A 113,587-nucleotide genomic window follows, 5' to 3' on the forward strand; every position below is an offset into this window, starting at 1 on the left:
CCCGGGTGAGCGGGGGAGCGCCGGACACGGAAGCGTGACACACGGCCGCACGACGGACACCCGTCGTGCGGCCGTGCCGTCGTTGCGGCCCATCGCCCGCCGGGGTACCGCGGGCGTCCGTTCATCGCGTGATCGACACCGCTCGTCGCACCGTCCGCCGATCGGCGCGCGACCGCGGGGCGGGCTTCCTAGCGTGGGAAGACGCAATGATGCGTCCACCGAGGAGAACCCCATGACCGCACCTTCGTCGCGCCGCCGCGACGGCGCCGGGCTCGTCGACGACGAACCCGTCATCGAGACCGACCCGACCCTCCCACCCGTCGCCCTCTCCGCCGAGCACGAGGCGAAGAGCCGCCGCTGGACCCTGCCGAAGATCCTGCTCTGGACGGCGATCGCCCTGCTCGGCGGCATCGCCTGGGTGATGCTCGCCATCGTCCGCGGCGAGACCGTGAACGCGATCTGGTTCGTGTTCGCCGCCGTCTGCACCTACCTGATCGGCTACCGCTTCTACTCCAAGGTCATCGAGCGGTACATCACCCGCCCCGACGACCGCCGTGCGACCCCGGCCGAGGTCAAGCAGGACGGCAAGGACTACGTCCCCACCGACCGCCGCGTGCTGTACGGCCATCACTTCGCCGCGATCGCCGGCGCCGGTCCGCTCGTGGGCCCCGTGCTCGCGGCGCAGATGGGCTACCTCCCCGGCACCATCTGGATCATCGTGGGCGTCGTGCTCGCGGGCGCCGTGCAGGACTACACGGTGCTCTTCTTCTCCATGCGCCGTGGCGGTCGCACGATCGGCCAGATGGCGCGGCAGGAGCTCGGCAAGATCGGCGGCACCGCGGCGATCATCGCGTCGCTGCTCATCATGCTGATCATCGTCGCGATCCTCGCGCTCGTCGTCGTCAACGCCCTCGGGGAGAGCCCGTGGGGCGTCTTCTCCGTCGCCATGACCATCCCGATCGCCCTGTTCATGGGCGTGTACCTGCGCTACCTGCGGCCCGGCAAGGTGACCGAGGTGTCGATCATCGGCTTCGTGCTGCTCATGTTCGCGATCATCGGCGGCGGCTGGGTGGCCGGCACCGAGTGGGGGCAGGCGATCTTCCACCTCGACCGCACCACGATCGCGTGGGGCATCATCGTCTACGGCTTCATCGCCGCGGTGCTGCCGGTGTGGCTGCTGCTCGCGCCGCGCGACTACCTCTCCACGTTCATGAAGATCGGCGTGATCGTGATGCTCGCCGGCGCCATCGTGCTGGTGCGCCCCGAGATCTCGGTCCCCGCGATCAGCGTGTTCGGTGAGAACGGCATGGGCCCGGTGTTCGCAGGTCCGCTCTTCCCGTTCCTGTTCGTGACGATCGCGTGCGGAGCGCTGTCCGGCTTCCATGCGCTGATCGCCTCCGGCACCACGCCCAAGCTCGTGGAGAAGGAGCGGCAGACGCGCTTCATCGGCTACGGCGGCATGCTCATGGAGTCGTTCGTCGCGATCATGGCCCTCGTCGCCGCGATCTCCATCGACCAGGGCATCTACTTCGCCATGAACGCGCCATCCGCGGCGACCGGCGGCACGGTCGAGGGCGCTGTCGCGTTCGTGAACTCGCTCGGGCTGACGGGCGTGAACCTCACCCCCGACATGCTCACCGGCACGGCCGCCGCGGTCGGCGAGGAGTCGATCGTGTCCCGCACCGGTGGCGCCCCGACGCTCGCGCTGGGCCTCGCGCACATCATGCAGCAGGCCCTCGGCGGTCAGGCGCTCATGGCGTTCTGGTACCACTTCGCGATCATGTTCGAGGCGCTGTTCATCCTCACCGCGGTCGACGCCGGCACCCGCGTGGCCCGGTTCATGCTGCAGGACTCGATCGGCGCCTGGTTCCCGAAGTTCCGTGACGTGTCGTGGCGCCCCGGGGTGTGGATCTGCACCGCGATCATGGTCGCCGGCTGGGGAGCGATCCTCATCCTCGGCGTGACCGACCCGCTCGGCGGCATCAACACGTTCTTCCCGCTGTTCGGCATCGCCAACCAGCTGCTCGCCGCGATCGCGCTCGCCGTGGTGCTCGCGATCGTCGCCAAGCGCGGCCGCAGCTACTTCCGGTGGCTGTGGATCATCGCGCTGCCGCTCGCGTTCACCGCGGTCGTCACCATCACGGCCTCGCTCTACAAGATCTTCTCGCCGGTCCCGGCGATCGGATACTGGGCGAACCACTTCCGCTACCGGGAGGCGCTGAGCTCGGGAGACACCGCGCTCGGAGAGCCGCAGGTGCTGGAGGCGGTGATCCGCAACACCGCGGTGCAGGGCACGCTGTCGATCATCTTCGTGGTGCTCGCGATCGTCGTGATCGTCATGGCCGTGATCGCGACCGTGAAGGCCATCCGCCACGGCGGCGGAGAGAACACCGAGGACGCCCCCGTGGCCTCCCGGCGCTTCGCCCCCGCGGGCTTCCTCCCCGACGCGGAGGAGCGCGAGCTGGAGAAGCAGTGGGAGCCGATCCTCGCCGAGGAGCGCGCGGCCGCGCGGCACTGAGATGACCGACACCGTGCATCGGACGGATGCCGCGACCACCCCGCTGCGGGCGCTGTGGAGCGCCCTCGGCCGGGCCGGGCGCGGCATCCGCTGGTACATGACGACGCTGATGGGCGACACCGCGTACGCGACCTACGTCGCCCATCACCGCCGTCACCACCCCGACGAGGAACCGTTGACCGAGAGGCAGTTCTGGCGGCAGCGCATGGACGACCAGGACCGCAACCCCGGTGCCCGCTGCTGCTGACGCCCTCCGTCTCGCGTCCCTAGGCTGAACGAATGAACGACGTCGTCCTCGCCGCGGTGCTGGGGGTGCTCGGCGGCATCGCGCTCACCGTGCTGCTGCTGCTCGCCCGCCGGTTCGCGCGGGGTGCCGCCGACCTCGGCAGTGACGCGGAGCAGGGAGCCCTGCGGGCGCTGCACCAGGCGAGCCTCGCCGCCCCGCACCTGCGCGGCGGGCTCGCCGGGCCCGATGCGGTGAAGGCGGCGCGGCACCTGCGGGTGCTGCTGGGCAGCGCCGCGGTCGCGATCGTGGGCACCGACGGCGGCGAGGAGTCCGGCGTCGTGTCCTTCGACGGCGCCTCGGACGGCTTGGAGTCGGCCGCGCGCCGCATCGCCGAGCGGGTGCGGGCGAGCGGTCGGCGGCAGGTGTTCCCCGCCCCGGCGAAGACCGACGACCTGGAGGCGGTGGGCGCCCCGATCGTCGTGGACGGGCGAACGATCGGCGTGATCGTGGCCTTCGCGTCGCCCGTGCGCGCGGCCCTCGTGCGCGCCGCCGAGGAGGTCGCCGACTGGTGCGCCGCACAGGTCGAGCTCGGCGGGCTCGACGCCTCCCGCACGCAGCTCGCCGAGGCGGAGCTGCGGTCGCTGCGGGCGCAGATCTCCCCGCACTTCATCTACAACGCCCTCACCGCGATCGCCTCGTTCATCACGACCGACCCCGACCGCGCGCGCGACCTCGTGCTGGAGTTCGCCGACTTCACGCGCTACTCCTTCCGCCGCCAGGGGGAGTTCACGACCCTCGCGGAGGAGCTCGGCAGCATCCACTCGTACCTGGAGCTCGAGCGGGCCCGCTTCGGCGACCGGCTGCGGGTCACGCTGCAGATCGCGCCGGAGACCCTCGCCACGGTCATCCCGTTCCTGTCGGTGCAGCCCCTCGTGGAGAACGCGGTGCGGCACGGGCTCGAGCCGGGGGAGGGCGGCGGCGAGATCCGCCTCACCTCGCGCGACGACGGCACCCACACCGAGATCCTCGTGGAGGACGACGGCGTCGGCATGGACCCCGACGGGCTGCGGTCGCTGCTCACGGCGCGCGAGGACGGCTCCCACGTGGGGCTGCGCAACGTCGACACGCGCCTGCGACAGCTGTACGGCAGCAGCGGCGGACTGGTCGTGGAGACCAACACGGGCGCGGGTACCCTGGTGCGCATGCGAGTCCCGAAATCGCAGCCCCTGCACGACCCGGACGACGACTGAGGAGCCCGGATGATCGACGTCCTCGTCGCCGACGACGAGCAGCCCGCCCTCGACGAGCTGGTGCACCTGCTGCGCTCCGACCCGCGCATCGGCGAGATCCTCACCGCGACGAGCGGAGCCGACGCCCTGCGGCAGCTGTCGCAGCGCGCCGTGCGTCTCGCGTTCCTCGACATCCACATGCCCGGCCTGCTCGGCACCGACCTGGCCCGCGCCCTCCTCGGGCTCGCGGAGCCGCCGGCTGTCGTGTTCGTCACGGCCGACGAGGCCCGCGCGGTGGAGGCGTTCGAGCTGCGCGCGGTCGACTACCTCCTCAAGCCGGTGCGGCGGGAGCGGCTGCGCGGCGCGATCGACCGCGTGGATCAGGCCGCCGATCCGACGAAGGGCGACGACGAGGTGCTGTCGGTCACGGTCGGGTCGACCGTGCGGTTCGTGCGGCGCAGCGAGGTGCGGTGGGTGCGGGCGCAGGGCGACTACGCGCGACTGCACACCGACGACGACGACCCCGGCCAGCTCGTGCGGATCCCCATGGCGGAGCTCGAGGCGCGGTGGGCCGACGCGGGGTTCCTGCGCATCCACCGCTCGACGCTCGTGCGCACGGCCGCCGTGACCGAGGCGCGGCTGTCCGGGGGAGAGCCGACGGTGGTGGTCGGCCGCACGGCCCTCCCGGTGAGCAGACGGCTCGTGCCCGCGGTGCGGGAGGCGCTCGTGCGCGGTGAGGCGCCGGCATGACCGGGTCTCCCGAGCGTCGGGCTCCGGAGCCCGCGGCGCGCGGTGCGGGGGAGCCCGCGAAGCGCGTGCGGGTCACGGCCGACCTCCCGCCTCGCGGCCCTGCGGCTCTCACGCGCGGCATCGCGCTGCCCGGGGCACCGGTCGACGAGGCCGATGCGGTGTACGCCAGGGCGCTCCAGCGCAGTCAGCTGCGGCTCGCGCTCGGCACGGTCGCCGGGTTCGTGGTGGTCGTGGTCGCGATGACCCTGGCGATCGCGCTCGTGCCCGAGATCGACCGGGTCGTGCTGTGGGGCCTGCCGCTGTCGTGGCTGCTGCAGGCGTTCGCGTTCTACCCGGTCATCGTGGTGTTCGCGCTGCTGTATCTGCGCACGGCGGTCCGCAACGAGCGCCGCTACCGCGCCCTCCGGGACCGCGAATGAACGCGCTGCTCGACCTGCTCGGGGTCGCGCTGGTGGTGATCGCCACGCTGCTGATCGGCGTGTACGGCCTGCGGGTGTCGCGCACGACGAGCGACTTCTTCGTGGCGTCGCGCACCGTCCGGCCGGTGTGGAACGCCTCGGCCATCAGCGGCGAGTACCTGTCGGCCGGCACCTTCCTCGGGCTCTCCGGACTCGTGCTGCTCGACGGCGCGCGCGGCTTCTGGTTCCCGATCGGATACGCGGCCGGGTACCTGCTGGTGCTGGTGTTCGTCGCGGCCCCGCTCCGGCGCAGCGGGGCCTACACGATCCCGGACTTCGTGGAGGCGCGGCTCGGGTCGGCCTCGGCGCGACGCGTCACGAGCCTCGCGGTGCTGGTGATCGGGTGGCTGTACATCGTGCCGCAGCTGCACGGCGCCGGCATCACGCTGGTCGTGGTCGCGGGGTTGCCGGAGTGGGTGGGCGCCGTGACGGTCGCGGTGCTCGTGGCGGCGTCAGTCGCGGCGGGCGGGATGCGCGCGATCACCTTCGTGCAGGCGTTCCAGTACTGGCTCAAGCTCACGGCGCTGCTGGTGCCGGTGGTGTGCATCGCCTTCGCGCTCGGCGGCGGACCGCACGCGTTCGACCCGGCGCTCGTGTTCCCCAGCGAGGCGGGCCCGTCCGGCTTCGACGCGTACGAGACCGCGTCGCTGCTGCTCGCGCTGCTGCTGGGCACGATGGGACTGCCGCACGTGCTGGTCCGCTTCTACACGAGCCCGACCGGGGCGTCGGCGCGGCGGACGACCGTGATCGTGATCGCGATGGTCAGCGCCTTCTACGCCGTGTCGAGCGCGATGGGGCTGCTCGCCCGCATCGCCGCTCCCGACCTCGCGGTGCCGGGGGTGGCCGACACGGTGGTGCTGCAACTGCCCTCGCGCGTGTTCCCCGGACCGGGCGGAGAGCTGCTCACGGCGCTCATCGTCTCGGGCGCGTTCGCGGCGTTCCTGGCGACCTCGGCCGGGCTCGTGGTGTCGCTCGCGGGAGTGATCAGCCAGGACGTGTTCTCCGGGTCCGTCCGCTCGTTCCGTCTCTCCGCGGTGCTGTGCGCGCTCGTGCCGCTCGGGGTCGCGCTGCTCACGGCGCCCGCGGGGCTCGTGTCGAGCGTGGGCGTGGTGTTCGTGGTGGCCGCATCGACGCTGTCGCCCGTGGTGCTGCTGGGCGTGTGGTGGCGCGGGCTCACGGCCCGCGGGGCGGTGGCGGGGATGGTGTGCGGCGGCGTCGCGACCGGGCTCGCGCTGCTCGTGCACGCCGTGATCGACGGGGTCGGGGTCGCGGCGCCGTACCTCGCGCAGCCCGCGGCGTGGACGATCCCGCTGGCCACGGCCGTGACGGTCGCGGTGTCGCTGCTCGATCCGCGCGGCCCGTCGCCGCGCACGGACCGCTTCCTCGCCCGCGTGCACACCCCCGAACGCGGCTGACCGGAGGGCCGAGGACGTGCGGGATCACGCCGTGGTGGCCGGGGGTCCGCGCGAGCGCCTGAATCCGAGCGTGCCCGTGCGGGTCAGTCCGTGCGGGTCAGAGGTGCGGGTCAGAGGGTGCGGGTCAGAGGGTGCGGGTGCGCGGCAGGAGCCGGACGGGCGGGAGCGGCGGCGCGGGGATGCGCACGTCGTGCCCCTCGACCACACCGAACCGCGGGGACGCGGCCTCCCAGTCCTCGCGGGCGGCCGCGATCTCGTCGTGCGTGCGGCCGGCGAAGTTCCACCACATCACGATGTCCGACTCGAACGGCTCGCCGCCGAGCAGGAACAGCAGGGCGCCCTCGGTGCTGGTGACCTCGACCTCCGTGCGCGAATCGCCGAGGTACACCAGGGCGTTGCGCTGCATGGTGTGCTCGGACAGCGCGGCCTCGCCCTCGACCAGCAGCAGCGCGTGCTCCCACTCGGACCGCAGCGGCAGGCGCACGGTCGACCCGGCGGGCAGGACGACCTCGGCGCCCACGATCGGGGTGTGCACGGTCGCGGGGGAGCGTGTCGCGGCGAACTCGCCGAGCACGACGGTCGCCGTGGCGTCGGGCCCCTCGGTCGCGGGCAGCTGGATGGTCGGCAGGTCGGTGTGGCGTTCGAAGCCGCCATCGCCGTGCCGCGCCGACTCGGGCAGCACGACCCAGAACTGCAGCGCGTCGAGCGGGATCGGGTCGTCGCCGACGGAGTACTCGGAGTGGGAGATGCCGTTGCCGGCCGTCATCAGGTTCAGCTGCCCGCGGCGCAGGTCGGCGTCGCTGCCGAGCGAGTCGCGGTGACGGATCTCGCCGACGAGGGGCCAGGTCACCGTCTGCAGTCCGATGTGCGGATGGGGTTCGACGCGCATGCGGGTGTCGGCTGGTCCGAAGCGGTCGAGGAAGCACCAGGCGCCGATGGTCGGCAGGTTGCGGTGCGGGAGCACGCGCAGCACCGTCATGCCGCGCACACCCCCGAGCGGCACGTCGCGGGGCTCGAGGACGAGGCGGCGCTGCCCGATCATTCCGCCCGTCCGGTGGGATCGTCGTCGGAGCCGCCGGCGGACTCCCGCGGAGCCGACTCGTGCTGCGCCGACTTCTCCTGCGCCGACTCGTCCTGCACTGCGGCGTCCGGTGCCGCCGCGCCCTGGACCTCGGCGGGACGCTGCGGCCAGCGGATCTCGGCGCCGGGCACCTCGTGCGTCTGCAGGTACTTCGCGATGTAGGGGCACAGCGGCACGATCGCGTCGCCACGCCTCGCCGCGTCGGCCAGGGCCTCGGCGGCGAGCTTCCCGGCGAGCCCCTGACCCTGGAACGCCGGGTCGATCTCGGTGTGGATGAAGCGGATGGCGCCCGGCCTCAGCTGGAACTCGGCGAACCCGGCGAGCACGTCGTCGGAGCGGATCTCGTAGCGGGAGGCCTCGTCGTTGCGGGTCACGGAGATGTCGGTCATCGGGTGCTCCTTCGGGGTCTGGGTCCAACCTAACCCCGGTCGCGGTGGTGGGGACGGCCGCTGCCCGTGTCGGCCGGGGTCGTTACGCTGGAGGCATGCCGCAGACTCCCCGTGACCCGTACGAGGATCTGCCCTACGCCGACGAGCCCTGGGGCGACGGGTGGGAGCCGTCCGCGCCGCCGGAGCCGATGGACTGGGAGCCGCAGGGCGCGGGGTTCGAGCCGCCGCTCGACTGGGGCCCCGGTCCCACCACGCCGGTGACCGCGTCCCGTGCGCCGGCCGCGCCGGCCGTGCGCCGCGCGACGCCGAGCCGCTTCCCGACCGCCCGCGAGGCGCTGCACACGGTGTTCGGCTACGACGACTTCCGCGGCGATCAGGCCGCGATCGTCGAGCAGGTCATCGGCGGCGGCGATGCGGTCGTGCTCATGCCCACCGGTGGCGGCAAGAGCATCACGTACCAGGTTCCCGCGCTCGTGCGCGAGGGCACGGGCCTCGTGATCAGCCCGCTCATCGCCCTCATGCACGACCAGGTCGACGCGCTGCGCGCCAACGGCGTCAAGGCCGCGTACCTCAACTCCACGCAGTCGATCGACGAGCGCCGCGAGGTCGAGCGGGCCTACGTCGCGGGCGAGCTCGACCTGATCTACGTCGCCCCCGAGCGGCTGTCGAACGCGAACACCACGGCCCTGCTGCAGCGCGGCACCCTCAGCGTGATCGCGATCGACGAGGCGCACTGCGTGTCGCAGTGGGGCCACGACTTCCGCCCCGACTACCTCGCGCTGGGCGACCTGGGCGACCGATTCCCCGGCGTGCCGCGCATGGCGCTCACGGCCACCGCGACCCGGGCCACGCACAAGGAGCTCACCGAGCGGCTGCACCTCGACCGCGCGCAGCACTTCGTCGCGAGCTTCGACCGCCCGAACATCCAGTACCGCATCGTCCCGAAGGTCGACCCCCGCACGCAGCTCGTGCAGTTCATCCGCTCGCAGCCCGAGGGTGCGGCGGGCATCGTGTACGCGCTGAGCCGCAAGTCGGTCGAGCAGACCGCGACCGCGCTGGCGGCGAAGGGCATCGACGCGCTGCCGTACCACGCGGGGCTGCCGGCCGAGGTGCGGGCCGCGAACCAGTCGCGCTTCCTGCGGGAGGACGGCGTGGTGATGGTGGCGACCATCGCGTTCGGCATGGGCATCGACAAGCCCGACGTGCGCTTCGTGGCGCACATCGACCTGCCCAAGTCGGTGGAGGGCTACTACCAGGAGACGGGTCGCGCGGGTCGCGACGGCGAGCCGTCGGTGGCGTGGATGGCGTACGGCCTCGGCGACGTCGTGCAGCAGCGCCGGCTGATCGACCAGAGCCCCGGCGACCGCACGTTCAAGATGCGCATGGGGCAGCACCTCGACGCGATGCTCGCGCTGTGCGAGACGGTCGAGTGCCGACGGCAGAACCTGCTCGGGTACTTCGGCCAGGAGTCGCAGCCGTGCGGCAACTGCGACACGTGCCTCGACGACACCGAGACGTTCGACGGGCTGATCCCCGCGCAGAAGCTGCTGTCGACGATCGTGCGCCTCCAGCGCGAGCGCAATCAGGCCTTCGGCGCCGGGCACCTGATCGACATCCTGCGCGGCGCCTCGACCGAGCGCATCCGCCAGCAGGGGCACGACCGCCTCGCCACGTACGGCATCGGCGGCGATCTGTCCGACCAGGACTGGCGCAGCGTCGTGCGGCAGCTGCTCGCCCGCGGCATCCTCGTGGCGCAGGGCGACTACGGCACGCTCGCGCCGGGAGAGGCCGCGGCCGGGGTGCTGCGCGGCGAGACCCCGGTGCCGCTGCGCAAGGACACGATCGGCCGCGCGACCTCGACCCCGCGCGCCCGCAAGGCCAGCGCCGCGGACGCGCTCGATGCGGGCGACCGGGAGCTGTTCGAGGCGCTGCGGGCGTGGCGGGCCGAGACCGCACGCGAGCAGGGGGTGCCGGCGTACATCGTGTTCGGCGACGCCACGCTGCGCGCCCTGGCCGAGCACCGCCCCGCGTCCGCCGCTGACCTGGAGGGCATCACCGGCATCGGCGCGAAGAAGCGCGAGGCCTACGGCGACGGGGTGCTCGCGGTCATCGCCGCGAATTGAGGCCCGGCTGTCGCGAGCCGACAAGCCGGACGGGGCGCGACCCCCGAGGCTCTTGGAGGAAGGAGACAGCGGAGTTCTCCCCGGTTTGTGGCACACCTACCATGGAGGCACCGTCACTTCTCCGAGGAGGAACCCCCATGGTCGACGCTGCCGTCCGTCCTTCCACCGCCCCCGACGAGCCCCGTCGCGAGACGGAAGCTCCGCGCATCGATGTCGCCGCCGTCACCGACGCCCTGATGGGCACCTGGGCCGACGTGCGCCGTGAGGCCCGCGAGATGATCAAGGACCCGGCGTTCTGGCGTCAGGACGAGCTGGGCAAGGACGAGCACCGCGAGCGCGTGCTCAGCCAGCTGCACCTGCTGGTGGAGAACAAGGCCGTGCACCGCGCGTTCCCGAAGCGCTTCGGCGGCGAGGAGAACAACGGCGGCAACATCGCCGGGTTCGAGGAGCTCGTCGCCGCCGACCCCAGCCTGCAGATCAAGTCGGGCGTGCAGTGGGGTCTGTTCGGCTCGGCCATCCTGCAGCTCGGCACGGCGGAGCACCACGAGAAGTGGCTGCCCGGCGTGATGGATCTGTCGATCCCCGGCGCGTTCGCGATGACCGAGATCGGCCACGGCTCCGACGTCGCGGCGGTCGGCACCACCGCGACCTACGACCCGGAGACGGAGGAGTTCGTCATCCACACGCCGTTCCGCGGCGCGACCAAGGAGTACCTCGGCAACGCGGCCCTGCACGGCATCGCGGCGACCGTGTTCGCGCAGCTCATCACGAACGGCGTGAACCACGGCGTGCACTGCTTCTACGTGCCGCTGCGCGGGGACGACGGAAAAGACCTGCCGGGCATCGGCCGCGAGGACGACGGTCTCAAGGGCGGGCTGAACGGCATCGACAACGGACGGCTCTCGTTCGACCGGGTGCGCATCCCGCGCACGAACCTGCTGAACCGGTACGGCGACGTAACCGCGGACGGCACGTACACCAGCGCCATCGACAGCCCCGGCCGCCGCTTCTTCACGATGCTCGGCACCCTGGTGCAGGGGCGCGTGTCGCTCGACGGCGCCGCGTCCTGGGCGTCGGCGCTCGGCCTGTACATCGCGGTCACCTACGCCACCCAGCGCCGCCAGTTCGACGGGGCGGACGGCCAGGAGGTCGTGCTGCTCGACTACGGCAAGCACCAGCGCCGCCTGCTCCCGCGGCTCGCGACCACGTACGCGCAGATCTTCGCGCACGACGAGTTCCTGCAGAAGTTCGACGGCGTGTTCTCCGGGCGCACCGACACCCCGGGCGACCGGGAAGACCTGGAGACGCTCGCCGCGGCCCTCAAGCCGCTGTCGACCTGGCACGCGCTCGACACGCTCCAGGAGGCGCGCGAGGCGTGCGGCGGGGCGGGCTTCATGTTCGAGAACCGGCTCGTCGGCCTGCGGCAGGACCTCGACATCTACGTCACCTTCGAGGGCGACAACAACGTGCTCCTGCAGCTCGTCGGCAAGCGTCTGCTGACCGACTACGCCAAGCAGTTCCAGGGCAAGGACGCGGCGTACCTCGCCCGGTACGCCGTGGGCATGACCGCGGGGAAGGTGTTCCACGGTGCGGGCCTGCGCCAGCTCGGCCAGGCCGTGAGCGACTTCGGACAGGTCGCCCGTTCGGTGGAGCGCGGGCTGCGCGAGGAGCAGCAGCACGACCTGCTCGCCGGTCGCGTGCAGCAGATGGTCGCGGACATCGCCGGGCGGCTGCGCGCCGCCGGGAAGGACAAGACGCTCGGCGCCGAGCTGTTCAACCAGAACCAGACCGAGCTGATCGAGGCCGCCAGGGCGCACGGCGAGCTGCTGCAGTGGGAGGCGTTCACCGACGCGGTCCACGCGATCGACGACCCGGAGACGCGGAAGGTGCTCACGTGGCTGCGCGACCTCTTCGGTCTGCAGCTGATCGAGAAGCACCTGGCGTGGCACCTCATCCACGGACGCCTGTCGACGCAGCGCGCCGCCGCCGTGTCCAGCTACATCGACCGGCTGTGCGCCCGGCTGCGTCCGCACGCGCTCGACCTCGTCGACGCGTTCGGGTACGAGCCCGAGCACGTGCGCGCGCCGATCGCGAGCGGGGCCGAGAAGCAGCGTCAGGATGAGGCCCGTGCCTACTACGCCGATCTCGCGGCGTCTGGTCGGGCGCCGATCCAGGAGAAGGCGCTGAAGAAGCAGAAGCGCTGACGCGGTTCGCCGTTCACCACCCCTCGATCCCGCCCGGATCCGCCGCGATCCGGGCGGGATCGTCGCGTCCGGCGCCGTGTTCTGAGGAGGTGGGAACGGGCGTAGTCTCGGCAGGTACCGACCAGAGGAGCACCATGTCGTCCGTCATCGCCTACGCCGCCCCCGCCGAGGCCGCCCCGCTCGAGAAGACCGTGATCGAGCGCCGGGAGCTGGGGCCGCACGACATCCTCATCGACATCGCGTTCGCGGGCATCTGCCACTCCGACATCCACACCGTGCGCGGCGACTGGGGCCCGCAGCAGTACCCGCTCGCGCCCGGGCACGAGATCACCGGCACGGTCGCGGCGGTGGGCTCCGAGGTCACGCGTCACGCCGTGGGCGACCGCGTGGGCGTGGGGTGCCTGGTGAACTCCTGCGGCGAGTGCCGGCAGTGCCGCCGCGGCGAGGAGCAGTACTGCGAGAACGGCGCCATCGGCACCTACGGCGCGGTGGACCGCGACGGCACGATCACCCAGGGCGGCTACGCGCAGCAGGTCGTGGTGACCGAGGGCTTCGTGCTGCGCATCCCCGACGCGCTGCCGCTCGACGCCGCGGCGCCGCTGCTGTGCGCGGGCATCACCACCTATTCGCCGCTGCGGCACTGGAAGGTCGGCCCCGACACGCGCGTGGCAGTGGTGGGCATGGGCGGACTCGGGCACATGGGGGTGCAGATCGCGCACGCGCTGGGTGCCGAGGTGACCGTGCTGTCGCAGACCCTGTCGAAGCAGGACGACGGCCTGCGGCTCGGCGCCGACCGCTACTTCGCCACGAGCGACCGCGAGACGTTCCGCGAGCTGCGCGGGTCGTTCGACGTGATCCTCAACACCGTGAGCGCCGCGATCGACCTGCGCTCCTACCTGGGGCTGCTCGACGTGGACGGCACGCTGGTGTGCGTGGGCGCTCCGCCGGAGGCCCTGTCGGTGAACGCGGGCTCGCTCATCGCGGGGCGTCGCTCGATCGCCGGGTCGAACATCGGCGGCATCAGGGAGACGCAGGAGATGCTCGACTTCTGCGCCGAGCACGGCATCACCGCGCAGATCGAGGTCATCCCCGCGTCGGCGATCAACGAGGCGTACGAGCGCGTGCTCGCCTCCGACGTCCGCTACCGCTTCGTGATCGACGCCGCCACCTTCGCCGCCTGACCGCCTTCCGATCCCGCGCGACAGCTCCGTGCGGGATCGGGAACCGCGCCGCGGAGGGGTCGGGGAGGCCCGCCTTCCGATCCCGCATCCGGCGTGCGTGCGTGTCGGCGGTCGCCGGTAGCGTCGAGTCATGACCTCCCTCCTGATCGGCCCCGACCTCCGCGCGCGCTGCGCGTGGGTGGGCGACGACCCTGAGTACCGCCGCTACCACGACGAGGAGTGGGGCACCGCGCTGCACGGCGACCGGGCGCTGTTCGAGAAGATGGCGCTGGAGGGGTTCCAGGCCGGACTCTCCTGGATCACGATCCTGCGCAAGCGTCCGCGGTTCCGCGAGGTGTTCGCGGGGTTCGAGCCGGAGGCGGTCGCGGCGTTCGACGAGTCCGATGTCGAGCGGCTGATGGGCGACGCCGGCATCATCCGCAATCGCGCCAAGATCGAGGCCACGATCGGCAATGCGCGCCTCGTCCGTGCGATGGCGGAGGGGGAGCTCGATGCGCTCATGTGGTCGTTCGCCCCGCCGGCGACCGGCGCCCGGCCGAGCTCGTTCGCCGAGGTCCCGGCGGTGACGCCGGAGTCGACCGCGCTGAGCAAGGAGCTGCGGCGCCGGGGCTTCCGGTTCGTCGGACCGACCACGATGTACGCCCTGATGCAGTCCGCCGGGATGGTCGACGACCACATCGCGGGGTGCTGGCGGGCGTAGCTCCGGCCGAGTGGGGGAGATCTCCCCATCGAGCGATATTCTGCGACGTGGTTAGGATGTAGCAGTGTTCCGTGGGCCGTCGTGCCGCGGTGGAGTCAGTGTGAGACGACCCTGGGGGGGAACCGGGTATGAAGGCGTTGTCGTGGATGCGCGCGCGACCCAAGACGCTGGCGTCCGCCGCCGGGGTCACGGTGGGTGTGATCGCCCTCACCACGATGGCCTTCACGTATGAGGGCTTCCCCACCACCAAGGTCGACCTGAACGACGGCGGCGTCTGGATCACCAAGACCTCGAGCCTGCTCGTCGGGCACTTCAACCACGAGTCCACGATCCTCGACGGCGGGCTGCGCACCACCAGCGAGGACTACGACATCCTGCAGGACGCGGCGAACGTGCTGGTCGTCGACGAGAGCGCGTCCACCGTGACCGCGGTCGACCCGGCGCGCGTCTCTCTCGGCGACTCCGCGCTCATCCCCTCCACCGCGAAGGTCGCGCTCGGCGCGAACACCGCGGCGATCCTCGACCAGGACTCGGGCGACCTGTGGGTCGTGCCGGTCCGGGGCATCAACGCGTTCGAGATCGAGGCCGCGGAGCCCGTGGTCGAGCTCGGCGACGACTCCGACGTGACGGTCGCCCAGGACGGCACCGTGTTCGGGCTGTCGGGCGAGCGCGGCGAGGTCGTCACGGTCCCGGTCGACCCCGAGGGCGCGCCGCTCGACCCGTCCGCCGCGTCGGTGGGCGAGCTCGACCTGTCCGAGCGTCCGTCGATCACCGCGGTCGGCCGCACGCCGGTCGTGCTCGATGCGGCCGCCGGCGTCGTGACGAGCCCGGGCGGCTTCCGCACCGAGGTTCCGGGCGCCGCCGACGCCGTGCTGCAGCACGCCTCCGCCGAGACCGACGCGGTCGCCCTCGCCACGCCCTCCGCGCTGGTGCGCGTGCCGTTCGACGGCGGAGAGCCCGAGGAGACCTCGGCGGGAGCCGACGGCACGGCCGCGGCCCCCGTGTGGCTCCGCGGCTGCACGTATGGCGCGTGGGCGGGCTCGGCCACGTTCATCCGCGAGTGCCCGGGCGATGGCAACGACGTCAACGCCCCCATCGACGGCGCGGAGGACTCGTCGAGCCTCACGTTCCGCGTCAACCGCGACGTGATCATCCTCAACGACGCGGTCGGCGGCGCCGCCTGGCTCGCGAACGAGAGCCTGCAGCGCGTCGACAACTGGAACGACCTGACCCCGCCCGAGGGCGAGACCGAGAACCAGGACGACTCCACGGAGGAGACGGTCGAGACCACGCTGCCCGAGCGCAGCGAGGAGAACACCCCGCCCATCGCGGAAGACGACTCCTACGGCGTGCGACCCGGCGCGACCACGCTGCTGCCGGTGCTCGACAACGACAACGACCCCGACGGCGACGTGCTGGTCGCCGCGCTGGCCGAGGCGCAGCCGGGCATCGGCACGGTGCAGCCCATCAACAACGGCGGGGCGCTGCAGATCGCGGTCGACGAGAAGGCGTCGGGCACGGCCAGCTTCACGTACGAGGTCGACGACGGCCGCAAGGGCAAGGACACCGCGGTCGTCACCCTGACCGTGCGCGACTGGAGCGAGAACGCCGCGCCGGAGCCCAAGCGGAAGACCTCGCTGGCGGTGGAGACCGGCGGCACGATCTCGTACAACATCCTCCCCGACTGGATCGACCCCGACGGCGACGACATCTACCTCAAGGAGGTCATCCCCGCACCGGGCGACGAGGTCGACTTCAGCCGCGACGGGCAGATGACGTACAAGGCGACCGCGAGCCTGCAGGGCCGCAAGGACGTGATGGTGACGGTCGCCGATGCGACCGGCGAGTCCACGTCCGCCACGATCGCGCTCGACGTGCGCCCGCAGGGCTCGACCAACCCGAAGACCAACGCCGACCACGTGGTGACCCGCGCGGGGGAGCCGATCACGGTCGCCCCGCTCACGAACGACACCAGCACGAGCCGGGAGCAGCTGCGCCTGAGCCGCGTGCTCGACACCGCGGGCGCCACGATCCAGCCCGACTTCCCCAACAAGACCTTCACGTTCCTGGCCCAGAACCCGGGCGTCTACTACGTGCAGTACCAGGTGACGACGGGGCCGAAGAACGGCGAGGGGCTCGTGCGCGTCGACGTGATGCCCGAGTCTGAGACCGACCTGCCGCCGGTCGCCGTGCGCGACGTGGCACTGCTGCCCACCGGCGGCGACGTGCTGCTGGGCGTGCTCAACAACGACACCGACCCCGCCGGCGGCATCCTCGTGGTGCAGTCCGTGTCGATGGACCCCAGCACGGGCATCTCGGTGTCGGTGCTGAACCACGAGACCCTGCGCATCACCGACCAGGGCGCGCTCGACGAGCCGGTGCGCATCGGCTACCGCATCTCGAACGGCTCGAAGTCGGCCGACGGCGAGGTCGTGGTCATCCCGATCCCCGCACCCGACGAGATCCTGCCCCCGATCGCCAACCCCGACACGGCGACCGTGCGCGCGGGCGACGTCGTGACGATCCCCGTGCTCGACAACGACTCCCACCCGAGCGACGACGTGATGCACGTCGAGCCGGAGCTGGTCGAGACGGTCGACCCGGAGGACGGCGAGGCCTTCGTGTCGCAGGACGAGGTGCGCTTCAAGGCGGGCACCGAGCCGAAGACCGTCTACCTCACGTACGAGGTGGCCGACTCGCGTCAGCAGAAGGCCGCCGGCTACGTCACGATCCAGATCCTCCCGGTGGACGTGGAGAAGAACGCCGCCCCGCGTCCGCAGGACCTCACGGCCCGTGCGCTCGCCGGCAGCGAGGTGAACATCGCGGTGCCGCTCGACGGCATCGACGCCGACGGCGACTCGGTCGAGCTGCTGGGCATCGATTCGAGCCCGCGCAAGGGCCGCATCACGACCGTCGGACCCAACTACTTCACCTACGAGGCCGGCTCCGAGTCGTCGGGGGTGGACACGTTCACCTACCGGGTGCGCGACCGCCTGGGCAAGGAGGGCGTCGCGACGATCCGCGTGGGCGTCGCTCCGGCCGAGCAGATCAACCAGCCACCGTACGCCGTGAAGGACGCCGTGGTCGTGCGGCCCGGCCGCGAGATCGCCGTCCCGGTGCTGGCCAACGACTCCGACCCCGAGGGCGATAAGGTCTCGCTCGTGAAGGACGGGCTCGAGGTGCCGGAGGGCCTGGAGGGCCGCGTCTCGGGCGACCGCGTGATCGTGAAGGTGCCCGACCGCGAGATGGAGACGTCGCTGCAGTACACGGTGAGCGACGCCCGGGGTGCCACGGCCACCGCGACCCTGCAGATCACGGTCGACGAGGACGTGCCGCTGCAGGCGCCCGTCGCCCGCGACGACCGGCTCCAGCCGTCCGACCTGAAGGACGGCGGGCTCTCGGCCGACCTCGAGATCCTCAAGAACGACGAGGACCCGGACGGCACCAAGGACCGGCTCGACGTGGAGGTGGGCGCGGGCGGCACGCTGCTGGAGAACGGCAAGGTGCGCGTCACCGTCACCGACGAGCTGCAGCTGATCCGCTACACCCTCACCGACCCGGACGGCCTCCAGGCGTCCGCGTTCATCTTCGTGCCGTCGCGCGACGGCCTGCGCCCGACTCTCACCTCCACCAAGCCGGTCGAGGTCGTCAGCGGCGAGACCAAGGACCTGCCCCTGTCGGAGTACGTCACGGTCGCGGGCGGCGGCGACGTGCGCATCACCGAGAAGGCGAAGATCAGCGCCAACAACGCGGACGGCTCGGATCTGCTCAAGGACGCGAGCACCCTGGTCTACACCTCGGCGCCCGGCTACTTCGGCCCCGACGCGCTCACGTTCGAGGTGACCGACGGCGACGGCCCGGACGACCCCGAGGGGCGCAAGGCCACGCTGAGCATCCCGATCAACGTGCTGCCGCCGGAGAACCAGCAGCCCACGTTCATCGGCGGTCAGGTCAACGTCGCCCCGGGTGAGGACGCGACCCCGCTCGACCTCGCCGCCCTCACCGACGACCCCGACCCGGAGGACGAGGGCAAGCACGAGTACTCCCTCGTCGGCGGAGACGGCAAGGGCATCTCGGCGCGCATCGACGGCGACCGGCTGCTGGTCGAGGCGTCGTCGAACGCCAAGAAGGGCACCAGCGCCTCGCTCACGATCCGCGTGTCCGACGGCGAGACCGAGCCGATCGAGGGCACCGTGACCGCGACCGTCACGGCCTCCACACGGGCGATGCCCGCCGCCAACACCGACACGATCTCCGAGGCCGACGCCGGGAAGACCATCACGGTGCCGGCACTCGCGAACGACTTCAACCCGTTCCCGGAGACCCCGCTGAAGATCGTCGGCGCGGTGACCGAGTCCGGTCGCGGCGAGGCCTCGTTCACCGAGGACGAGGTGCGCGTGACCCCGGCCGAGGGCTTCGTCGGCACGCTGGTGGTGCGCTACCGCGTGCAGGACGCGACGGAAGACGTGGACCGCGAGGTGAACGGACAGATCGTGGTCACGGTGCAGGACGTACCGGCGGCCCCGGGCACCCCGGTCGTGACGAGCGTGCAGGACCGCACCGTGGTGGTGTCGTACTCGGCCCCGTCGAACAACGGCGCCGAGATCACGAAGTACACCGTGAAGTCGGTCGGCGGCGGCGCGTACTCGAAGGAGTGCGCCTCCACCACCTGCACGCTGGACGGCCTGACCAACAACGTCGAGTACACGTTCCAGGTGACCGCGACGAACCGCGTCGGCGAGTCCGAGCCGTCGGGCGTCTCCGAGGTCGCGCGTCCCGACGCCCGGCCGGACACCCCGAACCCGCCGACCCTCGACTTCGGCGACAAGTCGCTCAAGGTCGCGTGGACGACGCCGACGACCCCCGGCTCTCCCGTCGAGCGGTACACGCTCGAGATCTCCCCCGCGCCGCCCTCCGGCATCACGCAGAAGGAGGCCACGGGCAACTCGCTCACGTGGGAGGGGCTGGAGAACGGCTCGAACTACCAGGTGCGCGTGCAGGCGCACAACCGCGCCCCCGACCCGTCGAGCTGGAGCGGCTGGTCGGCCTCCGAGATCCCCGCGGGACCCCCGCTCGCGGCCGGCGCTCCCTCCACGAAGGAGCTCGAGCCGGTGTCGGGCCAGGCGCAGATGCTCGTGAGCTGGAACCCGCCGGACAAGAACGGCGACGCGATCCGCGGGTACGAGCTCCAGGTGATCTCCGGAGGCCAGACGGTCCGCACCCTCACGCCGGGCGCGCAGGCGACCAGCCAGGCCGTGACCGTGCCGACGTCGGAGTCCGCGTACACGTACCGCATCCGCGCCTACAACAAGGCCGGCTGGGGCGAGTGGAGTGCGCCGTCGGCCCCGCGCCGCGGTGTGATCGCGCCCGGAGCGCCGACCAGCCTGACGGTCACGGCCGAGCTCGACAGGGCGCTCGACATCTCCTACCGCCAGGGCTCGCGCAACGGCGCCAAGGAGAGCGAGGTCACGTACCAGTACCGGCTCAACGGCGGCAACTGGAACACCCTCTCCGGCACCCGCATCGGCGGTCTCACGAACGGCCAGAACTACCGCATCGAGGTGCGGGCGGTCGCGACCGTCGACGGCGTCACGTACGCCGGGGCCGTGTCGAACTCCGCGACAGGGAACCCGTACGGTGCACCGCATCAGCCCGGTGCGAGCGCGAGCGGTGGTGCGACCCAGGTGGAGCTGCGGTGGAACGCCAGCGGCTCCCCGAACGGCCGCGACATCAAGGTCGTGCAGATCAGCATCGACGGCGGCGGCTGGGAGAACGTCGGCATCTCCGGTTCGCGCACGGTCGGCAACGGCTACAACCAGGGCCACAGCATCCGCGTGCGCGCCCAGGACGCCGCGGGGCAGTGGACGCCCGAGAACTCGGCATCGGCGAGCTCCGGCCCGCCGCCCGCGCCGCGCGCCTGGGTCAGCCGAGGCACCGCCGGCTACTGGCCGGGGCAGTGCACCGACGGCACGTGCGCCAAGTTCGTCGTCAACACCCAGAACTTCCCCGCCGGCACCTACCAGGTGTGGTGCAACAGCAACGCGCCCACCGCGGGACCGCGGTTCGCCGGCGGCAGCAGCTGGTACATCCCCGCCAACGGCGCGGTCGAGCTCGGCTGCTTCCACGGTGCGGGCGGCCGCGGCTACGAGGTGTGGGTCACGATCGGCGGCACCGACTACGAACGACGCCCCTGGTAGCGGGCGCCCCTTCCCCCGAGAGAGCACAGGACAACCCATGACAATGACCCCCGAGCAGGCCGCCTGGTTCCACGGCACCTTCACGCGCCTGGTGGAGAACGTCGACAAGGCGGTGCAGGGCAAGCGCGAGATCGTCGGGCTCGTGCTCGCCTCGATGCTGGCCGAGGGCCACGTGCTGCTGGAGGATGCCCCCGGCACCGGCAAGACGAGCCTCGCGAAGGCGCTCGCCGCGACCGTGCAGGGCACCAGTGCGCGCATCCAGTTCACGCCCGACCTGCTGCCCTCCGACGTGACCGGTGTGACGATCTACGACCAGCAGTCGCACCGCTTCGAGTTCCACAAGGGCCCGATCTTCGCGTCGATCGTGCTCGCCGACGAGATCAACCGCGCCTCGCCGAAGACGCAGTCCGCGCTGCTGGAGGTCATGGAGGAGTCGCGGGTCACGGTCGACGGCGTGACGCACGAGACGGGCCGCCCGTTCCTCGTGATCGCCACGCAGAACCCGGTCGAGCAGGCGGGAACGTACAAGCTGCCGGAGGCGCAGCTCGACCGCTTCCTGATCAAGACCTCGATCGGATACCCCGACCTCGCGGTGACCGAGAGCATCCTCGCCGGGGCGTCGGACCGCAACCCGTCGGCCGGGCTGTCGGCCATCATCACCACGAGCGCTGTGGCCGACATGGCCGACCTGGCCGCGACCGTGCACGTCGAGCCCGCGGTGCTGCGCTACGTGGCCGAGCTCGCCGAGGCCACCCGTGCCGACGGCGCGATCCGGCTCGGCGTCTCGGTGCGCGGTGCGATCGCGATGGTCCGCATCGCCAAGGTGTGGGCGGCGGCGCAGGGCCGGCACTACGTGCTGCCCGACGACATCAAGGCGCTCGCCCGCCCCGTGTGGCAGCACCGTCTGCTGCTCGACGCCGAGGCCGAGTTCGCCGGCACCAGCAGCGACACCGTGATCGCCCGCGTGCTCGACGGCGTCGCAGCCCCCCAGGCCCGAGCGGCGGCCTGATGACGGCGGAGGCTCTGCAGGCGCCGCCCGCGCCGACCGACCGCGACGCCAGCTGGCGGGACATCGCGGCGGTCCTCGGCGCGCGCGCCCTGTCGCGCCTCCGCCTCATGGCCGCGGCCGTGCGCCCTCTGGCGTGGGTGCTGATGGGCCTCGCCGTCGGGTTCTGGATCCTTGGGCAGGTCGCGGGGTGGGCGGAGTTCACGATCGCCGCGGTCGTGATCGCGATGGCCGTCGCCGTGTGCGCGCTGTTCCTGATCGGTCGCACGGCCTACGACGTCTCGCTCGACCTCGCCCGCACCCGCGTCGTGGTGGGGGAGCGGGCCGTGGGCGCCCTCACGCTCGCGAACCGGGGCTCGCGCGCCATCCTCCCGTCGCGCGTGGTGCTGCCCGTCGGCTCCGGCCGCGGCGAGTTCGGCATCCAGCGCCTCGCACCGGGCGAGGAGGCGGAGGAGCTGTTCGCGATCCCCACGCACAAGCGCGGCGTGGTGAAGGTCGGCCCGGTGAGCGTGGTGCGCGGCGACCCGCTCGGCCTGTTCGAGCGTGCGCACCGCCGCGACGAGCCGGTCGACCTGTTCGTGCACCCCCGCACGGTGCTGTTCGACGGGCAGTCGCTCGGCTACCTGCGCGACCTGGAGGGCCTGCCCGCCGCCGACCTGTCGCGCGACGACGTGTCGTTCCACGCGCTGCTGGAGTATCAGCCGGGCGACGACCTGCGCCACGTGCACTGGCGCTCCACGGCCCGCACCGGCACCATGATGGTGCGCCAGTACGAGGAGACGCGCCGCTCGCACTTCGTGATCGGGTTGTCGCGCTCGACGGCGGAGTACGCGACCGACGACGACTTCGAGCTGGCGATCTCGGCGGCGGGATCGATCGGCCTGCGGGCGCTGCGCGACTCGCAACGCGTCGACATGCGCGTGCAGGGGCGCGAGCTCCCCTCCGGCACCGGCAAGCAGCTGCTCGACTCGCTCTCGGCCGTCGAGGGCAGCAAGCCCAAGGAGGGCGGCATCGCCGAGCTCGCGGGGGTGGTCGCGGCGACCATGCCGCTCGCGAGCGTGGTGGTGCTCGTGTGCGGGTCGCGCGTGCGCGCGGACGACCTGCGGCTCGCCTGCTCGCGCCTGCCGTTCGGCGCCCGCGTGCTCGCCGTCGTCGCCGACACCTCGGTGGACACCCCGGCGCTGCGCCGCATCGGCGACGCCGACGTGGTGACGGTCGGCGCGCTGGCACAGATCCCCCTCGCCCTGCAGAAGGTGCTCGCATGACCGCGCCCGCCACCGCCGCCCCCGCCCCGGTCGCGCTCCCGCTGCGCCGCTGGATCCTCGACCTCGGGGCGACCGCGCTGCTGTTGCTCACGGCGCTCGTCGGCTTCTGGCCCACGTTCGCCGGGCCCTCGTTCCTGCCCGCCGTGGTCGGCGGGGTCGTGCTGGGCCTCGCGATCGCGGCCGTGTCGGCGTGGCGCCGCTGGGGCATCCTGATCGTCGCGGGCCTCACGGTCGCGGCGTACTTCGTGTTCGGCGGGGCCCTCGCGCTTCCGCACACGGCACTGCTCGGGGTGGTGCCGTCGCTGGAGACGCTGCAGAAGCTCGCGCTCGGCACCGTCACATCGTGGAAGCAGCTGCTCACGACGGTCGCCCCGGTCGCGGCCGCCGACGGGCACCTGGTGGCACCGTTCCTGCTGGCGCTGGTGACCACGACCCTCACGGCCTCGCTCGCGCTGCGGCTGCGGTCGGTCGCGTGGGCGCTGATCCCGGCCGGCGTGCTGCTGATGCTGGTGATCGCGCTCGGCACGCCCGAACCGGCGTTCCCGCTCGTGCAGGGCCTGGTGTTCGCGCTGGTCAGCATGGCCTGGCTGGCGCTGCGGCAGCTGTGGGCGCCGCAGAACATGGCCGTGTCGGTGAGCGAGGTCGACCCCGCCCGTGCCGCGCACATGCGGATGCGGCGGCTGCTGGCCGGTGTCGCCGTGCTCGCGGTGGCCGGCGGGGCGGGCGTGGCCACGAGCGCCCTCGCCGCGCCCGCGCAGCCGCGGCACGTGTTCCGCGACGTGATCATCCCGCCGTTCGACATCCGCGACTACCCCAGCCCGCTGCAGGCGTTCCGCAAGAACGTGCGCGACGAGGCCGACGAGACGCTGTTCACGGTGCAGGGGCTGCCCAAGGGCGCCCGCATCCGCACGGCCGTGATGGACCAGTTCGACGGCATGGTCTACAACGTCACCGACGGCGGGCCCACGTCGTCGAGCGCCTTCGCCCCGCTGCGCTCGGCCATGGCGCCCGAGGCGGAGGGCATCCCGGTGACGCTCAAGATCGCGATCGACGGCTACCGCGGGGTGTGGATGCCCACGGCCGGGCAGCTCGACGAGATCCGGTTCGACGGCGACCGCGCGGAGGACCTGCGCCGCGGCACCTACGTCAACACCTCGACCGGGACCGCGGTCGCCACCCCGACGCTGGAGAAGGGCGACGAGTACGCCGTCGACGCCGTGATCCCGACGCAGCCCGACGACGAGCAGCTCGCCGAGGTGCCGTTCGGCCGCGTGACCATGCCGAAGCCCAGCAACGTGCCCGAGGAGCTCACCGCGCTCGCGGCCGAGACCGTGTCGGGGGCGGAGAGCCCGATCGAGCAGGTGCGGGCGCTGGAGAACTTCCTCTCCGAGGGCGGCTTCTTCAGCCACGGCCTGGAGGGCGAGGTGCTGTCGCGGGCCGGTCACACGGCCGAGCGCATCTCGACGCTCATCGGCGGCGAGCAGATGATCGGCGACGACGAGCAGTACGCGGTGGCGATGGCGCTGCTGGCCGGACAGCTCGACATCCCGGCGCGCGTCGTGATGGGGTACTACCCCGACGAGGAGCAGGCGGGCGAGGCCGTGTTCGAGGCGACCGGCGACACCGTGCACGCCTGGGTCGAGGTGAACTTCGACGGGATCGGGTGGGTGACGTTCAACCCCACGCCGCCCGAGGACCAGGTGCCGAACGACCAGAACACCAAGCCGCGCGTCGACCCGAAGCCGCAGGTGCTGCAGCCGCCGCCCCCGCCGCAGGAGCCGGTCGACCTGCCGCCGACCCTGCCGGACGACCGCGAGTCGGAGGACGAGAGCCTCAACCTCGCGGGCATCATCGGCGCGATCCTGCTGATCGGCGGGATCTCACTGGCCGTGATCGCGCTGCTCATGTCGCCGTTCATCGTGATCGGGGCGTGGAAGGCCGCGAGGCGCCGGGCGCGGCGATCGGCCGCGCGCACCGCCGACCGCATCAGCGGCGGATGGGATGAGCTCACCGACCGCGCGGTCGACTACGGCGCGCGGCTCGCCCCGGGCGGCACCCGCGGCGAGGAGGCGGCCGTGGTCGCGTCGACGCTGACGGTGCCGCAGGTCACGACCCTCGCCGAGCGCGCCGACGCCGAGGTGTTCGGGCCGACGGAGCCGACGGCGCAGGACGTGGACGCCTTCTGGAGCGAGGTCGACGAGATCGTCGGCGGCCTCGGCGAGCAGGCCGGGTTCTGGAAGCGCGTCAAGGCACGGCTGAGCCTGCGCTCGCTGCTCGGCGGCACCGCGGTGTCGCAGGGCTTCCAGAGTCTGAAGGAGGCGGCGGCCGCGCGCGTGCGCCGCGAACCTGGCACCATCAAGAGCAACGACGAGACGCCCCCGCCGTCGACCGAGAGTGAGACCCCATGACGCCGCCCGCGCTCACGCAGATCGCGCCGATCTCCCGCCGGGTGATCGCCTACGTCATCGACGCCGCGATCGCGGCGGGCCTCGGCATCCTGCTCGGCGGCGGTCTGCTGGTGGCCACCTCGCTGTCGGGCGGCCTGGAGGCCTCGCTCCTGACGCTGCTGATCGGCGGCCCGATCGTGAGCCTCGTGCTGCTGGCGTGGTTCGTCGTCTACACCGTGATGCAGGCCGGAAAGGGCTCGATCGGCATGCGCGCACAGGGTCTGCGCCTGGCCACCGCGGCGGACGGTGCCCCGCTGCGCTTCGGTCGTGCCCTGCTGCGCAACATCGTCTTCGGTCTGGCCGGTGCGATCGTGGTGGGCTACTTCAGCCCGCTGTTCGACGGCTCCGGACGCTTCCAGGGCTGGCATGACAAAGCCGTCGGGTCGCTGATGCTCGACGCGCGGGTCGCGGCACCCGAGCCCGAGCCGGAGCCGGAGCCCGTGGTCGAGGCCCCGCCGCTGCTGCCCGCCCCGTCGTTCGAGCGGCTGCCCCCGGCACCCATGCCCGGGTTCGCGCCCGCCGGTGCCCCCGCAGCACCCGAGCCCGCGGTGTCGGCGGTTTCGGCCGTGGAGCCGGTGACGCCCGCGGCACCCGCGCCCGCTCTTCCCGCGCAGGACTCCGGGATGATCGCGTACGTCCCCGGCATCACGCAGGACTCCCGCCCCGCGCGGCCTGCGGCACCGGCGGCTGCGGCTCCTGCGGCTCCGGTGGCGCCTCCGGCTGCGGCTCCGGTGGCGCCTACGGCTCCCGCGGCGGCGACTCCGGCGGCGGCTCCCGCCCCGACGGCCCCTCCGGCTCCGGTCACGTCGGCAACCGGCACCCCGACCCCACCCGCCCCCGCATCCGCGCCCGCCGCATCCGCGCCCGCCGCGCCCGCCGCGCCTGCCCCTGCCGTCGTCGCGCCCGCGACCGACGACCTGGAGGAGACGCGCATCAGCATCCCCGGGCACCGGCTGGTCTTCACGTGGGACGACGGCACCCGCGTCCCGGTCTCGCGGCGCACCGTGTTCGGCCGCAACCCCGCGGTCGAGGAGGGCGCGGTGATCGTGCCCGTGCGCGACGAGACGCTGTCGCTGTCGAAGACGCACTTCGAGGCCGCGTCCGAGGCCTCGGGTGGCTGGGTGCTCGACCGGCACTCCACGAACGGCCTCACGATCGTGCGCGACGGTCAGCGCATCGCGTGCCCGGCCGGCCAGCGCGTGCCGATCCGGCTCGGCGATGTGATCGAGATCGGCGACCGCGTGGTGATGGTCGGAGGTTACGCATGACCGCCCCGCTCGTCGTGTCCACGGGGGCTGCGACCCACTCGGGTCTGCGCCGCCCGCTCAACGAAGACGCCTACATGGCTAGCTCCCCCCTGTTCCTGGTCGCCGACGGCATGGGCGGCCACGAGGCGGGGGAGCGCGCGAGCGCCGCGGTGATCGACGAGTTCGCGCGCTTCATCGGTCGCACCGACCTGGAGCTCGACGACCTGCTCGAGGCGCTGGCGCGGGCGCGCACGGCGGTCGAGGAGCTGTCCACGACCGGCAACGGCCGCGCGGGCACCACTCTCAGCGGCGTGGTCGTCGCCTCGGTCGAGGGCATGGGCTACTGGCTCACGGTCAACATCGGCGACTCGCGCACCTACCGCTTCGCGGACGGCGAGCTGGAGCAGATCAGCGTCGACCACTCGGTGGTGCAGGAGCTCATCGAGTCGGGCGAGCTGACGATCGAAGAGGCCGCGCACGACCGCCGCCGCAACATCATCACGCGCGCGATCGGCGCGAGCAGCACGGGCGACGCGGACTACTGGCTGTTCCCGGCCGAGCTCGGCGACCGCATGCTCATCTGCTCCGACGGGCTCACGACCGAGGTGCCCGACGCCCGCATCACCCAGATCCTCGGCGCGGAGCCTGATCCGCAGCGCGCCGCCGACCTCCTGGTCGACGAGGCCGTGCAGGCCGGTGGCCGGGACAACATCACCGTGGTCGTCGTCGACGCGGTGTCGGTCGCGTCGCGACCGGGCACGCTGCTGCTGTCCGACGACACCGACATCGACGCCGACACGCGCCCGCGCGAGGCCGCAGCAGGAGGGGTTCGCTGATGCAGACGATCTACCGACCGGGACCGTGGTACCTGATCGTGATCCCCGGCGCCCTGGTGGCGCTGCCGCCCGACGTGCCCGGCGCGACCGTGACGACGCTCTGGGAGCGCCTGCCCGCGGAGCGCAGCCTCGCCACGGTCATCGACGTGCTCACGACGCAGGCCGGCGGTTCGTTCTCCGCGATGCCGCCGTTCGTCGCGGCCGTGCTGGAGGGGTCCGACGCCCGCGTGGCCGTGCGCGGTGCCCTCACGGTGCGCGTGACCGGCGCGGACAGCGAGACCGCGTCGTTCTCCGGCGCCGACGTGACCACGTGGAGCGAGCGGTTCGTCCCCGGTGCGTCGGCGGTCGAGATCACGGTGGACGACGACGACGCCGGCACCGCCCTGCCCGTGCACACCGGGATCGTCCTGGCCGCCGCGGTCAGCGCCGAGCTGGAGCCGGCCGACGCCGAGGCCCTCGGGGGCTCCGCGGGTCCGGCACCCGTGCTCGCCGAGGCGCCGCGCCCCGCCGCCTCCGCCGTACCGTCCGGCACCCCGGCCGCCCCGGCCGCCCCGGTCGCGGGCACCGCGGTGCCGCTCCCGCCGCCGCCGTCCGGCCTTCCGGTACCCGGGGGCTTCGCGTCGGAGGATGCCGCGGCCGACGCCGCTGCGGTGGCCGCCGCCGACGAGGGCCCCACCGCGGCCGACGAGCCGCACGAGGCCGAGCAGCCCCCCGCGACCGCAGACGACGCCGCGACCACCGACGACGCCGCGACCTCCGACGACGCAGCGACGACCGACGACGCCGGCCCCGCCGACGACGCGGCGCCCGATGCGACGCTCGTGCCCACCGAGGCCACGCTCGCGCCGCCCGTGGACGAGTTCGACCACCTGTGGGGCGCGACCGTGCACACGCCGATCGAGGCCGCCGCGGTGCGTCCGAGCGAGGAGCCCGAGTCCGCTCCGGTCCCGCCGCCCGACGCGGGCGACCACGACGGCTCCACCATCTCCGCCGCCGAGCTGCGCGACCTGCGGCAGCAGCCCGCGGCGGCGCCCGACGCCCCCACCGAGGTCATCCCGGTCGCCGCGCCCGCCGCGGTGTCGACCGGACGCATCCGCGTCTCGACCGGACAGGTGGTCACGCTCGACCGCACGGTCATCATCGGCCGTCGCCCGCGCTCGACCAGGGCCAGCGGGGCGAACATGCCGCACCTGATCGCGGTCGAGAGCCCGCAGCAGGACATCTCGCGCAGCCACCTCGAGGTGCGTCCCGAGGGCGACACCGTGGTGGTCATCGACCTGCACACGACGAACGGCTCGACGCTGCTGCGCCCCGGTGCCGACCCGGTGCGGCTGCACCCCGGCGAGCAGACGCTCGTGCTGTCCGGCGACGTGGTGGACCTCGGTGACGGCGTGACCGTCGCGTTCGAGGACCTGCCGTGAGTCGTCGCCCCTCCCCGCCGCCCGCCCTGCCCGGCTTCACCTATGTGGAGCCGCTGGGCACGGGCGGCTTCGCCGACGTCTTCCTGTACGAGCAGGAGATGCCGCGGCGCCGGGTCGCGGTGAAGGTGCTGCTCGCCGACCGCATCTCCAGCGGGGCGGCGCAGGAGTTCGCCGACGAGGCGAACGTGATGGCGATGCTGTCCACGCACCCCGCGATCGTCACGATCTATCAGGCGGGTGTCGCGGGCGACGGGCGCCCGTACCTGGTGATGGAGTACTGCCCGCGGCCGAACCTGCAGCTGCGCTCGCGCAAGGAGCCGTTCTCGGTGGCCGAGGCGCTGCGCGTCGGCGTCCAGGTCGCGGGGGCCGTGGAGACCGCGCATCGTGCGGGCGTGCTGCACCGCGACATCAAGCCGGCGAACATCCTCGTCACGGAGTACAACCGTCCGGCCCTGACCGACTTCGGCATCGCGTCCACCACGGGCGCGACGGGCGAGGCGTCGGGCATGTCGATCCCGTGGTCGCCGCCGGAGTCGTTCGCCGAGCCGCCGCAGAGCGGACCGCGCACCGACGTGTGGGCGCTGGGTGCCACGCTGTACACGCTGCTCGCGGGGCGTTCGCCGTTCGAGCGCCCGGGGGAGCGCAACTCCAGCGCCGACCTGATCGAGCGCATCGAACGGGCGGCGCTGCCCCCGCTCGGCCGTCCCGACTCGCCCGAGAGCCTGCAGCGGCTGCTGGAGCGGGCGATGGCCAAGAACCCCGACGACCGCTTCCCGAGCGCGGTCGCCTTCGCCCGGGCGCTGCAGAAGGTGCAGATCGAGCTGTCGCACTCGGTCACGCCGATCGACATCGTCGACGACCACCCGCCCGCGGAAGACCTGGAGGACGACAACGACGGCCTGACCCGGGTGCGGGAGATCGTCAGCATCGACCCCGGCATGTCCACCTCGACGCGGCCGTCCGCGGCCACGCAGCCCAAGGGTCCGTCGGTCGTGGTGCCCGACGCCCCGCGGTTCGACTCCCCGCCGCGTCCGGAGCCCGACGTGGAGCAGACGCAGCGTCGCGACACCGCCGCGACCTCCGCCGCTGCACCCGCCGCCGGCGCCCCCGCCGCCGCGGCCTCCGCCCCCTCGAGCCCCGCCGCGCCCGGCCCCGACCGCGACGACCGCACGATCCTGCGGCCGCCGCAGGTCGTGCAGCCCGAGGCCCCCGCGCCCGTGCGCGCTCCCGAGCCGGCCGCTCCGGCCGTCCAGGCCCCGGCCGACGCGGAGCCGTCCGCCCCGCGGTCGCGCCGCGGGCTGTGGATCGGGCTCGCCGCGGCCGCGGTGGTCGTGGTCGTCGGCGGCATCGTGGGCCTCAACGTGCTGGTGTCCGGCCTCACGCCCGACCCGGCGCCGGAGAGCACCGAGTCCGCGGTCGACCCGCAGGACCCGGTGTCCGACGCGGTGCCCAAGGTCACCGAGCTCGCGGGCACCCGGGCCGGGGAGCAGGTCACGTTCACGTGGCAGAACCCCGACCCGCAGGAGGACGACAGCTTCATCTGGACCGAGACCGGCAGCGCGGCCGATGGAGCCGTGAAGCAGGTGGCGGAGCCGACCGTTACGTTCGCCCCGGCGTCGGCCGGCGAGGTGTGCATCGAGGTCATGCTGCGCCGCGGCGACGGCAGGGCGTCCGAGCCCGTGACGGGGTGCGTGGAGTGAGCGCGGTGGCGGGGGTCACGGTCGAGTTCGCGGGCGAGTACTACCCGATCGACCACGGGAACCGGTTCGTGGTCGGGCGCGAGGGCGACCTGGCCCTCGACGACAACCTGTTCCTGCACCGGCACTTCCTGGAGATCAGCGAGGGCGACGGCCTGTGGTGGCTGACGAACATCGGCACCCGCCTCACCGCCACCGTCACCGACTCGGCCGGCGGTGTGCAGGCGTGGCTCGCGCCGGGGGCGCGGCTGCCGCTCGTGTTCGAGACCACCACGGTGGTCTTCAGCGCGGGACCGACCACGTACGAGCTGGTGCTGCACGCCGCGGAGCCCGCGTTCCGTGCCACCAAGCGCGACTACGACGACGACGGCATGTCCACGATCGGCGACGTGCCGCTCACGCTGAGCCAGAAGCTGCTGATCCTGGCGCTCGCCGAGCCGCAGCTGCGTCGCGACGGCACGGGCATGAGCGAGATCCCGTCGTCGGCCAAGGCGGCCGAGCGGCTCGGGTGGACGGTCACGCGGTTCAACCGCAAGCTCGACAACGTGTGCGACAAGTTCGACCGCGTCGGCGTGCCAGGCATGCGCGGCGGTCAGCGCAGCTTCGCGACCAACCGCCGTGCGCGTCTGGTGGAGCACGTGATCGCGTCGCGTCTCGTCACGAAGGACGACCTCCCGCTGCTGGACGCCCCGCAGCCGAGCGAGGCAGAGGGAGACAACGAGTGAAGGTACGGCTGACCCTGCTGCGTCAGGGCGCGGCATCCAGCGACATCGAGGTCACGGCGGAGAGCACGGCGACGATCGGCGAGATCGCTGCGATGATCGTGCGCGCCGATCCGCTGGGCTCCTTCGCGCACGCCGACCCGGCCGCCGTGACCCTGGAGGCGTACAGCTCGGTGGTGTCGGGGGCGGGCGACCTGCTCGCGCCGGAGTCCACGTTCGCGCACGTCGGGCTGGCGCACGGCGCCACGGTCCGTGTGGTCCCCGCGTCGTACGAGCAGCGTCCCGTGGTCGGCCGCATGGAGGTCGGTGCGGGCCCGGGTGCGCGCTCGATCGCGCTGACCCGCGGCACGATCGTGCTCGGTCGCGACGAGTCGTGCGACGTGGTGATCGACGATCCGCTGGTGTCGAAGAAGCACGCGCGACTGGAGATCGGCGACCGTGTCGAGCTGATCGACCTGAACTCCGCGAACGGCATCCTCGTCGACGGCGCCTCGGTCGTGCGCCTGGTGGCGGCGGAGGGCGAGCTGTCGGTCGTGCTGGGCGACACCCCCGTGCGCGTCAAGGTCGAGGCGGGTGCCACGACGCCGTCGCCCGCGGAGGCCTCCATCCGCCAGGTCGAGTTCGTGCGCTCGCCGCGCGTCGAGGAGCGGTACCTGGGCGAGGAGCTCGACGGCACCGACCTCCCCGTGCCCGCCCGCAAGCAGCCGTTCCCGCTGCTGACGCTCGTCGCCCCGCTGCTCATGGGCGGCGCGATGTACGCGTTCACGCAGAACCTGCTGTCGATCATGTTCGTGGCGCTGTCGCCGCTGCTGATGATCGGCACGTGGCTCACCACGAAGAACCAGCAGAAGCGCGAGCTGGAAGAGGACAAGAAGCGCTTCGAGGAGCAGCTGGAGCGCCTGGACGCGCGGCTGCAGAGCGAGCGCGACCGGGAGATCGACGTGCGCCGCCGCGAGGTGCCGCTGCTGCGCGAGATCAGCGACGCCGCGCTCACCGCCGGTCCGCTGGTGTGGACGCGCCGCACCGAGCACTGGTCGTTCCTGCACGTGCGACTCGGGATCGGCGACACCGCCTCGCGCAGCTCGGTGAAAGACTCCAACGGCCGCGACCGCGCGATCCCGGAGTACGTCGACCGCCTGGACGCGGTCGTCGAGGCGACCAGGATCGTGCCGCAGGTGCCGATCCTGGAGGACCTGACCGACGTCGGCGCGCTCGGCATCGCGGGCCTCGGCGGCCGCTCGACCGGATACGCCAGGGCCCTGCTCGCGCAGCTCGCCGGGCTGCACGCCCCCGCCGATGTCGGGGTGGTGGGCCTGTGGGGTCCGCGCTGGGGCGCTCAGCTGGCCGATGCGAAGTGGCTGCCGCACGCGTGGTCGGCGCAGGCCGTGCTGGGTGTGCAGCCGATCGGCGACGGTCCCACCTCCGCGGGGCAGATCGTCGCGCGCCTGGAGGAGCTGATCGCGCAGCGCTCGACCCGCAGCGGCGACGCGGTGGAGCTCGGGGCGCTGGAGGCCGAGAAGGCCGCGACGAACAGCGGCTCGAAGGTCGGCGAGGATTCCCGCAGCCGTCATGACGCGGTGCCCAAGCCCGCGATCGTCGTGCTGATCGCCCCGGACGCCCCGGTCGACCGCGGCCGCCTGATCCAGCTGTCCGAGCGTGCGGCCACCCGCGGCATCTTCCCGGTCTGGCTCACGGAGGACGCGGCCGCCCTGCCCGCGTCGTGCCGCACGTTCGTCGAGCTCGGGTCGACCGACAGCGCGCACTTCGTCCGGCTCGGCGAGGTGATCGACGACCTGTCCGTCGACGAGCTCACGCGGGAGCAGTTCGCGGTGTTCGCGCGCGCTCTGGCGCGGCTGACCGACGCGGGCGAGGTCGCCCTGGACCGCAGCGACGTGCCGCGCACGATCTCGATGCTGCACCTGCTCGGCCGCGACATGGCCACGCAGCCGGAGAGCGTGATCGACCGGTGGACGCAGAACGACTCGCTGCACTCCCGGCGCAAGGTCGGCTCCGCGCGCCGGTACCAGCCGAAGCTGCGCGCCCTGGTCGGCGCGGGGGCGGAGGGCGCCCTGCAGCTCGACCTCCGGCAGCAGGGCCCGCACGCGCTCGTGGGCGGGACCACCGGTTCCGGCAAGAGCGAGTTCCTGCAGGCCTGGGTGCTCGGCATGGCGACCGAGTACAGCCCGGAGCGCCTGACGTTCCTCTTCGTGGACTACAAGGGCGGCTCGGCGTTCGCGGACTGCGTGAGCCTGCCGCACTGCGTGGGCATCGTGACCGACTTGAACGAGCACCTGGTGCGCCGCGTGCTGGTCAGCCTCCGCGCCGAGCTGCACTACCGGGAGCACCTGTTCAACCGCAAGAAGGCGAAGGACATCCTGGAGCTGGAGCGCGCGGGCGACCCGCAGGCCCCGCCCGCCCTGGTGCTCGTGATCGACGAGTTCGCGGCGCTGGCGAAGGAGGTGCCGGAGTTCGTCGACGGCGTGATCGACATCGCCCAGCGTGGGCGCTCCCTCGGCATCCACCTCATCATGGCCACGCAGCGTCCGGCCGGTGTCATCAAGGACAACCTGCGCGCGAACACGAACCTCCGGGTCGCGCTGCGCATGGCCGACGAGACCGACAGCAACGACGTGATCGGCACGAAGGACGCGGCGCTGTTCGATCCGGGCACGCCCGGCCGCGGCATCGCGAAGACGGGTCCCGGCCGCATGACGCTGTTCCAGTCGGCGTACTCGGGCGGCTGGAGCCTGGGGGAGGACGACGGCACCGACGTCTCCATCGCCGCGTTCGGCTCGACGGACCAGGGCCCGTGGGAGCTGCCGATCGACGAGAACGCGGTGGTGGTCGACGACGACCTCGGCCCGAACGACCAGCAGCGTCTGGTGAGCACGATGGTGCTCGCGGCGCAGGCCGCGCAGGTCGCGCAGCCGCGGCGTCCGTGGCTCGACGAGCTGGCGCCGACGTTCGACCAGCTCAAGCTGCCGCAGCGCACCGATGCGGCCCTGCTGCTCGGTGTGATCGACGAGCCCGAGCGTCAGGAGCAGGTGCCGTTCCACTTCCTGCCCGACACCGAGGGCCACATGGTCATCTACGGCACCAGCGGCTCCGGCAAGTCTGCGGCCCTGCGGACGCTCGCGGTGTCGGCGGGCATCACGCCGCGCGGCGGACCCGTGCACGTGTACGGTCTCGACTTCGGCTCGGGCGCGCTGCGCATGCTGGAGCCCCTGCCCCACGTGGGTTCGGTCATCTCGGGCGACGACGCCGAGCGGGTCGCCCGGCTGTTCGCGACGCTGCGTCAGGAGCTCGACCGCCGCGGCGACGCGTATTCGGCGGTGGGCGCGGCGACCCTCACCGAGTACCGGCAGCTGTCGGGCAAGAGCGACGAGCCGCGCATCGTGGTGCTGATCGACGGGTTCGCGGCGTTCCGCAACGACTACGAGGCCGTGATCGGCCGCACCGACACGTACAACGCGCTGCAGGAGGTGCTGTCCGACGGCCGTGCGGTCGGCATCCACGTGGTGCTGTCGGCCGACCGGTTCCAGAGCATCCCGAGCGCTCTGAACGCGATGATCCAGCGCCGCGTGGTGCTGCGCATGGCCGACACCGACGCGTACAACATCCTCAACGTGCCCAAGGACGTGCTCACGCCGGAATCGGTGCCGGGGCGCGCGATCGTGGGCGAGAACGAGGCGCAGATCGCGATCATCGGCGGTACGCGCAGCATGAAGGAGCAGTCGCTGGCGATCGAGCGGATGGCCGCGTCGATGTCGCGCCGCGGCGTGCCCGACGCGCCGCCGGTGCGTGCGCTGCCGCTCAGCTACGGGCTGGAGGAGGTGCCGGCGACGGTCGGCGACCAGCTCGTGGTGGGTCTGGCGGACAGCGACCTCGGTCCGTTCGGCATCGAGCCGACCGGCACGTTCGTGATCGCCGGTCCGCCCGCGAGCGGCAAGAGCAACGCGCTGGCCGCGATCACGCAGCAGGCGCTGCGGGCGCGACCGGGCACGCCGACGCTGTTCCTCGGGTCGACCCGCTCCCCGGCGCGCCACGCGGTGTCGTGGACCGCGACGGCGGCGGACGGCATCAGCGGCACCGCGGCCGTGGCCGAGATCGTGGAGAAGGCCGAGCAGGGCCTGAAGCCGGTCGTGGCGGTGGAGGGCGTCGCGGAGTTCGCGTCGTCGCTGCTCGAGATGCCGCTGTCCGACCTGGTCAAGCGCGCGACGCGCGGCGAGCTGCTGCTGCTGTTCACGGGCGACACGAGCGAGTGGACCAGCAACTTCGGGCTGCTCGGCGAGATCAAGCAGGCGCGGCGCGGTGTGGTGCTCCAGCCGGAGACGATCGACGGCGAGCTCGTGCTCAAGGCGCCCCTGCCCCGCATCGGCCGCGGCGAGTTCCCGGTCGGCCGGGCGGTGCTGGCGCAGCGCGGCAAGATCGTGCGGGTGCAGTTCCCGCTCGTGATCCCCGAGACCGTCTGACCCGGCGGCCCTCCGCCGCCCATACGAAAGCCATAGCCCCGCCAGAGGCTCCTGATCATCGGGGCGGGCACCATGGTGACTCCCGACGCCCCCGAAGGAGCCGCCATGAGCCCGAGTCCCGAACCCACGCCCACACCGCGGGGCCCCGCCTACGAGGGGCGACTGCTGCCGCGTACCGAGGAAGAGGTCGTCGATCAGGGGGCCGCGTTCGACCTGGGCACGCTGTTCAGCCGGCGCGGCGTGCTCGGGCTGGTGGGACTGGGGGCTGCGTCCGCCGCGCTCGCGGCCTGCGCGCCGCTGTCGTCCGGAGCCGGCACGACCGCCGCGCCCACCGCCGACGCGGGGAGCGACGGCACCGCGACGACGGGCGTGGACGGCGAGATCCCCGACGAGACGGCCGGCCCCTATCCGGGCGACGGCTCGAACGGCCCCGACGTGCTGGAGGAGTCCGGGATCGTCCGGCGCGACATCCGCTCGAGCATCGACGGGGGCGCGACGGCCGAGGGGGTGCCGCTGACGTTCGAGCTCACGGTGCTCGACCTCGCGAACGGCGGGGTGCCCTTCGCCGGGGTCGCCGTGTACGCGTGGCACTGCACGGCGCAGGGGGAGTACTCGATGTACTCCTCGGGCCTGGAAGACGTGACCTACCTCCGCGGCGTGCAGGTCGCGGATGCGGACGGCCGTGTCTCCTTCACGTCGATCTTCCCCGGCTGCTACTCGGGACGGTGGCCGCACATCCATTTCGAGGTGTACCCCGACGTCTCCGCGATCACCGACTCGACCGCTGCCATCGCGACCTCGCAGCTGGCGCTGCCCGAAGCCGCGTGCACGGCCGTGTACGCGCTGCCGGCCTACGACGGCTCGGCCGGGAACCTCGCGCAGACCTCGCTCGACGCCGACATGGTGTTCGGCGATGACGGGGGTGCCCTGCAGCTCGCGAGCATCGCCGGCGACACCGGCACCGGTTACCGCGCATCGCTCATGGTGGGCGTCGACACCACGACGACGCCGAGCGCCGGCGGCGCCCCGCAGGGTGGTCCCGGCGCGGGTGGGCGACCGCCGGGGAGCTGATGGGGACTTCTCCCCATTTGCGTGGCGGGTGCCCTTCGTTACTCTCGAAGAACAAGAACACCTCCGGCACCGGCCGGGGCGACCGGAAGGTAACACCAATGACGAACCTCAAAGTCAGCTACGCCGACATGAAGGACGCTGCTGGCCGTCTCCGCACGGGCCAGCAGGACATCGAGACCCAGCTCAAGAACCTGCGCGCCTACGTGTCGCAGCTCGTCTCGGGCGGCTTCGTGACCACGTCCGCCTCGGGTGCGTTCGACGCCTCGTACGCGCAGTTCAACCAGGGTGCCACCGCGACCATCGCGGGCATCGAGGGCATGGCCCGCTTCCTCGACGTGGCGGCCCAGTCGCTGCAGTCGACCGACGAGCAGCTCGCGGCGCAGATCCGCCAGTAACGCCTCAGCGAGAAGAGGGGATGCCGATCCGGCATCCCCTCTTCTGCGTCTCCGGGCGCTGTCCCCGACCCCGCACGAGGACGGATGCGGCACGCTCCGCGTCACCCGCGTCGGCATATTGCCATGCGCATGACCCGTGCATACCGTGACTTCCGAAACACGCTGATGGGGGGCTGGCGTTTCGGAAAGCACCATCGTTTCGAGGCTTCATCCTGCCCGCAGCGGGAAAGGAAGAGATCATGGAGACGACGATGAAGAGCAACGACAAGGGACGGCGGTTCGCGCGCTGGGGAAAGCTGGCGGTGGCGTCGGGAGCCGTCGCGGTCGCCTGCGGGATCGCGTTCGCGGCTCCCGCCTCGGCCGATGACGGCTACGGAGGCTACGACTTCGGCTCCGGCAACACGTACAGCTGGGGCCAGGGGTACGACGGCGGCTACGGCTACGGCAGCTCCTACGGCGACGGGTGGGGTCAGCCCAACGGATCGTCGAACTGGTGGGCGTCGAACGACGTCGTGCAGAACGTGCTGCAGGGCAACTCCTGGGCTGGAGCGCCCAGCGTGCAGAACTCGGGATACTCGCCGCAGCAGGTCTCCTCGTGGGGCAACAGCCTGTTCTCGTCGTGGTGGCGCTGAACGCTCGTCGCGTTTCGGTCGCGCAGCGGTGAGCACGAGTTCCTGACCGCGTCGGCGGCCCCCACCGCGCAGGGTTCGACCCCTGGACGTCCGGACGTCCAGGGGTCGAGGTCTGCTCAGCGGAGGGCCGCGGCCGCGTCGGCCAGATGCCGGGCGTTGTGGTTGAGCACCTTCACGATGATGCCGTGGCGGCGCAGCTCGGCGACCGTGCGGGCGCCCTCCTCGCTGTCGCGGCCGAGCGCGGCGATCGTCGCGACGACCAGCACGTCACCGGCGTGCAGGGTGCCGATGAGACGGGCGATCCGGTCGCTCCAGCTCTCCAGGATGTCCGGGGCCGGATGGCGGAAGCCCTCGATGGGCACGCCGAAGCGGGTGAGGTCGGCGCGCTGCTCCACGACCGAGGGCATGTCGTCGCGGGAGACGACGAGGCCGACCAGGCGGGAGCCATCGGGCCGGGCGAGCCAGAAGTTGCGGTTCGCCTGCAGCTCGGTGAAGCACTTGGGGCACTCGGCGGCCGCGTGCGGCAGATGCAGCGGGCTCGTCAGGGCCTCGTCGACGGATGCCGCCGTCGTGGGTTCGATCGTCTCGCTCATCGCGCACCTCCGTCCTCCATTGTGCCCTGTCCGCGACCGGATCTGTGCCCTGCGGGCGCCCGCCGGGCGTCCGGTTTTGCACCCGTGGCGGGAGCCCGACCAGAATAGGGGTCATGCGTCGCCTCACCGCTGTCCTTCTCGCGTCCGCCTCGCTCCTCCTGCTGGCCGGATGCGCCCCATCGGAGGACGAGCGGCGCGGCGACCTCGCGGCCGAACTGGAGGGCATCGACGGCGTGGACACCGCGCGCGTGGACAGCGTCGAGGTCGTGGTCGCGACCGAACCGGGGCTGTCCGAGGACGACTCCGCGGAGGTGCTGCAGGGCGTGCGCGATCTCGTGCTCGCGCAGGACGACGCCGAGGACTACACCTCCGTCGCCGTCTGGTTCTACGGACAGGGCGAGAGCTCGTGGACCGGTGACTGGGGCCTCGGCGCGATCGCCGCGGACGGGTTCGACCAGCAGGCGGCGTTCCTCGCGTCCCTCGCCGGCTGGGACGGCGTCACCGCCGCCGATGCTCCCGTGAGCAGCGTCGAGCTGAAGGTGACGCGGAACGACGACCAGGTCGTGGAGCTCACGGCGAGCGCCGAGTCGGCGGGTGTCGCGGACGAGTGGAAGACCGGACTGCAGGAGCTGTGGACCTCCAGCGGCGGTGACGCGGATCAGGCGATCCGCTGGCGCTGAGCGAACGCGCCCCGCAGGTTACGGGGTTCCGCCGTTCGCGGCACTGGTGATCTCGGCCTCCTGCGTCTCGAACGCGGTCGCGGCATCGCGGGCGACCACGCCCGCACCGGCGGTCATGCTCTGCAGCTGCAGCAGCGTGCCCTTGGCCCACATCGCCCAGGTGTCGGCGGCCGCGGAGACGGCGGAGCTGCCGCACGCGCCGAGTGCGAGGTCCACGTCGAGGCTCATGGCCCATGCGGTGCTCTGCAGCGTGCCGCCGGTCGCGCCGACGGCTTCGGAGTCGAACTGGAGATCGGTCATCACGGCACCTTCACATCGTCGGGGGAGTAGGCCTCGGTGGGGTCGGGTCGGGGGTCGCCGGAGGGCGCCGACGGCTCCGCGGAGACGGCGCGCGCAGCGGCGGCGCGCGTGCAGCCGACGAGCGCGATCCCGCCGATCAGGATGAGCGCCCAGCCGCCGGATCGCCGCATCAGGTGCCCTCCGCCCACGAGGTGTTGGCCTCGACACCGCGCTGGTAGTCGGCGAACATCTCGCGGGCGAGGTCGTCGACCTGCCCCGCCGAGAGGGCCTCGGTCATTCCCAGGTCCACGAGCATCTGCTCGATGGTCTCCATGGTCGCGATCTCGCGGCCGTTCGCCGCGTCGGCCTGAGCCTCCAGCAGCGCCTCGTGCGAGTTCGCCCACGCCGCCGTCGCCTGTCCGGAGCCCCAGTCGGAGACGCCGCCGATCACGGCGCTCTGCGCCACATCGATCACCACGCTCCCGCCGGCCACGAGGACGTCGCCCACGGCCGGGATCGGGATCAGGCCGACCACGGTGCCCACTCCGTCGATCGCGGCCTGGACCGCTTCGTCGTGACGGGTCGCCTCGCCGAGGGCGGCTCCCGCCGGGGAGCCGTCGAGCCAGCCCTGCAGCTCCACGACACGCTCCAGGGCGTCGGCCTTGAAGGCGCTGTCGGCGGGCGCCAGGTCGGCGATCGCGATGAGCGCGTCCTGGTACTGCTGCACCGACTGGGCGATGACCGCGGCACCGGCGGACGGCGTCTCCCCGTCGCTCCAGGCGGCCGTGCCGAGAAGCTGCGCGAGCTGCGCCTGCGTGACATCGGGGATCGCGCGCGGGTCGTCCGTCCCGATCAGCAGGTTCTCGAAGTACGGACGGGTTCCCGCGGCCGGGTCGCTCTCGCTGATGGCCTCGGAGAAGTAGGGCATCGCGACCGAGATGCCCTCGGCGACGCGCACCTGGCCGATGCTCGTGAGGTTCTCCGGCAGGAACGATTCGTTGCCGGTGAGCTCGCGCACGACCTGGGTGGTGAGTTCCGCCACGCGCTGCCACGTCTCGGGGTTGTACGTGTGGGTCGCATCGGCCGGGCCTCCCGCGGCCTGCTGCGCGCCGGCCCACAGGGCTCCGGGCCCTTCGAAGCCGTCGCCGGACGAGTTCGCGCTCCAGTCGCGCTCACCGAACCAGTACTCGATGCGGCCGTCGCCGAGGTCGCCGTCGCCGAACGGGTCGTTCTCGGTGGAGGTGAGCCAGTCGAGGGCCGCGTCGGGGTAGGTGCCGAGGGTCGAGAAGATGCGCCCGGCCAGATCGTCGACGCGGTTGCCGTCGAGTCCGGTCTGCTCGCCCTCCAGGAACGCCAGGGTGCGGCCGCCCGCGTTCGGGGAGAAGTCGGTCCAGCCCCCGTAGAGCATGCTGGCGGGGTCGCGCTCGATGCGATCGATCTCGTCGGCCATCGCCACCGTGAGGTTCACCCCGAGCGGGTGGTTCTTCTCGTCGGAGAACAGGAAGCCGATCGCGGCGACCGCGCCGCCCACGCTCGACGAGGCGCCGGTGAGCATGCTCTCGGCGAAGTCCTTCGACGTCGACTCCATCCAGATCTGGGATCCGGTCGACAGGCCGCCGCGGATCGACGTCGCCAGGGCGAGCGCCGTCGCACCGGCCAGGCCGTCCACCATGACGGCGTCGCCGAGGTTGTCGATCATCGAGACGGTGTTCTCGCCGCCGACCTCCAGGAAGAACTGCGACATGACGAACGTGTCGTCGCCCCACACGTCGAAGAAGTCCTGCATCGCCTGCAGGTTCTCGTCGGTGATGTCGCCCTCGGCGATCTCGTCCGCCACGTTCGCGAACGCGTCGCCGAGGTTGTCGTAGTTCAGGTCGTCGATGTCGTCGATGCCCGCGAAGCTCAGAGCCGACTGCATGGCGTCCCAGCGCGGAGAGGCCGGCGGGGCGAGAGCGGCCACCAGCGTGCTGTCGGCGGTCTCGCGCTGCGTGGCGAGGGCCTTGAGCTGGTTCGCGGCCTGCCGCATGTCGGCGAGGCCCGCGGTGGTGCCGCTCGGCACCCACAGGCCCGGCTGCAGCGTGGGGCTGGGGGCGTTGAACGTGTAGGTCGAGAGCGGGAACGGGCTCTCCTCGGCCTCGGCGGCCTTCCACGTCGCGTAGCCGTTCGCATACGCCTGGTGGGCGGCGGCGGTCGCGGCGCGGATGCGGTCGACCTCGGCGGCGTAGGCCGTGAGCGCCGACTGCACGGCGGCGAACTCGGTGGTCAGCTCGGTGCACAGGTTCTGCGGCTTGGTGAGCGAGGTCCGGAAGGCCGCACCGGCGTCACCCGCCCACACCTCGTCCGTGGTGCTCGTCGCGGCGTTCGCCAGCGCCGAGCGCACCGTCTCGGTCCCGGTGCTGCGGTTGCTCACGCGCGTCGCCGCGTCGTTCACCGCGCTCGTGACCCCGCGCCCCGGATGCAGATCGTCCCACTGTGCCATGTCGTCGCCCCTCCTCGACGGTGTCCCGTCCGCAGCAAATCTACCGGGGCGGCACGAACGCGGCGATGGGCAGAACTCCCCATGCGCCCCAGGGCCGTCAGAGCAGCCCGAGCGCCCGCACCGCCTCGCGCTCCTCCTGCAGCTCGGCGACCGAGGCGTCGATCCGGCGCCGCGCCCAGTCGCTCAGCTCCAGACCCTCGACGATCCGCCATTCGCCGTCGACCGACCGCACGGGGAACGACGACACGAGCCCCTCCGGCACGCCATACTCGCCGTGCGACACCACCGCGGCGGAGGTCCAGTCGTCGGTGCCGCGCACCCAGTCGCGCACGTGGTCGATGGTCGCGCTCGCCGCGGAGGCCACGGAGGAGGAGCCGCGCACCTCGATGATCTCCGCACCGCGCTTCGCGACCCGCGGGATGAACGTCTGCTCCAGCCAGGTCGGCACGTCCCCGACGATCTGCGCCAGCGCCTCCTGCACCGGTTCCCCGCCGACCGTCGCGTGCGACACGTCGGGGAACTGCGTGGCCGAGTGGTTGCCCCAGATCGGCACGCGCCGGACCGTGCGCACGGGCGTGCCGAGGGTCTGTGCGAGCTGCGCCCTCGCCCGGTTCTCGTCGAGCCGGGTGAGCGCCGTGAAGCGTTCGGCCGGCACCCCGTCCGCGGCCGCCGCGGCGATCAGCGCGTTGGTGTTGGCGGGGTTGCCCACCACCGTGACCCGCACGTCCGGCGAGGCGTTCGCGGCGATGGCCGCTCCCTGCGGGCCGAAGATGCCGCCGTTCGCCGCCAGCAGGTCGCCGCGCTCCATGCCGGGGCCGCGGGGGCGCGCGCCGACGAGCAGCGCGAGGTCGCAGCCGTCGAACCCGACCGCCGCGTCGTCCGTCACCTCCACGTGCTCGAGCAGGTCGAACGCGCCGTCCTGCAGTTCGAGGGCGGCTCCCTCCGCAGCGCCGAGGCCCTGCGGGATCTCCAGGAGCCGCAGCCGCACCCGCTCGTCGGGACCCAGGAGGTCGCCCGCCGCGATGCGGAACAGCAGCGCGTAGCCGATCTGTCCGCCCGCGCCCGTGATGGTGATCGTCGTGGTCATGACCCGAGCCTACGACCGTCGGCGCGGGGGTGCGCGGAGTACCCTCGACGCATGACGTTCAATCCCGATGCCGACCTCTCCGGCAACACCACGCGCCGTCGCGGACGCACGGCTGCGATCGCCGGTGGCACCGGTATCGGCGTCCTCGGCCTGCTCGCCCTCATCGCCGGTCCGCTGCTGGGGATCGACCTGTCCGGACTCGTCGGCGGAGGGGCACCGAGCGGCGGCGGCGGTCCCGCCGAGGGGTCGGTGATCGAGAACTGCGACACGGGGGCCGACGCCAACGCCGACGTCGACTGCCGCATGGCCGGATCGCAGCTCGCGCTCGATGCGTTCTGGAAGGACCACGTCGAGGGGTACCGTGCCCCGCAGCTCATCGTCGTCGACGGCTCGACCGCCACGGCCTGCGGCACCGCGTCGAACGCCGTCGGCCCCTTCTTCTGCCCGGGCGACGAGACGGTCTACATCGACCCCACGTTCTTCCAGCTCATGCAGCAGCAGTTCGGGGCGACCGCCGGCAACCTCGCGCAGCTCTACATCGTCGGCCACGAGTGGGGCCACCACATCCAGTACATCACCGGGGTCATGGACCAGTACCCGAACAACGGCACGGGTCCTGGCAGCAACGGGGTGCGCACCGAGCTGCAGGCCGACTGCTACGCGGGGGCGTGGATCGGACAGATGTCGAAGAGCACGGATCCGAACGGGGTGCCGTACCTGCAGCCGTCGACCGAGGAGCAGCGCGTCGACGCCCTCAACGCGGCGTTCGCTGTCGGTGACGACCACATCCAGGAGCAGTCCGGCTTCGTGAACCCGGAGAGCTGGACGCACGGCTCGAGCGAGCAGCGGCAGCGCTGGTTCGCGGAGGGCTACGCCAACGGACTCGAGGCGTGCGGGCAGGTCTTCACGCTGCCCGCCGACCAGCTCGACCCGTAGATCCCGGGCGGCGGCGACCGCTCCGCTACCGTGGAGATCGCACGACTGCACGACCGGCTGGGGGGCCGATGATGACGAACACCGAGGGACTCTATCCCGCGATCGAGCCGTACGACACGGGCGAGCTGCTCGTCGGCGACGGCCACCGCGTGTACTGGGAGGTCAGCGGCAACCCCGACGGCAAGCCGGTGGTCTTCCTGCACGGCGGCCCCGGCAGTGGCACGTCGCCGTGGCAGCGCCGGTTCTTCGACCCCGACGCCTACCGCATCGTGCTGCTCGACCAGCGCGGGTGCGGACGCAGCACCCCGTCGGCCAGCGAGCCCGACGCCGATCTGCGGCACGTCACGACGGCCCACCTGATCGCCGACCTCGAGCTGCTGCGCAAGAACCTCGGCGTCCCGCGGTGGCAGGTGTTCGGGGGCTCGTGGGGCAGTGCCCTCGCCCTCGCCTACGCCCAGGCGCATCCGGAGGTGGTGACCGAGCTCGTCCTGCGCGGCATCTTCACCCTGCGCCGCGCCGAGCTCGAGTGGTTCTACGAGGGCGGGGCTGCGGCGCTCTTCCCCGACCTGTGGGAGCGGTTCATCGCCCCGATCCCGGTGCTGGAGCGCTCGCGGCTCATCGAGGCGTACCACCGGCGTCTGTTCGACCCCGACCCCGCGGTGCACGTGCCCGCCGCGATCGCGTGGTCGACCTGGGAGGCCGCGACCGTGACGCTGCGCCCCGACCCCGAGCAGATCGCGGCGATGTCGGATCCGCGCCGGGCGACCGCGTTCGCGCGCATCGAGAACCACTTCTTCGTGCACGGCGGCTGGTGGGACGAGGGACAGCTGATCGCGGGCGTCGACGCGATCCGGCACATCCCGGCCGTGATCGTGCAGGGTCGGCACGACGTAGCGACGCCCATGATGACCGCGTGGGATCTGCACCGCGCGTGGCCGGAGGCCGAGTTCGTGGTGGTCGACGATGCGGGTCACGCGGCCACGGAGCCCGGCATCAGCGCCGCGCTCCGCGCCGCGACCGACCGGTTCCGCGCGGAGGCCTGACCCCGCGGCGTCAGGCGCGCAGGGCCTTCGTCAGCGTCGCCAGCAGCCCGCCGACACCGCCGTTCGCGCGATGCCGGGTGAGACCCTCGCTCACCTCGGCGCCCGTGCGGGCCGACACGAACCACGGCGGCTTCGGGAGGATGGTCGCTCGTCCGCCACCGTTCAGGACCGGCAGGGAGCGGGGGAACGGGCGGAACGGGCCGCGCAGCACCGAGCGCTCGACATCGTCGAGCAGCAGCGCGTTGTGCACCACGCCGATGCCGCTGCCCACGTCGTCGATCGTGCTGCCGGGGAACGCGCCCCACGTGAGGGTCGGCGTGATGAAGCCGAACGCCGTCCAGCCGTTGATCGCGATCGAGCCGTAGTGCAGCGCGGTGAGCGCCCGGTCGAACCCGCTGCCGAGCGCCTTCTCGGTCGCCGGGTCGATCAGCAGATTGGCGCCGAGCGTGCCCTGCAGCTTCTCGTTGGCGTGCGCGACCGCCGCGTCCAGGAACGCCTGTCCCGTGCCCGGCAGGCTCACCACGCCCAGCACGGGGGCGAAGTACTCGGTGTTCTCCAGCGCCGTGGCGTCGTCGTCGCCGTCGACCTCGACGAGCAGGCGGTCGCCGAGCACGAGCGCGTCGGGGTAGGCGTCGGCGGCGGTCTGCATCCGCGACGCCGAACCCGGGTACCAGGTCGGGCGTTCCGGTGCGTTGGCGTACGCGCGGCGCAGGGCGGCACGGAACGCGTCGGCGCGATCCCAGTCCGCGGACAGGATCACGACCTGACCGGCGATGCAGTTGTGCCCGCTGTTCTGCAGCCGCATGGTGGCGATGTGCTCGGCCTGATACGCGATGTCGGCATCGGTCCACGGGCCGGGCACCACGATGATGGGGGAGACGCCGCCGAGCTCGGCCGTGATGGGCTTCTTCAGCAGCGGGCGGTTCTCACGCCGCCGCCGCTTCGTCGCCGCGGCGCCCTCGCCCGAGGAGGGGCCCCACACGATCGTGTCGAAGGTCGCGGCCGATCCGGTGATGTGCACGTGCGCGATCCCGGGGTGCTGCGTGAGGTAGGCGCCCGCCGCCGGGCCGCCGCGCATGATCCGCAGGAAGCCGGGCTCGATCAGCGGGGCGAGGGCGCGCTTGTACACCGGCACCAGCGGGTCCTGCGTGGGATTGACCTTGAGCAGGGCCGTGCGGTTGTGCGCCAGCAGCTCGTACAGCACGTCGAGCACGGGGATCGAGGTCACGTTGCCGGCGCCGAGCACGAGCCCCACGCCGCCGGACAGCGCCGGCGTGCGCTGCGCCAGTCCCGCCCTGGCCCGCGCGGCGTTCGGCGTTGTGCCCGGCCGCAGCCACACCTCGCCCGTGAAGCCCGACAGCAGGAAGCGGTCGATCCCCGTGAGCGGGAACGCGTGCACGCGGGCGCGGCCGCCCGGCGCGCGGTCGACCTTCACGCCGTCGAGCGGGTTGCGTCCATCGGCCAGGCGGGTCAGCGTGGCGATGGAGGCGTCGAGCGCGCCGAGCACGCTGTACGGACCGCTGAGCCACTCCTCGCCGCGCAGCGGGTGCCGGGCGTCGAGGCCCTTGGAGGCGGCGGCGGTGCGCGCCCAGTCCTCCGCGGTCGCGGCGACGCTCGTGCGCACCTGTCGCAGCAGCGTCGCGCGCTGGGCGATCGTGAGCGCGGCCCACAGCTGCGTCCCGGTGTGCAGCTCCTCGATCGCGGTGTCGAACCGCTCCTGCTCGCCCTCGCCCAGCGGGGGAGAGGCGGGGGCCGTCGCGGCGGTGGCGTCGGAGTCGGGCGTTGTCGTGCGCGCAGGGGTCATCGGCGTCTCCTTCGGACGGTCCCAGCTTAGGCGTCGGTGGTCTGCAGCGCCTCGATGTCCTCCCGGCGCAGCCGGTAGCGCCGGAGGGTCGCCAGGCTCGCGGCCATGAGTGCGGCGGGCAGCATGCTGAAGCTCAGCACGATGCCGGTGATCGCGGCGGGCGGCTGCACGACCGCCTCCCCGGCGACGGTCGAGACGTAGCCCGTCGCGGCCAGAGTGAGCGAGACGGCGGTGGCTCCGAGCGCGAAGCCCACCGTCTCGCCCGCGGTCCAGATGCCGGTGAACGTGCCGGCCTGTCCGGGGCGGCTCGACCGCTCGTCGTGCGAGATCACGTCGGGCAGCATCGCCATCGGCAGCGACTGCAGGCCCGCGTACGCGATGCCTGCCACGGCGACCGCGGCGTACATCCACCCGCCGGGCGACCACACCGCGGCGACGAGGGAGAGCGCGGCCAGCAGGAACAGGCAGCTGGCGATCGCGAAAGCCCGCTCCTTGCCGAGGCGCCGCGCGACCACCGTCCACGCGGGCGTCGCCAGCAGCGCCGGGCCGACCAGGGCGACGAACACGAGAGTGACCGCGTCCTCCGAGCGCAGGACCCACGTCGCCACGTACTGGGCCCCGGCCAGCATCGTGCCGGTCGCGAGCGCCTGCAGCAGGAACGTGGCGAGCAGGGCGCGGAACGGCTGACTGCGGCGCAGCGCCCGGAACCCGGACAGGTACTGCTCCCGCCACGCCGACGATGCCGCGGGGTCCCGCGGCCGTGCGGGGTCGTCGCCGGCCGCGGCGGCGGTGCGCGAGGCGATGAGCATGCCGACGCCGATCGCGAGTCCCGCCGCGACGCCCATCAGCAGATACCCGGCGACCGGGTCGGGCGCGGCCGTCCGGAGTGCAGGACCACCGGCACCGAACAGCAGGATCGCGGCCGTCAGCACCACCACGCGCCAGCCCAGCAGTCGCGTGCGCTCGTCGTAGCCGGACGTCAGCTCGGCGGGCAGCGCGACGTAGGGCACCTGGAACAGGCTGAACGCGGTCGCCGTCGCGAGGAAGGCCAGGAGCACGCAGAGCGCCCCGGCCACGGGACCCCAGGCGGGCGGCACCGCGAAGGTGAGGGCGAAGAACACCGGGAGCGTGACGGCGCCGACCACCATGAACCCGCGGCGAGAGCCGGTGCGGCCGAGTTGCCGGTCGGACGCGGCACCGATCAGCGGATCGATCAGCACGTCCCACACCTTCGCGAGCGTGACGATCAGGCCGGCCGCGAGGGCGGCGACGCCGAGGTTGTCGGTGAGGAAGTAGGTCAGCACCAGGCCGGGAAGCGTCGCGTAGCCGCCGGTGCCGACGGAGCCCACGGCGTACAGCGCGATCGTGCGGGGGGACAGCCGGGCGGGGGCGCGGTCGGGTCGAGCCTCGGTGCTCATCGCGCCAGTGTAGCGGCGCGATGGGGCCGGTCAGATGAGCGAGAGCTCGCGCAGCTTCGACTCCACGTCGGCGTTCGACGGCTCGACGTGGTGGGTCGAGTCGGGGTACACCACGACGGGGATGTTGGTGCGACCGGAGATGTCCTTCGCGATGTCCGCGGCGGCGGGGTCGGCGACCAGGTCGACGTACGTGTACGCGACGCCCAGCTCGTCGAGCTGCTTCTTGGTGCGGATGCAGTCGCGGCACCAGTCGGCGCCGAACATGGTGATGGTGTCGGAGACGGGTGAGGTCATGCCTCCAGCCTACGTCCGCGCCGCGGGGGTGGCGCCGAAGAAGGCGGCCAGCGCCGCGGCGAGGGGTGCCGGGGCCTCCTCCGCCATGTGGTGGCCGCTCTCGATGCCGTGCCCGCGCACGTCGTCGGCCCAGGCCCGCCAGATGCGGACCGGGTCGCCGTAGAGGTCCTCCAGGTCGTCGCGCGTCGACCACAGCACGAGCGCGGGCATCGGCAGGCGGCGCCCCGCGGCGGCGTCCGCCTCCTCGTGCGCGCGGTCGATCGTGAGGCCGGCTCGGTAGTCCTCGAGCATCGCGCGCACGACGGACGGGTCGTGCACGGCGCGGACGAGCTCCGCATGATTCGCGGCGCCCATGGTCTCCGGATCCGCCTTGGGTGCGTACCACGCCTCCGGGTCGGCCCCGATCACGCGCTCGGGGATGTCGGGCTGCGCGAAGAAGAACCAGTGCCACCACCGCGTCGCGAAGCGGGCGTCGGCGCGCCGGAGGTGCTCCGTGAGCGGGAGGCAGTCCAGCAGCGCGACGCGTTCGACCGCCTCCGGGGAGTCGAGGGCGAGACGCAGCGCGACGTAGCTGCCCCGGTCGTGCCCCGCGAGGTGGAAGCGCTCGTGGCCGAGGTGGCGTACGACGCCGCGGACGTCCTCCGCCACCGCCCGCTTCGAGTGGGCGGAGTGGTCGGGCGTGGGCGCGGGTCCGCGCGAGCGACCGTAACCGCGCAGGTCGGGGCAGATCACGGTGAACCCCTGCTCGACCAGGAGCGGGGCCACGCGATGCCAGGTGGCGGAGGTCCGCGGGTGACCGTGCAGCAGGACGACGGGGGGCCCGGAGCCGCCGTGCCGCACGAAGACGTCGGAGGCGCCGGTGCGCACGACCTCCTCCGTGAACCCCGGGAACAGCTCGCCGTCCGTCATCGCCCGGGGTCCGCCTCGTCCGGCAGCTTCTCCACCGGGGCGATCACGACGTCCTGCACCTTCCAGTCGAGATCGGTGATGCCGGCGGCCGCGGCGGACAGGTCGTGCGTGGTGACCTTGCTCCGGCGCGGCACGACGAAGGCCTCGATGTGGAACACCTGACCCTGATCGCGCATGCGCACGGCGGCTTCGGCGACCCACGGACGACTGCGCAGATACGACACGATGTCGCCCGCGAGCGGGTGCGGGTTCTTGCTGTCGTACGTGCGGGCGCGCTGGTCCATCAGATCCACGATCGCGGTCCTGGTGTTGCGGAAGCCGTCCCAGATGATGCCGAGCGAGATGAACAGGGCGGCAGCGCCGTCCAGCCACCAGATGCCGATGCCCACCCCCAGCACGCCGACGATCGAGGCGACCGTCGTCTGCCAGTCGGCCTTCGCCATGTCGGCGTCGGCGTAGAGCAGCTTGTTGTGCAGCACGGGCGCCAGCTTCGACTTCGCCGGTCCGTAGAAGAACACGGGTCCGACGATCACGACGACCATGACCGCGACCATGAGCCAGCCCAGCCAGATGGTCTGCCCGAACAGCTGCACCGTGCCGATGGTGGGGTGCTCGCCGGAGATGAGACCCGTGACCGCCTCGATGGCCAGGTTGAGGCCCACGGCGAGGAGGGCGACACCCGCGACGAGGTGACCGACGCCCATCGCCCTGTGCAGCCCGTACGGGTGCTTCCGCGTGGGGCGGCGGCGCACGAAGAGCAGCGCGGTGAGGAACGCCACCTGCGGGATGAGGGAGAGCATGTCCTCGATCCACGCGGTGCGCATGGCCTGAGACTCGCCCACCACGAGGGCGATCACGGCGATCGTCACCGAGGTGTAGACGATCGTGAAGACCTCCCACCGCACCGCCTTCCGGATCGCGCGCTGCTGCTCGTCCGGGAGGGTCGTCCGTCCGAACTGTCCGGTCGTCGTCATGGCGACCCCACCTTCCGGTCGAGGTACGACTCGAGCGACGAGAGGAAGGCGTTCTCCCCGAGCGGCACGAGCATCACGAGCTCGCGGTCGCCGGCGCCGTCGATGCCGGGGTAGCCGCGCGTGACTCCTGCTTTGTCGATCCACGGGGTGTCCGGGGTGATGGCGCCGGCGATGAGGTCGAGGTCGCCCTGCTCGAGCATGCGCACGAGGGTCTCCTCCGACGCGACCGTCCAGGTCGTCTCGGCATCGAGGTGCGCCGCGAAGCCGTCGACGAGGTCGACGACGGGTCCTCGGGGTTCGTCGCCGGACAACTCGACGAGGTCTCCGTCGGGGGAGGTCCCGACGCGCAGCTCGCCGCCCGTCACGGCGTTCAACGTGCCGTCGGGGTCGCTGGGCACCGTGATCCCGCAGCCCGACAGCAGTGCCGCGATCAGCAGCCCGGCGACGGCCGCGGCGGTGCGCCCGGCGCGGGCGGGTCGATCCGAGGAACTCCTACTCACGGCGCTCAGCCTCGCGGGGTCCACGACGGCCGACAACACTGTTGACGGCGATGGCTGTGCACGCTAGCCCGGGGGGGTCTTGATAGGTAAGGGTATCCTTACCTATGGTGGTCTCATGAGCAGCGCGTGCGAGCACCGGGACGACCCCGACTGGGACGACCTCGTGGGGGTGGTGCTCGTGGCCGGCGATGCGGCGGACGCGGGCGTCATCGCCGGGATCGCGGCGCGGCTGCCGGGGGACGCGCAGGGCGTCATCCTGCTGGAGGCCGCCGCTCACCTTCCGCGCCGGCACATCGATGCCCCCGCCGGTGTCTCCGTGCGCTGGCTCGTCCGCGACGAGGGGATCAGGGCTCATGCGCGCGGCGAGCGGCTGGCGAGTGCCGTGCATGCGTGGTGCGTCGAGTGGACCTGCACGGAGCCGCCCGAGCACTGGACGGTCTGGCTCGGTCCGCACACCCCGCCGCACGTGGCCCGGATGGCACGCAGCCTGCTCGGCGTCGCGAACTGAGCGGACGAGGGCGCCCTCCCCGATCGGATCGGGAAGGACGCCCTCTGGTCCTGACCTGACCTCAGCCGCGCGGCATGGTCAGTCCGAGATCGAAGCTCAGGTCCGGGGAGAGATGGAAGTTGGCGTGCACGGATGCCGCGAGCACGTTCTCTCCCTTCGCGAGGAGCTTCGCCGGAACGGTGAAGGTGACGCGGTGGGCCGCCGCGGTCGTCGCCCGGGGCGCCGCCGTGGCGTACGTCTCCGCGGTGATCGCGCCGTCGGGAAGATTGCTCCGCCCGAGCTCGACCCCGTTCAGGTAGAGCACGACCCCGTCGTCCGCGACCACCGTGACCGAGCCGTCGTGCACCGCCGCCGGGTCGTCCACGGTGAAGGTGTGCCGGAACTGGGCGCTCAGCGGTGCGGTGTCACCGCCCGCGCCGAGGTCGGTGGTCGCGGAGGTCACGCCCCGGCCGAACAGCGCCTCACCCGTGCTCCAGCCCGAGTCGTCGAACCCGACGGCGTTCCAGTCGGCCGGGAGCGCCTCGGTCGAGGAGCGCCACGACCAGGTGGAGCCCTCGGCGACGGTCACCGCGTCGGCCGCCGGATCGGCGTCGGGAGCGGCGTCCTGATCGGGATCGGCCTTCTGGTCGCCGCCCGCGTCGGGATCCGGAACAGGGCCGGGGGCCGTCGCGGTCGTCGTGGCGGTGACGGCGGTGACCGGTGAGGCTTCGCCGTCCGCGCCGAGCGCCGTCACACCGTACTCGTACGCCGTCGAGGCCGCGAGGTCCGTCTCCGTGAACGCCGTCTCCGGCGCGGCGACGGTTCCGACCTGGTTCCCAGCCCGCGTGATCACATACGACGCGGCCGTGTTCGCGCTCGCCGGCGCCGTCCACGACAGTGTCGCCGAATCCGCGGTGGCGGTGGCCGCGAGGTCGGTCACGGGGCCCGGCGCGGTGGAGCGCCGTGCCGTGAAGGCGAGGTCGAAGCCGAGGTCTGGTGTCGCCCGGTAGTTGGCGTGGACCGACGCCGCGAGCACGTTGGTGCCGTCGACGAGGGTGCCCGCCGGTACCGAGAACACGGACCTCGCTCCCGACGCGGTCTTCTGCGAGACCACCGCGGTCGCCGTCGTGTTCTGCGTCGGGGTGCCGTCCGGCATCCGCACGCGCCCCAGCTCCTTCCCGTTCAGGTAGAGGATCACGCCGTCGTTCGCGATGACCGAGACGGTGCCGTCGACCACCGAGGCGGCGTCCTGCACCGCGAAGCTCTTCCGGAACTGCGCGCTCACCGGCTTCGTCGCGGCGTCGGACGGATCGAGGTCGGTGGTGGCGCCGCTGATGCCGCGGCCGAACAGTGCCCGGCCGACCGTCCAGTCCGCGTCGTCGAAGTCGGCCTCCGACCAGGTCGACGGGAGCGGGTCCGTGGATGACCGCCACGACCACGTGTCGCCGTTGCCGATCAGGGTCAGCGCCGACGCTGGAGCGGGTTGGACCGTGAACGCGGCCGTGCTGGCCGACCGGTTGCCCACCGCGTCGCGCGCCCGCACGAACCAGTTCGTCGGCTCGGCGGTGACGGGTGCCGTATAGGTCGCGGCCGTGGTGGTCGCCACGACGCGGTTGCCGCGCAGCACCTCGTACACGAGCCCGCCACCGGCGTCTGTGGAGCCGCCCCACGTGAGCACCTGCTGATCCCCGCTCGCCGTGGGCGTCGCGGAGATCGGACCGGGTGTCGTCGGCGCGGTGCTGTCGCGGGGGGCGAAGCGGATGAAGCCGCCCGACCACTGGTTCACGCCACCCGCCCGCATCGAGTCGGTCAGGTCGCCGCCGACCCACAGCGTCCCGGTGCTGTCGAAGAACGAGCCCCACACGCCCTGCCCCGCACGCGAACGGACCACGGGGGACCAGTCGGGGATGTAGTGTCCGGTCGCCGCGTCCCAGGCTCCGGCGAGGTTGATCTTGTCGACCTCTGTCCAGGGTTCCGTGATCTCCCGCTTGAGGTACTTGTCCTGGTAGACCTCGTCGCCGCAGTGACAACCCGCGATGACCACCGAGCCGTTGTCGTCGACGGTCTGCATGTCGCCGCCCGAGTGCGCGATCGAGCCGCCGACCAGCTGGAAGGTGGAGCGGTCGTAGGAGAACAGCGAGTGCTGCGAACCGCCGAGATACACGCGGTCGCCGACCTCGGTCACCCCGTTCTGCCAGATGTAGCCCTGGTAGTTGCCGTTCGCGTCGATGGTCGCCTCGCTGAACGTCGGCACCCACAGCGGCGATACCAGCGGAGCGCCGGCCACGGTCTGCAGCGCGACGGCGCTCGGCGTCGACGTCGTCTGCTTCCGCGTGAAGTAGCCGGAGAAGTACGTCCGGTCACCGCGATCCGAGGCGTCCACCGCGATGGCCGTGCCGTTCAGGTTCGCGTTCCAGTTCGTGTCCGGGGTGCTGGTGGACAGGAGGATGCGACCACCGTTCCAGGCGCTCGCGCTCTTTCCCGAGCCCACGGCCGTGAGATGCGTCATGGCCCCGGCGACGTAGAGGTAGCCGTTCTTCACGTCCAGGTCGTGTACCGAGGGCACGGCACCGACGGCGCGGCTCTGGACGGCCACCTGCGGCCCGGAGAGCCGGCCGGTCGCCGGGTCGAGGAACGCGAGGCCGACCTGAGGGGTGCCGTCGACCTGGGTGAACTGGCCGCCGATGGCCACGCGTCCGTCCGGCAGTGCGGCGATCGCCTTGACCTGTCCGTTGAGCTGCGGCCGGAACGTCGACACCCACTGTCCGCTGTTCACGTCGAAGCCCGCGAGGTACGGCTGCTCGACCCGGCCGGCGCCGTCTCGTGACTGCTGCACATACCGGAAGTTCCCTCCGGCGAACACGGTGTTCCCGACCTGACCGAACTCCGCGACTTCGACGTTGAGCTCCCCGTCCTTGCCGTTGGCGAGGCCGGAGACACCCCACACGGTGCGCTGGGCGTTGCTGTCGGGGATCGAGCGGAGCGTCGAGGCGGCCGTGCCCGTGGCGGGCACGGTACCGAAGTCGAGATCGGCGAGCTTCAGCTGCGGCCGTACGAACATCTGCGCGAAGGGGATCGCGAAGCCGGCGCCCGCCGGGGCCCACAGGTACGACGTCGGGGTGTCCTGTCCGGTGATCTCGGCGCCGTACGACCAGCCCATCAGGTACCGGTGCGACTGCCGCTGGGCGAAGTAGGAGCCGTTCCATCCCGTGTCGTGCCCGAAGCCCGATTGTGAAGGGCCGCCCCAGCCGACGGCACCCGTCCAGCCGCCGGTGCCGGTGAAGCCGCCGATGATCCAGTCCTTGATCGGGTTGCCGCCGGCCATGGTCCAGTTCCAGCGGTCGCGGCGCGCGAGGCTGAAGCGAACCTCCTGCCACCGGCTGCCGTCGACGGCCGATGCGCGGTGCACGCGGATGCTGTCCGGAGGGAGCTGGTCGGGACGGGCGCCGTCGAGGAGCCCGTCGACGGTTTTGGCCGGCAGCTGTGCCGGTGCGAAAGCGGCCGTCCCCGAGGGTGTCGTGGTGATCTGCTCGGGCGTTCCCACGCCGTTGTAGTTCTCCTTCCACCCCTCGCGTCCGCGGCCGATCATGGCCCAGCCTCCGCCGAGGGTGGTCTGGTCGCAGTAGAACTGCTGCGGGTCCACGAGCGTGGGCGTGACCAACCAGTACACCCCGTCCGCCGACCCGGGGTTGTTCTGCTTGATCTCCCAGCAGGAGGCGGCCGCGGTCTCCGGGGTGAGCCCGTCCGGTGCGCTGGCGCTCACCACCGGAGCGTTCTCGGTCGGCGCGTTCTCGGTCGCCGCGTTCTCGACGGGCGGGTTCGCGTCGGGCGCGTTCTCGGTCGCTGAGGCGCCGAGTGGCGCCAGGAGCGAGCCCGCCAGGACCGCGACCGTCGCGATCCCCACGAGGGCGCCCGCGCGGGCGGAGCCCCTCTGCGTGCTTCTGGTCATTGTTGTTCCTTCCTGATGGGGGGCGGGGTGCGGCGTGAGGTCAGCCGCGAGCCATGGTCATGGCGAGGTCGAAGCTCAGATCCGGTGTGGTGCGGTAGTTGGCGTGCACCGAGGCGGCGAGCACGTTCGTGCCCTTCACCAGCAGGCGGGCGGGAACGACGAACGAGACGCGGCGTGCCGAGGCGCCCCGAGCAGCCGCCGACGCCGAGGCGAACGTGTTCTGGCCGATCGCGCCGCCCGGCATGCGCGCCCGGCCGAGCTCGACGCCGTTGAGATACACGACCACGCCGTCGTCGGCGATCACCGTGACCGTGCCGTCTCGCACGGTGGCGGGGTGGGTGACGGTGAACTCGTGGCGGAACTGGGCGCTGATCGGCGAGGTCGACTGATGGCCGGGATCGATGTCGGTCGCGACGCGCGCACCCCGGCCGAGCAGCGCCGCGCCCGTCGCCCATCCCGAGGCGTCGAAGCCGAGCGTGTTCCATCCGGCGGGGAGGGCGGCGTTCGTGTACCGCCATGACCACGCGGAACCGTTCGCGATCGCGATGGGCGCGTCCGCCGTGGTGCTGGCCTGAAGGGTCGCCGCGGTCGAGGCCTGTCCGTCGGCCGCGACGGCGACCACGGTGTAGCGGTGTCCCGCCGAGGCGGCGAGGTCTCCGTCGGAGAACGCGACGGTCGGCGCGGCGACGATGCCCACCTGCTTCCCGTCACGGCGGATCACGTACGACGCCGGGGCCGTGCCCCCGGCCGGGGCGCGCCACGTGAGGGCGATCGTGTCGGCGGTGCTCGTCGCGGACAGGCCGGCGACGGGCTGCGGTGGGGCAGCGCGCTCGCCGATGAGGGCCAGGTCGAATCCGAGGGCGGGCCGTGCACGGTCGGCGGTGTGCACCGAGACGGCGAGCACGTTCGTGCCCTCGATCAGGGCGTCCGCGGGGATCGGGATCACGACCCTTCCCCCGGCCGCCTCGGGCGGTGAGACGGCCTGCGTCGCGAGCGTGTCCGCGGTGACCTGTCCGTCCGGCATGCGGATGCGTCCGAGTTCGGTGCCGTTGAGTGTGAGCACGGCGCCGTCGTCGGCGATCACGGAGACGCGTGCGTTCGTGACGGTGGCAGCGTTCTGCACCTCGAACGACTTGCGGAACTGCGCGCTCAGCGGTCGCCCGCCCCCACGGCTGAGCGTGGTGGCTGCACCCCGCACCCCGGCGCCGAACAGTCCGGACCCGGTGTGCCAGGAGGAGTCGTCGAAGCCCGGCGTCGTCCAGTCGGAGGGAGGGGCGGTCGCCGAGGAGCGCCACGCCCAGGTGTCGCGGTCGCCGATGAACGTGAGGTCGGCCGGGGAGGGGGGCTGCACGACGAAGGCCGCGGTGCCCGCCGATCGGTTGCCCGCGGTGTCACGCGCTCTGACCTGGTACGCGGTGGGGTCGGCGGTGATCGGCACGGTGTAGGTCGATGCCGTGGTGGTGGCGACCACACGGTCCCCGCGCAGCACCTCGTAGACGACGTCCGTGGTGTCGGTCGACGCGCCCCAGGTGAGCACGGCCTGCTCGCCGCCCGCGACCGGGGTGGAGGTGATCGGCCCCGGGGTGGTGGGCGGCGTGCTGTCCCCCGGGGCGAACCGGGCGAAGCCACCCGACCACTGCGTCGAACCGCCGGCGCGGACCGAGCGGTCGAGGTCACCGCCGACCCACAGCGCTCCCGCGCTGTCGACGAAGCTGCGCTGCACGCCGAGGTGACCCGCGAAGCCGAGCCGCGGCGCCCAGTCGGGGAGGAAGACGCCGGTGGCCCCATCCCAGGCACCCAGGCCGTCGAGGCGATCGACCTGGAGCGCCCTCGCCCGCATCTTGCGCGTCTTCCGCTTCAGCGTCTCACCCTGGTACTGGTAGGTGTAGCGCCCGCACGCGCAGCCGCCGATCACCACCGTTCCGGCGGCGAGGATGCTCCGGATGTCGGAGCCGCCCGAGGCCGTCGACCCGGTGAGCACGCGAAAGGTGGCGTGGTCGTACGCGGCGATCGAGCGGCGCGTGGAACCGAGGTAGACGCGCCCGCCCGTCTCCACCACGGCGCGTGCAGGGACTCCGGTCGCGCTGAACGCCGGTGCCCACAGGGGAGACACCGGAGCGGCACCCGGCGCGGTCGTCAGCGCAGCCGCGCTCCGGGACGGGGTGGTGCGCGTCGCCGTGAAGTACCCGGCGACGTACGCGCGGTCGCCGAGGTCGGACGCGTCGATCGCCAGCGCGGTGCCGTTCAGATCGGGGTTCCACTCCGGGTCGGGGAGGCCGGTGGCGAGGTCGATCCGTCCGCCGTTGTGCGCGGGCGTCGCGGTGTCGGCGTCCGCGGCGGACAGGTGGGTGAACGACCCTGCGAGGTAGAGCTCGTCGCCGTGCACGTCGAGGCCGAGCACCGCCGGTGTGCGCGCGGTCTCGCGCTGCTCCACCGTCACCTGGGGGCCGGCCAGGCGGCCGGTGCTCGGGTCGAGCAGGGCGAGCCCCGGTTGCGGCGCGCCGTCGACGGTCGTGAACCGGCCGCCGATCGCCAGGCGACCGTCGGGCAGGGTGGTCATGGCGGTCACCTCGCCGTCCAGGTCCGGTCGGAATCGCGGGAGCCATTCGCCCGTCGTCACCTCGAAGGCCGCGAGGTACGGCTGCTCAGCACGACCGATCCCCGACTCGGTGCGCTGCACGTATCGGAAGTCGCCGCCGACGAACACGCTCGCGCCCGCCTGCCCGAAGGCGCGCACGGCGGCACTCCCGTCCTCGTCCTGCGCCGACTGGGCCACACCCCACTGCGTCTTCATCGCGGTGCTGCGGGGGAGGGCGCGCACGGCTGCGGCGGGCGTGCCGGTGACGGGTGCCGTCGGGAACGAGAGATCGGACAGCCGGAGCTTCGGGCGGACGAAGACCTGCGCGAACGGGATCGCGTAGCCCTCGCCCGCCGGAGCCCACAGGTACGACGAGCTGTCGCCGGTTCCGGTCACCGTGCGGCCGTACGCCCACCCCGCCTTCTTCTTGTGCGTCGAGCGGCGGACGAACGACGAGACATGCCACCCGTCACCCTCGCCGAAGCTCCGGGAGCTCCCACCCGTGCCGCTCGTGCCGTCGAACACCCAGTCGCGCACGGGGTTGGCGCCGCCCAGCGCCCAGGTCCAGCGGTCGCGCTGCTGGATGCGGAAGCGCACCTCCTGACCGTAGGTCCCGTCGATCGAGGAGGCGCGGTGCACCCGCACGCCGTCTGCGAGCTTGTCGACCCGGCCCCCGTCGAGGAGGCCGTCCACGGTCTTCGCCGGAAGCTGGATCGGGGTGAAGGCGCCGGGGCCGTCCGGCGTCTCGGCGAGCTGCGTCGGTGCGCCCTGCCCGGCGTAGTCCTCGCTCCACCCCTCGCGGCCACGCCCGATCATCACCCATCCGCCGCCGTACTCCTCCTGAGCGCAGTAGAACTGCTGCGGAGCGACGAGCGTCGGCGTGACCAGCCAGTAGACGCCGTCGTCCGAATCGGGGTCGTTCTGCTTGATCTCCCAGCACGATGCGGCGGCGGTCTCGGCGGTGCGTCCGTCGGGAGCTGCGCTCCCGGTCCCGGCGGCGCGCGCGGAGGGCGCCGACAGGGGTGCGAGCAGAGCCGACCAGCGTGGCCGCCGCGGCCAGCGCCACCAGCGTGCGCACAGATCTGTTCCCCCACCGAATCGCGTCGGTTCGCATCGTGTCCTTCCGGAGTGATCCGCGGCGGAGCGCGGGCTCGGCGTCGCTCCCGGTGGGGGTCCCGGGTCGGACGGCGCCTAGGTCGCTGCGTCCGAGCATGCCGCCGGCACGCTCGGAGTCCTGCGCACTCCTCGGTTCATGGCACGAGTGGCGCGCTTCGGGGGCGGACGCCGGTGTCCGCCCCCGAAGGGTCGCGTCGCGTCAGCGGGTGGACGCCGTAGCGGCGCCGGCCGCGTTGGCGGTGATGGCGTCGAGCGCACGACGGAGCGCGGAGCTCGACGTGTGCGCGGTGTACGGGAAGTAGACGACTTCGACGCCGACCTCGGCGAACTCGCGCTCGAGGCGCAGGCCCTTGTCGGTGCCTCGCCAGTCGTCGCCCTTGAAGAAGTGCGTGAACTGCACGTCTCTCCAGGAGTCCATCTTCGAGGGCGTGGTCTCGATGTAGACGTCGTCCACGAACGAGATGTGCTTGACGATCTCTGCGCGCTCGGCGGTCGGGATGACCGGCTCGATGCCCTTGACCTGCCGCAGCATCTCGTCGCTCACGACGCCCGCGATCAGGATGTCGCAGTGCTGCTTGGCATGCCGGAGCAGATTCAGATGCCCCACATGGAAAAGGTCGAATGCTCCGACGGCATAGCCGATACGCGTCCCCATGATCTCCCCAGATCACTAAATCCCCAGTTAAGCGGATCCCCACCCACTTAATGCGACTCCCACAGCCGCGCTGCCAGAGTCTATCAGACGCGGGTTTCCCCGCCCATAGGTCGGCGTGAAACGATGGAGCGCGCAGGCGCGGTGCCTGCCGAGCGAAGGGGACTCGAGTGGGGCCAGCCGTCACGGTCATCGTGCCGACGTTCAACGAGCGCGACAACGTCGCCGAGCTCGTGGCGCGCACGGCGGCGGCGCTTGCCGGGCGGCAGGCGGAGATCCTGTTCGTGGACGACAGCTCGGACGACACCGTCGCAGAGGTCGAACGCGTGGCCGTCGACGCGCCGCTCCCGGTGCGGGTGATCCATCGCGCCGAGAACACCGGCGGGCTCGGCGGTGCCGTCGTGCTCGGGTTGCACGCCGCAGCCGCTGACCTCTGCATCGTGATGGACGGCGACCTCCAGCACCCGCCCGAGCTGCTGCCCGCGCTCCTCGACCGGCACGCCGAGGGCGGGGCGGACGTGGTCGCGGCATCGCGCTACATCGGCGGCGGCGACACCAGCGGCCTCGGCACGGCGCTGCGCTTCGGGGTGTCCCGCGCGGCCACGTGGCTGACCAGGGCCATGTTCCCCATCCGGCTGGCCCGCAGCACCGACCCCATGACGGGCTTCTTCCTCGTGGACCGGTCGCGCCTCGACCTCGACGGCTTGAAGCCGCAGGGGTTCAAGATCCTGCTGGAGATCCTGGCGCGCAACGACCTGCGCATCGCCGAAGTGCCGATGGAGTTCGCCGAGCGGCGGCACGGGACGTCGAAGGCGAGTATCCGCCAGGGCGCCACGTTCATCGCCCATCTCGCTCGGCTGCGCTTCGGGAAGATGTCGCTCTTCGCGCTGATCGGCGTCATCGGGGCCGTGGCGAACCTCGGCATCATGTGGGCGCTGACGGCCGCGGGCGTGCCGTACGTCTGGGCGGCGATCATCGGCGCCGAGGTCACCATCATCGGCAACTTCCTCTTGCAGGAGCGCTTCGTGTTCGCCGACATGCGCACGGACGCCCGAGCGCTCGGCATCCGCTTCGCGAGCTCCTTCGCGTTCAACAACGTCGAGGCGGCGCTGCGCATCCCCGTCATGGCGCTCATGGTCGAGACCTGGCACATCTCCAGCGTGCTGGCCACGGCCCTGTCGCTGATCGTGGCGTTCTTCGCGCGCTTCCTCTTCCATTCGCTCGTCGTGTACGCGCCGCAGCGTCGCCGTCGTGGCGAGAGCGCGGAGCCGGAGACCGACACCGCGGCGCAGCGCGTGATCCGCGCGATCGACGTCGAGGTGATGAAACCGGGCGAGCTCTGAGGCCGGCGCTCTACCATGGACAGGACCGGCAGGGGGCCGGGCTACTGGGGGAGTGGTGAAAAGAGCGATCTTCGACGCCAAGACGCGTCTGCTGATGCGGAATGACCGACGCGCCTTCGAGGTGATGGTCCGCAATGAACGTCTGGGGGGCGCGGCCTTCGAGGACCTGTCGCGGGGCGCGGCGACCCGCATCGCGCTGCACGCGTTCGACTCGTCGCCGTTCTATCGCGAGCTGTACGCGGGGGCGGGATTCGGTCGGGAGGACGTCGCGGAAGCGGGCAACTTCTCCGCGCTGCCGGTGGTGACCAAGGCCGCGCTGCGCGATGCGGGGGATGCCGTGCTCTCCATGACGGTGCCCTCCTCGCGCGCGCTGGTGTCGCAGACGGGCGGCAGCACCGGATCGCCGTTGCGGGTGCGCAACGACCAGGCCGCCCCGACCGCGGCGATGTGGTGGCGGATCTACCGCTGGTGGGGCGTGCATCCCGCGGACGACATGGCCTTCATCTATCGACGCCTCCGGCAGGGCAGGGAGGCGCTGGTGTACGCCGCGCAGTGGTGGCCGAGTCGCCACCTGCACCTCGATGCGCGGGCGATCACCGACGACGCGATCGAGACGTTCGTCCGCGACTGGCAGCGGGTGCGTCCGCGACTGCTCGTCGCCTATGTCGAGGGCGCGACGGCCGTCGCGACGCATCTGGCGCGGACGGGGCGGACGCTGCCCACGTCGGCCGTCTCCGTCACGGCGGCGATGCTGCAGCCGGGGCAGCGCGCCCTGCTCGAGTCGGTGTTCCGTGCTCCCGTGTTCGACACCTACCGCTCGGCGGAGATCCCCTGGATCGCGGCCGAGTGCGAGCAGCACGAGGGACTCCACGTCGCGGGCGATCAGCGCCTGGTGGAGATCGTCGACGACGCGGGGCGTGCGGTGGATGCGGGGACCGAGGGCTCGGTCGTCGTCACGGACTTCAGCAACGAGGTGTTCCCGCTCGTGCGGTACGAGATGGGGGACCGATCACGGCGACTCGACGGCGCGTGCGCGTGCGGGCGGGTATTCCCCCGGATCGCCCCCGTGCAGGGACGACTGGCCGATGTGGTGCGAACCCCGTCGGGGCGCCGCATCACGGGAGGCCTGAGCGGGCTGTTCCTCGGCGACCCCGGAGCCATCCGGCAGATGCAGGTCGTGCAGGCGGCGGACTACGCGGTCACGATCCGCTACGTCCCGACGACTCCGGGAGGGGCGCGCGATGCCGCCGCGACAGCGGTGCGTGCCCTGCGCACGCTGCTCGATGACGACGCCGTCGCGGTGTCGGCGATGGAGGTCGAGAGCATCGAGAGCCAGGGCGGCAAGGCTCGGCTCGTGATCTCGCACGCTCCCGACGCCCCCTGAGGCGCGTAACGCTCACGGCTCCTGAACAGGACCGAGTACTAGACTTACGCCGTTCTGCGCCCGACGACGTGTCGGGCGCCGCATTGGGGGAGTGCACAAGTGGCAACACACTGGACATTGGAAGACCTCTATCGAGGGGTCATGCAGTCGTGGATGGTCCTGGTGGGGACGATCGTCGCGTTCGCGTTGGTCGGTTTCGGGATCTTCCTGATCTATCCGCAGAAGTACACGGCGGAAGCGCAGCACACGGTCGAGCCGATCAGCGTGCTCTCGACCGGATCGAGCTTCAACACGGTGAACATGGAGACCGAGAAGGTCGTGGCGACCTCGACGGCCGTGCTCAAGCGCGCCGTGGAAGACCTCGACGACACGTCGATCGAGGCGCTGCGCAACAACACCGTGATCGACGTGCCGCGGAACTCGCAGGTGCTGAGCTTCCAGGTGACCGCGAACACGCCGCAGGAGGCGGCCGACCGGGCGAACGCGCTCGCTGAGGCGTACGGTGCTCAGCGCACCGACAACGCGCGTGCCGTCGTCGAGCAGACCACGGCGGAGTTGGGGGACTCCATCGCGCAGCTGCAGGCCGTCGTCGACTCGCAGCCCATCGACAGCAGCGAGCGAGCTGCCACGCAGCTCCAGCTGCAGGGTCTGCTCGACCAGCAGGCGCGGATCACCGCGACGCCGTTCTACTCGGGCACGCTCGTGACGCCGGCCGATCCGCCGCAGAAGTCGAACCGGCCCTCGGTGCTGGTCTTCATCGCCGCGGGTCTCTTCCTCGGCATCCTCGTCGGCGCCATCGCTGCGCTCATCGTGTCGCGCGTGCGCAACGGACCGGGCGCCAGCTACAAGCGCAGTGTCGCTGACGAGGTCGACGCCGACGATGCCGACGACACCGAAGAGGTGCCGGAGCACGACGACGTCGCCCTCGATGAGGACGACCGGCTGCTGGAGCCGGAAGACGCGGGGCTGCCGGTCTCGCGTCCGATCGGAGCTCCGAAACGCGGGCACACGACCTCGCGGCGCTGAAACGCCACCAGAAGACGAAGAGGGCACCGGGTCATGACGACCCGGTGCCCTCTTCGCTTGTCCCGTCAGCCGGAGTAGCTCCAGACCCGCACGTAGTCGACCTGGAAGTCGAGGTTCTGGGTCGCCGCCTTGTCGGCCGGGTTGGGGAGGCCCCAGTAGGTCGTCGACGGACCCACGTGGAGGTTCAACCGCATGTGCAGCGGTGAGCCGAAGTAGTTCGGGTTCCAGAGGTTCGGGTGGGTCGCGGGGGTTGCGCGCAACAGCTGCTTCCCGTCGACGATCACGGCCGCGTACGTCGGCGTGAACTCGAACGCGTACGTGTGGAAGTCCTTCCACACCGGTGTCGCGGCGCCGTAGTCGGCGTGATGCCAGATGTAGCGCTGATTGGCCGAGGGCGTCGAGGTGTGCGTGTGGACCGTCGTCGTGGCGGTGTCGATCCGCTGGTCGCGGACCGCGGCGTCGTCGTAGCCCCACGCCTCCATGATGTCGATCTCTCCGGACTGGTTGTTGCGCAGCCAGAACGCGGCCAGCGAGCCGAACGTGTTCGGGCCGCTCGGCGTCTTGGCGCGGATCTCCCATCGACCGTACTGCTGGCTCATGCTGACGTCATCCGACTGCAGGCGGCGCTGGTCCAGGTAGCCGGTGTTGTGCCAGAGCTCGCGCGGGCCGCTCTGCGTGGAGGGGCGGATCGCGGGGGTGGTCCGCCAATCGGCGCGGATGTGGAGGACGCCGCTCCCGTCCACCGACACCTGGTCGCGGGAGGGGACGGCCGCGTCGAAGAGGAGGCCGAGATCGTCCTGGCCGCGGACGTTCCACTTCGCGGGGTCGACCGCGGGGCTGCCGGAGGAGTCGCGGTAGGTGAACTCGTCACGCCAGGTGGGGGCACCCCAGCCCGGGACACTGCCGTCCGATGCGGGAGGCGTCGTCGGCTTCTGAGGCTGCGCCGGCGGGGTGGTCGGCTTCGGCGTCGGGCTCGGTGTTGTCGTGGGCTTCGGCGTGGGAGTCGGCGTCGGAGTCGGCGTGGGCTTCGGCGGCGGTGTCACGGCCGGCTTGTCCTCGCGCACGAGGTGGGCGTCGAAGCTGATGTTGTGGGTCTCTCGCCAGTTGGAGAGCACCTGCACGGCGATGGTGTTGGTGCCGGTGCGGAACAGTCGGCTCGGGATGGAGAACGAGACCGGGTTCTTGCGGGCGGCGGTGGACGACGGAGCGGCGGTCGCGTAGCTCTTGTCGGTGATGCGCCCGGTGGGGGCGTTCTTGCGGCCGATCTCGACGCCGTTGATCCAGATGACGATGCCGTCGTCGGCCCACGTGTTCACCCACGCCCATTCCGGCATATCGGAAGTGAGCGTGAAGGTCTTGGTGGCGTACGTGGCGATCGGCTGCTGACCCGACGTGCGGGGGATGAGCGTGCCGATGGTGCCGGTCCCGGTGCCGGCACCGAGCGGTGCCGTGCCCGTCTTCCAGGTGTTGGCGGCCGTCTGCCACCCGGCAGGCGGAGGCGTCGCGGCCCGGTAGTAGGACCACCCCGCGGAGCCGCGGGGGATCACCGAGGTGATCGTGGTGTCAGCGGCCACGGCGGGCCCGCTGGCGACGACGGATGCCCCGACGACCGCGAGCGCGGCGACGAAGGCGAAGAGGATGCGATGGATGGGGGTTCGGGTGTGTGTCTTCAGTTTCATCTCGAGGGGGAGCGAAACGGTGCTGTGCAAACCGGTCGCTCGCACAGCACCGTCCGGGTTGCGGATGCGGGCCGAGCATTCCCCCTCGATGCATCCTGTGGACGGGTGTTGTCCGCCTACTATACGGCGTCGCTCCCCCAAAGCTCCCTGACAATTCCCGTGGTGCTCTCGATCGACGACCGCGACGACGCGCCGAACACGATCGACTCGACGTTCGCGTGGTCGTGGATCCACTCCAGGGCGCGCCGCGGCGGGATGGCCCCGGACGCGAACACCGACATGGCCACGGGGCGGAACGGGCGCTCACGCAGAGCCTGCTCGTACGCCTCGATGCCGCCGGACATCCGGAAGCCGATCTCGTTGATGTTCGCGCACACGATCGGGTTCTTCACTCCGACGCGGTCGAGCGTGTCGAGCAGCATCGGCAGGTTCATCGTGATGAAGCCGGGCTCCGCGTTGTAGCGCTCGCGCACGTGACGATCGAAGATCGCGAAGGCCTCGTCGAAGCCGAGTCCCAGCATCAGGTCGACCACGACGTTCTGGAGGAAGACCACCGGGGTGTTGAGGCCCTGGAACATCTTCATCTCCGCGTCGACGAGCAGCGTGATGATGCCCTCGATGTCCTTCTTCATGAACGACTTGCCGCCGCGCACCGCCGCGTTGAGCAGACCCTCCTCCGGAAGGAACTGCTTCAGCGCGCCGAGCATGCCGTTATCGGTCACTGCGTTGGCGTACTTGTGCGCGTACGGCATGCACGGGTAGAAGCGGTAGTCGGCGTACCGCTGCGGGTTCGCGCGCATGTGATCGCAGACCTCGGCGATGCGCTCGTGCGTGGTGCACATGAGGGTGCGGATGCCGTTGTCGAGGGCGATGTCGACCACGTCGATGATCGCCTGGGTGTCCTGGAAGCGGATGGCCTGCGCCCGCGCCTTCTCCTCCGACATGTGGTTGATGCCGAAGAACTGGTTGTCGCCCAGCAGCAGCCGGTCCATGGTCGTCGTCGTCATCTCGCTCATGCCTTCCTCCCGCGTCCGAACAGTCCGCGTTTCGCCGCGGGTGCCGCGGCGACCACGGCAGGTGCCGGTGCGGACTCCGCAGCGGCAGCGGAATCCTGCAGGATCCACTCGATGACGCGGTCCGTCTCGGCCGCTCCGGCGAAGCCGTTCTCCCGCGCCTCCGTCTCGCCCGCCGCGATGGCGTCGACGAACGATGCCAGCTGCGCGCTGTACTCCTCGCCCCGGAGGTAGAAGGCGACCTGCTCGGTGAGGTCGGTCGTGTAGGAGATGTTCCACCCCGCACGGTAGCCCGCCGGGATCGTCGCCCCCTCGCGGAGGTAGACGCGCAACTCCTGGCGGTCGGCGATGATGCGGCCCTGCGAGCCGGAGATCGTGACCGAGGTCGACATCTTCCGGAAGGACTCGTCGGACCAGTTGACCGAGAGCTGCACGCTCAGGCCGTCGGGGTAGTCGAGCGTGGAATAGACCTCGTCGTCGATGTCGGCGGAGAAGATGCTGTTCAGCACCGATCCGCGGACGCGCTCCGGCGTGCCCAGGTACCAGTTGACGAGGTTGAGCGGGTGTGCCGCGTAGTCGTAGACGCATCCGCCTCCCGTCGACCGCTTGGTGCGCCAGGTCGAGCCCTTCGGCTTGAGCACGACGGGCCCGTAGGCCTCGGCCAGGACGTGCGTCACACGACCGAGCGCTCCGGCGTCGAGCAGGCGCTTGACCTCCTGGAACGTCGCGATGAAGCGGTTGTGGAAGCCCACCTGTGCGATGAGCCCCCGCTCGGCGGCCAGCGCGGCGAGCGCGAGCGATTCGGCCGCGCTCAGCGTGAGCGGCTTCTCGCAGAAGACGTGCACACCGCGCTCGAGCGCGCTGCGGACGAGTGCAGCGTGCGAGGCGTTCGGCGTGGCGATGATCACCGCCTCCGGTGCCGCGTCGTCGAGCATCTTGTCGAGCGTCGAATACGTCGGCGCCCCCGTGTACTTGTTCAGCACGTCGAGCAGGTAGTCCGTGGCGTCGACGACGCCCACCAGCTCCACGTTGTGCAGAGCCCGGACGATGGACAGATGGGAGAGCCCCATCTTCCCCACGCCGACGACTCCGACCCGAACACGTCGTGTGTCAGTGTTTTCTGGCACGACGAAATCCCCTTCCCCAGTTGGTTTCCCCTTCAGAAGCGCCTCTCCCCGTAGAGACGCCAGCCGCTATACTAACCCGAAGTCCGCGCTGATGGCAGTGCGAACTTCGCGCCGGGATGGGGCCCGGTGCATCTCAGGGGATTCCGACGCACGCCGACGGCGTGGGTCGGACGCGTCACACAAGGGGAGTGACCATGCAGTTGGATGTTTCTGTCGTCCTGCCGACACACAACCGACCGGAGCTGATGAAGCTCGGCGTCGAGAGCGTGCTCGCGCAGAAGACCTCGGCCACGGGAGAGGTCGTCATCGTGTTCGACGCCTGCCCGATCGAGGTGCCGGACGTCGAGGTGCCGGAGGGGTGGACGGTGCGCGGCATCTCGAACACCCGCACCCGCGGACTCGCCGGCGCGCGCAACTCGGGGATCCTGGCCGCGGAGGGGCGGCTGGTGGCCTTCCTCGACGACGACGACGAGTGGCTGCCCGGCAAGCTCGCCGCGCAGCTGCGCCGCTTCGAGGAGAAGCCGGAGGCGATCATCGTCGGCACCGCCATGGTCGTCGACGACGGCACCAACCGCATCGTCCGCCGTGTGCCATCCGATGACCTCACTCACGAGGACTTCCTGCGCAACCGCAACCCCGGCCTGCACTCGTCGAGCCTGATGTTCCGGCGCGAGGTGCTCCTGGGCGAGCTCGGACTGATCGACGAGGAGCTTCCGCGCAGCTACGGCGAGGACTACGACATCCTGTTGCGCGGTTCCTCCCTCGGGCTCGTGACCGTGGTGAACGAGCCGCTGGTGCGCGTGCTGTGGACGGGGCAGTCGTACTACTTCGGGAAGTGGGCCGCGTACGCCGAGGCCCTGCAGTACCTGCTGCGCAAGCACCCCGACTTCGCGACCATCCCCGCGGCCCTCGGTCGCATCGAGGCCCAGGTCGCGTTCTCCCTGGCCTCGGCCGGGCAGGGCAAGGAGGCCCGCTCGTGGGCCTGGCGCGCGCTCCGCCACAACCCGAAGCAGGTCAAGGCGGCGCTCGCGATCGCCATCTCGTGGAAGCTCGTGACACCGCAGGCGATCACGAAGGTCGTCCAGAAGCTCGGCCGGGGGATCTGACGCCATGAAGATCCTCATCGCCTGTTCCTCCGGCGGGCATCTCACCCAGGCGCTGGCGCTGCGGGACTGGTGGGGCGAGCACGAGCGGTGCTGGGCCACGTTCCCGGTGGAGGATGCGCGCTCGCGCCTCGCCGACGAGAAGGTGTACGAGATCCACTACCCGACCGTGCGGAACGTGCCGAATCTGCTGCGCAACTTCGGCCTCGCCCGACGCGTGCTGGCAGAGGAGCGGCCCGACATCGTGTTCTCGACCGGCGCGGCCATCGCCCTGCCGTTCTTCACCCAGGCGCGGTTCTTCGGGGCGCGGACGGTGTACCTGGAGCCCGTCGACCGCATCACCTCACCCGGCCTCAGCGGGCGACTCGTCTACCCGTTCGCGGACGAGTTCCTCGTGCAGTGGGAGCGGATGCGCCGGTTCTACCCCGGGTCCCGCAACGTGGGGGTCGTGCTGTGAGCGCGCCGCTGGTCGTCGTCTCCGCCGGCACGTACCACCTGCCCTTCGACCGGCTCTCGCAGTGGGTGGAGGAGTGGCTGCACCGGAACCCCGGCGTGCGCCTCGTGATGCAGCACGGCCCGTCCGCTCCGGTCGACGGCGCCGAGAACGTCGAGATCCTGCCCTACACCGAACTCCTGACGCTGTGCCGGGAGGCCGACGCGGTCGTGCTCCAGGGCGGCGCCGGCGGCGTGATGGACATGCGTGCCCTGGGCATCGTGCCGATCGTCGTGCCGCGCGTGCCCGGCGACGGCGAGGTGGTCGACGATCACCAGCTCGTGTTCAGCGCGGAGATGGCCGAGCTCGGGATCATCCGGCGCGCCCTGTCCTCCGCTGAACTCGCCGCCCAGCTCGACCGTGCGCTCTCCGGCGGCGCGGAAGCCCCCGGGACGATCGCCACGCCGGGGGCGGACACCGTGCGCGCCCTGCTCGAGCAGCCGGTCCGCCGCGCGCCGTGGTTCGCCTTCGTCCCGCGCCTGTTCCGCAGCGGGACTGCGATCATCGCGACCAAGCTGCGGCGCTGACGCTCGGGCGCCGGACTCCCGTCAGGCCCAGCGGCCGAGGAACGGGATCCGGCGCCACAGCGTCTCGATGTGCAGGGCGTGTCGGAACAGCCAGAGCACGGCGGCATACACCGCGCACAGCACGACACCGGCCACCAGCAGCACGAGCAGACTCGACCCCGCGAACCACGTGAACAGGAGTCCGCCCCCGCCGAAGATCAAGACGGGCGGCAGCATCGGCACGAGCAGCTTCGAGGGCTGCAGGTCCACATGCATCAGGCGGTGCACCTGGAGGGCGGCGATGAGGTTGTCGGCCAGCATCACGATGACCCAGGTGATCGCGGCACCCCAGACCCCCAGGAGCGGCACGAGGGCGAGGTTGCCTCCGATGCTCACAGCCAGCGCGATCGCCTTGTTGTACATCTGCCACGTGCTCTTCCCGCCCTGCAGGAGGATGCTCTGCAGCATGCCGCACGCGGTCTGGAACATCATCGCCAGAGCCAGCAGCACCATCGGTCCCCACCCGGAGCGGAACTCCGAGCCGAAGATGCCGAGGACCGCGGGGCCCATCGAGATGAGCAGCATGTAGAACGGCCAGTTCATCAGGATCATCGCTCGCACGACCTTGGTGTGCAGTCGTGTGGACTCGGCGTAGTTCTCGCGGGCGAGGAGAGCGGAGATCGTCGGGGACACCGCCACGCGCATCGCCTTGTCGACCACGCCACCCGCGCGCACGGCACGGGTGATGACCGCGTACACGCCCGCGGCGGAGGGCGAGGCGAGCGCGGCGATGATGAGCACGTCCGACCACTCGAGCGCGGTCTCCAGGCCAGAGCTCACCGTGCGCGGGGCGTTGAACCGCCAGAACTCGCCCATCGTGGGTCGCGTGCCCGGCGTGCTCTCCCGGCGACGGCGGAAGTCGCGCACGAACGGCGCCGCGATCACCACGAGCGTCACGACCAGCCAGAACGGCTGCGGCAGCAGCCACGCCTCGAACGCTCCCCACGCGCCGACCCCGGCGACCGAGACCGCGAGCAGCACGGTCAGCAGTCGGCTGGCCGGGAGCAGGATGCTCTGCAGCAGCGTGAAGGCAGTGACGCCCCGAAGCATGCGCGCCGCGATCTGCAGGACGCCGATCAGGGCGCCCACCACGACATACGGCACCATCGCACGCATCAGGTCGGCCAGAGCGGCCGAGTCGCTCGGGGTCGCCAGCCAGTCGCCGAGCGCGTCGGCCAGCAGCCAGACCGCGAGCGACACGAGACCGGAGACCACCGCGACCGGTCCGAGCGCGAACATCACGATGCGCCACTCCGCGCCCACGCGGTGGAAAGCGCGCTGCTCGGCGATGTAGCGGACGATGCCGCTGTTGGTCCCGAGCCGGAGGACCTGCGTGAGGATCGTGAAGATCCCCATCGCCTGGAAGAACAGACCGGTCCCGTCGGCACCGAGGGTGTTACCGACGATCGCGGTGAGCAGCAGGGCGGCGAGGGCGGCGAAAGCGGAGCCGAACAGGCTGATCAGACCACTCTTCGCCAGCCCCTCACTCTTCATTCGCCGCCTTCGCGAACGGCGTCGGCTGTGGTGTCCAGTACGAGGACTTGCCGAGATACTTCTCCCGCAGCAGCACCGCGAGGGCGATGCCGACGAACACCAGCTGCCTGTCCAGGCCGTAGAAGATCGACAGACCGACCGCCACGACCACGCTGGCGTGGATCCACACCGCCGACAGGTTCGGGGCGTCGAACGTGCGCACCGCGCCCATCACGATCATGCCGAGGAAGAGGACGAGGCCGACCAGCCCGAAGCAGAACATCGCGTTCCAGATCGCGCCCTGCGTGCCGACGTAGATCTCGCTCCAGGTGCTGGGCCGGGGAGCGCCCCAGCCGATGACCGGCGATTGCAGCGTCCGCTCCCAGGTCTCCGCGTAGAGGTTGCCGCGTCCCTCGGTCGTGTCGACCGTCTCCTGGCGCGCCACGATGCCGTCGAGGAACCCGGAGAGGAAGAGGATGACGGCCGCGGCGATACCCAGCACCGTAACCCAGAAGAAGGCGAGGAAGCGTCCGCGGATCAGCAGGCAGAACAGGACGTAGACGATCGCGCCCGCGATGCCGAGGAACAGGCCGCGGTTCGTGGTCGCGATCGCCGGGGGGATCGCGGCGACGAGGGCGATCACCAGGAACCACATGGCGCGCGCGGTGCGGTGGCCGATCGCCGTGCCGATCGCGATGGGGGTGAGCACCGCCATCGCCGCCCCCCAGCCGTTCGTGTACGAGAACGGTGCCGACGGGCGGACGAACGGCTCGGCAGCTCCCCACGGCGTCTGGATCTCGGCGAGGGTCGGGAACACGAGCTCCGACACGTAGTCGTTGCTCGAGATCGCGTCCGGCAGCAGCCGACCGATCGTCATGGTCAGCTGCACCTCGGGGAACAGCATCCCCAGATAGCCACCCACGATGACGAACAGCCAGATGAAGGTCAGCCCGTTGAAGATGCGCTTGGGCGTCAGCGAGCTGCGCGCGTTGACGATGTAGACCATGATGATCGCCAGCGCGAGGAACTGGCTGATGCGTACGCCGAGGCCGACGCCGCGACCGAGCTGATCGATCATGAGCGCCGACGGGATCATCCACAGCACGAACCCGATCCACGGCAGGATGCCGGGGACGATGAGGATGCGCCGCCGCATGATCAGCAGCGCCACCATGGGCACCGCCATGATCACCGACGCGAAGGGCAGCATCCCGAGGAGCCAGAACAGCGGGTAGCCCCACAGCACGGTCAGCACCGGCCAGGCGGGCAGCGATCTCGGCTCGACCTCCAGGCTGGGGTCTTGACCGGTCGCTGCGATCAGCGAACGGCTCGGTGAAGAGATGAGTGCCATGCGGATGCGTCCAGGTTCAGAGTGCGGTCAGCTGCGTGTACTTGCGGCGGAGCGAGCCGGCGAAGATCAGCACGTGCCAGACGAACAGTGCGGTGTAGAGCACCGCGAACGCGAACGGCAGTCCGATGAACGCCAGGACGACATACGTCGTGGAGGGATCCTGAGGCTGCTTGACGAACGACTCCAGGATGCCACGGCGTCCGTCGTCCGGGGAAGGGGGAGTCTTGGGGAGGAGCTTCTCGGCGAGGAGCTGGGAGAGGAACCAGCCGGACACGAGCACCGAGAACAGGCCGGCGACCAGCACCAACCACGGCCACGCGTCCGCGCGGAGCAGGTGCACCGCGACGGCGATGTGCACGAGCGGGGCCCGCACACCGTCGACCACATGATCGAGCCATTCGCCCGCGGGGCCGCCGCGCTTCTGGATGCGCGCGAGCTGGCCGTCGGCGGAGTCCAGGATGTACCCGATCAGGAGGAGCACGGCCGCGAGCGGCCCCGCCCACCACGCGGTGACGCCGGCCAGCACGACGACGGCCGCGAGGCCGAACAACGCGCTGACCGCCGTGACCCCGTTGGGGCTGGCGCCCCAGGTGGCGGCGACCACGGCGGCCCTGCCGCCGAGCGGTCGATTGATCCAGCGCAGGTACGCGGGAACGCCCGCCCCCGCTTTCTGTGCGGAGGCGAGCGCTCGACGCGCGTCTGCGTAGGAGATTTTCGTCATTTACGAGGCATGTCCAATGCGAGATCGAAGCTCAGGTCGGGAGTTCCGCGATAGTTGGCGTGCACAGACGCCGCGATCACGTTCGTCCCTTCCACGAGCAGGTTGGCGGGCACCGCGAAGGTGACCTTGTTGGCCGCAGCCGTGGTCGCCCGCGGTGCCGCCGTGGCATACGAATTCTGCGTCAGGGTCCCCGCCCCGAGGTTCGCCCGCCCGAGCTCCACCCCGTTGAGGTATACCACGACACCGTCGTCCGCCGTAACCGTGACCGTGCCGTTCGCGACGCTCGCGGCGTCCGTCACCGTGACGGAGTGCCGGAACTGCGCGCTGAGCGGCTTGGTTGCGAGGTTCGTCGGGTCGATGTTCGTCGCCGCCGTCGCGACCCCGCGGGCGAGGACGGCCGAGCCGCTCGCCCACGAGGAGGCGTCGAACGCCACCGCGTTCCAGTCCGCCGGCAGCGGATCGGCCGAGTAGCGCCACGACCAGGCCGAACCGCTCGGCACGCTGACCGGCAGCTCGTTGTCCGACGGCGGAGTCGCCGTCGTCACCTGGACCGTCGCGGGAGTCGACGCGAGACCGCCGATCCCGACCGCGACCACGCTGTAGTCGTACGCCGTGGCGGCGGTCAGGCCGCTCTCGGTGAACGTCGTCGTCGCGGCGTCCGTCGTGCCGACCTGCTGGCCGCCCCGGCTGATCACATAGGACTGCGGGGTGGTGCCGCTCGCGGGAGCGGTCCAGGTGAGCGTGGCGGAATCGAGAGTGGTGGTCCCCGAGAGACCCGTGACCGGGTTCGGAGCCGCCGGCGCCTGGCCGCGCTCCGCCGTGAAGGCGAGGTCGAAGCTCAGGTCCGGAGTGGTGCGGTAGTTCGCGTGGACCGAGGCGGCCAGCACGTTCGTCCCGTCCACGAGCACGCCCTGCGGCACCTCGAACACGACCCGGTTCGCGGCGGCGGTCGTGTGCGACACGACGCCGTTCGCGTAGGAGTTCTGCGTGAGGGTGCCCGCGGGCATCCGCACCCGTCCGAGCTCGACGCCGTTGAGGTACAGCACCACGCCGTCGTTCGCGATGACCGAGATGCTGCCGTTCACGACGCTCAGCGCGTTCGTGACCTGGAACTCGTTGCGGAACTGCGCGCTCAGCGGCTTCGTCGCGAGGTTCGTCGGGTCGATGTTGGTCGTCGCCGATGCCACCCCGCGGGCGAACAGGCCCTTGCCGGTGTTCCACGACGCGTCGTCGAACGCGAGCGTGTTCCAGTCGGACGGCAGCGCGTCGGACGAGTACCGCCACGACCAGGTCGAGCCGTTCTCGATGAACGTGAGCGCCGAGGCCGGTGCGGGCTGGGCGACGTAGGCCGCCGTGCTCGCGGAACGGTTGCCCGCGGCGTCGCGTGCCCGGACGAAGTAGTTCGTCGGGGTCTCCGTGATCGGCACGGTGTAGGTGGCCGACGTCGTCGACGCGATCACCCGGTTGTCGCGCAGCACCTCGTAGGTCACGCCTCCGGTGTCGGTCGAGGCCGCCCAGGTGAGCGTCGCCTCGGTGCCTCCGTTGCCGGGGGTCGCCGTGATCGCGCCCGGCGTCGTGGGAGCGGTGGTGTCGCGCGGGGCGAAGCGGATGTACCCGCCCGACCACTGGTTGACCTCGCCCGCCCTGACCGAGCGGCTGAAGTCGCCGCCGGCCCACAGCACGCCGGTGCTGTCGAAGAACGTGCCCCAGGCGCCGTAGCCGGCGCGAGCCTGCACGACGGGCGACCAGGCGGCCACGAACTTGCCGGTCTGCGCGTCCCACGCACCCATCAGGTTCATCTTGTCGGCCTGCGTCCAGCCGGTGCCCACGTCACTCCACGAGTACGCGTCCTGGTAGACCCAGTGGCCGCAGTGGCAGCCGCCGATCACGAGGTTCGCGTTGTGCTCGACCGTCTGGAAGTCGCCGCCGACCTTCGTGATCGACCCGCTGACGCGCTCGAACGTGTTCCGGTCGTAGGCGAAGAGCGAGTGCTCCGAGCCGCCGAGCCACACCTTCCCACCGGCCTCGGTCACGCCGAGCTGCCAGATGTTGCCGGAGTAGGAGCCGTCCGCGTTGAGCGTGGCCTTGCTGAACTTCGGCACCCACAGCGGGTCGACCAGCGGGGCGCCCGCGGCGGTCTGGATGGCGGCCGCGCTCGGGGTGGACGTGGTCTGCTTCATCTTGAAGTAGCCGGAGAAGTAGGTGCGGTCGCCCTGGTCGGAGGCGTCGACGGCGATCGAGCTGCCGTTGAGGAACGCGTTCCAGTTGGTGTCGGGACGGCCCGTCGTCAGGTTGATGCGACCGCCGTTCCAGGTGCTCGCGCTGATGGTGGAGCCGACCGCGGTGAGGTGCGTCATGGCACCGGCGACGTACAGGAAGTCGCCCTGCACGTCGAGGTCGCGCACGTAGGGCACGCTGCCGGTCGCCCGGTGCTCCGCGTTGACCTGCCAGCCCGAGAGCTGCCCGGTCGTGGGGTCGAGGATCGCGATGCCCGCCTGCGGGGTGCCGTTGACCGTGGAGAACTGTCCACCGATCGCGACGCGGCCGTCGGGCAGACCGGCGATGGCCTTGACCTGACCGTTGAGCTGCGGACGGAACGTGGAGACCCACTCGCCCGTGTTCACGTCGAAGGCCGCGAGGTACGGCTGCTCGACCTGACCGGTGCCCGCCTCGTTGCGCTGCACGTAGCGGAAGTTGCCGCCGACGAAGACCTTGCCGGCGACCTCGCCGAACTCGGCCACCTCGGTGTTGAGCTCGCCGCTGCTGCCGTTGGCGAAGCCGGAGACACCCCAGACGGTGGTCATGGCGTTGCTCTCCGGGATGGCCGCGACCGTGGAGGCGGGCGTGCCCGAGGCGGGCACGGCGCCGAAGTCGAGGTTCGCGAGCTTCAGCTGCGGCCGCAGGAAGACCTGCGTGAACGGCCGCGCGTAGCCCTGGCCCGACGGGGCCCACAGGTACGAGGTGGCCGCGGTGCTGCCGCCGATGCTCGAGCCGAACGCCCAGCCGTTGATGTAGTTGTGCGACGCCTGCTCATTGAACACGACGCGGCGCAGCTGGTTGTTGTTGCCGAAGTTGTTGGTCTGGCCGCCGGTGCCGGTCGAGCCGTCGAAGTTGTAGTTCTTCACGCGGTGCTCGGCGCCGAAGGTCCACACCCAGCGATCGCGCTGCGTGAACGTGAACCGGCCCTCCTGCCACGTGGTGCCGGCCGTGTTGGTGGCGCGGCGCAGGCGGATGCCGTCGGCCAGCGCGTCGACGCGGCCGTTGTTCAGGAGTCCGTCGACCGTCGCCGCCGGCAGCTGTGCCGGCTGGAACGCGTCGGTGCCGGTCGGGGTGTTGCGGATCTGGGCTGCGGTGCGCAAACCGTTGTACCCCTCCTTCCAGCCTTCGCGGCCTCGGCCGATGAGCACCCAGCCGCCGCCGGACGTGGTCTGGTCGCAGTAGAACTGCTCCGGCGCGACGAGCGCCGGGGTGACCAGCCAGTACACGCCGTCGGTGGACTGCGGGTAGTTCTGCTTGATCTCCCAGCACGACGCGGCGGCGGTCTCCTGAGAGAGGCCGTCCGGCAGTGCCGGGGGTGCGGCGTTCGCCGCGAGCGGGGTGAGCAGTGAGCCCACCAGGACGGCCGCGGCGATCATGGCGCCAGCGGCTGCGCGGGTCGCCTTCACTCTCCGCGCGGGTGCTGCAGTGTTCATGGAGTCCTTCTTCGGGTGTGAGGCTCGCCTGGAGCGACTCGGGGGTGAGTCGCTCCAGGTGCGGGTGAGCCACGTTCGGGTGTTCGAGAGATCGGCGATCCCCCGGGGGGTGTGGGGGAGGTCAGGCTGCGGGGCAGTCCTGAACGTCGGGGATCTCGTGCGACGAGATCTTCCAGGTGTCGTCCTCGAAGACGGCTCCGTAGATGTGGGCCACGGGGTGGCCGGGGTTGTACAGCGAGTCCTTGAGCGAGTTGCCCGCCGCGTCCTTCACGTCGATGTCGGACACGTCGACGCACACCTTGAGGGTGATGGTCGCGGGGGAGGACGCCAGGTCCACCGCCGTCGGGGTGACGCTCGTGACGACCGCCTTGCCCGTCTGCGTGTAGCCCAGGTCCATCTGCTCCCGTGCGTGGGACTGCACCTCGCCGAGCACCCAGCCGGTCGCGACCGCGTCGACGCCGACCGCCGAGCCGTCGCCGCGCTGGCTGACCTCGTCGAGGGCGGCGACCACGGCGTCGGCGGCCGCGGTCGCCCGCTTGACCTCGGCGTCCTGGTCATCGCTCATCGGGCCGTCGACCACCTTCGGGACGGACTTCAGCGGATCTTCGGATGCCGCCTTGTCCTCGTCGCCGTCGTCGACGGGCTTGTGGGTGGACGAGGCCGACGGCGCTCCGCCGTTGTTCGTCACGAGGGCGACGCCAACCCCTGCGGCGCCCAGCGCGAGCAGTGCCACGGCACCGATCGCGATCCATCGTCTGCGGTGCGTCGCGGGCGCCTTCTCGCCCTCGATCACCTGTCCTTCGTCATCCATCAGTAAGCCCCCTTCGGCTGGATCATCACCTTCGCGGTCCGCCACATGATTTGCAGATCATTCATGACCGACCAGTTCTCGACGTACCGCAGGTCGAGGCGCACGCTCTCGTCCCACGACAGGTCGCTGCGCCCGGACACCTGCCACAGGCCCGTGATGCCGGGCTTGATGTACAGGCGGCGGAACACGGTGCCGTCGTACGCCGTGACCTCGCTGGGAAGCGGCGGACGAGGCCCGACGACACTCATGTCGCCGGTGAGGACGTTCCAGAACTGCGGCAGCTCGTCGAGCGACAGCTTGCGCAGCACCTTTCCCACGCGGGTGACGCGGGGGTCGTCCTTCATCTTGAACAGAAGACCGGCGCCGTCGTTCTGCGCCTTGAGGGCGGCGAGCTGCTGCTCGGCGTCGGTCTTCATCGAGCGGAACTTCACCATCTTGAAGCGGCGGCCGTCGCGGCCGACGCGCTCCTGGAAGAAGAACGCGGGTCCGGGCGAGTCGAGCTTGATGAGCGCCATCAGCACCGGGGTGAGGAGGGCGATCGGGATCAGCGCGACCGTCGCGACGAAGATGTCGAGCGCGCGCTTGAGCACGTGCACCCCGCCCTCGTACGTCGGGATCTTCACCTGGATCAGCGGCAGGCCGTCGACCTGACGCAGCGAGATGCGAGGACCGGCGACGTCGGTCAGTCGGCTCGAGAGCACGAGCTCGGCGGCGGTGCCCTCGAGCTGCCAGCTGAGCTGCTTGACGAAGTCGGGGTCCCCATCGGGACGGCTCGCCACGATGATCGTGTCCGCCCCGAGCTGGGCCGCCGCGGCGGCGACGCTGTCGAGATCGCCGACGACCGGGTAGATGCTCTCCCCGATCGCGAACGCGCCGGCCTTGCGATCCACCAGCGTCGTCCCCACGACGTGGTAGCCGTTCTCTGCGCCCTTCTGCAGAGACGTGATCACATACTCGACGTCTTCGGTCGCGCCGACCACCAGGGTGCGCGACGCGTACTGGCCCCGGATCCGGCGGCGCTGCAGCCACCGTCTCCAGGCCCAGCGCGCGCCGAGCAACCCGAACGTCCCGACAGGGAGCGCGACGAGGAACAGCGGCTGCAGTCCCTCCCACGCCAGCAGGACGCCCGCGATAGCGGTGATGCCGAATGCCAGGCCGCTGGCGTGTGCCACGCGGCGGTATTCCGTGGCCCCGGAACCGAAGATGGCGGCGTCGCGGGTGTTGAGCGCCGACAGCATCAGATACCAGGCGAGGCCGAGCAGAGCAGCGTTGCGCCCCGCCTCGATCGCCACGACGCCGGAGGTCAGCTGGACCGCGACCGTCAGAGCGACGGCGATCAGGATGACAGCCGCATCCGTGATCCGCAGCCGCATCCGATAGTGACGTTCCCACTGCCGACGCCGTTCCAGCGTCGCCGAAGCGCGCGGCGTGGTCGCCGGGCGCGTGGACGACGTGGTGGCCCGCGGAGCGGTGGCCGGAACGAATCCCGTGCGAGAGATGCTCAGAGCATCCTCGACGGACGTCATGCCGAGGCCCCTTGAGCCGTGAATGTACGCAGAATTCCCCAGTGCGACATTGATTTCCCCAGTTTGATATCCCCAGACCGTGAACCCCACGTTCACGGCAGTCGTCTGCGTCCCGACCCCTCGGGTCCTGCTGGAACTCCGTGATCCCACATCTCGGAGTCGAAGGCGCCGTCCCAACCGGCGGCTTCGTGCAGCAGGCGCTGCAGACCTGGAACACTGTAGCGGAACCGGCTATGAAACGGAAGACAAATCCGGGGAATGGATGAAACCCCGTCGGCGGTGGCGCACGGCCGGGTGCGAGCCGGGCGCTATCCTGACGCGGTGACGGCGCCCCCACCCTCTCCTCGTTCTCGCCTGCGCACCATGCTGCCCCGTGACCCGGCGCAGCCGCATCGCACCGCGAGTACCCTCGAGCTGTTCTTCGACCTGGTGTTCGTCGTGGCCGTGAGCATCGCCTCGTCGCAGCTGCACCACGCCCTCTCCCACGGGGACTTCGTCCACGGCATCACGTCGTACGCGATGGTGTTCTTCGCGATCTGGTGGGCGTGGATGAACTTCACGTGGTTCGCCACCTCGTTCGACACGGACGACTGGCTCTACCGCGTGACGACGTTCGTGCAGATGGGCGGGGTGCTCATCCTCGCGGCCGGTGTGCCGCGGGCCTTCGACGAGGGTGACTTCACCGTGCCGGTCATCGGGTACGTCGTGATGCGCGTGGCCATGGTCGCGCAGTGGCTCAGGGCCTCACGGTCGGCCGGTGCGCTGCGCTCCGCCACCCGCCGGTACGCGGCGGGCATCGCCGGGGTGCAGGTGCTCTGGGTGCTGTTCCTCCTGATCCCGACGGGGCCCGCCCAGCTCGTGGCGTTCGTGGTGTTCGCCCTCATCGAGATCTCCGTTCCGGTGTTCGCCGAATACCGCCGGCAGACCCCGTGGCACCGGCACCACATCACAGAGCGCTACGGGCTGTTCACTCTCATCGTGCTGGGGGAGAGCCTGCTCGCCTCGGCGAACGCGATCATCGACGCGCTCGACGAGGTCGAGGCGCTCGGGCCGCTGATCGCGATCTCGGTGCTCACGCTGGTGGTCACCGCCTCGCTCTGGTGGATCTACTTCTGGCCGCCGCATCACCGCGCGATCACCTCGTTCCGCCGGTCGCTGCGGTACGGCTACACGCACTACTTCGTGTTCGCGGCGGCCGCCGCCTTCTCGGCAGGCATCGAGGTGGAGTTGGACGTGCTCACCGGTGAGAGCCACCTGTCGGGCATGGCCGCTTCGTTCACCGTGACCGTCCCCATCGCGGTGTTCCTCCTCGGCGTCTGGTGGATCGCGATCAAGGAGAACGCCGACCGTGTGGTCAACACGGTGGTGCCGACCGGAGCGGCACTCGTGCTGTTGGATCCGGTGCTGCCGGTCCCGGTGACGCTCACCGCACTGATCCTGGCAGCCGTCGTGGTCGTGCTCGTGCTCCGACCGCCGGCCACGCGCGAGGCCGAGGCGCCGGTGGGGACGTAGGCGCCGCGCCGCTCAGACGCAGGCGGCGAACAGGGCGAGGCACTCCTGACGCAGACGCGAGATCGCCTCCGCGTCGCCGCGCAGATGGCGGATGAGGGCGTTCTGGAGCATGCCGTCGGTCAGGGCGTACGCCAGGGTGGCGTCGAAGCGACACGGTTTCCCGGCGAGTTCCGCGTAGCGCGCGAGCACCTCGCCGATCGCCTCCTGCAGCATCTGCTCGATCTGCTCGATCGTGTCGCCGAAGCCGGACTCGAACAGTGCCTGATTGCGCAGGTCGTACCAGAGGCGGTGCAGCGACGCGTCGTCCTTCAGGCTCCTGGCCATCTCGTCGGCCACGCGCCCGGCGAGCTCGTCGGGGGTGGTCGCCGTCTCGATGATGGCGGCGTAGCGCTCGGCCGGCTGGCCGCGCGAGATGCGGACGGCCTCCGCGATGAGGTCGTTCTTGTCGGTGAAGTAGTAGTGCAGCGAGCCGTGGGAGAGCTCGGAGTGCTGGGCGATCTCGCGCAGCCCCGTGCGGGCGAACCCGCGTTCGGCGATCGCCTCCAGCGCGGCCTCCGCCAGGCTCCGTCGACGGAGGGCGAACTTGTCGGTCCCGGCGCGCTCGGCCCTCTTGATCGCTGTGTTCATCGTCTCGTCTCGACTCCGTCCCTGCGTTCGGTATCGGTCATGCTAGTGGGCACCGTCACGGATTTGAACAGTCGTCAAGTAAAAACTGGACACTCATCCAAGAAAAACTTGACACTTGACCAATCCCGTGATGCACTGGATGGATCGCGATCGTGAGCGTCCCCAGCGCCCGATCGTCGACCACGCCGCGCGCGCGATTCCCCGTCGCCCCGGCAACCGCTGCCTGACGAACTCTCGCTCGGCAGCGTGCGCGGCGGAGCGATGTCCCCACCTCCTCCGTCGCGCCCCCGAACCCGTCGTCACGGCATCTCTGCTAGACTGACGATGCAACGTGTGCGTTTCGCCCCTCTCGGCCGCCGCGTCGCCACTGATCAGGGCCCATCCACGGTTCGCGCACATCGACGCGCGCGACGCCGCCTTCGATCTCCTCACTTGCGGACCGCCCTGCGTGCCCGCCACATAGCAATGAGCATCACCATGAGCACCACCACCGTCCCTCCGTCCGACCCCCTCACCTGGAAGCAGGCCGACATCGACGTGCACGTCGCCACCCGCGGCGGCGAGTTCGCCGGCTTCGTCGAGTTCGACGGCGCCGCACACGTGCTGCGCGACGAGCGCGGTACCGACCTCGGTACCTACGCCTCGCTCGACGACGCCTGCGACGCACTCGACGCTGCGACCCGGCCCGCACCGCGCTCCGGGCTCCGGTCCGTGCCGCGCTCCGGACGCCGCCGCGTACGCCGGGCCAGGGCCTGACCACACCGATGACACGACGAAGGCGCGAGCAGAGAGCTGCTCGCGCCTTCGTCGTGTCCGGCTCTACCGCTTGCTGTCGTCGGTCTCCACCACGTCGATCGTGATCTTCTCGAGCGGGCTGTCGTCGTCGAGCTCGTCGTCCAGCACCTCGTCGCCCAGGAACGTCTCCACGACCGTCTCGGTCGCCTCCGAACCCGACTCGTCCTCGTCGTCGATCGTGGCCTCGGCGACCGCGATCGACGAGGGCAGCGCATCGTCGCTGAAGATGCCGTCGGGGCGGATGAGCTCGCGCACCTCGGCCATGAAGCTCGACAGCTGCTGCTGCTGCCAGCGCAGCTGCCGCGTGCGGTCCTCGGCGTCGTGCAGCACCGCGGTCGTGTGACCGGTGACCGCATCGACGATCTTCTGCGACTTCACCCTGGCGCGGTCGAGGATCTCCCTGGCGCGCACCTGCGCGTCCGCCTCGATCGCCTGCGCCTGCGACCGCATGAGCCGCTCGTAGTCGTCTGCCTTCGCGGAGATCCGCTGCGCGTGCTCCAGGGAAGCGGTGACCTGCTCGTTGGCATCGGTCGTGATGCGCTCCGCGTGCGCGACGGCCTGGTTGTGCAGCACCAGGAACTCCTGCTGCGCGTCGTCCTGGCGACGGGTCAGCGTCTCCTCGAACTCGAGCACGCGGGCGTTCATCTCGCGCACCTCGCGCTCCGCATCCGCCCGCAGCTGCGTGGTCTCCCTCGTGACGAGCGAACGCAGCGCCGCCGCGCCCTTCTCGGCCTCCGTGCGGATCGCGGTGGCCTCCTGCGACGCCTGGTTCACCTTCTCGGCGGCGTGCGACGCCTCCCGCTCGATGCGCGCCTCGTGGGCCGTGTACTCGGTCTCCATCTTCAGGCGCACCTGGTCGGCGTCCCGCTGGGCCTGCGAAGTGATGCGATCGGCGTCGGCCTCGGCCTCGGCGCGCTGCGCGGCGACCTCTTCGCGCGCCGCCGCCATGAGCCGGTCGGCCTGCACGGCGGCGTTCTGGATCAGCACGTTCGCCTGCTCCTCCGCGACGCGCAGGATCGCCTCGAACTGCTGACGAGACGGCGCCTCCTCGCCATCGGGCTGCGGGGTGTCGACGAGCTCGGAGGTCAGCGTGGCGACCTGCTGCTCGGCGTCGGCGGCCTTGGCGTTCGCGGCGGCGAGCTCGCTCTCCAGCGCCTCGCGCGCCTCACGCTCCTCCGCGCGGATGGCCTCGACCGACTCGGTCTCCCTGGTCTGCGTCTCGGCGAGCTGGTCGGACAGCTGCTGCACCTGCGCCCGCAGGGAGGCGAGCGCCGCGTCGACCTCGCCCTTGTCGTAGCCGCGGAAGCCGATCGTGAACGCGGCGTTCGACGCCGACGACGACTGCTGGTCGCGCGGTGCCGTCTCGATCAGCTGGTCGAAGAAGTCCGGCGACCGCTCGTCGCGGGAGCCGTCCGGGGAGTCGCTCATGGTTGGGCCTTTCTGGCGTGTCCGGACGCGGAGCGGGGGCTCCGACCGCCGAACGGGATCGCACGCACGGACGAGGAGGCCGCCCGGCGCACGTCGCGACCGTGTCCTCAGCGGACGCTGTGCCGGGCGCGACGCGGTCCTAGCCTAGTTGCGCCGGCTGTGGATCGTGAGCCCCTCTTCACACCGGGGAGGGCGGTGCCGACGGACGGTTCATCCGGAGCGCGACCAGCGGGCATTGCGATCGTCGAGCAGCGCGCCACGGACGTACGAGACCGGCGGCCCGTCGGACACCGTGATGCCCCGCGCCCCCGCCGCCGCCGCGACGCGGGAGCGCAGCTCGGTCCACAGCGCCGTGGTCTGCGGGAACCCCATGTACTCGCGGAAGGTCTCGACGCGCAGCACCGCGCCCATCGGGTCGGCGGTCACGCGCACGACGGTGTCGTCGGGGTCGACGAAGCGGATGCCGATGGCGCCGTCTTCCAGCGGGAGGAAGTCCTTGCCCGCAGCCGCTGCCATCGTCAGGAGCTCCCGTGCCTCCGGGGCGGGCGCGTGGATCCGCAGCGTGCGACCGAACTCGGCGAGGGCCTTGTCGAGCTGGTCTCGCGCGAAGCGGTCGCCCGCGCGGCGTCCTGCGGCCGCGGTGCTGCGGTTCAGCCACGGGCGCAGGAAGGCGGCCCCGACGATGATCGCCAGGATGAGCAGTCCGAAGAGAAGGAGAGTGAGAACCACGACTGATCCGTGTGGGCGGAACGGCGGTCCGTTCAGCGGGGCGCGGTGAGCGCGTCCAGCACGAGCTCACCGGAGGAGTTGAGCGCCTGCATGATCTCCTGCACGCGGTGCGGGTCGATGCGGGGCGGCTCCGCCGCGTCGAAGCCGAACTGGAGCGGGATGGCCGGGTGGATCCAGATCGTCGCGCGCTTGTCCACCCCGGCTGCGACGGGCAGCCAGGTCATCATGAAGCTCTCCTGTCGACGGAGCTTCGTGGAGATCACGATTTTCAGGTGCGCCAGGGTCTCATCCTCGATGAGAATCGGGTCGGAATGACCGTCGTAGCGGAGTCTGCCCATAGTGCTGACCGTACACCGCTCCGAGGCCCTCTGCCTCTCATCCCTGATCGGCGCAACCCCCTTCGGTGCGAGGAACCGGAGGCCTATTGTCGCCGGACAGGCGGGCCTCGGAAACGCGCAGACGGGACAGGTGACGGCAGTGACACATGAGGCGAAGAGGACGGCGCGCGTGCGGATCGTCGTGAACGATGTCGGCTTCGTGCTCGCACCCGGTGAGTCGGCGGACGGGATGAAGCAGGAGATCGATGCCGCGGTCCGGGCGGGAGGCGGGTTCGTCGCCTTCACCGTGGCGGACGGGTCGCGGGTGAACGTGCTCGTCTCCCCGATGAGTCACGTCGTGATCTCGGTCGAACCGCACGACGCCGAACCCGATGAGCCTCCGGTCGCGATCTTCCCCCGAGGCGACTTCTTCGACCACGAGCTGCTCTGACGCGGACAGCGCCGGAACCCGCCCCGACCGATCCGTCGCCCGCGGGGTGGCGTTGACGGGTATCGCGCTCCGCGCTTGGTACGGTGACCGCGGTGGACATGATGTCCCTGGGGCCGCTGAGCAAGAGAGAACGTCACGATGAAGCGCACGTCCCGCTTGCGCCTTGGCCGCATCGGGATCGTCGCCGTGCTCGCGGTGATGCTCGGCACCCTGGCTCCCGCGTTCACCACGGGCGACCCGGCCGCGGCCGCCGCGCCCGACGGCTACATGGTCTACCCGGCGTCTGGCAACATCCAGTCCAAGGTCGGTGACGGCTGTCTGGGCAACTACCGCGCCCACGACGGCATCGACATCTCACGCAACGGCGGCACCCCGATCCTGGCGGCCTACGACGGCGTCGTCCGCACGCGCACGTCGAACGGCGGATACGGCAACTACACCGACATCGAGCACGCGGGCGGCTACGTCACCCGCTACGCCCACATGGCCAGCACCGCGTGGTACCCGCCGGGCACCCGCGTGCTGCGGGGCCAGCAGATCGGCGTGGTCGGCAACACCGGCAACTCCGCCGCCTACCACCTGCACTTCGAGGTCTGGCTGAACGGCCGCGTCTACTCGCAGATCAACAACGGTTTCACGTGCCTGTCGAACGTCACGCGCGGTGCCACCATCCCGCTGTTCTTCCCCGGTCTCGGCACCGGCTCGGGCACCGTCGCCTCCGCGGACTACACGGGCGACGGCAACGCGGACGTGCTCGTGGTCGCCGGCAACGGCGACCTGCGTCTGCGCACCGGCAACGGCCAGGGGTCGTTCGCCGCGGCGACCACGGCCCTCGGACTCTGGGGCGGCAGCCGTCGCCACGTCACCCACGCCGACTTCAACGGCGATACGAAGGCCGACCTGATCGCGGCGAGATCCGACGGCACGCTCGAGTTCTACGCCGGGAACGGTGCGGGAGGATTCGCGGCCGGGACCGCGATCGGGAACGGCTGGTACGGCCTGCTGCACATCGTCTCCGGCGCCGACTTCACCGGCGACGGCAGACAGGACGTGATCGGCGTCGCCCCCAACGGGGCGATGTCGCTGTACGAAGGCAACGGCTCCGGCGGCTTCACCGGGCGCGTGACCACACTCGGCGTCGGGTGGGAGGGCTTCCACTTCATCGTGGGCGGCGACTTCGACAACGACGGGAAGGGCGACCTGATCGCCGCGTCGGACACCGGGACGCTCTACTTCTACCGTGGTGCGAACTACGGCTTCCAGACGGCGCGGGTCGTCGGCGAAGGGTGGATCGAGTTCACGGCGCTCACGGGCGGGGTCGACTACAACGGCGACCGCCGGGCGGACCTCCTCGGACGCACCCCTGCGGGCGAGGTCTACCTGTACAGCGGTCTCGGCGACGGGACCTTCGGGACCAAGACGCTCGTGGGCTCCGACTGGGGCGGACACCTCACGATCGAGTAGGGTCTGGCGCCGCGTATCGTGGGCGCATGGCGGCTTCCACGTTCGACGAGATCGTCGCGGACCTGTACGCGGCGTCGCCGGGCGACTTCGTGGCGGCGCGCACCGCTCGTGCGAAGGACACCGCGGATGCCGCCACCGCCGCGGCCGTGCGAGAGCTGCGCAAGCCCTCGGTCGCGGCGTGGGTCGTGAACGTGTTCGCTCGGGAGAGGGCGGAGCAGCTGGGGGAGGCGCTGAGCCTGGCCGCCGAGCTGCGGGAGGCGCAGGCGGACCTCGACGCCGCAGCGCTGGCGAAGCTCGGACGTGAGCGGCGCGCCCTCACGCGACGGCTGGCGCAGGCGGCGGGACAGCTCGCGCAGTCGCGCGGGGAACGCGTGACGACGGCGACGCTGGACGCGGTCGAGCAGACGATCTCCGCCGCCTTCTTCGACCCCGACGCGGCGGCGGCGGTGGCGTCGGGACGACTCCTGCGCGCCCTGGAGCCGAACGCGTCGGGCGACGACGTCCGCGAGGCCGTGGCGGGGGAGGTGCCGACACTCGCGCCCGCCGCGCCGCGCCGCGCGGACGAGCTCTCCGCGCGGCGGGCTCGACGCGAGGCCGAACGGCGCGTGACCGCGGCGGAGAAGGAGCTCGCGGCGGCGGAGCGTGCAGTGGCGAAACAGGACGATGTGCTGCGGACGCTTCGCGCGCGCGCCGAGGAGCTCGACGACGACATCGCCGACCTCGAGGCGCAGCTCGCACAGCTGCGCAGGGAGGCCGAGCGCATCGCGGGAGAGCTGCCGGGGGCGACCGAGCGTCAGGAGGAGGCCGTGGCGTCGCGCGACGAGGCGGCGCGGGATCGCGAGGCGGCGCAGCGGGCACTCGATGCGCTCTGACCCCGGTCTGCGCGGCACGTGTGCGACGATGGCTGGCATACGGAGAGGCGAGGGGGCACCGTGAAGCGGAGCACGAGGGTCGGCGCTGTGGGCGTGGCCGCGGTGGTCATGGCCACCGTGTTGTCCGGATGCATGGGCGGGGCGGACTTCGCCGTGCTCGAGAAGGAGCCTCAGGCGGCTGACGCCCTGCCGGATGCCGCGGTCGACGACAACGACGGCGTCGTCGCGCCGGACACCGCCCGGTTCGTGGGGAAGGACGGCGACGTGTCGCTGTGGCTCGCACGACCCGCGTCCGGCAGCGGGATCTGCGTGGTCGCGTATCAGAGCGATGACGCGTACGCCACGGGCTGTGCCGACAACGGGACCTGGGTGCGCCTCAGCGGCGAGCTGGGCACGTACGAGGTCGCGCCGGACGGCTCGCCCACGCCCGAGGGGACCGAGCGGCTGTTCGACAACGTGTTCGTGCCGGCGGGGTGAGGGCGAGCGGATTCAGGCGCGGGAGCACCGACGCCGAACACCGAAACCGTGAAGGCACGCTCACCGCTTCGGCGAACGGCGCCGGCGCGCCGCGTCAGGAGCGCGGCGGGTTCAGCGGCAGCCACTCCTCGAGCGTCGTCTCGAAGATCTGCGCGCCGTCGAGCGGCACCAGCGTGCGCTCCTCGATCTGCGCCCCGTAGTACGGCGCGGTGTTATCGCGGACCACGTGGCGCGGGTCGTTGCGGAACGTGAGGCCGCGACGGATGAACTCGTCCATGCCGAACGCCTCGGGCCCGGCGATCTCGATGTCGCCCTGCGGCTCTCCCGCCGCGGTGCGCGCCACGGCGGTGGCGACGTCCTCGGCGGCGATCGGCTGCACGAGGCCGCCGGGAAGGCGGACCGTGTCGCCCTCGGTGGAGATGTCGGCGATGCTCCCGATGAACTCGAAGAACTGTGTGGCGTGCACGAGCGAGTACCCGATGCCGGACTCGCGGATCAGCTTCTCCTGAGCGACCTTGGCCGCGAAGTAGGGGATGCTCTGCGGACGGTTCGTGCCGACGATCGTGAGTGCGACGTGGTGCGGGACCCCGGCGGCCTTCTCCGCCCGGAGGAGCGTGGTGGTCGACGTGGTGAAGAACTCCATCACATCGTCGGGGGCGAAGGAGGGGGAGTTGGAGACGTCGACGACGGCGTCGGCGCCGGCGAGCACCTCCGCCACTCCCTCGCCGGTGAGCGTGTTCACCCCGGTGTTCGGCGAAGCCGCGATGGCCTCGTGCCCGTGGGCGTTCAGCTTCGAGACGACCTTCGAGCCGATCAGGCCCGTGCCTCCGATGACGACGATCTTTGCCATTTCTGTCTTCCTCTCGCGGCACCGGAAGAGGTGCCTTTCAGTGGTGACCGCGGTGCGGTCGGGTCTGTGACGGCGTGCAGTGCGGGAGCGGTCACTCCGCGCGCAGCAGCGCCTCGCTGATGTCGCCCTCGCGGGGGAGAGTGCGCCAGTCGTGGTATCGGGTCGGAGCGATCCGCGCCGTCGACTTGGGAAGCAGGTCGCGGCTGTGCAGGCGCGCCCCGAAATAGGTTCCGAGGGGATCGGCGACGACCTCGCGGTCGTCCTGGCGGGAGCGCAGATCCTGCACGGCGATCTGCTCGAGGCTGAACACCTCGGGCCCGCCGAACTCCACCATCCCGAAGAGCGGTTCACCGACAGCTGTCTCTGCCACCGCCGCCGCGACGTCATCGGCAGACATGGGCTGCACGAGGACGTCAGCGACGCGCACTCGACCGCCACGACTCGCCTGGTCGGTGATGTTCCGGATGAACTCGAAGAACTGCGTCGCGTGCACGAGGGAGTAAGGACGCTGCGACTCCACGATGAGCCGCTCCTGCTCCGCCTTCGCCGCGAAGTAGCCGCCCTCGGCTCGGGCGAGGCGGTCGGTTTGGACGACGGATAGCGCCACATGATGCCCGACGCCCGCCGCGCTGCCGTAGCTGAGCAGATTCATCGTGGAGGTGAAGAAGAAGTCCAGGGCGGCGGCCTCGTCGGTGTACGACGAGTTCGACACGTCGACGAGCACATCGGCACCGTCCAGCGCCTCCGCGAGCCCTTCACCCGTGTACGAGTTCACGCCCGTGGCACGTGCGCCGACCACAACGTCGTGGCCGGCCTGCCGAAGTGCCCGGGTGAGTCGGCTGCCGATAAGTCCCGTCCCGCCGATGACCGTGATTCTCATGGTGCTCCTTCACTCGTCGATGGCCGTCAGGGAAGCGGCCGGTACCTGTGTGACCGCGCAGCCGTGCCCGGTGTGACAGGACCCGTCGAGAAAAGTCGCGGGAGGAGAACTGTCACAATCGCCGCGCTCACCTGGTCGTTTGTTGCATGAGCCACAGGATCGGCCGCGATCGGAGACGGCTCACCCTCCCATCTGAAAGGAACCGTCATGACCGACCATGTTCTGGAGCCGGAAGCGCAAGCCTTCGCCGACGCCACCTCCACGCCCCCGTTCCTCGCCGACCTCGGCGTCGACGGAGCCAGGAAGCTGCTCGACGACGTACAGGCTGCCCCGATCGCGAAGCCGGACGTCGACGAGGAATGGGTGACCGTTCCCGCCGAGATCGGTGACGTCCGCGTACGGATCGTGAAGCCGGTCGGTTCCGCCGGGCAGCTCCCGGTCGTCCTCTACGTGCACGGTGGGGGATGGGTGCTCGGTGACGCAGGCACGCATGACCGCCTCGTCCGCGACCTCGCAACCGGCACGGACGCGGCGATCGTCTTCGTCGAGTACGACCGCTCTCCGGAAGCGCACCACCCCGTCGCGATCGAGCAGGTGTATGCGAGTGCGCGCTGGATCGCGAGCAACGGCGCAGCGCATGGTCTCGATGCCTCTCGCATCGCCATCGCCGGAGACTCCGTCGGAGGCAACATGGCGGCCGTCGTCGCCATCCTCGCGAAGCGTCGCGGCGACGTCACCTTCCTCCAGCAGTCGCTGTACTACCCGGTGACCGACGCCGGCCAGGACACCGACAGCTATCGCGAGTTCGCCGAGGGATATCACCTCCGCGCCGACGCGATGGCCTGGTTCTGGGACAGCTACGTGCCGGCGGTCGACGCCCGCGACGACGTCACCGTGTCTCCGTTGCGGGCATCGATTGAGGAGCTGCGGGGACTGCCGGAGGCGTTCCTTGTCGTGGACGAGAACGACGTGCTGCGCGACGAGGGCGAGGCGTACGGCCGCAGGCTCATCGAGGCGGGCGTGCGCACGACCCTCGTGCGTTACGACGGCACCATCCACGACTTCATGATGCTCAACCCGCTGCGCAGCTCCGCCGCCAGCACCGCCGCGATCGAGCAGGCCGTCCGCGTCCTGCGCACGGCTTTCGCCGCCGCATGACCCACCCCACCCCTCCCACCCCCAACAGAGAGAACAGATCATGACCATCGAGAAGCCCACCATCGTCCTCGTCCACGGCGCCTTCGCGGAATCCGCCTCCTGGAACGGCGTCATCGCCCAGTTGCAGAGCCATGACGTGAACGTCGTCGCCGTCGCCAACCCGCTGCGCAGCCTCGCGGGCGATGCGGCTTACGTGCGCGACGTGATCGCGTCGATCGCCGGCCCCATCGTGCTGGTCGGACACTCCTACGGCGGTCTGGTGATCACGGAGGCCGCGGCGGGGAACGACGCCGTCGTCGGGCTCGTCTACGTGTCGGCGTTCGCCCCCGAGACGGGTGAGAGCGCCTTCGGGCTGTCGAACAGCGCACCCGGCAGCACCCTCGGCGACGCCCTGTCCGTGTACCTGCTCACGGCGGGCGGCAACGAGCTCGCCATCCGCCCTGAAGCCTTCCACCAGCAGTTCGCGGCCGACGTGGCGCCGGAGACGGCAGCGCTCATGGCGGCCACGCAGCGCCCGGTCGCGGAGGCGGCACTCACGGACACCCTGCCGACCACGCGCCCGGCGTGGAAGGACATCCCCTCGTGGCACGTCTTCGGAGACCAGGACCGCAACATCCCGGTCGCGATCTTCCGTGCGGGAGCGGAGCGGGCAGCGTCTCGCGGGACGCGCGAGATCACCGGGGCCTCGCACGCGGCACTGGTGTCGCACCCGGAGGTCATCGCCGAGACGATCGCCGCCGCCGGGAAGGCGTACGTCGCCGGCGCCGCGTCGAGCGCGGCCTGAGCAGATCGTGGCGTCCCGCACGGCGTGCGCCGGCGCGGGGCGCCACACCACCGACGAGAAGGATCACGCATGAGCTCCGACACCTCCCTCTTCCGCACGGTCGACCGTATCCACGCGGGCGACCTGTCCGTGGCCTACGTCGACCTCGGCGACCCGTCCGCCGACCCGGTCGTGCTGCTGCACGGCTACCCCTACGACGTGCACAGCTACGTCGAGGTCGCACCACTGCTCGTCGAAGCCGGCTATCGGGTCGTCGTGCCCTACCTCCGCGGACACGGACCCACCCGGTTCCTGGACGATCGACGCCCGCGCACCGGCCAGCAGGCGGCGCTCGGCTCGGACCTGCGGGCGTTCATCGACGCGCTCGACCTGGACGAGCCCGTGCTCGCCGGCTACGACTGGGGTGGACGCGCCGCGTGCGTGGTCGCCGCGCTGTGGCCGGAGCGCATCTCGGGGCTGGTCTCGGTGAACGGCTACCTCATCCAGAACATCGCCGGCGCGGAGTCGCCGATCCGTCCGGACCTGGAGGCCGGGTTCTGGTACTTCTGGTACTTCGCCACCGAACGCGGCCGACGGGGACTAGATGCGAACCGGCGGGACATCGCCCAGGTGATCTGGCGGCGCAATTCGCCGGAGTGGGCGTTCAGCGACGCCGAGCTCGACCGCGCCGCGCTCGCCTTCGACAACCCCGACTACGTCGATGTCGTGATCCACTCGTACCGCCACCGGCTGGGCCTGGCGCCAGGGGCGGAGGAGTACGAGGAGCTCGAGCGACGGCTGGCCCTGGCCCCGCCGATCAGCGTTCCCGCGATCACGCTCGACGGGACCGCAGACGGCAACTTCCCGGCGACCGACGGCACCCCGCAGGCGCACCTGTTCACCGGCACCCGCGAGCATCGGCGGATCCCGCACGCCGGGCACCACCTGCCGGCCGAGGCGCCACACGCGTTCGCCCAGGCGGTCGCTGACGTCGCCGAGCCGCCCGGTGACGGTGCCGGCACACCCTGAATCCCGGGACGCGTCAGCGCAGTGACTGCCGCCGCACGCCCGGTGTGCCGAGGTCTGTGTCACAGTTCGCCGGTGCGACCGGTCATCGATGTGAACGGAGGGCGTGGTCTGTCACGCCCCGAACGGAAAGGGAGCAGGATGACGAATCGGTTCGCGGTCACGAGGCACGACGTGGCCCCCGCACATCGGGCCGCGCCGTGACCGCGGTCGGCAGGCCGAATCCGGACGCAGCGGCGTTGAACAGCGCCGTGGGGACGGAGCTGTTCGTTCTGCAGTCCGTCGCCAGCTCGACGATCTCGGAGGCGGGGACGCGCAGCTCGATCTACCTGTCGACGCTGTCGAGCGGGCTGGTGGCGATCGGCTTCGCCGGCGGGTCGCCCGCGCTGCTCGCGGCCCTCATCGCGACGGTGTTCCCGACGATCTTCCTGCTGGGCTGGTTCACCGTCGTGCGGTTGGTCGACACCAGCGTCGAGAACATCACGGTGCGCCGGCGCATGGTGCGCATCCGTGAACATCTCATCGGTCTGCACCCCTCGGGGCCCGACCTGATCGTCCTCGACAACCCGCGCACCGGGGAGCTCGGGGTGCGCTACGAGCGGTCGTCGTTCCTGTTCACGATGGCGAGCATGATCGGCACGGTGAACTCGGTCCTCGGCGGGGCCCTCGTCGCGTTGCTGATGATCTTCATCGGGGTCCCGTCGCTTCTCGCACAGGCGTCGGGTGTCGTCGTCGGGTCGCTGCTGCTCATCGCGACGCTCACCTACGAGCGACGTCGGATCCGGGACGCCTACCCCGACTGATGCCGACGGTTCCCGCCGTCCGGACTTCTTTCGCGAAGCTGTCACAGATCGGCGGGGCGTGCTGTCAGACCTAGAGACGATTTGTGCAGGAGCCGACGTCGTCGAGAATGGAGCGAGCGAGATATGCGAATCGTCGTGTTGGGCGGGACCGGGCAGGTGGGCCGCAAGGTCGTCGAGAACCTGGAGCGACGAGCCCAGGCCGTGGTGGTCGCATCGCGGACGAGCGGGGTGGACGCGCGGACGGGTCGTGGCCTGGATGCCGCGCTGGAGCTCGCCGATGCCGTGATCGACGTGACCAATGCCCCGGACGTGTCGAGCCCCGACGCCCTGCGCTTCTTCGAGGAGACGACGCACCGGGTGATGGAGGCCGAAGCGAAGGCCGGGGTCAAGCACCACGTGCTGCTCTCGATCGTCGGCGCCGATCACACCGGTGAAGAGGGCTACTTCGCGGCCAAGGGAGCGCAGGAGGTCGCTGTCCGCTCGGGGTCGATTCGCTCCTCCATCCTGCGCTCGACGCAGTTCTACGACTTCGCACGCATGATCGCCGAGTGGAACACCGATCAGGACACCGTGCGTCTGCCCGCGAAGCCCGTGCAGCCGGTCGCCGCGTCCGACGTCGCGGAGAAGCTGGTCGAACTCGCGCTGGGCTCTCCGCTGGACGGTGCCCTGGACATGGGCGGGCCGGAGCGAATGCTGCTGCCGGCGTTCGTGAACCGCGTACTCCGCGTCGACAACGACCCGCGGTACGTCGTGGCCGACGACGACATCACCCCGGTGGGATTCACCATCTCCGGGGATCTGCTGCTCCCGCATCCGCCGTCCGTGGAGGCGCCGACGACCCTGGAGACCTGGGTCCGTGAAGAGGGCCGGCGCACGGTGTCCCATGAGCGCTGACGAGGTGGAGCTGGAGGAACGGGCGCCGACCGACGACAATCTGGGTGTGTGCACCGAACTGGACGACGCGCTGCAGACGTTCGACGCGCACCGACGGCGTCTGTTCGGCATCGCCTACCGGATGCTGAGCACTGTCGCCGACGCGGAGGACATCGTCCAGGAGACCTGGATCCGCTGGCAGAACACGGATCGTTCGAAGGTGCAGGAGCCGGTGGCCTTCCTCACCACCATCGCGACGAGGCTGTCGATCAACGTGTTGCAGTCGTCCCGTGTCCGTCGTGAGACCTACATCGGGCCGTGGCTTCCGGAACCCGTGAACACGGAGGACGACCCGGCCCTGGGCGCCGAGCGTGCCGAGGCGTTGCAGTTCGCGATCCTCCTCACCCTCGAGAAGCTCACGCCGACCGAGCGAGCCGCCTATATCCTCCGCGAGGCCTTCGACTACCCGTATCCGCGTATCGCGGAGGTGATCTCGTCAAGTCAGGCCAGCGCCAGGCAGCTGGTGAGCAGGGCACGCGCGCACCTGTCGTCGGCGCGCAACGCGACCGTGGATCCGGCCGCCCAGAAGCGCCTGCTGGAAGCGTTCCTCACGGCGGCGCAGAAGGGGGATGTCGGCCAGCTGGAGTCCCTCTTCGCCGCGGACGTCGTCAGCTACACGGACGGCAACGGAGTGAAGCTGGCCGCGCGCATCCCCATGATCGGACGCAGCAGAGTGGCGAAGTTCGTCTCCGCGTTCGCGCATCACTTCTGGACGGGCAAGGTCATCGATTGGGTCGAGGTCAACGGGCAGCCCGCGGCGACGCTGTCGGAGGACGGGCGCATCACCACGGTGGTGACCGCGACGACGTCGGAGGAGGGCATCCTGCAGCTCCTCTGGGTGATGAGCCCGCCGAAGCTGCGGCATGTGGCTGCGGTCGGCGCATGACCCGCAGGCACGGCCCGGCGTGGTCGCGCCGGTGGCGTCGTGGCGCCCCGGAGGAGACCGTGAGGGCGCTGTCGGACGCCCTGGAGGCACGTGACGAGCTCGCGATCCGCGACGTGATGCGCCGCGCGGTGACCCTCGTCGTCGACAGCGGCGGCCGCGGGCAGACGGCGTCCCTCCCGCTCGCCGGTCGGGCTGCCGCGGCGGCGGAGCTCGCGGCCGTGATGACCGCCGGAACCTCGGTCGCCGCCGCCTCGATCAACGGAACGCCCGGCATCACCCTCGCCCGCGACGGTCGGGTGGTGGGCGTGCTCACGGCCGAGGTCACGGCTGGTCGGCTGGCCACGGTGTGGCTGGTGTGCAATCCCGACAAGCTCCGACACTGGAATCGCTGACCGCGTCAGTCTGCTGTGCCGTCGGGGCCGTCTGCGATGAGCGGTCGTCATCGCGCGGAGCGGACGCGCAGCTCAGACGAGCAGAGCCCACACCGCGACCGCGATCGCGACGACGGACGCCACCGAGCGCACGCCGTTCAGCGCGTTCCATCGGCGTTCGAACGCGGCGCGTGTGGTCGCGGCAGAAGTCGTCGAGCCGTCCAACGCGTTGTTCAGCGGGACGTTGCCGGCCACGGTGACGACGACAGCGCCGAGGAAGAACACGACCCCGCCGGCGGCGAGCCGCCACCCGCGCGCAGAGTCCAGCGCGAGCAGGCCCGCCCACACCAGGAACACCGGGGGCAGGAAGATCGGCAGGAGGAACAGCGGATTCACCACCGCGCGGTTGATGGCGCGCATCGAGGTGACGAAGGTCGGGTCGTCCGTGCGCCCGAGGCCCGGCATGACCCCGGTCGAGAAGGACCAGAACGTGCCGCCTCCGAGCGCGAGAAGGACGAGGCCGACGGCGGCGAGTGCGTCTGTGAGCTCCACGTCGGGCACTCTACGACATCGTCGCGTCGCCGCGGATGCGCGGCCCTCCTAGGCTGACCGACATGAGCGAAGACCTCGGCCGCACCGTCATCGCGGATCTGTGCCGCCTTCCCAACCCCGAGGCGATCGACCGCACGGCGTTCGTCGAGCTCGGCGGCGTCGAGCAGTTCGTCTCGATCCGCGGCCGCAGCAGGGCGAACCCGGTGCTCGTCGTGTGCCACGGCGGTCCGGCGCTCCCGTCGTTGCCGTCGTCGTGGATCTGGCAGCGCGGGGTCGAGGAGTACTTCACCGTCGTCAACTACGACCAGCGCGCCAGTGGCAAGTCCGCGGCGACCGTGTCCGACGGGCTGGATCTCCGTGTCGAGAGGTATGTCGACGATCTCGTGGAGCTGATCGCGTGGGTGCAGGCCGAGCTCGGCGTCCGGAAGGTCGGGGTGCTCGGCCACAGCTGGGGGACGATCATCGGCCTCACTGTGGCCAGGCAGCGACCCGACCTGCTGTGGGCGTACATCGGCGTCGGCCAGGTCATCTGCGGTCCCGAGAACGAGGTCGACAGCTTCGGTCACGCGATGCGGAGTGCCGTCGCGGATGGGAATGAGCGGGCGGTCGCGGAGCTGCAGTCGCTCGGGGACTATCCCGGCGCGGAGCCGTTGACCGTCGAACGCATCGTGACCTGCCGGAGGTGGGCCCAGCACTACGGGGGTCTGTCCGCGTATCGGTCCGACTTCGCGTATTTCACGGAGTCGCAGGAGCTGTCTCCGTATTACACCGATGCCGACCTGGGGTTGATCGGCGCCGGGCAGCAGGTGACCATGACCGCGGTGCTCCCGGCCCTGCTCGGCTTCGACGCCCGCGATCAGACGGCGTTCGAGGTGCCGATGCTGCAGTTCCTCGGACGCCACGACTGGACGACGCCTACGGGCCCCGTCGTGCGCTGGCTCGAGCACGTGACGGCACCGTCGACGCACGTCGTCGGGTTCGAGAACTCGGCGCATCTGTGCATGCTCGAGGAGCCGGGCACGTTCCTCGTGAGTCTCGTCACCCACGCGCTGCCCCATGCGGTCGACGCGATGCCGGTGGGCGGGCAAAGCAAAACCCCCGCCATGTAGAAGCTAGGCGAGGGTTTCTGGGCTGATTGTAATGATCAGCCTTGTGGCTCCGACCGGCATCGATCCGGTGACCTTTCGATTTTCAGTCGAACGCTCTACCAACTGAGCTACAGAGCCGCGCGGCGATGGTGCTGCCGCGTCCTAGACGAAGAGCCCTCTCCGAAGAAAGAGCTCGTCGCACGGAGCGACCCTGACGGGACTTGAACCCGCGACCTCCGCCGTGACAGGGCGGCACGCTAACCAACTGCGCTACAGGGCCATACTGGTGTTTTCAATTGTATCGGATGGAGTGACCCCAACGGGATTCGAACCCGTGCTACCGCCGTGAAAGGGCGGCGTCCTAGGCCGCTAAACGATGGGGCCGAGTCAGTCCCGGGAGGACTTCCTTGCCGACGCTCAAGCATAAGGGATGACGCGAGCAAATCGCGAATCGAGGGCGATGCGTCTTCCCCCGGGCGTGTTTCGGGAGGACCATGGAGGTCACGATGGTGCTGCGGGGGCCGTGCCATTTCGCTGGTGCGGATGTGAATGTTGTTGTTAGTGTGACATCTGTGAAACCGGCGGAAGGGGCCGCGTGAACGACAAGAATCCGGTGGATGCTGCCTCCGCCGCCTCCGCGGAGTGCGGCTGCGCGCCCAGCCCGGCCGAGAGCCATGCGTTCTGGAAGGCGGGCATCAGCCGTCGCGGGGCCATCGGCCTCGGCGCCCTCAGCGTGGTCGCCCTCAGCGCCTTCGGCATCTCGTCGGGCGTCTCCGCCGCCTATGCCGCGTCGTACCCGAGCTGGGACGACGTGCAGCGCGCCAAGCAGAACGAAGCCGCCAAGGCGGCCGAGGTCTCGCGGATCGAAGGCCTCATCCAGTCGCTGACGCAGAAGGTCGCCGAGACCCAGGCCGCCGCCGAGGCCGCGTCGAACGAGTTCTACAACGCCCAGCAGGCCTACTTCGCCGCGATCGCCGAAGCCGACGCGCTGCAGGAGAAGGCCGACGCCCAGGCCGCCGCGGCCGACGAGTCCGCCCGCAAGGCCGGGCAGGTCGCTGCGCAGCTGTATCGCAACGGCGGCGACAACACCTCGCTCGAGCTGTTCTTCGCCGGATCGGCCAGCAACGCCGATGAGCTCCTTGCGCGACTGGGCTCGATGGACAAGCTGCTCGAGTACAACCGCTCGGTGTACGACGACGCCGTCGCCGCCCGCAACGCCGCGCAGTCGCTCAGTGACCAGGCCGTCGTCGCGCGGGACGAGCGCGACCGGCTGCAGAAGATCGCCGAGGAGAAGATGGTCGCCGCGCAGCAGGCGGCCGATGCGGCGCAGGCCGCCCTCGACGAGCAGTCCGCGAACCTGGCGACCATGCAGGCGCAGCTTGCCGCGCTCAAGGACACCACCGCCACCACCGTCGCGCAGTACCAGGCCGGCGTCGAGGCCGCCCGCAAGGAGGCCGAGCGCCGTGCCGCCGAGGAGGCCGCCGCGAACGCGGGGGGCAACAGCGGTGGAGGAGGAACCCCGGGCTCCGGGGGATGGGTCCGTCCGCACGGCGGCTACCGCAGCTCCGGCTACGGTCCCCGTTCGCAGCAGTGCAACTCCCGCGGCTGCTCGTCCAGCTGGCACTACGGGGTCGACCTCGCGAACGGCTGCGGGGCGGCGATCTACGCGGCGCACTCGGGCACCGTCGACGCGGCCTTCTACAACGGCGGGTACGGCAACTACGTGCGCATCCAGCACGGCGGCGGTGTCGCCACGGGCTACGCGCACATCAAGCCGGGTGGTTTCGCGGTCCGCAACGGCCAGTGGGTCGAGGCCGGACAGGTCATCGCCTACGCCGGCAACACAGGCGGCTCGTTCGGCTGCCACCTGCACTTCGAGGTGTACATCAACGGCCGCTACACGAACCCCATCAACTTCATGGCCGACCGGGGCATCTCCGTCTGAGATCGGTCGCGCAGCAGAAGACCCCCGGAGCGCCGTGCTCCGGGGGTCTTCTGCATCAGCTCAGTGGCCCTGCTCGCCGAACCGGGCGATCGCCTCGTCGAGGATGCGCTGCGCCTCGGCGGCGTTCCCCCACTCGTCGACCTTGACCCACTTGTTGGGCTCCAGGTCCTTGTAGTGCTCGAAGAAGTGGGCGATCTCCTTCTTCGTGTACTCGGCGATGTCGTCGATGTCCTGGATGTGGGCCCAGCGCGGGTCCTTCGACAGGACCGCGACCAGCTTGTCGTCGCCGCCGGCCTCGTCGCTCATCTTGAGCACCGCGACGGGGCGGACCTCGACGACGACACCGGGGTAGATCGCGTGGTCGAGCAGCACCAGCACGTCGAGCGGATCGCCGTCTTCGCCGAGCGTGTTGTCGAAGTAGCCGTAGTCGGCCGGGTAGCCGAAGGTCGTGTACAGCACGCGGTCGAGGTGCACGCGCCCCGTCTCGTGGTCGACCTCGTACTTCACGCGGCTGCCGCGCGGGATCTCGATGACGGCGTCGTGTGCGCCCATGCGTGTGCTCCTCAGAAAGTTCGGTTGGATGCCGCCGACCAGCCTACTCGCGGGCCGGCGGCTCGACGTCCGTGCGGTCACCGCGTGCGCGCCGGTTCAGCAGGCGCGCGAGCGGCCCGTTCAGCAGCAGGAGCAGGAGCGCGGCGTAGCCGTTCGGCGCGGCGAGCGCGGCGATGACCAGGGCGATCGCGAACAGGATGATCGCGGCGAGGTCGCCGACGATGCCCGCGCGGAGCACCGACGCGGACGCCGTGGTGAGCTGCGGGTGGCGCAGCAGGTAGAGCCAGCCGCCGAGGGTCGTGACCTGCGTGCCGATCAGTGTCCCGATGTACACGACCGCCTGCAGCGGATCGGAGTCGAGCTGGCCGAGCATCGCCGTCGGCACCGGCAGCCACACGATCGTGGCCATCCAGCCCACGTTGATCCACAGCAGCGCCGGGGTGATCCGCTCGACGTCGCGGTACTGGCTGTGATGCCCCATCCAGAACACCGCGATGAGGAGGAAGCTCAGCGCGAAGCTCAGCAGCTGGCCGGAGTGCTCCGTGAAGAACTCGGCCGTGCTCCGATTCCCCGCCGCCGTGTCGGAGACGGCTTCCAGCAGCGGGAGGATGAGCAGCGTCATGGCGATCGCGACGACCGCGTCGACGAAGGCCGTGAACCGCTCGGTCCGATACAGGTACGGCCTCGCGTTCTCGGTCACCGCGCCAGAATATCGGCGAGGGTGGGCGGGAGCCAGGGGGTCGCGAGGCGCTGGCGGTGCCCTAGCGTGGAGTGATGCCGTCGCTCGATCCCGCCGTCGCCGAGATCCGCCTCGCCGTGCGCACCGCGCTCGCCGACCTCCCCGAAGGGAGCACCGTGATCGTCGCGCTGTCGGGCGGTGCCGACTCCCTCGCGCTCGCCGCCGCCACCGCGTTCGAGGCCGCCAAGCGAGGTCTCCGCGTCGCCGCCGTCACGGTCGACCACGGGCTGCAGGACGACTCCGCCGCGGTGGCCGAGCGGGCCGCGCGAACCGCCGCGGACCTGGGCCTCGACCCCCTCGTCGTCCGGGTCGAGGTGTCGGGCGATGGCGGACCGGAGGCGGCCGCCCGCGACGCGAGGTACCGCGTGCTGCGCGACGCGGCGAACGACCTCCGGGCCGCGGCGGTGCTGCTCGGCCACACGCTCGACGATCAGGCGGAGACCGTGCTGCTCGGGCTCGCCCGGGGTTCCGGCGCCGCGAGCCTGCAGGGCATGGCCGACGAGCGTGCCGACGACGACGGTGTGCGGTGGCTTCGGCCGCTGCTCGGCGTGCGCCGTGCGACCACCCGGGCGTTCTGCGCGGCGGCCGGGCTCGACGCCTGGGACGACCCGCATAACAGCGACGACCGGTACAGCCGTGTCCGCGTGCGCGACCGCGTGCTGCCGGTGCTGGAGGCCGAGCTCGGCCCCGGGATCGCGGAGGCCCTGGCCCGCACGGCCGAGCAGCTGCGCGAGGACGCGGAGGCGTTCGACGAGATGATCCACGAGACCATCGAGGACATCGTCGAGCACGCCGAGGCCGGCATCTCCGTGAGCGTCGCCGCCCTCGCCGCCAACCCCGCCGCGCTGCGCAACCGCATCATCCGCCTCGTGGTGGACAGCGAGTTCGGCGTGAGCCTGACCCGCACCCAGACGGTCGAGGTCGCCCGCCTGGTCACCGACTGGAGCGGACAGGGCCCCATCGACCTGCCCGGCTGCTCGGCGCGGCGCCAGGGTGGGCGCCTCGTGTTCACCGCCGCCGGGCGCTGAGTCGCCGGGCGCGGCAGGTCGGGCGATCGCTACTTCTTGCCGCCGAACAGCCCGCCCAGGATGCCGCCCAGGTCGATCCCGCCACCCGAGCCGCTGCCGCCGCCGAGCAGGCCGCCCAGCACGTCGCCCAGGCCGCCGCCCGAGCCCGAGCCGCTCTGACCGCCGCCGCCGAGGATGCCGCCGATCACATCGCCGATCCCTCCGGAGCCCTCGGCCGTCGGCTCCGTCTTCGCCGTCTTGTCCTTCGTCGCGTTCGCGATCAGCCCCATCACGATGGGGGCGAGGATCGGCAGGAGCTTGCCGAAGTCGATACCAGGGGTCGCCTTCGACTCGGTGAGCTGCGTGGTGACCTCCTTCTCCTTCGACCCGAGGATGTGCGCGACGATCTTGCCGCCGTCGGCCTGATCGATGTCGTCGACCGAGGCGGCGCCCGTCGCGCCCTCGTGCTTCTTGAGCGCCTTCTGGATCGCGTCGGAGCCCTCGGGGGTCTCCGCGTTCTTCGCCAGCCCGCCGAGCAGCACCGCGCCGCCCTGCTCGACCGCGGTCTTCGCCTCGTCGTGCGAGACGCCGAGCTTCTTCGCGATGTCGTCGATCGGAACCTGGCTGAGGATGTCGTCGAGGGCCATGGGGATCCTTCCGTCGGGGCGTCCGCCCGTCTCCCGCTCACAGTAGTGCGCTCGTGCGCGGATGGGGAGATGTCCCCATCGACCGCGACCAGGCCTGCTCCTATCGTGAAGGCACGGGGGGAAGGAGCATCGATGACGGACCTCGATGTGCAGGGCGAGACGCTGGAGGCGGCCCGAGCGCGACTGTCGGCGGCGGGTGCGCCGGTCGTCACCTCGTGCCTGTCCTTCGCCGGTACCGGTTCGCCGACGGTGGAGGCGGCGCTCGGCGAGATCGAGTCGCTCGTGTCACAGGCCCTCTCGGCCCTCGCGCAGACGGCGACCAACTCGGCCTCCGACGCGGCTGCGGCGGCGAGCACCTTCACCGCGTCGGACGACACGCTCGCGCAGGCGGCACGATGAGCCTGCCCGGACTGATCGACGACCCCGCCCGCGGCGACGTGGGTGCGGTGACCGGTGCGGCCACCGCGTTCACCACCCGCGCGAGCTCCGCCCGTGCGCGCAAGGGCGACGCCGACACCGCGCTTGCGAGTCTGACGTCGATGACCGCCTCCGCGTCCGACGCCCTCGGTGCACGCGTCCTGCTCCTCGCGCAGCGGTTCGGGGAGGCCGCGGAGGGCCTCGACGGCATCTCCGCCGCGATCACGACGTACGCCACCGACCTCGAGGCGCTGAAGGGCGAGGCCGCCCGTCGACTCAGGACCGCGCAGAACGCCTACGACCACATCTTCGTCCGCCGCGCCGAGGCGCTCAACGCCGCCAGCGAGTTCGTCACCGGGTGGGCGCTGCCCTGGGACGCGGTGCTGCCGTCGTGGATGTACCTGGACGACCCGGGCTACCTGCACCGCTGGCAGGCGGCGATCGACGCGTACCACGCCGCCCGTTCCTCCTACAACGCGCTGGCCGACGAGCGTGCGACGATCGATCAGCGCGCCGCGACCGCGCTCGCCGCGGTGCCCCTGGTCGTCGCCGTGACCCAGGGCGGGAAGGTCGGCCCGGGCGGCTTCTCGGCCGCCGGGCTCATCTGGGCCGGCGACGTCAACGGCATCACGGCGGAGTCGCTCGCCGGGCTGGGCGACCCCGGCATCATCCGCGAGACGTGGAACGCGATGGACGAGGAGACCCGCACGGCGCTCCTGGCGGCATCCTCCCTCCTGCTCGGCAACCTCAACGGCATCCCGATCCGCGACCGCGTCACCGCGAACCACAAGAACATCCGCGACGAGATCGCGCGACGCGAGGCTGAGATCGCCCGGCTGCAGGCGCTCGTGGACAGCCTCAAGACGGGCGACCGCGCGGACGCGTGGGAGGCGAAGGGCTACCTCGACGAGATCGCGAAGCTGCGCGAGCCGATCGACTACTGGCAGAGCCTGCTCGACCAGGACTACACGTGGTGGGACGAGAGCGAACGCAAGCACACCGACAAGGGCGCCGGTGCGCGCGTCGTCGTGTTCGACCCTGGTGCCGACGCGGTGGGCACCTACCACGGCCCCATCGACCCGACGACCGGCGACATCCCCGCCTGGATCCGCAACGTCGCCGTGTCGGTGCCGGGCACCACGACCACGATGACCAGCTTCGGCGACGGCACCGGCGCGCAGCTGTACCGCTCGGCGGGACCCGACACGGCCGTGTTCCAGTGGGCCGGCGGCACGTTCCCGCAGCTGGAGCTCCCCGGTCCGACCGATGCCTCCTACTCGCGCGACCTCGCCCCGAAGCTCGTGGACTTCGTCGCCGGGATCGACAAGCCGAGCGGTTCGACCCTGACCGTGCTGGGGCACAGCTACGGCGGCGCGACCGTGGGCCTCGCGGAGAAGGCCGGGCTCGTCGCCGACCGCATCCTCTACGTCTCGGCGGCCGGGATGGGGGCGGGAGTGAGCGGCGTCGAGGACTTTCCGCACACCTCGGGCGTGCCGCACTACTCGATGATGGCGCGCGGCGATCTCGTCGTCGGTCTCATCCAGGGCAACGGTGCCGGCCAGATGCACGGGCAGTCGCCACTCACGGCCGACGGCGTGACGCGCCTGGAGACCGGGTGGATCCAGGACGAGCGCGGCGGACGCGTCGTCGACCTGGAGGACTACAACGTCGAGGGGAACGGCACACCGCGCGGTATCGACAGCCACAGCTCGGTGTACGACCCGCGCTCCGTGGCCTTCGACAACATCATCGCCGTGATCACCGGCGGCGACGCGATGCTGTTCGCACCGGACGACGTCTACAACCCGCGGCCGATCGTGGTGCCGGGTGGCGCCCCGATCGTCCAGGCCCCGGTGCGCACCGACGGCATCGACAAGCCGGACTTCGTGCCGGAGTACGCGAGGATCGAGGGATGACCAGGACCGCACGTGCCATCGCGCTGATGGCCGGCGTCCTCGTAGCCCTGACGCTGGGAGGATGCACCATGACCACCGACGAGAGCCGACTCGACGAATACCGGACAGAGGCCGAGGCGCTGGCCGACGAGATGGTCGGCATGATCCCGGCGGAGCTGGCCCCGACGACCGCTCCCGACGTCGAGTCGAGCGGACGCATGGTGCAGAACCCGGTCTCCGCCGACCCGTCGCCCGACGACCAGGTGTGGTGGCAGGTGGACGTCTACGTCGAGCCGGTGCAGCGCGCCGCAGCCTCCGAGGACGCGGCGAAGGCGATCGCGGCGGGTCTGCTCGACGACGGGTGGGAGCACACCGATGCGCGCGAGACCGGAGAGGGCCGGCGGACCGCGGACGCCTACGCGAAGGACGACTGGTACGTCGAGGTGACCTGGGTGCGCACGGAGGAGGGCAAGTTCGAGACCGTCGAGCTCTCGGTCCTCAGCCCCCGCACGACCCGCGGCGACCACGACGAGATCCGCTCCTGACGCCGATGCCGCCCGCCGGGGTCGGAGCATCCGGCGACGTCGCCTAAAATCGATCCATGCGCGCCGCGGAGATCCAGGACGACCTTGCACAGATCCTCGTCACCGAGGAGGAGATCACCGCGAAGCTGGAAGAGCTCGCCGCGCGCGTCGCGGCCGACTACCAGGGCAAAGACCTCCTGCTGGTGGGCGTGCTCAAGGGGGCGGTCATGGTCATGGCCGACTTCGCACGGGCTCTGCCGTTCCACGCCCCGATGGACTGGATGGCGGTGTCGAGCTACGGCGCCAGCACCAAGTCCAGCGGCGTCGTGCAGATCCGCAAGGACCTCGACACCGACCTGCACGGCAAGCACGTGCTCATCGTGGAGGACATCATCGACTCCGGCCTCACCCTGAGCTGGCTGCTGGAGAACTTCGAGTCGCGCGGTGCCGAGTCGATCGAGGTGCTGGCGCTGCTGCGCAAGCCCGAGGCCGCGAAGGTCGAGATCGACTGCAAGTACGTCGGCTTCGACATCCCGGTCGAGTTCGTGGTGGGCTACGGCCTCGACTACGCCGAGCGCTACCGCAACCTCCGCGACGTCGCGGTCCTCGCGCCGCACGTCTACAGCTGAGCCTTCGTCGGGTCAGCACGCCCCGCGGAACCGTTGCGCCGTGGGTGAACGCACAGCGGCCCCCTAGCGGGGAGGCGATACGCTGATCCGACCATGGATGTGAAGAAGCTCACCCGCAACCCGCTGATCTACGTCGCACTGATCGGCGTGCTGCTCTTCGGCGGATTCCTGCTGATCTCGAACCTGGGTGCGCCGAAGCAGATCACGACGCAGCAGGGCCTCGAGCTCCTCTCGGGCAAGACCGTCACCGAGGTCGTCACGACCGACGGCGACCAGCGCGTCGACATGACCCTGTCGAAGCCGTTCGAGGGTTCCGAGAACGTGCAGTTCTACTACGTCGAGGCGCGGGCGGACGAGGTCGTCTCCGCGATCGACGCGGCCGCCCCGAAGGACGGCTTCAACGACGCGGTGCCGCGCGCGACCTGGTTCGACGGCTTCCTCTCGCTCCTCCTCCCGCTCGTGCTCCTCGGCCTGCTGTTCTGGTGGCTGCTGTCGTCGATGCAGGGCGGTGGCGGCAAGGTCATGCAGTTCGGCAAGTCCAAGGCCAAGCTCGTCAACAAGGAGACGCCCACCGTCACGTTCGCCGACGTCGCCGGTGCCGACGAGGCGATCGAGGAGCTCCACGAGATCAAGGAGTTCCTGCAGGACCCGGCGAAGTTCCAGGCGATCGGCGCCCGCATCCCGAAGGGCGTGCTGCTGTACGGCCCTCCCGGAACCGGCAAGACGCTCCTCGCCCGTGCCGTCGCCGGGGAGGCCGGTGCCCCCTTCTACTCGATCTCCGGCTCGGACTTCGTCGAGATGTTCGTCGGCGTCGGCGCCTCGCGCGTGCGCGACCTGTTCAGCCAGGCGAAGGAGAACGCCCCCGCGATCATCTTCATCGACGAGATCGACGCCGTCGGCCGCCACCGCGGCGCCGGCATGGGCGGCGGCAACGACGAGCGCGAGCAGACGCTGAACCAGATGCTGGTCGAGATGGACGGCTTCGACCCGAACGCGAACGTCATCGTGATCGCGGCCACCAACCGCCCCGACATCCTCGACCCCGCGCTGCTGCGCCCCGGTCGCTTCGACCGCCAGATCGGCGTGGACGCGCCCGACCTCAAGGGCCGGCAGAAGATCCTCGAGGTGCACAGCAAGGGCAAGCCGCTGTCGAAGAGCGTCGACCTCGAGGTCGTCGCCCGCAAGACCCCGGGGTTCACCGGCGCCGATCTCGCGAACGTGCTCAACGAGGCCGCTCTGCTCACCGCCCGGTCGAACGCGCAGCTGATCGACAACCGCGCCCTCGACGAGGCCATCGACCGCGTGATCGCCGGCCCGCAGCGCCGCACCCGCGTGATGAAGGACAAGGAGAAGCTCATCACGGCGTACCACGAGGGTGGTCACGCGCTCGCCGCCGCCGCGATGAACTACACCGACCCGGTGACCAAGATCACGATTCTCCCGCGCGGCAAGGCCCTCGGCTACACGATGGTGCTGCCGATCGACGACAAGTACTCCGTCACCCGCAACGAGCTGCAGGATCAGCTGACCTACGCGATGGGCGGCCGCGTCGCGGAGGAGATCGTCTTCCACGACCCGACCACCGGGGCATCGAACGACATCGAGAAGGCGACCTCGATCGCCCGCAAGATGGTCATCGAGTACGGCATGACCACGCAGGTCGGCCCGGTCAAGCTCGGCACCGAAGGCGGCGACATGTTCGTGGCCAGGGACATGGGCCGCGGTCGCGAGTACTCCGAGAAGGTGGCGGAGCGGGTCGACGCCGAGGTGCGCGCCCTCATCGAGCAGGCGCACAACGAGGCGTACGCGGTGATCAGCGAGAACCGCGACATCCTCGACCGTCTCGCGCTGGCGCTGCTCGAGGAGGAGACCCTCGACCACAACCGCATCGCCGAGATCTTCACCGAGGTCAAGAAGCTGCCCGAGCGCCCGCTGTGGCTGTCGAGCGAAGACCGTCCGGTGTCGGAGCGCCCGCCGATCGAGGTCCCGAAGAAGGACGTGTCGCTCGCGGCCTCCGTCGAGGCGCCGTCCGCTGCCCCGCGTGCGCAGCAGGGATCGGCAGGAGCAGGCAACCCCCGCCCCGCGACGGCGTGACGTGACGGTCGACAGGGAGCGCGTCGAGCGGCTCACCCGCGAGTTGCTGGAGGCGATCGGCGAGGACCCGGACCGACCGGGCATCAAGCAGACCCCGGCGCGCATGGCGGAGCTCTACGCGGAGTTCTTCTCCGGCGTGGGGGAGGACCCCGGAGCGCCCCTCGCGCACACGATCAGCGTGACGCGCGGTCCTGCCCCCGACACCCTGCCGTCCGGTGCGGTGCTGCTGCGCGACATCCGGTTCCGCTCGGTGTGCGAGCACCACCTGCTGCCGTTCGCCGGGCACGCGCACATCGCCTACCTTCCGGGCGAGCAGGTCGTCGGCCTCGGGGCGCTGGTGCGCGTGGTCGAGATCCTCGCGGCACGGCCGCAGGTGCAGGAGCGGCTCGGTGAGCAGATCGCCGACACGATCGCCGAGCACCTCGACACGCGGGGCGTGCTGGTGGTGCTCGATGCGAGCCACGGCTGCGTCACGATGCGCGGCGGGCGGCAGACCGAGGCGTCGACCCTCACGATCGCCGCGCGCGGGGAGTACACCGACGCCGTCGCCAGGGCCGAGCTCGTGACCCTGATCGGCATGTCCGTCCCGTCCACCGGCGCGCGCTGATGACCGGCATCTGGGGCATCGTCAATGTCACCCCCGACTCGTTCAGCGACGGCGGCCGCTACTTCGACGTGGAGCGCGCGGTGGAGCACGGCCTGCGGTTGCGGGCCGACGGCGCGACCGTGCTCGACGTCGGCGGGGAGTCGACCAGGCCGGGGGCGGAGCGTGTCGGTGCAGACGAGGAGCAGCGTCGCGTGCTCCCCGTGATCGAGCAGCTCGCGGCGGCCGGTGTGCCGGTGAGCGTGGACACGCTGAACGCCGCCACGGCCGCGGCGGCCGTGCGCGCGGGCGCCCGGATCGTGAACGACGTGTCGGGCGGCCTCGCCGATCCGGACATGCGTGCGGCCGTCGCCGAGTCGGGTGCCGACTACGCGATCGGCCACTGGCGCGGTTTCTCGGACGACATGTACGCGAGGGCGGAGTACCGCAGGGTGGCGCGCGACGTCGCGGGCGAGCTGCAGGAGCGGCTGGGGGAGGCCGCCGCCGCCGGCATCGCCCCGTCGCGAGTGATCCTCGACCCCGGGATCGGCTTCGCGAAGGCCGGGGCACAGAACTGGGACGTGCTGCGCGGCCTCGACGAGATCGTCGCGCTCGGCCCGCGCGTGCTCATCGGCACCTCGCGCAAGCGGTTCCTCGCCGAGGTGCTGCAGGGCGCACGGCCCGAAGACGGCGAGGTGACGCAGGCGCGGCGCGATCTGGCGACCGCCGTCACGAGCGCCCTCGCCGCGCAGGCCGGGGTGTGGGCCGTCCGGGTGCACGACGTCGCCGCGACGCGCGACGCGCTCGCGGTCGCGAAAGCCTGGCGCGGCTGAGGCGGCGTCGGAGCCGCGCCGTACGCTAGAGGCATGGACTTCCTCGACGAGATCGTGCTGACAGGGCTGACGGTGTTCGGCCGCCACGGGGTCTACGCGCACGAGCGCGAGGAGGGGCAGGAGTTCACGATCGACCTGCGTCTGCGGCTCTCGCTGGAGCAGGCCGCCGGATCGGACGACGTGGCCGACACGGTGCACTACGGCGAACTGGCGGAACGCGTGGCCGCGGTGGTCGCCGGCGAGCCGGTCAACCTCATCGAGACCCTGGCGGAGCGCATCGCCGCGGTCGCCCTCGACGACCGTCGCGTGCAGGGTGTCACCGTCACGGTGCACAAGCCGCACGCGCCCATCCCGCTGGAGTTCGCCGATGTGGCCGTCACGGTGCACCGCACCCGGGCGCCGGAGACCCTGGAGGACATCACGGTATGAGCCGCAATCTCACGCGCCCGCCCGACGTTCCCGCCCCGCGCCCGGGTCGCCCGGAGACGGTCGCGGTCGTGGCGCTCGGGGCGAACCTGGGCGACCGGCAGGAGACGATCCGCGCGGCCGTCGAGCGCATCCGTCGGCTGCCGCTGGTGAGCGACGTGCGCGTCTCGCGGCTGTTCGAGACGGTGGCGGTGCGCCTCGACGGTCCCGACCCCGACGCCCCGGGCTACGTCAACGCGGTCGCGCTCGTCACCACGCGGCTGGCGCCGGAGATCCTGCTGGGCATGCTGCACGCGATCGAGGACGAGAACGGGCGCGTGCGGGAGGAACGGTGGGGCGACCGCACGCTCGACCTCGACCTCATCGCGTACGGCGATGTCGAATCGGACGACCCGCGGCTGGAGCTGCCGCATCCGCGCGCGGCCGAGCGCCTGTTCGTGCTGGAACCGTGGCTCGACGTCGACCCCGGCGCCGCACTGGTCGGACACGGACGCGTCGACGACCTCGTGGCGGGGCTGCGGGCGCGGGGCGACGCATGAAGCGCACGTCCGCCGGGCTGCTGGCCGTGCTCGCCCTCCTCGGGGGCGCCGTGGGGTTCGCGCTCGACCAGATGCTGACCGCGGGAGGGCGGGCCACGTTCACGCCGTCGCTGCTGCTGCCCGTGCTGCTCGTGCTCATCGCGATCGCGGCGCTCGGGGTCGCCTGGCCGGTGCGCCGCAGCGTCCGCTCCGGAAGGCGTATCGACCCGTTCCGCGCGCTTCGTGCCGCGACACTGGCGCGGGCGTCGAGCCTGCTCGGCGCGATCATGGCCGGCTTCGGCGCAGGACTGCTGCTCTTCCTTCTGACGAGGCCGATCGATCCGCCGGTAGGGTCGACAGTGGCGATGGCCGCGCTGATCGCGAGTGCAGTCGTGCTCGTCGTGGCCGCCCTCATCGCTGAACAGTTCTGCACCCTCCCGAAGGATCCTGATGACTCAGAACCCAGAGACCGCGCCCCTGAACCCGGCGGAGGGCACTGACCTCGACGCGCTGGACCGCGGCACGTACACGCAGTTGCGCACGGCGCGCAACGAGGCGCGCCTCGAGCTCGACGGCACGTGGCACCAGATCTCGCCGCGGTACGTCGTGTCGCAGATCGTGCAGAACGTCATCTTCCTGGTGATCGTCGCCGTCGCCGCGGTGGTGCTGAACGTCGTGCTCGAGCAGGACTGGGTCTGGATCCCCGCGGGCGCGATCATCCTGATCACCCTGATCACGCTCGTGATCCTGCCGCGGCAGGCGCGCGCGATCGGCTACATGCTGCGCGCGGACGACATCGTGTTCCGCAAGGGGATTCTGTGGCAGCGCATGATCGCCGTGCCGTACGGACGCATGCAGCTGGTCGACATCACGCAGGGCCCGCTCGACCGGGCGTTCGGCGTGTCCCAGCTGAAGATGGTGACGGCGGCGGCGACGACGGGCGTGCAGATCCCCGGACTCACCCAGGCAGCGGCCGAGGCCCTGCGCGACACGCTCATCCAGGTGGCCGAGACCCGCCGGACCGGCCTGTGAGCGAGGCGCAGCTCCCCGGCTCCGCGGTCGGTCAGGCCGCGGCGCCGTCGACGAACCTCGCCGACGGCGAGTGGCACCGCATGCATCCGCTCACGCCGCTGTTCAAGGGCGGCCTGGCGCTGATCATCGTGGCCGGCATCGTGATCGCCAACATGCGCGATCGTGTGATCGCATGGCTCGTCGGCATGTTCACGCCGGAAGAGGCGCACTACGGCGACTACACCGGCGGCGATCCGGTGGACTGGGTGCTCTCGAACAACCTGGCGCTCGTGGCGCTGCTCGGCGTGCTGGCGCTCGTCGTCGTGCTGGTGGCGATCTTCTGGTTCGTGTGGCGCTTCCAGCAGTTCCGCATCACGGGCGACCACGTGGAGGTGCGAAAGGGCATCATCTTCCGGTCGCACCGGCGTGCGCCGCTCGACCGCGTGCAGGGCGTGAACCTGACGCGCCCCTTCCCCGCGCGCATCATCGGCCTCGCGAAGCTGGAGGTGGTCGGGGCGGGCAACGACGCCAACGTCGAGCTCGAGTACCTGGCCACGCCTCGGGCGGAGGGCGTGCGCGCGGAGATCCTGCGTCTGGCGTCGGGCGCCCGGGCCGCCCGGCACGCCGCCATGAACCCGGGTGCGGAGGTGCCGGGGGAGCGGGTGTCGGCACGGTCGCAGCTCGTCGGCTCGATGAACCAGGGGGTCACCGGCCTCATCGCGGGCGTCGATCTGGAAGACGTGGTGCCGGAGAGCGTCGTGAAGATCCCCACGGGGCGTCTGATCGGCTCGCAGGTGATCTCGGGTCTGCTGTGGCTCGTGTTCTTCGGTGCGATCTTCGCGATCGCGATCGGCAGCACGATCATCGGGGTCCTCGTCGACGGCGATCCGGACGGCGGCATCGTGCTGCTCGGGATCGGGCTCGGCATGGGCGTGCCGATGGTGGTGGCCGTCGTCGGTATCACCTGGGCGCAGATCTCCAAGTCGCTGCGCTACTCGATCGCGCCGACGCCGGACGGCGTGCGCATCACCTACGGGCTGCTCACCACCGTCACCGAGACGCTTCCGCCCGGCCGCATCTTCGCGGTCGAGGTGTCGCAGTCGCTGCTGTGGCGTCCATTCGGCTGGTGGACCATCAAGATCAACCGGATGAGCGGCAAGAGCGCGGCGCAGCAGTCCTCCGGCAGCGGCCAGCAGTTCAACGTGGTGCTGCCGGTGGGCAAGCGCGCCGATGTCGAGCGGGTGCTCGCGCTGGTGCTTCCCGACCTTCCGCCCGCGAGCATCCCGCTGCTGTGGGAGCAGGGCGTCGTGGGTCCCGCTGCGGACGACCCCTACCGCACCATGCCGCAGCGCGCGTGGTGGCGGCGGCCCTTCTCCTGGAGACGCCACGGGTACGCAGTGACCTCGGACGGGCTGCTGCTGCGGCGGGGCATCGTCTGGCGCAAGCTCGCGGTGTTCCCGCTGGCCCGACTGCAGGGCGTGTCGCTGAACCAGGGGCCGATCGATCGGGCGCAGCGGGTGTCCGGCGCGCAGGTGCACACCGTCCCCGGACCGATCACCGGGATCCTCGCGGGGCTGGAGCGCGCAGACGCCCTCGCTCTGCTGGACGACGTCAGCCGCGCGGCCGCCGAGGCGGCGTCGCGCGACCGCACGCACCGGTGGAGCGAGCACGCGGTCGCGCCGGAGCCCCCGGCGTTCACCGGTCCGCCGCCACCTCCGGGTGCACGGCCTGCGCCCTTCGCCCCGCCCGTGGGGTCGGCCGCGGTGCCGCCGGTGGGGTCGCCTCCGGTCCAGCCTCCCGCCGTGCAGCGTCCCGGGGTGCCTTCGGTGGGGTCGCCCGCCGCGGTGCCTCCGACCGCGGTTCCTCCGGTGCAGCCTTCCGCCGTGCAGCCGCCGCCGGTGCCTCCGGTGCAGCCTGCCGCCGTGCAGCCGTCCGCGGTGCCTCCGGTGCCGCCGCCTGCGGTGCAGCCTCCCGCGGTGCCTCCGGTGGGGTCGCCCGCCGCGGTGCCTCCGGTGCCGCCGCCCGCCGTGCCTCCGGTGGGGTCGCCCGCGGTGCAGCCTCCCGCGGCGCCTCCGGTGGGGGCGCCTGCGGTGCAGCCGCCGCCGGTGCAGCCGCCTGCCGTGCAGCCGCCCGTGGTTCCGCCGACCCGTCGGTCGTCGAGGCCGGCTCCGACCGAGGAATGAGCGCCATGCGGGACGGCCGGCTGGGCGTCGGCATCGTCGGTGCAGGTCGCGTCGGGCCCGTGCTGGGCGCTGCGCTCGCCGGTGCAGGTCACGCCGTCGTCGGTATGACCAGTGGATCCGACGACGAACGAGCCTCGGCCGTGCTCCCCGGTGTGCCCGTGCTCGAGACGCAGGAGGTCGTCCGCCGGGCCGAGCTCGTGATCCTCGCCGTGCCCTCCGAGCAGCTCCCGGCGCTTGTCGCCGGCATCGCCGAAGTGGGCGGGTGGCAGGTGGGTCAGCTGGTGCTGCACACCGATGCGGCGCACGGCATCGAGGTGCTCCGTCCTGCCGCTGAGCGCGGAGCGATCCCGCTGGCGGTGCACCCGGCGATCACGTTCACCGGGACATCGATCGATCTCCGTCAGTTGCAGGCCGGCTATGCCGCGGTGACCGCTCCCGCGGCCGTCCTCCCCATCGCGCAGGCGCTGGCCGTGGAGATGGGCTGCGAACCGGTGGTGATCGCGGACGCGGACCGGCCGGCGTACGCGGATGCGATCGCGACCGTGACCGAGTTCTCGCGGTCGATCATCGGGCAGTCCACGTCCCGGCTGCGGGAGATCGGCGTCGACAATCCCGGGGGGTACCTGTCTGCGCTCGTGCAGTCCACGGTGGAGCGGGCGCTGCGCGAGTCGTCCGAGCCGCCACCCCTGATCTGACGGCGCTCACCGTCCGCCCGAGAAGCCGCCGCCGCCCCCGCCGCCCGAGAAGCCGCCGCCGAACGATCCGCCGCTCGACGAGGACCCGGTCGTCGGCGCCGTGTACGTCGCCGCCGACTGCGACGACGACATGAACGCC

98 protein-coding genes, 3 tRNA genes and 1 pseudogene (1 of these 102 cut by a window edge) are annotated in these 113,587 nt (G+C 71.3%); 62 read left to right on the forward strand and 40 right to left on the reverse strand.

What is annotated here, in order from left to right; all coding sequences use genetic code 11:
- Positions 1-232: 232 nt before the first annotated feature.
- The 6 genes from ACWGQ1_RS13395 to ACWGQ1_RS13420 are packed head-to-tail and all read left to right on the forward strand — an operon-like array spanning position 233 to position 6,596.
- Positions 233-2,518 (forward strand): carbon starvation CstA family protein, encoded by a 2,286-nt coding sequence (locus ACWGQ1_RS13395; RefSeq protein ID WP_206253430.1) that lies wholly within the window; start codon positions 233-235, stop codon positions 2,516-2,518.
- Between the two features lies 1 nt (position 2,519).
- Positions 2,520-2,765, forward strand: a complete 246-nt coding sequence (locus ACWGQ1_RS13400; RefSeq protein WP_205812761.1) for a YbdD/YjiX family protein — start codon at positions 2,520-2,522, stop codon at positions 2,763-2,765.
- Positions 2,766-2,797: 32 nt separating this feature from the next.
- Positions 2,798-3,994, forward strand: coding sequence for a histidine kinase (locus ACWGQ1_RS13405; RefSeq protein ID WP_452313117.1), 1,197 nt, complete (start codon positions 2,798-2,800; stop codon positions 3,992-3,994).
- Positions 3,995-4,003: 9 nt separating this feature from the next.
- The gene (locus ACWGQ1_RS13410) at positions 4,004-4,723 is read left to right on the forward strand and encodes a LytR/AlgR family response regulator transcription factor (protein ID WP_136030081.1); all 720 of its coding nucleotides are present in this window, start codon (positions 4,004-4,006) and stop codon (positions 4,721-4,723) included.
- Complete coding sequence (locus ACWGQ1_RS13415; protein ID WP_452313118.1) at positions 4,720-5,142, forward strand: heavy metal transporter; 423 nt, start codon at positions 4,720-4,722, stop codon at positions 5,140-5,142. Before ACWGQ1_RS13410 ends, ACWGQ1_RS13415 begins: the two co-directional genes overlap by 4 nt.
- The gene (locus tag ACWGQ1_RS13420; RefSeq protein WP_136030082.1) at positions 5,139-6,596 is read left to right on the forward strand and encodes a sodium/solute symporter; all 1,458 of its coding nucleotides are present in this window, start codon (positions 5,139-5,141) and stop codon (positions 6,594-6,596) included. The genes ACWGQ1_RS13415 and ACWGQ1_RS13420 overlap by 4 nt, the downstream gene beginning before the upstream one ends.
- Before the next feature lie 124 nt (positions 6,597-6,720).
- Here the strand turns inward: ACWGQ1_RS13420 and ACWGQ1_RS13425 are convergent, their stop codons facing one another.
- Positions 6,721-7,638 carry a pirin family protein gene (locus ACWGQ1_RS13425; protein WP_136030085.1) on the reverse strand — a complete coding sequence of 306 codons (918 nt, stop codon included), beginning with the start codon at positions 7,636-7,638 and terminating at the stop codon, positions 6,721-6,723.
- Positions 7,635-8,066 (reverse strand): GNAT family N-acetyltransferase, encoded by a 432-nt coding sequence (locus ACWGQ1_RS13430; RefSeq protein ID WP_136030086.1) that lies wholly within the window; start codon positions 8,064-8,066, stop codon positions 7,635-7,637. Before ACWGQ1_RS13430 ends, ACWGQ1_RS13425 begins: the two co-directional genes overlap by 4 nt.
- Before the next feature lie 95 nt (positions 8,067-8,161).
- Between ACWGQ1_RS13430 and recQ the strand changes: the two genes are divergently transcribed.
- The 17 genes from recQ to ACWGQ1_RS13515 all read left to right on the forward strand — a co-directional run bounded on the left by recQ (position 8,162) and on the right by ACWGQ1_RS13515 (position 37,682).
- A complete protein-coding gene (recQ, locus tag ACWGQ1_RS13435; RefSeq protein ID WP_241115053.1) occupies positions 8,162-10,189 on the forward strand; it encodes a DNA helicase RecQ in 2,028 nt (675 codons plus the stop codon).
- Between the two features lie 137 nt (positions 10,190-10,326).
- Entirely contained in the window at positions 10,327-12,393 is a 2,067-nt protein-coding gene (locus ACWGQ1_RS13440; RefSeq protein WP_447652695.1) for an acyl-CoA dehydrogenase family protein, read from the forward strand.
- Positions 12,394-12,527: 134 nt separating this feature from the next.
- The gene (locus ACWGQ1_RS13445; RefSeq protein ID WP_206253428.1) at positions 12,528-13,574 is read left to right on the forward strand and encodes an NAD(P)-dependent alcohol dehydrogenase; all 1,047 of its coding nucleotides are present in this window, start codon (positions 12,528-12,530) and stop codon (positions 13,572-13,574) included.
- Positions 13,575-13,704: 130 nt separating this feature from the next.
- Positions 13,705-14,274, forward strand: coding sequence for a DNA-3-methyladenine glycosylase I (locus ACWGQ1_RS13450; RefSeq protein ID WP_136030094.1), 570 nt, complete (start codon positions 13,705-13,707; stop codon positions 14,272-14,274).
- Between the two features lie 146 nt (positions 14,275-14,420).
- Positions 14,421-20,471, forward strand: coding sequence for an Ig-like domain-containing protein (locus ACWGQ1_RS13455; RefSeq protein ID WP_452313119.1), 6,051 nt, complete (start codon positions 14,421-14,423; stop codon positions 20,469-20,471).
- Between the two features lie 37 nt (positions 20,472-20,508).
- The gene (locus ACWGQ1_RS13460) at positions 20,509-21,480 is read left to right on the forward strand and encodes an AAA family ATPase (protein WP_136030098.1); all 972 of its coding nucleotides are present in this window, start codon (positions 20,509-20,511) and stop codon (positions 21,478-21,480) included.
- The gene (locus ACWGQ1_RS13465; RefSeq protein ID WP_452313120.1) at positions 21,480-22,742 is read left to right on the forward strand and encodes a DUF58 domain-containing protein; all 1,263 of its coding nucleotides are present in this window, start codon (positions 21,480-21,482) and stop codon (positions 22,740-22,742) included. The genes ACWGQ1_RS13460 and ACWGQ1_RS13465 overlap by 1 nt, the downstream gene beginning before the upstream one ends.
- A complete protein-coding gene (locus ACWGQ1_RS13470) occupies positions 22,739-25,150 on the forward strand; it encodes a transglutaminaseTgpA domain-containing protein (protein ID WP_452313121.1) in 2,412 nt (803 codons plus the stop codon). Before ACWGQ1_RS13465 ends, ACWGQ1_RS13470 begins: the two co-directional genes overlap by 4 nt.
- Positions 25,147-26,457: an RDD family protein gene (locus tag ACWGQ1_RS13475; RefSeq protein ID WP_452313122.1), complete on the forward strand. Its 1,311-nt coding sequence runs from the start codon at positions 25,147-25,149 to the stop codon at positions 26,455-26,457. Before ACWGQ1_RS13470 ends, ACWGQ1_RS13475 begins: the two co-directional genes overlap by 4 nt.
- A complete protein-coding gene (locus tag ACWGQ1_RS13480) occupies positions 26,454-27,272 on the forward strand; it encodes a PP2C family protein-serine/threonine phosphatase (RefSeq protein WP_136031075.1) in 819 nt (272 codons plus the stop codon). Before ACWGQ1_RS13475 ends, ACWGQ1_RS13480 begins: the two co-directional genes overlap by 4 nt.
- A complete protein-coding gene (locus ACWGQ1_RS13485; RefSeq protein WP_452313123.1) occupies positions 27,272-28,693 on the forward strand; it encodes an FHA domain-containing protein in 1,422 nt (473 codons plus the stop codon). Before ACWGQ1_RS13480 ends, ACWGQ1_RS13485 begins: the two co-directional genes overlap by 1 nt.
- Positions 28,690-30,393 (forward strand): protein kinase domain-containing protein, encoded by a 1,704-nt coding sequence (locus tag ACWGQ1_RS13490; protein ID WP_452313124.1) that lies wholly within the window; start codon positions 28,690-28,692, stop codon positions 30,391-30,393. The genes ACWGQ1_RS13485 and ACWGQ1_RS13490 overlap by 4 nt, the downstream gene beginning before the upstream one ends.
- Positions 30,394-30,398: 5 nt before the next feature.
- Positions 30,399-31,115 carry a hypothetical protein gene (locus ACWGQ1_RS13495; RefSeq protein WP_372490605.1) on the forward strand — a complete coding sequence of 239 codons (717 nt, stop codon included), beginning with the start codon at positions 30,399-30,401 and terminating at the stop codon, positions 31,113-31,115.
- The gene (locus ACWGQ1_RS13500; RefSeq protein ID WP_452313125.1) at positions 31,112-35,584 is read left to right on the forward strand and encodes an FtsK/SpoIIIE domain-containing protein; all 4,473 of its coding nucleotides are present in this window, start codon (positions 31,112-31,114) and stop codon (positions 35,582-35,584) included. The genes ACWGQ1_RS13495 and ACWGQ1_RS13500 overlap by 4 nt, the downstream gene beginning before the upstream one ends.
- A 105-nt stretch (positions 35,585-35,689) precedes the next feature.
- Entirely contained in the window at positions 35,690-36,655 is a 966-nt protein-coding gene (locus tag ACWGQ1_RS13505) for an intradiol ring-cleavage dioxygenase (RefSeq protein ID WP_136037096.1), read from the forward strand.
- Positions 36,656-36,753: 98 nt separating this feature from the next.
- Positions 36,754-37,050, forward strand: a complete 297-nt coding sequence (locus tag ACWGQ1_RS13510) for a WXG100 family type VII secretion target (RefSeq protein ID WP_017204355.1) — start codon at positions 36,754-36,756, stop codon at positions 37,048-37,050.
- Between the two features lie 239 nt (positions 37,051-37,289).
- A complete protein-coding gene (locus ACWGQ1_RS13515; RefSeq protein ID WP_136037097.1) occupies positions 37,290-37,682 on the forward strand; it encodes a hypothetical protein in 393 nt (130 codons plus the stop codon).
- Positions 37,683-37,798: 116 nt separating this feature from the next.
- Here ACWGQ1_RS13515 and ACWGQ1_RS13520 read toward each other — a convergent pair whose 3' ends face one another.
- Positions 37,799-38,275, reverse strand: a complete 477-nt coding sequence (locus ACWGQ1_RS13520; protein WP_136029314.1) for a recombinase family protein — start codon at positions 38,273-38,275, stop codon at positions 37,799-37,801.
- Positions 38,276-38,388: 113 nt separating this feature from the next.
- On the opposite strand from ACWGQ1_RS13520, the gene ACWGQ1_RS13525 reads away from it, so the two are divergent.
- Entirely contained in the window at positions 38,389-38,955 is a 567-nt protein-coding gene (locus tag ACWGQ1_RS13525) for a hypothetical protein (RefSeq protein WP_136029316.1), read from the forward strand.
- Positions 38,956-38,973: 18 nt separating this feature from the next.
- On the opposite strand, the gene ACWGQ1_RS13530 is transcribed toward ACWGQ1_RS13525, so the two are convergent.
- From ACWGQ1_RS13530 to ACWGQ1_RS13545, 4 genes are all read right to left on the reverse strand, one after another.
- Positions 38,974-39,255 (reverse strand): hypothetical protein, encoded by a 282-nt coding sequence (locus ACWGQ1_RS13530; protein ID WP_136029318.1) that lies wholly within the window; start codon positions 39,253-39,255, stop codon positions 38,974-38,976.
- Positions 39,255-39,425 carry a hypothetical protein gene (locus ACWGQ1_RS13535; RefSeq protein ID WP_452313126.1) on the reverse strand — a complete coding sequence of 57 codons (171 nt, stop codon included), beginning with the start codon at positions 39,423-39,425 and terminating at the stop codon, positions 39,255-39,257. The genes ACWGQ1_RS13530 and ACWGQ1_RS13535 overlap by 1 nt, the downstream gene beginning before the upstream one ends.
- The gene (locus tag ACWGQ1_RS13540) at positions 39,425-41,713 is read right to left on the reverse strand and encodes a hypothetical protein (RefSeq protein WP_452313127.1); all 2,289 of its coding nucleotides are present in this window, start codon (positions 41,711-41,713) and stop codon (positions 39,425-39,427) included. Before ACWGQ1_RS13540 ends, ACWGQ1_RS13535 begins: the two co-directional genes overlap by 1 nt.
- 97 nt (positions 41,714-41,810) lie before the next feature.
- Complete coding sequence (locus ACWGQ1_RS13545) at positions 41,811-42,800, reverse strand: malate dehydrogenase (protein WP_136037099.1); 990 nt, start codon at positions 42,798-42,800, stop codon at positions 41,811-41,813.
- Positions 42,801-42,851: 51 nt separating this feature from the next.
- Between ACWGQ1_RS13545 and ypfJ the strand changes: the two genes are divergently transcribed.
- Both ypfJ and pip read left to right on the forward strand, forming a co-directional pair.
- Positions 42,852-43,736: a KPN_02809 family neutral zinc metallopeptidase gene (gene ypfJ / locus ACWGQ1_RS13550; protein WP_447652706.1), complete on the forward strand. Its 885-nt coding sequence runs from the start codon at positions 42,852-42,854 to the stop codon at positions 43,734-43,736.
- Between the two features lie 68 nt (positions 43,737-43,804).
- Positions 43,805-44,779 (forward strand): prolyl aminopeptidase, encoded by a 975-nt coding sequence (pip, locus tag ACWGQ1_RS13555; protein ID WP_378803324.1) that lies wholly within the window; start codon positions 43,805-43,807, stop codon positions 44,777-44,779.
- A 10-nt stretch (positions 44,780-44,789) separates the two neighbouring features.
- Here the strand turns inward: pip and ACWGQ1_RS13560 are convergent, their stop codons facing one another.
- Genes ACWGQ1_RS13560 through ACWGQ1_RS13585 form a run of 6 tightly spaced genes read right to left on the reverse strand, consistent with a single transcriptional unit; the run spans position 44,790 to position 50,678 of the window.
- Entirely contained in the window at positions 44,790-46,583 is a 1,794-nt protein-coding gene (locus ACWGQ1_RS13560) for an aldehyde dehydrogenase family protein (protein WP_136029326.1), read from the reverse strand.
- Positions 46,584-46,609: 26 nt separating this feature from the next.
- The gene (locus tag ACWGQ1_RS13565) at positions 46,610-48,001 is read right to left on the reverse strand and encodes an MFS transporter (protein WP_452313128.1); all 1,392 of its coding nucleotides are present in this window, start codon (positions 47,999-48,001) and stop codon (positions 46,610-46,612) included.
- 30 nt (positions 48,002-48,031) lie between these two features.
- Complete coding sequence (locus ACWGQ1_RS13570) at positions 48,032-48,295, reverse strand: glutaredoxin family protein (protein ID WP_136029330.1); 264 nt, start codon at positions 48,293-48,295, stop codon at positions 48,032-48,034.
- Between the two features lie 9 nt (positions 48,296-48,304).
- Positions 48,305-49,204 carry an alpha/beta fold hydrolase gene (locus ACWGQ1_RS13575; RefSeq protein WP_452313129.1) on the reverse strand — a complete coding sequence of 300 codons (900 nt, stop codon included), beginning with the start codon at positions 49,202-49,204 and terminating at the stop codon, positions 48,305-48,307.
- Positions 49,201-50,178: a cation transporter gene (locus ACWGQ1_RS13580; protein WP_452313130.1), complete on the reverse strand. Its 978-nt coding sequence runs from the start codon at positions 50,176-50,178 to the stop codon at positions 49,201-49,203. Before ACWGQ1_RS13580 ends, ACWGQ1_RS13575 begins: the two co-directional genes overlap by 4 nt.
- Positions 50,175-50,678: a type 2 periplasmic-binding domain-containing protein gene (locus ACWGQ1_RS13585; protein WP_240745425.1), complete on the reverse strand. Its 504-nt coding sequence runs from the start codon at positions 50,676-50,678 to the stop codon at positions 50,175-50,177. Before ACWGQ1_RS13585 ends, ACWGQ1_RS13580 begins: the two co-directional genes overlap by 4 nt.
- A gap of 115 nt (positions 50,679-50,793) precedes the next feature.
- On the opposite strand from ACWGQ1_RS13585, the gene ACWGQ1_RS13590 reads away from it, so the two are divergent.
- On the forward strand, positions 50,794-51,186 hold the full coding sequence (locus ACWGQ1_RS13590) for an SIP domain-containing protein (RefSeq protein ID WP_136029336.1): 393 nt from the start codon (positions 50,794-50,796) through the stop codon (positions 51,184-51,186).
- 61 nt (positions 51,187-51,247) lie between these two features.
- Here ACWGQ1_RS13590 and ACWGQ1_RS13595 read toward each other — a convergent pair whose 3' ends face one another.
- From ACWGQ1_RS13595 to ACWGQ1_RS13610, 4 genes and pseudogenes are all read right to left on the reverse strand, one after another.
- A complete protein-coding gene (locus ACWGQ1_RS13595) occupies positions 51,248-55,114 on the reverse strand; it encodes a fibrinogen-like YCDxxxxGGGW domain-containing protein (protein WP_452313131.1) in 3,867 nt (1,288 codons plus the stop codon).
- A 40-nt stretch (positions 55,115-55,154) separates the two neighbouring features.
- Positions 55,155-58,508, reverse strand: a complete 3,354-nt coding sequence (locus tag ACWGQ1_RS13600; protein ID WP_452313132.1) for a hypothetical protein — start codon at positions 58,506-58,508, stop codon at positions 55,155-55,157.
- A gap of 6 nt (positions 58,509-58,514) precedes the next feature.
- A pseudogene (locus ACWGQ1_RS13605) lies at positions 58,515-58,772 on the reverse strand (fibrinogen-like YCDxxxxGGGW domain-containing protein); the annotation flags it as partial.
- A gap of 235 nt (positions 58,773-59,007) precedes the next feature.
- Positions 59,008-59,463: an adenylyltransferase/cytidyltransferase family protein gene (locus ACWGQ1_RS13610; RefSeq protein WP_136029343.1), complete on the reverse strand. Its 456-nt coding sequence runs from the start codon at positions 59,461-59,463 to the stop codon at positions 59,008-59,010.
- Between the two features lie 167 nt (positions 59,464-59,630).
- Here ACWGQ1_RS13610 and ACWGQ1_RS13615 point away from each other — a divergent pair, with 167 nt between their 5' ends.
- From ACWGQ1_RS13615 to ACWGQ1_RS13625, 3 genes are all read left to right on the forward strand, one after another.
- Positions 59,631-60,803, forward strand: coding sequence for a glycosyltransferase (locus ACWGQ1_RS13615; RefSeq protein WP_136037106.1), 1,173 nt, complete (start codon positions 59,631-59,633; stop codon positions 60,801-60,803).
- Positions 60,804-60,858: 55 nt separating this feature from the next.
- Positions 60,859-62,187 (forward strand): phenylacetate--CoA ligase family protein, encoded by a 1,329-nt coding sequence (locus tag ACWGQ1_RS13620; RefSeq protein ID WP_452313133.1) that lies wholly within the window; start codon positions 60,859-60,861, stop codon positions 62,185-62,187.
- Positions 62,188-62,286: 99 nt separating this feature from the next.
- Positions 62,287-63,213: a YveK family protein gene (locus ACWGQ1_RS13625; protein WP_136044637.1), complete on the forward strand. Its 927-nt coding sequence runs from the start codon at positions 62,287-62,289 to the stop codon at positions 63,211-63,213.
- A 65-nt stretch (positions 63,214-63,278) separates the two neighbouring features.
- Here the strand turns inward: ACWGQ1_RS13625 and ACWGQ1_RS13630 are convergent, their stop codons facing one another.
- The 3 genes from ACWGQ1_RS13630 to ACWGQ1_RS13640 form a co-directional block, all read right to left on the reverse strand.
- Positions 63,279-64,892, reverse strand: coding sequence for a glycoside hydrolase family 16 protein (locus tag ACWGQ1_RS13630; RefSeq protein WP_136044638.1), 1,614 nt, complete (start codon positions 64,890-64,892; stop codon positions 63,279-63,281).
- 119 nt (positions 64,893-65,011) lie between these two features.
- Positions 65,012-65,908, reverse strand: a complete 897-nt coding sequence (locus ACWGQ1_RS13635) for a hypothetical protein (RefSeq protein WP_206251847.1) — start codon at positions 65,906-65,908, stop codon at positions 65,012-65,014.
- A complete protein-coding gene (locus ACWGQ1_RS13640) occupies positions 65,905-67,032 on the reverse strand; it encodes a Gfo/Idh/MocA family oxidoreductase (protein ID WP_452313134.1) in 1,128 nt (375 codons plus the stop codon). Before ACWGQ1_RS13640 ends, ACWGQ1_RS13635 begins: the two co-directional genes overlap by 4 nt.
- 194 nt (positions 67,033-67,226) lie before the next feature.
- On the opposite strand from ACWGQ1_RS13640, the gene ACWGQ1_RS13645 reads away from it, so the two are divergent.
- Genes ACWGQ1_RS13645 through ACWGQ1_RS13655 form a run of 3 tightly spaced genes read left to right on the forward strand, consistent with a single transcriptional unit; the run spans position 67,227 to position 69,155 of the window.
- Complete coding sequence (locus ACWGQ1_RS13645; RefSeq protein ID WP_168387168.1) at positions 67,227-68,138, forward strand: glycosyltransferase family 2 protein; 912 nt, start codon at positions 67,227-67,229, stop codon at positions 68,136-68,138.
- A gap of 4 nt (positions 68,139-68,142) precedes the next feature.
- Positions 68,143-68,592, forward strand: coding sequence for a glycosyltransferase family 28 protein (locus ACWGQ1_RS13650; protein ID WP_136029358.1), 450 nt, complete (start codon positions 68,143-68,145; stop codon positions 68,590-68,592).
- Positions 68,589-69,155: a glycosyltransferase gene (locus ACWGQ1_RS13655; RefSeq protein ID WP_136044640.1), complete on the forward strand. Its 567-nt coding sequence runs from the start codon at positions 68,589-68,591 to the stop codon at positions 69,153-69,155. Before ACWGQ1_RS13650 ends, ACWGQ1_RS13655 begins: the two co-directional genes overlap by 4 nt.
- 21 nt (positions 69,156-69,176) lie before the next feature.
- Here ACWGQ1_RS13655 and ACWGQ1_RS13660 read toward each other — a convergent pair whose 3' ends face one another.
- The 6 genes from ACWGQ1_RS13660 to ACWGQ1_RS13685 all read right to left on the reverse strand — a co-directional run bounded on the left by ACWGQ1_RS13660 (position 69,177) and on the right by ACWGQ1_RS13685 (position 78,768).
- Positions 69,177-70,688 carry a lipopolysaccharide biosynthesis protein gene (locus tag ACWGQ1_RS13660; RefSeq protein WP_136044641.1) on the reverse strand — a complete coding sequence of 504 codons (1,512 nt, stop codon included), beginning with the start codon at positions 70,686-70,688 and terminating at the stop codon, positions 69,177-69,179.
- Positions 70,678-72,018, reverse strand: coding sequence for an O-antigen ligase family protein (locus ACWGQ1_RS13665; RefSeq protein ID WP_136029364.1), 1,341 nt, complete (start codon positions 72,016-72,018; stop codon positions 70,678-70,680). Before ACWGQ1_RS13665 ends, ACWGQ1_RS13660 begins: the two co-directional genes overlap by 11 nt.
- A gap of 16 nt (positions 72,019-72,034) precedes the next feature.
- Positions 72,035-72,739 (reverse strand): CDP-alcohol phosphatidyltransferase family protein, encoded by a 705-nt coding sequence (locus tag ACWGQ1_RS13670; protein WP_452313135.1) that lies wholly within the window; start codon positions 72,737-72,739, stop codon positions 72,035-72,037.
- On the reverse strand, positions 72,736-76,431 hold the full coding sequence (locus ACWGQ1_RS13675) for a fibrinogen-like YCDxxxxGGGW domain-containing protein (protein WP_452313136.1): 3,696 nt from the start codon (positions 76,429-76,431) through the stop codon (positions 72,736-72,738). The genes ACWGQ1_RS13670 and ACWGQ1_RS13675 overlap by 4 nt, the downstream gene beginning before the upstream one ends.
- A 121-nt stretch (positions 76,432-76,552) precedes the next feature.
- The gene (locus ACWGQ1_RS13680; protein WP_136029370.1) at positions 76,553-77,242 is read right to left on the reverse strand and encodes a hypothetical protein; all 690 of its coding nucleotides are present in this window, start codon (positions 77,240-77,242) and stop codon (positions 76,553-76,555) included.
- On the reverse strand, positions 77,242-78,768 hold the full coding sequence (locus ACWGQ1_RS13685) for a sugar transferase (protein WP_136029372.1): 1,527 nt from the start codon (positions 78,766-78,768) through the stop codon (positions 77,242-77,244). The genes ACWGQ1_RS13680 and ACWGQ1_RS13685 overlap by 1 nt, the downstream gene beginning before the upstream one ends.
- 363 nt (positions 78,769-79,131) lie before the next feature.
- Here ACWGQ1_RS13685 and ACWGQ1_RS13690 point away from each other — a divergent pair, with 363 nt between their 5' ends.
- Complete coding sequence (locus ACWGQ1_RS13690) at positions 79,132-80,280, forward strand: low temperature requirement protein A (RefSeq protein ID WP_452313137.1); 1,149 nt, start codon at positions 79,132-79,134, stop codon at positions 80,278-80,280.
- Between the two features lie 12 nt (positions 80,281-80,292).
- Here the strand turns inward: ACWGQ1_RS13690 and ACWGQ1_RS13695 are convergent, their stop codons facing one another.
- A complete protein-coding gene (locus ACWGQ1_RS13695) occupies positions 80,293-80,907 on the reverse strand; it encodes a TetR/AcrR family transcriptional regulator (protein ID WP_136037115.1) in 615 nt (204 codons plus the stop codon).
- A gap of 477 nt (positions 80,908-81,384) precedes the next feature.
- On the opposite strand from ACWGQ1_RS13695, the gene ACWGQ1_RS13700 reads away from it, so the two are divergent.
- Positions 81,385-81,663, forward strand: coding sequence for a hypothetical protein (locus tag ACWGQ1_RS13700; protein ID WP_136029378.1), 279 nt, complete (start codon positions 81,385-81,387; stop codon positions 81,661-81,663).
- A gap of 63 nt (positions 81,664-81,726) precedes the next feature.
- On the opposite strand, the gene ACWGQ1_RS13705 is transcribed toward ACWGQ1_RS13700, so the two are convergent.
- The 3 genes from ACWGQ1_RS13705 to ACWGQ1_RS13715 all read right to left on the reverse strand — a co-directional run bounded on the left by ACWGQ1_RS13705 (position 81,727) and on the right by ACWGQ1_RS13715 (position 84,197).
- Positions 81,727-83,130: a DivIVA domain-containing protein gene (locus tag ACWGQ1_RS13705; protein WP_136037116.1), complete on the reverse strand. Its 1,404-nt coding sequence runs from the start codon at positions 83,128-83,130 to the stop codon at positions 81,727-81,729.
- A 210-nt stretch (positions 83,131-83,340) separates the two neighbouring features.
- Positions 83,341-83,859 (reverse strand): hypothetical protein, encoded by a 519-nt coding sequence (locus ACWGQ1_RS13710; protein ID WP_452313138.1) that lies wholly within the window; start codon positions 83,857-83,859, stop codon positions 83,341-83,343.
- A 32-nt stretch (positions 83,860-83,891) separates the two neighbouring features.
- Entirely contained in the window at positions 83,892-84,197 is a 306-nt protein-coding gene (locus ACWGQ1_RS13715; protein ID WP_136029383.1) for a DUF7882 family protein, read from the reverse strand.
- 169 nt (positions 84,198-84,366) lie between these two features.
- Between ACWGQ1_RS13715 and ACWGQ1_RS13720 the strand changes: the two genes are divergently transcribed.
- The 4 genes from ACWGQ1_RS13720 to ACWGQ1_RS13735 all read left to right on the forward strand — a co-directional run bounded on the left by ACWGQ1_RS13720 (position 84,367) and on the right by ACWGQ1_RS13735 (position 87,440).
- Positions 84,367-84,627 (forward strand): hypothetical protein, encoded by a 261-nt coding sequence (locus tag ACWGQ1_RS13720; protein ID WP_136029385.1) that lies wholly within the window; start codon positions 84,367-84,369, stop codon positions 84,625-84,627.
- A 138-nt stretch (positions 84,628-84,765) separates the two neighbouring features.
- Positions 84,766-86,091: a VCBS repeat domain-containing M23 family metallopeptidase gene (locus tag ACWGQ1_RS13725; protein ID WP_136029387.1), complete on the forward strand. Its 1,326-nt coding sequence runs from the start codon at positions 84,766-84,768 to the stop codon at positions 86,089-86,091.
- A gap of 26 nt (positions 86,092-86,117) precedes the next feature.
- Entirely contained in the window at positions 86,118-86,963 is an 846-nt protein-coding gene (locus tag ACWGQ1_RS13730; protein ID WP_247982748.1) for a transposase, read from the forward strand.
- Between the two features lie 60 nt (positions 86,964-87,023).
- Positions 87,024-87,440: a hypothetical protein gene (locus ACWGQ1_RS13735; RefSeq protein ID WP_136045379.1), complete on the forward strand. Its 417-nt coding sequence runs from the start codon at positions 87,024-87,026 to the stop codon at positions 87,438-87,440.
- A 94-nt stretch (positions 87,441-87,534) separates the two neighbouring features.
- Here ACWGQ1_RS13735 and ACWGQ1_RS13740 read toward each other — a convergent pair whose 3' ends face one another.
- Positions 87,535-88,290, reverse strand: coding sequence for an SDR family oxidoreductase (locus tag ACWGQ1_RS13740; protein ID WP_247982749.1), 756 nt, complete (start codon positions 88,288-88,290; stop codon positions 87,535-87,537).
- Between the two features lie 91 nt (positions 88,291-88,381).
- Entirely contained in the window at positions 88,382-89,170 is a 789-nt protein-coding gene (locus tag ACWGQ1_RS13745) for an NAD-dependent epimerase/dehydratase family protein (RefSeq protein ID WP_452313139.1), read from the reverse strand.
- A gap of 207 nt (positions 89,171-89,377) precedes the next feature.
- Here ACWGQ1_RS13745 and ACWGQ1_RS13750 point away from each other — a divergent pair, with 207 nt between their 5' ends.
- From ACWGQ1_RS13750 to ACWGQ1_RS13780, 7 genes are all read left to right on the forward strand, one after another.
- Positions 89,378-90,328, forward strand: a complete 951-nt coding sequence (locus ACWGQ1_RS13750; RefSeq protein WP_452313140.1) for an alpha/beta hydrolase fold domain-containing protein — start codon at positions 89,378-89,380, stop codon at positions 90,326-90,328.
- 40 nt (positions 90,329-90,368) lie between these two features.
- Positions 90,369-91,112, forward strand: coding sequence for an alpha/beta fold hydrolase (locus ACWGQ1_RS13755; protein WP_247982752.1), 744 nt, complete (start codon positions 90,369-90,371; stop codon positions 91,110-91,112).
- Between the two features lie 69 nt (positions 91,113-91,181).
- Positions 91,182-92,120: an alpha/beta fold hydrolase gene (locus ACWGQ1_RS13760; protein WP_452313141.1), complete on the forward strand. Its 939-nt coding sequence runs from the start codon at positions 91,182-91,184 to the stop codon at positions 92,118-92,120.
- Positions 92,121-92,356: 236 nt separating this feature from the next.
- Positions 92,357-92,920, forward strand: a complete 564-nt coding sequence (locus tag ACWGQ1_RS13765; protein WP_452313142.1) for a hypothetical protein — start codon at positions 92,357-92,359, stop codon at positions 92,918-92,920.
- Positions 92,921-93,043: 123 nt separating this feature from the next.
- Positions 93,044-93,814, forward strand: a complete 771-nt coding sequence (locus ACWGQ1_RS13770; RefSeq protein WP_452313143.1) for an NAD-dependent epimerase/dehydratase family protein — start codon at positions 93,044-93,046, stop codon at positions 93,812-93,814.
- A complete protein-coding gene (locus ACWGQ1_RS13775; protein WP_247982756.1) occupies positions 93,804-94,739 on the forward strand; it encodes an RNA polymerase sigma-70 factor in 936 nt (311 codons plus the stop codon). The genes ACWGQ1_RS13770 and ACWGQ1_RS13775 overlap by 11 nt, the downstream gene beginning before the upstream one ends.
- The gene (locus ACWGQ1_RS13780) at positions 94,736-95,131 is read left to right on the forward strand and encodes a sigma-70 family RNA polymerase sigma factor family protein (RefSeq protein WP_247982757.1); all 396 of its coding nucleotides are present in this window, start codon (positions 94,736-94,738) and stop codon (positions 95,129-95,131) included. The genes ACWGQ1_RS13775 and ACWGQ1_RS13780 overlap by 4 nt, the downstream gene beginning before the upstream one ends.
- A 72-nt stretch (positions 95,132-95,203) precedes the next feature.
- Here the strand turns inward: ACWGQ1_RS13780 and ACWGQ1_RS13785 are convergent, their stop codons facing one another.
- Positions 95,204-95,662, reverse strand: coding sequence for an anthrone oxygenase family protein (locus ACWGQ1_RS13785; protein ID WP_452313144.1), 459 nt, complete (start codon positions 95,660-95,662; stop codon positions 95,204-95,206).
- 62 nt (positions 95,663-95,724) lie between these two features.
- Here ACWGQ1_RS13785 and ACWGQ1_RS13790 point away from each other — a divergent pair, with 62 nt between their 5' ends.
- On the forward strand, positions 95,725-96,771 hold the full coding sequence (locus tag ACWGQ1_RS13790) for an alpha/beta fold hydrolase (RefSeq protein WP_452313145.1): 1,047 nt from the start codon (positions 95,725-95,727) through the stop codon (positions 96,769-96,771).
- 44 nt (positions 96,772-96,815) lie between these two features.
- Here the strand turns inward: ACWGQ1_RS13790 and ACWGQ1_RS13795 are convergent.
- The 3 genes from ACWGQ1_RS13795 to ACWGQ1_RS13805 form a co-directional block, all read right to left on the reverse strand.
- Positions 96,816-96,888, reverse strand: a tRNA-Phe gene (locus ACWGQ1_RS13795).
- A 68-nt stretch (positions 96,889-96,956) separates the two neighbouring features.
- Positions 96,957-97,030, reverse strand: a tRNA-Asp gene (locus ACWGQ1_RS13800).
- A 31-nt stretch (positions 97,031-97,061) separates the two neighbouring features.
- Positions 97,062-97,134, reverse strand: a tRNA-Glu gene (locus ACWGQ1_RS13805).
- Between the two features lie 211 nt (positions 97,135-97,345).
- On the opposite strand from ACWGQ1_RS13805, the gene ACWGQ1_RS13810 reads away from it, so the two are divergent.
- Positions 97,346-98,695 (forward strand): M23 family metallopeptidase, encoded by a 1,350-nt coding sequence (locus ACWGQ1_RS13810; protein ID WP_136028535.1) that lies wholly within the window; start codon positions 97,346-97,348, stop codon positions 98,693-98,695.
- A gap of 60 nt (positions 98,696-98,755) precedes the next feature.
- Here the strand turns inward: ACWGQ1_RS13810 and ppa are convergent, their stop codons facing one another.
- Positions 98,756-99,247: an inorganic diphosphatase gene (ppa, locus tag ACWGQ1_RS13815; protein WP_096713254.1), complete on the reverse strand. Its 492-nt coding sequence runs from the start codon at positions 99,245-99,247 to the stop codon at positions 98,756-98,758.
- Between the two features lie 43 nt (positions 99,248-99,290).
- Positions 99,291-99,947, reverse strand: coding sequence for a TMEM175 family protein (locus ACWGQ1_RS13820; RefSeq protein WP_136037045.1), 657 nt, complete (start codon positions 99,945-99,947; stop codon positions 99,291-99,293).
- A 74-nt stretch (positions 99,948-100,021) separates the two neighbouring features.
- Here ACWGQ1_RS13820 and tilS point away from each other — a divergent pair, with 74 nt between their 5' ends.
- Complete coding sequence (tilS, locus tag ACWGQ1_RS13825; protein WP_452313146.1) at positions 100,022-101,014, forward strand: tRNA lysidine(34) synthetase TilS; 993 nt, start codon at positions 100,022-100,024, stop codon at positions 101,012-101,014.
- Positions 101,015-101,043: 29 nt separating this feature from the next.
- Here the strand turns inward: tilS and ACWGQ1_RS13830 are convergent, their stop codons facing one another.
- Positions 101,044-101,640 (reverse strand): DUF937 domain-containing protein, encoded by a 597-nt coding sequence (locus tag ACWGQ1_RS13830; protein ID WP_136028532.1) that lies wholly within the window; start codon positions 101,638-101,640, stop codon positions 101,044-101,046.
- A 132-nt stretch (positions 101,641-101,772) separates the two neighbouring features.
- Between ACWGQ1_RS13830 and ACWGQ1_RS13835 the strand changes: the two genes are divergently transcribed.
- The 13 genes from ACWGQ1_RS13835 (at position 101,773) to ACWGQ1_RS13895 (ending at position 113,448) form a co-directional block, all read left to right on the forward strand.
- A complete protein-coding gene (locus tag ACWGQ1_RS13835; protein ID WP_136037244.1) occupies positions 101,773-102,039 on the forward strand; it encodes a hypothetical protein in 267 nt (88 codons plus the stop codon).
- Complete coding sequence (locus ACWGQ1_RS13840) at positions 102,036-103,973, forward strand: alpha/beta hydrolase (protein ID WP_136037243.1); 1,938 nt, start codon at positions 102,036-102,038, stop codon at positions 103,971-103,973. The genes ACWGQ1_RS13835 and ACWGQ1_RS13840 overlap by 4 nt, the downstream gene beginning before the upstream one ends.
- Positions 103,970-104,497: a hypothetical protein gene (locus ACWGQ1_RS13845; RefSeq protein WP_136037242.1), complete on the forward strand. Its 528-nt coding sequence runs from the start codon at positions 103,970-103,972 to the stop codon at positions 104,495-104,497. The genes ACWGQ1_RS13840 and ACWGQ1_RS13845 overlap by 4 nt, the downstream gene beginning before the upstream one ends.
- 56 nt (positions 104,498-104,553) lie before the next feature.
- Positions 104,554-105,105: a hypoxanthine phosphoribosyltransferase gene (gene hpt / locus ACWGQ1_RS13850; RefSeq protein ID WP_136037241.1), complete on the forward strand. Its 552-nt coding sequence runs from the start codon at positions 104,554-104,556 to the stop codon at positions 105,103-105,105.
- Between the two features lie 93 nt (positions 105,106-105,198).
- Positions 105,199-107,199, forward strand: a complete 2,001-nt coding sequence (ftsH, locus tag ACWGQ1_RS13855) for an ATP-dependent zinc metalloprotease FtsH (RefSeq protein WP_136028527.1) — start codon at positions 105,199-105,201, stop codon at positions 107,197-107,199.
- Between the two features lies 1 nt (position 107,200).
- Positions 107,201-107,806: a GTP cyclohydrolase I FolE gene (folE, locus tag ACWGQ1_RS13860; RefSeq protein WP_452313147.1), complete on the forward strand. Its 606-nt coding sequence runs from the start codon at positions 107,201-107,203 to the stop codon at positions 107,804-107,806.
- A complete protein-coding gene (gene folP, locus ACWGQ1_RS13865; protein ID WP_136028525.1) occupies positions 107,806-108,615 on the forward strand; it encodes a dihydropteroate synthase in 810 nt (269 codons plus the stop codon). The genes folE and folP overlap by 1 nt, the downstream gene beginning before the upstream one ends.
- Before the next feature lie 33 nt (positions 108,616-108,648).
- Positions 108,649-109,044 carry a dihydroneopterin aldolase gene (gene folB, locus ACWGQ1_RS13870; RefSeq protein ID WP_136028524.1) on the forward strand — a complete coding sequence of 132 codons (396 nt, stop codon included), beginning with the start codon at positions 108,649-108,651 and terminating at the stop codon, positions 109,042-109,044.
- On the forward strand, positions 109,041-109,580 hold the full coding sequence (gene folK / locus ACWGQ1_RS13875; RefSeq protein WP_136028523.1) for a 2-amino-4-hydroxy-6-hydroxymethyldihydropteridine diphosphokinase: 540 nt from the start codon (positions 109,041-109,043) through the stop codon (positions 109,578-109,580). The genes folB and folK overlap by 4 nt, the downstream gene beginning before the upstream one ends.
- Positions 109,577-110,059 (forward strand): DUF3180 family protein, encoded by a 483-nt coding sequence (locus ACWGQ1_RS13880; RefSeq protein WP_136045648.1) that lies wholly within the window; start codon positions 109,577-109,579, stop codon positions 110,057-110,059. The genes folK and ACWGQ1_RS13880 overlap by 4 nt, the downstream gene beginning before the upstream one ends.
- Entirely contained in the window at positions 110,010-110,591 is a 582-nt protein-coding gene (locus ACWGQ1_RS13885) for a PH domain-containing protein (RefSeq protein WP_136028521.1), read from the forward strand. Before ACWGQ1_RS13880 ends, ACWGQ1_RS13885 begins: the two co-directional genes overlap by 50 nt.
- Positions 110,588-112,753, forward strand: a complete 2,166-nt coding sequence (locus ACWGQ1_RS13890; RefSeq protein WP_452313148.1) for a PH domain-containing protein — start codon at positions 110,588-110,590, stop codon at positions 112,751-112,753. The genes ACWGQ1_RS13885 and ACWGQ1_RS13890 overlap by 4 nt, the downstream gene beginning before the upstream one ends.
- Positions 112,750-113,448, forward strand: coding sequence for a DUF2520 domain-containing protein (locus tag ACWGQ1_RS13895; RefSeq protein ID WP_206251817.1), 699 nt, complete (start codon positions 112,750-112,752; stop codon positions 113,446-113,448). Before ACWGQ1_RS13890 ends, ACWGQ1_RS13895 begins: the two co-directional genes overlap by 4 nt.
- A gap of 6 nt (positions 113,449-113,454) precedes the next feature.
- Here ACWGQ1_RS13895 and ACWGQ1_RS13900 read toward each other — a convergent pair whose 3' ends face one another.
- Positions 113,455-113,587 carry the 3' portion of a DUF2207 domain-containing protein gene (locus tag ACWGQ1_RS13900; protein ID WP_366627058.1) on the reverse strand. It continues 1,781 nt past the right edge of the window, so the window shows 133 of its 1,914 coding nt (coding positions 1,782-1,914); its start codon lies beyond the right edge, outside the window; its stop codon occupies positions 113,455-113,457.

This window comes from Microbacterium sp. NPDC055599, from assembly GCF_053618975.1.

What these genes read in the sequence shown, in the direction of transcription:
- ACWGQ1_RS13575 (WP_452313129.1), bottom strand. Translation starts at nt 49,204, where the DNA reads ATGACGGACGGCGAGCTGTTCCCGGGGTTCACGGAGGAGGTCGTGCGC.
- ACWGQ1_RS13760 (WP_452313141.1), top strand. Translation starts at nt 91,182, where the DNA reads ATGAGCTCCGACACCTCCCTCTTCCGCACGGTCGACCGTATCCACGCG.
- recQ (WP_241115053.1), top strand. Translation starts at nt 8,162, where the DNA reads ATGCCGCAGACTCCCCGTGACCCGTACGAGGATCTGCCCTACGCCGAC.
- ACWGQ1_RS13845 (WP_136037242.1), top strand. Translation starts at nt 103,970, where the DNA reads ATGACCAGGACCGCACGTGCCATCGCGCTGATGGCCGGCGTCCTCGTA.
- ACWGQ1_RS13475 (WP_452313122.1), top strand. Translation starts at nt 25,147, where the DNA reads ATGACGCCGCCCGCGCTCACGCAGATCGCGCCGATCTCCCGCCGGGTG.
- ACWGQ1_RS13750 (WP_452313140.1), top strand. Translation starts at nt 89,378, where the DNA reads ATGACCGACCATGTTCTGGAGCCGGAAGCGCAAGCCTTCGCCGACGCC.
- ftsH (WP_136028527.1), top strand. Translation starts at nt 105,199, where the DNA reads ATGGATGTGAAGAAGCTCACCCGCAACCCGCTGATCTACGTCGCACTG.
- ACWGQ1_RS13420 (WP_136030082.1), top strand. Translation starts at nt 5,139, where the DNA reads ATGAACGCGCTGCTCGACCTGCTCGGGGTCGCGCTGGTGGTGATCGCC.
- ACWGQ1_RS13755 (WP_247982752.1), top strand. Translation starts at nt 90,369, where the DNA reads ATGACCATCGAGAAGCCCACCATCGTCCTCGTCCACGGCGCCTTCGCG.
- ACWGQ1_RS13775 (WP_247982756.1), top strand. Translation starts at nt 93,804, where the DNA reads ATGAGCGCTGACGAGGTGGAGCTGGAGGAACGGGCGCCGACCGACGAC.
- ACWGQ1_RS13690 (WP_452313137.1), top strand. Translation starts at nt 79,132, where the DNA reads ATGCTGCCCCGTGACCCGGCGCAGCCGCATCGCACCGCGAGTACCCTC.
- ACWGQ1_RS13590 (WP_136029336.1), top strand. Translation starts at nt 50,794, where the DNA reads ATGAGCAGCGCGTGCGAGCACCGGGACGACCCCGACTGGGACGACCTC.
- ACWGQ1_RS13425 (WP_136030085.1), bottom strand. Translation starts at nt 7,638, where the DNA reads ATGATCGGGCAGCGCCGCCTCGTCCTCGAGCCCCGCGACGTGCCGCTC.
- ACWGQ1_RS13470 (WP_452313121.1), top strand. Translation starts at nt 22,739, where the DNA reads ATGACCGCGCCCGCCACCGCCGCCCCCGCCCCGGTCGCGCTCCCGCTG.
- ACWGQ1_RS13530 (WP_136029318.1), bottom strand. Translation starts at nt 39,255, where the DNA reads ATGACCGATCTCCAGTTCGACTCCGAAGCCGTCGGCGCGACCGGCGGC.
- tilS (WP_452313146.1), top strand. Translation starts at nt 100,022, where the DNA reads ATGCCGTCGCTCGATCCCGCCGTCGCCGAGATCCGCCTCGCCGTGCGC.
- ACWGQ1_RS13895 (WP_206251817.1), top strand. Translation starts at nt 112,750, where the DNA reads ATGAGCGCCATGCGGGACGGCCGGCTGGGCGTCGGCATCGTCGGTGCA.
- ACWGQ1_RS13540 (WP_452313127.1), bottom strand. Translation starts at nt 41,713, where the DNA reads ATGGCACAGTGGGACGATCTGCATCCGGGGCGCGGGGTCACGAGCGCG.
- ACWGQ1_RS13685 (WP_136029372.1), bottom strand. Translation starts at nt 78,768, where the DNA reads ATGACGTCCGTCGAGGATGCTCTGAGCATCTCTCGCACGGGATTCGTT.
- ACWGQ1_RS13440 (WP_447652695.1), top strand. Translation starts at nt 10,327, where the DNA reads ATGGTCGACGCTGCCGTCCGTCCTTCCACCGCCCCCGACGAGCCCCGT.
- ACWGQ1_RS13405 (WP_452313117.1), top strand. Translation starts at nt 2,798, where the DNA reads ATGAACGACGTCGTCCTCGCCGCGGTGCTGGGGGTGCTCGGCGGCATC.
- ACWGQ1_RS13770 (WP_452313143.1), top strand. Translation starts at nt 93,044, where the DNA reads ATGCGAATCGTCGTGTTGGGCGGGACCGGGCAGGTGGGCCGCAAGGTC.
- pip (WP_378803324.1), top strand. Translation starts at nt 43,805, where the DNA reads ATGATGACGAACACCGAGGGACTCTATCCCGCGATCGAGCCGTACGAC.
- ACWGQ1_RS13525 (WP_136029316.1), top strand. Translation starts at nt 38,389, where the DNA reads ATGCGTCGCCTCACCGCTGTCCTTCTCGCGTCCGCCTCGCTCCTCCTG.
- ACWGQ1_RS13565 (WP_452313128.1), bottom strand. Translation starts at nt 48,001, where the DNA reads ATGAGCACCGAGGCTCGACCCGACCGCGCCCCCGCCCGGCTGTCCCCC.
- ACWGQ1_RS13580 (WP_452313130.1), bottom strand. Translation starts at nt 50,178, where the DNA reads ATGACGACGACCGGACAGTTCGGACGGACGACCCTCCCGGACGAGCAG.
- ACWGQ1_RS13515 (WP_136037097.1), top strand. Translation starts at nt 37,290, where the DNA reads ATGGAGACGACGATGAAGAGCAACGACAAGGGACGGCGGTTCGCGCGC.
- ACWGQ1_RS13835 (WP_136037244.1), top strand. Translation starts at nt 101,773, where the DNA reads ATGACGGACCTCGATGTGCAGGGCGAGACGCTGGAGGCGGCCCGAGCG.
- ACWGQ1_RS13595 (WP_452313131.1), bottom strand. Translation starts at nt 55,114, where the DNA reads ATGACCAGAAGCACGCAGAGGGGCTCCGCCCGCGCGGGCGCCCTCGTG.
- ACWGQ1_RS13645 (WP_168387168.1), top strand. Translation starts at nt 67,227, where the DNA reads ATGCAGTTGGATGTTTCTGTCGTCCTGCCGACACACAACCGACCGGAG.
- ACWGQ1_RS13535 (WP_452313126.1), bottom strand. Translation starts at nt 39,425, where the DNA reads ATGCGGCGATCCGGCGGCTGGGCGCTCATCCTGATCGGCGGGATCGCG.
- ACWGQ1_RS13395 (WP_206253430.1), top strand. Translation starts at nt 233, where the DNA reads ATGACCGCACCTTCGTCGCGCCGCCGCGACGGCGCCGGGCTCGTCGAC.
- ACWGQ1_RS13840 (WP_136037243.1), top strand. Translation starts at nt 102,036, where the DNA reads ATGAGCCTGCCCGGACTGATCGACGACCCCGCCCGCGGCGACGTGGGT.
- ACWGQ1_RS13675 (WP_452313136.1), bottom strand. Translation starts at nt 76,431, where the DNA reads ATGAACACTGCAGCACCCGCGCGGAGAGTGAAGGCGACCCGCGCAGCC.
- ACWGQ1_RS13400 (WP_205812761.1), top strand. Translation starts at nt 2,520, where the DNA reads ATGACCGACACCGTGCATCGGACGGATGCCGCGACCACCCCGCTGCGG.
- ACWGQ1_RS13830 (WP_136028532.1), bottom strand. Translation starts at nt 101,640, where the DNA reads ATGGCCCTCGACGACATCCTCAGCCAGGTTCCGATCGACGACATCGCG.
- ACWGQ1_RS13430 (WP_136030086.1), bottom strand. Translation starts at nt 8,066, where the DNA reads ATGACCGACATCTCCGTGACCCGCAACGACGAGGCCTCCCGCTACGAG.
- ACWGQ1_RS13545 (WP_136037099.1), bottom strand. Translation starts at nt 42,800, where the DNA reads ATGACCACGACGATCACCATCACGGGCGCGGGCGGACAGATCGGCTAC.
- ACWGQ1_RS13480 (WP_136031075.1), top strand. Translation starts at nt 26,454, where the DNA reads ATGACCGCCCCGCTCGTCGTGTCCACGGGGGCTGCGACCCACTCGGGT.
- ACWGQ1_RS13630 (WP_136044638.1), bottom strand. Translation starts at nt 64,892, where the DNA reads ATGAAACTGAAGACACACACCCGAACCCCCATCCATCGCATCCTCTTC.
- ACWGQ1_RS13450 (WP_136030094.1), top strand. Translation starts at nt 13,705, where the DNA reads ATGACCTCCCTCCTGATCGGCCCCGACCTCCGCGCGCGCTGCGCGTGG.
- ACWGQ1_RS13570 (WP_136029330.1), bottom strand. Translation starts at nt 48,295, where the DNA reads ATGACCTCACCCGTCTCCGACACCATCACCATGTTCGGCGCCGACTGG.
- ACWGQ1_RS13740 (WP_247982749.1), bottom strand. Translation starts at nt 88,290, where the DNA reads ATGGCAAAGATCGTCGTCATCGGAGGCACGGGCCTGATCGGCTCGAAG.
- ACWGQ1_RS13635 (WP_206251847.1), bottom strand. Translation starts at nt 65,908, where the DNA reads ATGAGCGAGATGACGACGACGACCATGGACCGGCTGCTGCTGGGCGAC.
- folB (WP_136028524.1), top strand. Translation starts at nt 108,649, where the DNA reads ATGGACTTCCTCGACGAGATCGTGCTGACAGGGCTGACGGTGTTCGGC.
- ACWGQ1_RS13730 (WP_247982748.1), top strand. Translation starts at nt 86,118, where the DNA reads ATGGCGGCTTCCACGTTCGACGAGATCGTCGCGGACCTGTACGCGGCG.
- ACWGQ1_RS13660 (WP_136044641.1), bottom strand. Translation starts at nt 70,688, where the DNA reads ATGAAGAGTGAGGGGCTGGCGAAGAGTGGTCTGATCAGCCTGTTCGGC.
- ACWGQ1_RS13465 (WP_452313120.1), top strand. Translation starts at nt 21,480, where the DNA reads ATGACGGCGGAGGCTCTGCAGGCGCCGCCCGCGCCGACCGACCGCGAC.
- ACWGQ1_RS13790 (WP_452313145.1), top strand. Translation starts at nt 95,725, where the DNA reads ATGAGCGAAGACCTCGGCCGCACCGTCATCGCGGATCTGTGCCGCCTT.
- ACWGQ1_RS13650 (WP_136029358.1), top strand. Translation starts at nt 68,143, where the DNA reads ATGAAGATCCTCATCGCCTGTTCCTCCGGCGGGCATCTCACCCAGGCG.
- ACWGQ1_RS13560 (WP_136029326.1), bottom strand. Translation starts at nt 46,583, where the DNA reads ATGACCCCTGCGCGCACGACAACGCCCGACTCCGACGCCACCGCCGCG.
- ACWGQ1_RS13700 (WP_136029378.1), top strand. Translation starts at nt 81,385, where the DNA reads ATGAGCACCACCACCGTCCCTCCGTCCGACCCCCTCACCTGGAAGCAG.
- ACWGQ1_RS13670 (WP_452313135.1), bottom strand. Translation starts at nt 72,739, where the DNA reads ATGACGAAAATCTCCTACGCAGACGCGCGTCGAGCGCTCGCCTCCGCA.
- ACWGQ1_RS13600 (WP_452313132.1), bottom strand. Translation starts at nt 58,508, where the DNA reads ATGATCGGGCGTGGCCGCGAGGGGTGGAGCGAGGACTACGCCGGGCAG.
- ACWGQ1_RS13415 (WP_452313118.1), top strand. Translation starts at nt 4,720, where the DNA reads ATGACCGGGTCTCCCGAGCGTCGGGCTCCGGAGCCCGCGGCGCGCGGT.
- ypfJ (WP_447652706.1), top strand. Translation starts at nt 42,852, where the DNA reads ATGACGTTCAATCCCGATGCCGACCTCTCCGGCAACACCACGCGCCGT.
- ACWGQ1_RS13725 (WP_136029387.1), top strand. Translation starts at nt 84,766, where the DNA reads ATGAAGCGCACGTCCCGCTTGCGCCTTGGCCGCATCGGGATCGTCGCC.
- hpt (WP_136037241.1), top strand. Translation starts at nt 104,554, where the DNA reads ATGCGCGCCGCGGAGATCCAGGACGACCTTGCACAGATCCTCGTCACC.
- ACWGQ1_RS13745 (WP_452313139.1), bottom strand. Translation starts at nt 89,170, where the DNA reads ATGAGAATCACGGTCATCGGCGGGACGGGACTTATCGGCAGCCGACTC.
- folP (WP_136028525.1), top strand. Translation starts at nt 107,806, where the DNA reads ATGACCGGCATCTGGGGCATCGTCAATGTCACCCCCGACTCGTTCAGC.
- ACWGQ1_RS13520 (WP_136029314.1), bottom strand. Translation starts at nt 38,275, where the DNA reads ATGAGCGAGACGATCGAACCCACGACGGCGGCATCCGTCGACGAGGCC.
- ACWGQ1_RS13705 (WP_136037116.1), bottom strand. Translation starts at nt 83,130, where the DNA reads ATGAGCGACTCCCCGGACGGCTCCCGCGACGAGCGGTCGCCGGACTTC.
- ACWGQ1_RS13460 (WP_136030098.1), top strand. Translation starts at nt 20,509, where the DNA reads ATGACAATGACCCCCGAGCAGGCCGCCTGGTTCCACGGCACCTTCACG.
- ACWGQ1_RS13610 (WP_136029343.1), bottom strand. Translation starts at nt 59,463, where the DNA reads ATGGGGACGCGTATCGGCTATGCCGTCGGAGCATTCGACCTTTTCCAT.
- ACWGQ1_RS13695 (WP_136037115.1), bottom strand. Translation starts at nt 80,907, where the DNA reads ATGAACACAGCGATCAAGAGGGCCGAGCGCGCCGGGACCGACAAGTTC.
- ACWGQ1_RS13510 (WP_017204355.1), top strand. Translation starts at nt 36,754, where the DNA reads ATGACGAACCTCAAAGTCAGCTACGCCGACATGAAGGACGCTGCTGGC.
- ACWGQ1_RS13485 (WP_452313123.1), top strand. Translation starts at nt 27,272, where the DNA reads ATGCAGACGATCTACCGACCGGGACCGTGGTACCTGATCGTGATCCCC.
- ppa (WP_096713254.1), bottom strand. Translation starts at nt 99,247, where the DNA reads ATGGGCGCACACGACGCCGTCATCGAGATCCCGCGCGGCAGCCGCGTG.
- ACWGQ1_RS13880 (WP_136045648.1), top strand. Translation starts at nt 109,577, where the DNA reads ATGAAGCGCACGTCCGCCGGGCTGCTGGCCGTGCTCGCCCTCCTCGGG.
- ACWGQ1_RS13455 (WP_452313119.1), top strand. Translation starts at nt 14,421, where the DNA reads ATGCGCGCGCGACCCAAGACGCTGGCGTCCGCCGCCGGGGTCACGGTG.
- ACWGQ1_RS13680 (WP_136029370.1), bottom strand. Translation starts at nt 77,242, where the DNA reads ATGGATGACGAAGGACAGGTGATCGAGGGCGAGAAGGCGCCCGCGACG.
- ACWGQ1_RS13715 (WP_136029383.1), bottom strand. Translation starts at nt 84,197, where the DNA reads ATGGGCAGACTCCGCTACGACGGTCATTCCGACCCGATTCTCATCGAG.
- ACWGQ1_RS13780 (WP_247982757.1), top strand. Translation starts at nt 94,736, where the DNA reads ATGACCCGCAGGCACGGCCCGGCGTGGTCGCGCCGGTGGCGTCGTGGC.
- ACWGQ1_RS13445 (WP_206253428.1), top strand. Translation starts at nt 12,528, where the DNA reads ATGTCGTCCGTCATCGCCTACGCCGCCCCCGCCGAGGCCGCCCCGCTC.
- ACWGQ1_RS13885 (WP_136028521.1), top strand. Translation starts at nt 110,010, where the DNA reads ATGACTCAGAACCCAGAGACCGCGCCCCTGAACCCGGCGGAGGGCACT.
- ACWGQ1_RS13665 (WP_136029364.1), bottom strand. Translation starts at nt 72,018, where the DNA reads ATGGCACTCATCTCTTCACCGAGCCGTTCGCTGATCGCAGCGACCGGT.
- ACWGQ1_RS13410 (WP_136030081.1), top strand. Translation starts at nt 4,004, where the DNA reads ATGATCGACGTCCTCGTCGCCGACGACGAGCAGCCCGCCCTCGACGAG.
- ACWGQ1_RS13505 (WP_136037096.1), top strand. Translation starts at nt 35,690, where the DNA reads ATGAGCCCGAGTCCCGAACCCACGCCCACACCGCGGGGCCCCGCCTAC.
- folK (WP_136028523.1), top strand. Translation starts at nt 109,041, where the DNA reads ATGAGCCGCAATCTCACGCGCCCGCCCGACGTTCCCGCCCCGCGCCCG.